Origin of the sequence: Amycolatopsis dongchuanensis (genome assembly GCF_039542405.1) — a bacterium.
Taxonomy (GTDB): domain Bacteria; phylum Actinomycetota; class Actinomycetes; order Mycobacteriales; family Pseudonocardiaceae; genus Amycolatopsis_E; species Amycolatopsis_E sacchari.
In genome coordinates this window covers 1-110,892 of record NZ_BAABIB010000061.1, presented here as the reverse complement: position 1 = coordinate 110,892, position 110,892 = coordinate 1, and the positions used below count along the sequence as shown (strand labels likewise).

The window sequence follows — 110,892 nt, the reverse complement described above, 5'->3', positions numbered from 1 at the left end:
CCGCACGTTCACCAGCGTTTCGAGCGCCAGCTCGTAGGTGGACTGCGTGCGGCCGCCGGTCAGCACGTACGGGCGGACGCGGGGGCCGGACGCGTCCTCGGACGCCACCTGGTCGTCGAACCGCGGCAGCCGGGGCGCCTCGGCGACGGGCTCGTCGAACTCCCCGGCGAAACGGGCACCGGCACGGGCGATCGCCGGCTTGTCAGCCGGTCCACCGCCAGCGGGTACACCCATCTCTCGCCCCAATTCGCGCAGGTCGAACTGCCTCGCGGACACCTGCGGCTGCGAGAGAACAAGGATAACGCGGCTGTCGAGCCCGTCGGGGGGTTCGCGGGCGAACCCCCCGACGGTGTGGACTACTTGTCCTCGTCCGGCAAAGGCGTGCCCGAGGGCACCTTGTCGGTGGGCACATCCGCGGACAACGGGTCGGAGTCGACGGCGGGCAGACCGGCCGCCGCGGGCTCCGGCACCGGCTGCGGGCGCCGCTTGACGGCCTGCAGCAGCAGCTGCGAGACGTCCACGACCTCGACCTTCTCGCTCGCCTGCCCGTCGTTCTGGCGCGCGGTCACGCCGTCGGTGAGCATGACGCGGCAGAACGGGCAGCCCGTCGCGATCTTCGTCGGCGCCGTGCCCAGCGCCTCGTCGACGCGGTCGAGGTTGATCCGCTTGCCGATCTTCTCCTCCATCCACATGCGGGCGCCGCCGGCGCCGCAGCACATGGACCGGTCGCCGTGCCGCGGCATCTCGCGGAACTGCGCGCCCGACGCGCCGACCAGCTCACGCGGCGCCTCGTACACCTTGTTGTGGCGGCCGAGGTAGCACGGGTCGTGGTAGGTGACGTCGTCCGCGATCGGGGCGACGGGCACCAGCCGCTTCTCCCGCACCAGCCGGTTCAGCAGCTGCGTGTGGTGCACGACCTCGTACTGCCCGCCCAGCTGCGGGTACTCGTTCGCGATCGTGTTGAAGCAGTGCGCACACGTGACGACGATCTTCCGGTCCAGCGGCGCGCGGTCCTCGAACACCGAGTTCAGCACCTCGACGTTCTGCTGCGCGAGCATCTGGAACAGGAACTCGTTGCCCGCGCGGCGGGCCGGGTCACCGGAGCAGGACTCCTCCGGGCCGAGCACCGTGTACTTCACGCCCGCGATGTGCAGCAGCTCCGCCACCGCACGCGTCGTCTTCTTCGCGCGGTCCTCGAACGCACCGGCGCAGCCGACCCAGAACAGGTACTCGGCGTCGCCCAGCTCGCCGTCGAACACCGGCACCTCGAAGTCGAGGTCCTCCGCCCAGGCCATCCGGTCCTTGGCGTTCTGGCCCCACGGGTTGCCCTTGTTCTCCAGGTTCTTGAACATCCCGTTCAGCTCGGACGGGAAGTTCGACTCGATCATGACCTGGTAGCGGCGCATGTCGACGATGTGGTCGACGTGCTCGATGTCCACCGGGCACTGCTCGACGCAGGCGCCGCAGGTGGTGCAGGACCACAGGACGTCGGGGTCGATGACGCCACCGTCGTCGCCGACCAGCGGACGCTCGGCCTCGGCCAGCGCCAGCACGTCGATGCCCGCGTACGGGTTGTCGCCGGTCAGGCCGACCTCTTCGCCCGTGACGTCCTTCTTGCCGCCGGCGAGCAGGTACGGGGCCTTCGCGTACGCGTGGTCACGCAGCTGCGTGATGACCAGCTTCGGCGACAGCGGCTTGCCGGTGTTCCAGGCGGGGCACTGCGACTGGCAGCGGCCGCACTCGGTGCAGGTGGTGAAGTCCAGCCAGCCCTTCCAGCTGAAGTCCTCGATCTTCCCTGCCCCGAAGACGTCCTTCTCCGGGTCGGCCTCCTCGAAGTCCAGCGGCTTGCCGCCGCTCATCATCGGTTTGAGCGCGCCCAGCGCGACGCCGCCGTCGGCCTCGCGCTTGAAGTAGATGTTGAAGAACGCGCTGAACCGGTGCCACGCGACACCCATCGTGAGCGTGCGGCCGACGACGTAGAGCCAGATCATCCCCGACAGCAGCTTGACCAGCGCGGTGATCGTCACCGCCGCGGTGCTCGCGGGCAGGATCTCGCCGAGCGGCTTGGTGACGAAGCTCGTCCACAGCGCCGGGTCCTCGATGCCGCTGGAGATCTTGAACGCCTTCACGCCGAGGATGCCGAGGCCCTCGATGACCACGACGCTCTCGACGAAGTAGGCCTGCTTGAAGTTCGAGCCGGCGAAGCGGGACTGGCGGTCGGCGCGGCGCGGGTGGTTGGCCTGGCGGATGATCGCCAGCGCGATCCCGCCGACGACCGTGCCGAGGCCGAGCAGTTCGGTGATGAACAGCCAGACGCTCCAGGCGCCGAAGACCGGCCAGTGGAAGTGCGGGTCGAACGTCTCGCCGTAGGCCTCGAACCAGGACAGCGAGCCGATCAGGAAGCCCCACATCACCAGCCAGTGCCACGGGCCGACGTGCCGGAACTTGTTCATGCGGGTGTGTGCGGCGAACTCCTTGACGAGTGTGCCAAGCCGCGGCCAGAAGGGGCCGTTGCGCGTCGAGTCCGGCTGTCCGAGGCGAATGATGCGCACCATGCGCCAGACGCCGGCGACGAACATGATCCAAGCGACGATGCTTATGGCGACGCCGATCACACCGAGCGTGATCTGCAGAGCACCCATGATCGGGGCCTTTCGTCCGTGTGTGGTGGTTGTCGGGAGACTAACTGTTCTTACCCGTGGGTAACCAATCGGTGTGGCGCACGACTCCCTCGGAAGCGGGACGATCGTACAGGTAGTTTGGTGAACATGGCCTATCTCCTGCTCGCGCTCGCGATCGTCGCCGAGGTCGCCGGGACCGTCTCGCTCCGGTTGTCCGAGGGGTTCTCGAAACTCGGGCCGTCAATCGTCGTCGTGGCGGGCTACGGGGTGGCGTTCACGGCGTTGTCCTTCGTGCTCAAGCTGGGGCTGCCGGTCGCGGTCGTGTACGCGATCTGGTCGGCGGCCGGGGTCGCGCTCGTGGCGGTCATCGGGGTGCTGTTCCTGCACGAGAGCCTCAACCCGGCGATGATCGCGGGGCTGGCGCTCATCATCGCCGGGGTGGTGCTGCTGGAGCTGGGAGCGGCGAAGTGAAGGCGCAGCGGGACGGCCGCAAGGCGCGGGGCGACCGGCGGCGCCAGGAGATCATCGACGCGACGCTGCGCGTCATCGAGCGCGACGGAGTGGCGGGGGTGACGCACCGGACGGTCGCGGCGGAGGCCGGGGTGCCGACGACGTCCACGACCTACCACTTCGCGACGCTGAACGACCTGCTCGTCGCCACGCTCATTTCGTGCGCGAAGGACATGGCGACCGAGGTCTACTGGATGATTGACCGCGCCCGCTCGCGCGGCAGCCTAGGCGCGGACGAGGTCGCGAACCTGCTGGCGGAGGCGCTGGGCCCGCGGCGCGGGCGGACGATGGCGGAGTACGAGCTGTACCTGCTCGCCGCCCGCCGTCCCGAACTGCGCCCCGCCGCGCGGCGGTGGCTGGACGTGCTCACGTCGATGGTCCGGCCCGATGACCTGGTGGCGCTGCGGGCGTTCCTCGCGGGTATCGACGGCCTGCTGATCCAGGGCCTGATCGACGACGAGCCGCCCACCGCCGAGGAGCTGCGGCCCGTCGTCGAATACCTGCTGCGCCCCCGCTAGCCCTTGTTCTCGTACACCGGGACGACGGCCGCGCGGGCGAGGGTGTGGCTGAACAGGTTGAAGCCGAGGAACGCCGGGGTCGCGTCCTCCGGGACCTCCAGCTTCTCGACGTCCACGGCGTGCACCGTCACGAAGTAGCGGTGCGGGCCGTGCCCGGGCGGCGGGGCCGCGCCCAGGAAGCGCTTCACGCCGGCGTCGTTCTTCAGGGTCACCGCCTCCGGGGGCAGCCCCGAGCCGTCGCCCGCGCCGGAGGGCAGCTCGGTCACCGACGCGGGGATGTTGAACACCGCCCAGTGCCAGAAACCGCTCGCGGTGGGGGCGTCCGGGTCGTACACCGTGACGGCGAAGCTCTTCGTCTCCGCGGGGAAGCCCTCCCACGCCAGGTGCGGGGAGCGGTCCTCGCCGCCCGGCACGCCGAAGATGCCCGACAGGTGCGGCGCGGCCAGCGTCTGCCCGTCGGCGACGTCGTCGCTGCGCAGCGTGAAGCCCGGCACCGGGGGCAGGAAGTCGTACGGGTTGGGTGGCTGAGCCATCGATCCTCCCTGAACCTGAACTCGATCACTGCGAGGTTAGGTCGGGGACACCCCAGGGTCGAACCGGGGGCGTTCCCTGATGCCTCCCAGTCCTACCCGGTTCTAGCGTCTGTCGCAGACGGGAAACCTGACTGGGGAGGACTCAATGGGCAGGGCGGCACTCGCGGTCGGTGGGGCGGCGCTGATCGTCGCGGGGGTGGCGGTCGCGAGCGGCTGGTGGTGGCACTCCGATGACACGCGGGACCACGTCGTCCCCGGCCGCGTCGACAGCGTGGTGATCGCCACGGAGTCGGGCAGCGTCCGCGTGACCAGCAGGGACGTGGCCACGGCGTCGGTGCACGAGCGGTTGCGCTACCACCGCTCCCGGCCGGACGACGCGTTCCGGGTGGAGGGCACGCGGCTGGTGCTGAGCGGCTGCGGGCACAACTGCAGCGTCGACTACGAGGTCGTGGTGCCGCGGGGGACGGCGGTCACCGGCCGGGCGAACTCGGGCGACGTGCTGCTGGACGGCGTCGGGGCCACCGACGTGGGCGCCAACTCCGGTGACATCCGGGTGGTCGGCCCCGCCGGGCCGGTCAAGGCGAACGTCAACTCCGGCGCGATCACCGTCGAGCTCACCGCCCCGCAGGACGTGCGGGCGGAGAGCAACAGCGGCGACATCGACGTCACCGTGCCGCCGGACCGGTACCGCGTCCAGGCCGAGGCCCGCTCCGGGGAGGAGCAGGTCCGGGTGGCCGACGACCCGGCGGGTACCCACGTCATCGACGTCCGCGCCAACAGCGGCGACGTGCTCGTCAAATCGGCCTGACGGCCCGGGAACAACTCGCCGGCGCCGGTCGTTGGCAGTGTCAGAAAGGTTGAGCGCCCCCGGCTCAAGTTCTGGTTGACGGAACTGTCGGGCAGGAGATAGAACTTGAGCGACACCCGCTCAAGACGGGCGCGACACCGCAGCTCAAGCAGCGTATATCAGGAGGAGAACCACCATGGCGCGAGCGGTCGGCATCGACCTCGGCACGACGAACTCGGTCGTCGCCGTCCTGGAGGGCGGCGAGCCGACGGTCATCGCCAACTCCGAGGGTTCCCGGACCACCCCGTCCATCGTCGCCTTCGCGAAGAACGGCGAGGTGCTCGTCGGTCAGCCCGCGAAGAACCAGGCGGTCACCAACGTGGACCGCACCATCCGGTCGGTCAAGCGGCACATGGGCACCGACTGGAAGACCGAGATCGACGGCAAGGCGTACACGCCGCAGGAGATCAGCGCGCGCGTGCTGATGAAGCTCAAGCGCGACGCCGAGGCGTACCTGGGCGAGGACATCACCGACGCCGTGATCACCGTCCCGGCGTACTTCTCGGACGCCCAGCGGCAGGCCACCAAGGAGGCCGGGCAGATCGCGGGCCTCAACGTCCTGCGCATCGTCAACGAGCCCACCGCCGCCGCGCTGGCCTACGGGCTGGACAAGGGCGAGAAGGAGCAGACCATCCTGGTCTTCGACCTCGGTGGCGGCACGTTCGACGTCTCGCTGCTGGAGATCGGCGAGGGTGTGGTCGAGGTCCGCGCCACCAGCGGTGACAACCACCTCGGTGGTGACGACTGGGACGAGCGGATCGTGCAGTGGCTGGTCGACAAGTTCAAGGCCTCGCACGGCATCGACCTGACCAAGGACCGGATGGCGCTGCAGCGCATCAAGGAGGCGGCGGAGAAGGCGAAGATCGAGCTGTCCAGCTCGTCGAGCGCCAACATCAACCTGCCCTACATCACGGTCGACGCGGACAAGAACCCGCTGTTCCTCGACGAGACCCTGTCGCGGGCCGAGTTCCAGCGCATCACCAACGACCTGCTGGAGCGCACCCGCCAGCCGTTCAACAACGTCATCCGCGACGCGGGCATCTCGGTCGGCCAGATCGACCACGTGGTGCTCGTCGGTGGCTCGACCCGCATGCCGGCCGTGTCCGACCTGGTCAAGGAGCTGACCGGCGGCCGCGAGCCGAACAAGGGCGTGAACCCGGACGAGGTCGTCGCCGTCGGCGCGGCGCTGCAGGCCGGTGTGCTCAAGGGTGAGGTCAAGGACGTCCTGCTGCTCGACGTGACCCCGCTGTCGCTGGGCATCGAGACCAAGGGCGGCGTGTTCACCAAGCTCATCGAGCGCAACACGACCATCCCGACGAAGCGGTCCGAGATCTTCTCCACGGCGGACGACAACCAGCCGTCGGTGCAGATCCAGGTGTTCCAGGGCGAGCGCGAGATCGCGGCCCACAACAAGAAGCTCGGCATGTTCGAGCTGACCGGGCTGCCGCCGGCCCCGCGCGGCGTGCCGCAGATCGAGGTCACCTTCGACATCGACGCCAACGGCATCGTGCACGTCACGGCGAAGGACCTGGGCACCAACAAGGAGCAGTCGATGACGATCACCGGTGGCTCCGCGCTGCCGAAGGACGACATCGAGCGCATGGTCAAGGACGCCGAGGCGCACGCGGAGGAGGACCGCAAGCGCCGCGAGGAGGCCGAGACCCGCAACCAGGCCGAGTCGCTGGTCTACCAGACCGAGAAGTTCGTCAAGGACAACGACGACAAGCTGCCCGAGGACATCAAGGGCAAGGTCAAGACCGCGATCGACGAGGCGAACGAGGCGCTCAAGGGTACCGACTCCGCCAAGATCAAGGAAGCGATCGAGAAGCTGAACACCGCTTCGCAGGAGCTGGGCACGGCGCTGTACGCCAACGCGCAGCAGGCCGGTGGTGACGCCGGTGCGGCCGGTGCCACCGGTGCCGCCGGTGGCGACGCCAAGGCCGACGACGTGGTGGACGCCGAGATCGTGGACGAGGACGAGAAGAAGTGACCGGCAAGCACTCCCGGGAAACGGACGAGGTGGACCGCGAGGTCGTCGAGCCCGTCGTGGTGCGGGACCGCCGCAAGATCGACCCGCAGACCGGTCAGGTGCGCCAGCCCGAGGCTGCGACGGCGGAGGCCCCCGAGGCCCCCTCCGGCCCGAGCCTCGGCGAGACGATCGTCGACGACGCGGTCGGCGTCCAGTCGGACGTCGAGAAGCAGCTCGCCGAGCGCACCGCCGACCTGCAGCGGCTCCAGGCGGAGTACGCCAACTACCGCAAGCGGGTCGACCGCGACCGCGAGGCCGTGGTGCTCGCGGCGAAGGCGGCCGTGGTCAGCGACATGCTGCCGCTGCTGGACGACCTCGAGCGGGCCGAGCAGCACGGTGACCTCACCGGTGCCTTCAAGGCGGTGGCGGACAAGCTCGTCGCGAGCCTGCAGCGGGCCGGGCTCGAGCCGTTCGGCGCCGAGGGCGACGCCTTCGACCCGAGCGTGCACGAGGCGGTGCAGCACAGCACCTCCCCGGACGTGAGCGGCCCGACGGTCACCACGGTCCTGCGCCGTGGTTACCGCTTCGGCGAGCGCACCCTGCGGCCCGCGCTGGTCGGCGTGACCGACCACGAGCCGGCCGCGGCCGCACCGCCGGCCGACACCCCGGTCGAGGGGGAGCTGCCGGTGGAGCAACTTTCGGATGAGCAGCAGAAGTAGTTCGAGCGAGGAAGGAGGAGACGTCCGGTGAGTGCACGGGAGTGGATCGGCAAGGACTTCTACCGCGAACTGGGCGTCTCCTCTGACGCGTCGCAGGACGAGATCAAGAAGGCCTACCGCAAGCTGGCGCGCGAGAACCACCCGGACGCCAACCCGGGCAACGCCGACGCCGAACAGAAGTTCAAGGCGGTGTCCGAGGCGTACGGCGTGCTGTCGGATCCGGCGAAGCGCAAGGAGTACGACGAGGCGCGGCGGCTGTTCGGCTCGGGCGGTGCCGGTGGCTTCGGCTTCCCCGGTGCCGGCGGTTCGGGCACGTTCGACATGAGCGACCTGTTCGGCCAGGCCGCCGGCGGCGGTGCCGGCGGGTTCGGCGGGCTCGGCGACATCCTCGGTGGCCTGTTCGGCCGCCGGGGTTCGGCGGGCGCGGCGAACGCGCGGGCCCAGCGGGGTGCGGACGTCGAGACGGACGTGCGGATCGACTTCGCCGAGGCGGTCAAGGGCGCGACCCTGCCGCTGCGGCTGTCGAGCCCGGCGACGTGCCGGACGTGTGGCGGCAACGGCGCACGGCCCGGTACGAGCCCGCGGACCTGCCCGGTGTGCGCCGGGTCGGGTCTGGTGAGCCGGAGCCAGGGCGCGTTCGCGTTCTCCGAGCCGTGCCGGGAGTGCCGTGGCCGCGGCAAGATCATCGACGACCCGTGCCCCGAGTGCGCCGGTGAGGGCGTCAGCACCCAGACCAGGACGCTGACGGTCCGGGTGCCCGCCGGGGTCGACGACAACCAGCGGATCCGGCTGGCCGGGCAGGGCGAACCGGGCCGTGGCGGCGCCACGGCCGGTGACCTGTACGTGCGCGTGCACGTCAACCCGCACCCGGTGTTCGGCCGGTCGGGCAACGACCTGACGATCACCGTGCCCGTCAGCTTCACCGAGCTTGCGCTGGGCGCCACGCTGGCCGTGCCCACGCTGGAGGGCAAGGTGTCGGTGAAGGTGCCAGCGGGCACGGCGAGCGGCCGGGTGCTGCGGGTGCGCGGCAAGGGCATCCAGCGGCGTGACGGTGCGCAGGGCGACCTGCTGGTCACCCTGCAGGTGGCGGTCCCGTCCCGGCTGGACGGGGCGGAGAAGCAGGCGCTGGAGGCGTTCGCGGCGGCGTCGGAGAAGCACGATCCCAGGCCGGAGATCACGGAGATGCTCAAGGAGCGGTGATGGCTTTCGGTGGGTTGCCCGCGGGGGCGGACGAGGACACCCCGGTCTTCGTCATTTCGGTGGCGGCACAGCTGTCCGGGCTGCACGCCCAGACGTTGCGCGCCTACGACCGGCAGGGTCTGGTGTCGCCCGGCCGCACGCCGGGCGGCGGGCGCCGGTACTCGATGCGGGACATCGCGCTGCTGCGTGAGGTGCAGCGGCTGTCCCAGGAGCACGGCGTCAACCTGGCCGGGATCAAGCGCATCATCGAGCTGGAGAACCAGGTCGACGCGCTGCGCTCCCGCGTGCAGGAACTCACCGAAGAGCTCGCCGCCGCCTACGCCGCGGCGGAACAGGCCGCGGCGGCGGTGCACGCCTCCTACCGAAAGGACCTCGTGCCGGTGCGGCAGGAGACGGCGCTGGTGGTGTGGAAACCCCGGCGCCGCTGAGGTTTTCCCGGAAGGGGGCGGGGTTTTCTCCGCCCCCTTCGTTCATCGCAGGTGCTGGGCGAAGAACGCGAGCACGCGCCGCCAGGCGTCCTCGCTGGACTCCCGGTGGTAGCCCACCCCCGCGATCCGCATCAGCACGTTGAGCGGGCCGAGGTGGGCCTGGTTGGCGAAGCTGTGCCCGGCTTCGGGGTATTCCTTGACGTCGTGCGGGATCCCGCGCTCGGTCAGTTCGTTCTCGAGCTTCGCCGCGGCACCCTTGAGCCCCGGGTCCCGCTTGCCGAAGCTCGCGACGACGGGGCACGCTTCGTCCAGAATGGACAGATCCTTGGGCAGCTGCCCGTAGTACGGCGCCGAGGCGTCGAACCCCTGCGTCGCGGCGACGAGCGCGAACCCGCCGCCCATGCAGAACCCGACGACGCCGACCTTCCCGCTGCAGTCCTCGCGGCCGGCGAGCAGCTCGCGGGCGGCGGAGATGTCGTCGAAGGCACGTCCGCGCCCGGCGGTCAGATCCTTGAAAACCGTTTTGACGCAACGGAAGAACCCGCCGCGCGAGTACAGGTCCACGCTCAGGGCGACGTAACCCGCGGTGGCGAACCGGTCGGTGATGTTGCGGGCGTCCTCGGTCAGCCCGGCCACGTCGTGGATCACCACCACCCCCGGCCACGGCGGTTCGCCCGACACCTCTCGTTGCGGGAGCGCGAGATAACCGTCGATCGTGCCGTCCGCAACGGGGATCATGTGCACCTCAATCGATCGTGAACGGGTCGTACCTGATCTGGTCGAGCGCCGTGCCCGCGACGAGCATCCGCGACACGGTGGCCCTGATCATCCCCGGGGAACCCGACACGAGCACGTCGTGCCCCGGCCAGGCGCCGTGGCGCGTCACGACGTCCGCGAGCGTGCCCTGCTCGCAGCCCGAGAGCCCCGGCCCGCGCTCGATCACGGGCGTGACCGTGAGCCAGGGGTTGCACGAGGCCAGCATCCGCAGCCCCTCCAGCGCGTACAGGTCGTCCCGCGTGCGGCCGCCGTAGAACAGCCGGACCCGCGGGTTGTCGCCCCACTGCTGGAGGTCGTCGAGCATCGCCTGCAGCGGCGCGACCCCGGTGCCGCCCGCGATCATCAGTACGTCGCGGCCGGACTCGCGGTCGACGTAGAGCCGCCCCAGCGGCGGCCCGAACCGCCAGACGTCGCCCTTCTGCGTGTGGCTGACGATCGCCCGCGAGACCCAGCCGCCGTCCACGGCGCGGACGTGGAACTCCAGCGAGCCGTCCTCGCGGGGCGCGTTCGCCGGGGACAGGTACCGCCACAGGCGCGGCCGCTGCGGCACCTCGACGCTCAGGTACTGCCCTGGCCGGTACGGGATGGGCTCCTCCGGCTCGACCCGCACCATCGCGAGGTCCCAGCTGAGCCGCCGGTGCTCGGCGACGGTGGCGGACCAGCTCGGCGGGTTGGTGTCGGCGGCCGCGGCCTCCTGCATCTGCCGGGCGATGATCGTGAACGCCTCGGCCCACGCCCGCTCGACCTCCGGCGTCCAGTCGGGGCCCAGCTGCGCGCGCATCGCGGCGAGCAGCGCCGTGCCGATGGCCTCGTAGTGGCGGGGGATCACGCCGAACTTGCGGTGGTCGCGGCCCAGCTGGCGCAGGAACGGCACGAGGTCGTCGGGCTGGTCCACCATCTGCACGACGTGCACGAGCGCCCGCACCATGCGGTTGCGCTGGACCTCCATGTTGATGGGGAAGAAGTCCCGGGTCGCCGGCGCGATGGTGAAGAGCATCCCGTAGAAGAACTGCGTCACCTCGGGTAAGTACGGCTCCGCCTTCGCCCAGGAATCCTGGATGAGCCGCACCATCGCGGTGACGGCTGGGGGCGCCTCCCGGTACACGGACCGGGGGACGGGACTCACGGGCTCGGCGGTCATCGGTTTCGAAGTGCTCCGGGGGGGCGCGCTGGTGATCGGACTCGATTATTCACGAACGCGCAATAGCAGGGGTGTGCAGCGCAGGTCCAGGTTACCGGGGGCGTCACTGCGTGAACTGCTCACGAATATTCCACCCCATTCGGTCAGGGGTAATCTGGAAAGTGGGACACGATTAAGTCGTAGAGTAACCGCTTCTGGGCTGAATGCTCCCGTTGTTGCTCCGTCTGGGTGGTAAAAGCCGTCAGCCAGAAGTGGTCCGGCTCACGTTCCCGGTGGTGTCCGCGACCGACTACGCCTCGTATAGTTGTATGTGACAACCAATCAGGAGGCGGCATGAGCCTGAGCGAGCAGGCCGGGATCGAACTGCTGCAGCAGCTGCGGATGGCGGGGCAGCTGCAGCACGCGTGGGGGACCGCCTCGTGGCAGCGCGACCAGCCGGGACTGCACCCCGCGGCGGCGATGCTGCTCGGCGACCTCGCGCTGCACGGCGAATCGCGGCCCTCGGAGCTGGCCAAGCGCAAGATGGTCGACGTCTCGGTGATCAGCAGGCAGATCGCGCAGCTGGTCGCCGCCGGACTGGTCGAGCGCCGCCCGGCGCCCGAGGACGGCCGCGCGGCGCTGGTGAGCCTGTCCGAGCAGGGCATGACGGAGCTGAAGCGCTGGCGGGAGAAGCACCTGGAGTTCTTCCGCACCGCGCTCGCGGACTGGAGCGAGGAGGAGGTCGTCGCGCTGAGCGAGCGCCTCGCCGCGATGAACGACGCGCTGCGCAAGGCCGTCGGGGAACGCTGATCAGGGTTTTTCCCCGTACCGCCCGGTGCGTGCGGCGGGCAGGATCGGGAGCATGGCAAAACTGGTCTACGGCGGACTGGCTTCGCTCGACCTGTACACCGCCGACGCCGACGGGAAGTTCGACTGGAGCGTGCCCGACGACGAGGTGCACGCGTTCGTCAACGACCTCGAACGGTCCATCGGCACGTACCTCTACGGCAGGCGGATGTACGAGACCATGTCGCCGTGGGAGACGGACCCGTCGATCCCCGGGCAGTCTCCGTCCCTGCGCGACTACGCGGAGATCTGGCAGGCGGCGGACAAGATCGTCTACTCGCGCACGCTGGAGCGGCCCCGCACGGCGCGGACCCGCGTCGAGCGGGAGTTCGACCCCGGCGCGGTCCGCGAGCTGAAGGAGCGCTCGGACCGCGACCTCTCGATCGGCGGCCCGGAGCTCGCCGCGCCCGCCATCCGGGCCGGGCTGGTCGACGAGTACCACCTGTTCCTCAACCCCGTGGTCGTGGGCGGCGGCAAGCCGTACCTGCCCGCCGGGACGCGCCTGGACCTCGAGCTGGCCGACGAGCGGCGCTTCGCGAACGGGGTCGTCTACCTCTGCTACCGAACTCGTCAGACTTGAGCGGAACACGCTCAACTTTTCTGACGTTGTACCTGGCGAGAACACAGGCTTTCGACATGGAGTGTGGGGATGGACGCTTTCAACCCGACGACGAAGACCCAGCAGGCGATCTCGTCGGCGGCGCAGGCGGCGACCGTGGCGGGCAACCCGAGCATCGCCCCGGCGCACCTGCTGGGCGCGCTGCTGGCCCAGAGCGACGGCATCGCGGGCCCGCTGCTGACCGCGGTGGGCGCCGACCTGGCGCAGGTCCGCAACGACCTGGAGCCGATCACCGGCGCACTGCCTTCGGCGACCGGTGCGACGGTGTCCACCCCGCAGTTCGACACCCCCGCGCTGAAGTCGCTGACGCACGCGCAGAAGCTCGCCACCGAGCTGGGTGACGAGTACGTCTCGACCGAGCACCTGCTGGTCGGCCTCGCCGCCGAAGGGGGCCAGGTCGCCGACCTGCTGAAGCGCCACGGCGCGACCCCGGAGGCGCTGCGTGAGGCCTTCACCAAGGTCCGCGGCTCCGCGCGCATCACGAGCCCCGACCCGGAGGGCACGTTCAAGGCGCTGGAGAAGTACGGCGTCGACCTGACCGAGCGCGCCCGCAAGGGCGAGCTGGACCCGGTGATCGGGCGTGACACCGAAATCCGCCGCGTCGTGCAGGTGCTGTCTCGGCGCACGAAGAACAACCCGGTCCTGATCGGTGAGCCGGGCGTCGGCAAGACGGCGATCGTCGAGGGGCTCGCCCAGCGGATCGTCGCGGGCGACGTGCCGGAGTCCTTGCGGGGCAAGCGGGTCGTCGCGCTGGACCTCGGTTCGATGGTCGCCGGCGCGAAGTACCGCGGTGAGTTCGAGGAGCGGTTGAAGGCCGTCCTCAAGGAGATCACCGACTCGGCGGGCCAGGTCATCACGTTCATCGACGAGCTGCACACGATCGTCGGCGCGGGCGCGACCGGCGAGGGCGCGATGGACGCGGGCAACATGATCAAGCCGATGCTGGCCCGCGGTGAGCTGCGCATGGTCGGTGCCACCACGCTCGACGAGTACCGGCAGCACATCGAGAAGGACGCGGCGCTGGAGCGGCGTTTCCAGCAGGTGCTGGTCGGCGAGCCGTCCGTGGAGGACACCATCGGCATCCTGCGTGGCCTCAAGGAGCGCTACGAGGTGCACCACGGTGTCCGCATCACCGACGCCGCGCTGGTGTCGGCCGCGACGCTGTCCGACCGCTACATCACCGCGCGTTTCCTGCCGGACAAGGCGATCGACCTCGTCGACGAGGCCGCGTCCCGGCTGCGCATGGAGATCGACTCCCGGCCCGTCGAGATCGACGAGGTCGAGCGGGCGGTGCGCCGCCTGGAGATCGAGGAGATGGCGCTGGCCAAGGAAGAGGACATCGCCTCGAAGGAGCGGCTGGAGGCGCTGCGTGCCGAGCTGGCCGAGAAGCGCGAGGAGCTGTCAGCGTTGACCGCGCGCTGGCAGAACGAAAAGGGCTCGATCGAGAAGGTCCGCGAGCTGAAGGAGCAGCTGGAGCAGCTGCGGGGCGAGGCGGACCGCGCCGAGCGCGACGCCGACCTCGGCCGTGCCGCCGAGCTGCGCTACGGCCGCATCCCGTCACTGGAGAAGGAGCTGGAGGCCGCGCAGCAGAGCACGGCGTCGAGCTCCTCGGGCGCGGACGTGATGCTCAAGGAGGAGGTCGGCGCGGACGACGTCGCCGACGTGGTCTCCGCCTGGACCGGCATCCCCGCCGGGCGGCTGCTGGAGGGTGAGACCGGCAAGCTGCTGCGGATGGAGGAGGAGCTGGGCAGGCGCGTCGTCGGGCAGCGCGAGGCCGTCACCGCGGTCGCCGACGCCGTCCGCCGCACGCGGGCCGGGGTCGCCGACCCCGACCGGCCCACCGGGTCCTTCCTGTTCCTCGGCCCGACCGGTGTCGGCAAGACCGAGCTGGCCAAGGCGCTGGCGGAGTTCCTGTTCGACGACGAGCGCGCGATGACGCGGATCGACATGAGTGAGTACTCCGAGAAGCACTCGGTGGCCCGCCTCGTCGGTGCGCCTCCCGGCTACGTCGGCTACGACCAGGGCGGCCAGCTGACCGAGGCCGTCCGGCGGCGGCCGTACTCGGTGGTGCTGCTGGACGAGGTCGAGAAGGCGCACCCGGACGTGTTCGACGTGCTGCTGCAGGTCCTCGACGACGGCAGGCTGACCGACGGCCAGGGCCGCACGGTCGACTTCCGCAACACCATCCTGGTGCTGACGTCGAACCTCGGCTCGCAGGCGATCGCCGACGCGGCCATGGACGAGCGGCAGCGCCGGGACGCGGTGCTCGCGGTGGTGCAGCGGCACTTCAAGCCGGAGTTCCTCAACCGGCTGGACGACATCGTGGTGTTCCACTCGCTCGACACCGAGCAGCTGACGTCCATTGTGGACATCCAGATCGAGCGGCTGGCGCAGCGCCTCGCGCAGCGGCGGCTGACGCTGGACGTGACGCCGGGCGCGAAGGAGTGGCTGGCGCTCAACGGGTTCGACCCGATCTACGGCGCGCGGCCGCTGCGGCGGCTCGTCCAGTCGGCGATCGGCGACCAGCTGGCGAAGAAGCTGCTGGCGGGCGAGATCCGCGACGGCGACAGGGTCCGGGTCGACATCCCGGACCTGGAAGCCGGTGACGCGCTGACGGTGACGAAGGCGTAAAGGCGCCTGTTCACGGCCGCCTCCGGAGTTCTTCCGGAGGCGGCCGTTTTCGTGTCCGGGTATCGACTGGAGCGGCACCGGTCGTCCAGAATGGCCCGAGCCCTGATCGACCGCCGGAGGCCGCCGTTACCGCACTGACCTCGCGCCCCGCGGTGCTCGTCCGCGTGTCGTTCGCCGTGCTCGCCGTGGTTTCGCTGGTGCTGGGCTACCTCGGGCTCGCCGAGCACCTCGCGCACAGCACCCAGTACGCGCACCGCCCGCTGGACCTCCTGTACTACGACCTGCAGCTGTTCGTCATCAACTCGGCGCCGGTGTCCAACGGCGGGCCGTACCCGTGGCCGCTGGAGGTGAGCCGGTTCCTGACCCCGGCGGTCACCGGCTACGCCGTGGTCGAGGCCGCGCGGCTGCTGTTCGCCTCGGAGATCGCGCGGTTGCGGGCCCGGCGGCGGGCGCGGCACATCATTGTGTGCGGGAACTCACCGGCGGCGAGGACGCTCGCCACGCACCTTTCCGCCGAGCACCGGGTCATCCGCGTGGAGAGCGCACGCAGCCCGGCCCCGCTCGTCGCCGCGGGCCTTCCGCGTGCGTCGCGGCTGTACGCCTGCGCCGACGAGACCGCCGCGAACATCGCGACCGTGCTCGCGGCCAGCCAGGTCGAGCGCCGGACGCGGGCGTCGCTGGAGATCTACGCGCACGTGTCGGATCCCGAACTCGGCGAAGCGCTGCGCGACCGCGGCTGGCGCGAAGGCCTGTCGGTGGACTTCTTCTCCCTCGACGGGGTGGCCGCCAAGCAGGTGATCGCGGCCGAGCAGCCGGACGGGGAACGGCTCGTGGTGAGCGGCCTGAGCGCCTTCGGCCGCGCGCTGCTGCTGGAGCTGGCGCGGCGCGCCCGGCAGCGTCCGGTGGAGGTGACGGTCGTCGATCCCGATGGCGAGGCCGTCGTCGCCGAGCTGCGCGCACGTCACCCGTTCTTCGCAGTGCACTGCCGCGTCACCGTGGTACCCGTCTACCAGCCGGAACCAGGTGTGCATCTGGTCTTCGTCTGCCACGATGACGAGGAACGTGCGCTTCGGGACGGCCTCAACGCCGCGGCCACCGTCGACGCGACGCGGGGCACCGTGATCGTCCGGATGGCGGAACTGGCCGGCGTCGGTGAGATGATGGTGCAGCACGGTCAGGAGGACCGGCTGCGATTCGTGGGAGTGCTGGACATGGCGAGCGTGTACCTATCCGAGCGGATCACCGATTCGCTGGCGCGGGCCGTGCACCGGCGCTACGTGCGGGACCAGCGGGCGCTGGGGCAGGACGAGCGCGTCAACCCGTCGCTCGTCGACTGGGACGACCTGCCGGACACGCTCCGTGACGCCAACCGCGCCTCAGCGGGTGACATCGAGCGCAAGCTGGAACTCGTGGGCTGCCGGCTCGTGCCGAGCCTGGAGGCGGTGCCCTTCGCCTTCACCCCGGACGAGGTCGAGCGGCTCGCGGTCGCCGAGCACGAGCGGTGGGTCGCCGAGCGCCGCGCGGACGGCTGGCGGTACGGCGCGGAGCGCGACAACCAGCGGAAACTGCACCCGGACCTGCGGCCGTGGGAGGAGCTCGGCGAGGCGGAGCGGCAGAAGGACCGCAACGTCGTGCTGGCGCTGCCGGAGATCCTGGCCGACGCCGGCTACCGCATCGAGCGGCGGTAGGTGCGGCTCAGCGGAGCCGGTGCAGCCACATCCGCCAGAGGACGGCGGTGGGCACCCCGCTGGTGAGGACGGTGCCGAGGACGAGCAGGAAGCCCGACTGCGCCTGCGCGCCCGCGACCAGGATGAACAAGCCCGCCACCATCGAGCAGAGGGCGCCCAGCGCCGCGAGTACCACGCTCGGCACCCGCATCGGCCGCAGTTCGGCCAGCCGCTGCGCGAGGCGCGGGTTCTCCTCGGCCAGCTGCCGCTCGATCTCCGTCAGCCGCCGTTGCTCTTCGCCGTGAAGTGCCATGCCGCACCGCCTTCACCCCCATTATGATCCCGCTCACGGTGCTTTGTCAGCGCGACGTTCGGAGTGAACTTTTTTCAGCTGTCGTCCTGTTGCTCACGGTGAGTAGGTAACATAACCTGCCGTTAACACTCGTGGGAGTTCGCAGTGGGGGACTGCGCCCGCGGGCAGGAGAGGGAGGTAAGCGACATGAGCGTGCGCCAGGAAGAGACCACGCCGATCTTCGCGGAACTGACCGCGGAGTTCGACCTCGAGAAGCTCCTCGGCGAGGCCGGCGAACCGGAAAAAGGTGCCGAGCAGGGCGAATGACCCCAGACCCGGCGTCGCCGGGGCGGTGATCGTGCCAGGCTGATCGCATGACCGATGCGATGCGGGCCGAGACGATCACGATCACCGGGGACGGCGGTGACGAGATCGAGGCCTACCTGGCCAGGCCTCTCGACGAAAAGCCGCGTGGCGGCGTGGTGGTGATCCACCACATGCCCGGGTACGACGCGGCCACCAAGGAAATCGTGCGCAAGTTCGCCGCGCACGGGTACAACGCGCTGTGCCCGAACCTGTACTCGCGTGAGGCACCGGGCGCGGATCCCGACGACGCCGCGGCGGCCGTGCGCGCCGCGGGCGGGGTGCCCGACGACCGCCTCGTCGGCGACGTCGACGGCGCCGCCCGGTACCTGAAGGCGCTGGACGGCGCGAACGGGAAGATCGGCGTGATCGGGTACTGCTCCGGTGGGCGGCAGACGTTCCTGTCGGCGTGCAGCCTGGAGATCGACGCGGCCGTCGACTGCTACGGCGCCTTCGTCGTCAACGAGCCGCCCCCCGAGCTGGCGAACATGAAGCCCCTGCTCGGTCTCGCGCCGCAGCTGTCGTGCCCGCTGCTGGGCCTGTTCGGCGCGGAGGACAAGTTCCCCGGCCCCGAGGAGGTCGCGAAGCTGTCGGCCGAGCTCGAACGGCTGGGCAAGGAGCACGAGTTCCACACGTACGAGGGCGCGGGGCACGCGTTCTTCGCCGTGGACCGGCCCAGCTACCGCCCTGAAGCGGCGACGGCGGGCTGGCGGCGCGTCTTCGACTTCTTCGGCAAGCACCTTTCGGCGTGAGGGGATCTCCCATGTGCACGTACCAGACGGAAAAGATCGAGGTCACCGGCAGCGGGAAGGCCGCGGGCGGCTGGTTTTCCCTGTCGCACGCGACGGTTTACGTGGACCACCCGGTGCACGCGCCGTTCGGGCACACGGTGAACATCGACTTCATCAACCCGGGCGAGGGCCCGTCGGCACGCGTTCCGGTGGAGCTGACGGAGGAAGCCGCACTGGCACTCGTGGACGCGATCCAGCGTGCGATCGCTTCGGCGCCGAAGGGCCTGGCGTCCGTGAATCAGTGACCACTGTGGACTGTCCACAGTGGTCAAGCGGGTAGCAGCGCGGACTCGGTCGGGGGCGTCGGGGCGGACTCGGTGCCCTTGCCGGGCCCGAGCTGCGTCCAGAGCACGACCTCGTCGCCCTCCTGGGCGCCCGCGGTGGCGATCGGCGCCTGCGCGACGACGATCCCGGAGGCGGGCTCGGGCTCGCCCTCGGGCCCGCGCGGGACGAGCCCCGCGCGGCGCACGATGTCACAGGCGTCCTGGGCGCCCAACCCCACCACGTCGGGTACCTCGGTCACCGGGCGCTGTCCCCGCATGGGTCGAGTGTAGGGCTCCCGGGGCCGGAACATCAGCTGTCGAAGAACAACCACCTGATCACGGTCCACAGCCCGATGCCGAGCAACCCGAGCACGAGCAGGACGATCGTGGCGAAGATGAGCCAGCCGACCACCTCCTCGCCGGGTTTGGCCTGGATCACCGTGCCCTCGTCCGGCTCGGGCAGCGGCCGCCGGAACCACTCGCCCGCGTGTTCCTGCGAGCAGAACCAGAGGTAGTACTCCCCTTCGTCGACGCGCACGTCGACGTCGAACCAGCCCTCCTCGTCGTCCTGGACCCGCTCGCAGAAGGAGCAGCGGGGCCCTGTCGTTTCCATGCACAGATCATGACCGAGCGGCGGTAGTGGGGCGAATGAGTTTCACTGATGCCATGACCCGGCACGGCGCGGCGCGGGCAGGAGCACGTTCGGCCGGGCGCTGGCGGAGGCGGCGGGCGCACCGGTGATCGAGGCGGCCTACCGGGTGTGGGTCGAAGCGCCGCGCGCCCAAGGGCTGGCGAGGGGAATCGCCCGCGACGGCGAGGACCACCGTGACCTGTGGTTGCGGTGGCAGCGGCATGAGGACTCCTTCTTCGCCACGGACGGCACCCGGGCACGGGCGGACCTGATCGTCGACACGACGACGCCGGTGCCGCCCCCGGGGTGAGGGGCGGCACCGGCCGTCAGAAGGGCCAGTTCGCGTTCCGACCGGCCTCGAGCAACGCGATCATCCCGAAGGACGCGTCGTTGAGCCCGGCGAACGTGTGGCTCCGCCCGGTGCCGCTGGGCGCGTGCCCGTAGCGGTACCCGGCCAGGTTCCACGTGTACATCGGAACTCCCGCCTGGACCGGGCCGTCGGCCGCCTGCTCGTCGGTCAGGACGACGATCCGGTCGTGCCGCCGGTAGTGCCGTTCCACGGCGGCAGTGGTGTACGTGCCGCCGTTGAGGAAGTACCCCGACGACTGCCACCGGTCCACCGCCCGCAGCAGGTTTTCCCCGCGCCGCAGGGAAAAGACCTTGCTGTCGTGCGAGTAGGAGACGACGTCGGCCCGGTCGCACGCCTGTGCCAGCGCGAGACCGAACATCCTCGCCGCGTTCCACCGGCGGAGCGTGCCGTCCCGGGAGAACCGGCTCGTCATGCTGCCGCTCGTGTCGATCAGGATCAGCGTCCGCCCCGAGAGCCGTGGCACGCCGCGCAGGGAGTGCTGCAACGCCTGCTCGAGCGGGCCCTTCCAGCGGTCGTGCGCGGCGGTGCGGTAGGCCGACAGGAACCGCAACGGCAGCTGGCGGCTCGTCCGCACGGCTTCGGGGTCCGACAGCTCGGCCGCCACCCGGGTGGCGACCTCGTCGCTGATCCCGGCCTCGTCGAAGTTGCGCAGGTTCCGCAGCTTCGCCATGTAGCCCATGGACGGGACGAGCGCCTCCCACGCGGCAGCCGTGATCGGCCCCTGCAGCCAGCCCGCGACCGACTCCCACGTCATGCCCGCCTCCGCCAGCGCCACCGGGGCCACCCGCCGCTGCCCGGCGGGCAGTGACGTGAGGCGCCGGCGAGCGGTGAGCGTGCCCAGCGACGTGGGGAGGTCGCTCCCGCGGTCGCGGCGGGCGTCGAGGATGTGCTGGAAACAGGTCGGCCTGCCAAGCGGTGCCTGCCTTGGGGTGCACCAGTTCCAGGACGTCCGCGAACCGGATCGCCCGCGCCGCGGAGTCCCACTTCAGGTAGGCGCGCTCGGTGTACAAACGCTCACGGCGTCCGCGATCCCCCGCTTGACGGGCTTCGGGATCGCGCGACCGTGTGCGGCGAACCAGTAGCCGAGCAGCTCACCGGGTTCGTCCGCGCGCTGCAGCACCGACGACACGACGGAACGGGAGAGCACGTGCGCACCCACGGACAGTCGCGCGTGGGCGAACTCTGCCGCACCGACGAGTGCGGCGGTGCGGAAGTTCGCCTCGGACCGCAGCCAGCGCAGGAACCGAACTGTCCACTCTGGATCGTCGAGGGTCGTTTCCCGGACCAGAGCGGTGAACCGGTTGTCGCGTTCTCGAGCGGACTCGTAGAAGGCGTCTTCACCGGCCAGGCGCCAGAAGTAACCCTCACCTGCGCACCGGTTCAGCGGGCCGCGGCTGGACCAATGTAGAGAAACCACCCGCGGCGGTTCAACCGGATTTTCCGGTGCCCGGCAACACCCGACCTCCGATGCGTCCTACCACTTTCGTACAGGGGTTGATCATCCCGTCGGTTGTCGCGGTCGCCGTGGCCGGGCCCCTAGCTTCGGGAAACGTCCCCCTCACAGGAGGTTTCCCTTGCCAGCAAGAACTTTGGCGGTCTGCGCGACCGCACTCGCCCTGGCCATGTCGGCCGTGACACCGGCGTTCGCGGTGTCCGGTGGACAGCCGGTGTCCGATCCGGCGACCGCGCCCTGGATGGCGACGATCGCCAGGAAGGGCACCGCGCCGCTGGTCCAGCGGGAATTGTGCGGCGGTGTGCTGATCGCGCCCGACCGGATCGCCACGGCGGCGCACTGCCTCGACCACACCGATCCGACCAACCTGGAGGTGCACGTCGGCGGCGGCACGCTGTCCACCGACCCCGGGCGCATCGTGCCCATGAAGGGGTTCACCACGCACCCCGGCTACCGGTTGATCTCCCCGCCCGGCAGCCCGGGCGACTTCGCCGGCTCGGCAGCGGCCGATGACGCCGCCATCATCGAGCTGGCGCGGCCGGTCCGGGGCGTGCCGGTACTGCCGGTCGCCCGGCACACCCCCGCGCCAGGCACGCCGGTCGCCGTCTTCGGCCACGGTCAGACCGGGCCCTACGACCCGCAGAACCCGTCGAGTTCCTACGGTGATGCGCTCAACGTCGGCAGGATGAGCGTCCTGGACCACGCGAGCTGCGACGAGCAACTCGCCGGGGTGGTCGACGCCGCCTCGGTGGTGTGTGCGCAGGCCGCGGGGACGACCATCTGTGCGGGCGACAGCGGCGGTCCCCTGGTCGAATACGGGGACGAAGGCCCGGCACTGGTCGGGCTGACCAGCTTCGGTGGCGAAGTGCGGAGCAAGCAGTGCGGGCAGGACGCTCCCGGTGGCTTCGCCGAGGCCGCCAAACTGCGTTCGTTCCTCACCCAGCGGCATCCGGTGCTCGCGCCGAGGCCGACCGGCGAACCCGCCATCACCGGCACGAAGGCGCCCGGCTCCACGCTGACCTGCCAAGCGGCCGGGTGGGCCGGCCGCGCCCCCGACTCGGTGACGTACACCTGGGATGAGGGGCTGGTCGACTCCACCGGCTTCGTCACCTACGTGCCGATCAAGGGCGCTCCCCTGACGCCCACGCTCGCCCTGAACGCGGATCTCGCCTCCCACAGCCTGTTGTGCGTGCTGGTCGCGCAGACCCGCGGTGGCGTCGTGGAACTGGTGTCCGACCCGCGGTAAGCCCCACAAAAAGAACCACTGTTCTGCTAGTATCGAGACAAGCAGAACAGCGGTTCTTTTTGTGGGAGGTGTGATGCCCCGGCTCACCGATGCGCGCAAGGAGCTCCGACGTGCGCAGATCACCGAGGCGGCGGTGCGGTGCTTCGGTCGCAACGGTTTGGAGCGGACGTCGATCACGGACATCACGGCCGAGTCCGGGCTGTCCACCGGGTCGATCTACGCGCACTTCCGCAACAAGGCCGAAATCGTGCAGGCCACGGCCCGCGCGACGCTGGCCCAGCGCGCGGAGGTGCTCGGCGAGTACGCCCGGGACGACAACCCGCCAGACCCCGACGAACTCCTCGCCCGCATGACCTCGGTCATCGATCCGGTCGAGGCCAGGTTCGGGGTGCAGATCTGGGGCGAGGCGACGACCAACCCCGCCATCGGCGCAATCGTCGTGGACATGATCGACCGGCTGCGCGCGATGGTGCGTGACTGCGTGGCGTCGTGGCTGGTCAAAGCCGAAGGCCACGAGCCTGCCGAGGCGCGGGAAAAGGCCGCGCCCATCGCGCACCGGGTGCTGGCGCTCTACCTCGCTGAACTGCTCCGCATTGCCCTGCCAGGTGAAGGAGAACTGTGAAGACCATCGTCTACCGCGACAACGGCGGCCCCGAAGTCCTCGAACTCGTCGAGCGCGATGTGCCCGCGCCCGGCCCCGGTGAGGTCCGCGTCCGGGTCGCCGTGTCCGGCGTGAACCCGACCGATGTGCAGGCCCGCGCGGGAATGGGGCACGCCAAGAACTTCCCGGAGATCACCCCGCACCACGACGGTGCGGGCACGATCGACGCCGTCGGCGAGGGCGTCGATCCGGGGCGTGTGGGCCAGCGGGTGTGGTTGTTCATGGCCGCTGCCGGACGGCCTGCGGGCACCGCTGCCGAGTACACCGTCGTGCCCGCCGAGCGGGCCGTGCCGCTGCCCGACGACGCCGGGTTCGACGTCGGCGCCGCGCTTGGGGTCCCCGCCCTCACCGCGCACCGCGCGCTCACCGTCGCCGAGGACGGGCCGCGCCGGCTGGCGCCCGGTGCGCTCAAGGACAAGGTCGTGCTCGCCGCGGGCGGGGCCGGCGCGGTCGGACACGCCGTGATCCAGCTCGCGCGCTGGGCGGGCGCGACCGTGATCAGCACCGTCAGCAGCCCCGGGAAGGCCCGCTTGGCCGCCGCCGCGGGCGCCCACCACGTCGTCAACTACCGCGAAAGCGACGCCGCCGCGATCCGCGAGATCGCGCCCGATGGGGTGGACGTCATCGCCGAGGTCGCGCTCGGCGCGAACCTGGAACTCGACCTGTCGGTGCTCCGCTTCCGCGGCACGCTTTCCGTCTACGCCAACCAAGGCGGTGTCCCGGTCGAACTCGACGTACGCCGCACGATGGTGCTGAACACCCGCTTCCAGTTCCTGGTGCTCTACACAGCCGGACCGGAGGTGCTCAACGCCGCCATCGAGGACGTCACCGCGGCCGTCGCCGACGGTGCCCTGCCCGTCGGCGAGGACCACGGTCTGCCCCTGCTGCGCTTCCCGCTCGACCGCGCGGCGGACGCGCACCGGGCCGTCGAAAGCGGTGCCGTCGGCAAAGTCCTGGTGGACCTCCCGTGAGCCTTCCCCGGAGCACACCGGCCGAGCAGGGCGTCGACATGCGCGGGATCGACGCGTTCCTCGATGCTCTGGCTCCGCTGCCGGATGTCGAGCTGCACAGCCTGATGGTGGTGCGACACGGGCACGTCGTGGCCGAGCGCTGGTGGCAGCCGTACCACCGCGATTCGCCGCGGTTGCTGTATTCGCTGAGCAAGAGCTTCGTCTCGACGGCCCTCGGCTTCGCGGTGGCGGAGGGCCTGGTGGACCTGGACGCCACCGTGCTGTCCTACTTCCCCGGCTGGGACAGCCTGGTGACCGACCCGCGGTCGCGGTCCACATTGGTCCGGCACGTGGCGGCGATGGCCAGCGGGCACGCGGACGAGCGGGAGGCGCAGGCGCTTCGGGCCGGCAACGGTGATCCGGTGCTCGGCCTGCTCCGGTTGCCGCCCGAGTTCGAGCCGGGCACGTTCTTCGCCTACAACCAGCCCTGCACGAGTGCCCTCGCCGCGATCGTGCGCAAGGTCAGTGGCAGCTCGCTGACGGAGTTCCTGACGCCCCGGCTGTACGAGCCGCTGGCGATCGACGTCCACGGCTGGGCGCGTGACGAGAACGGTGTCGAAGCCGCGCATTTTGGACTGCACACCACGACCGAGGCCATCGCCAAGCTCGGCCAGCTGTACCTGGACGACGGCGTCTGGCGGGGAAAGCGGTTGCTGCCAGCCGAGTGGATCGCGGAAGCCACGCGGGCACAGGTGAAAACCGACGGTCCCGACCCGGACTGGCGGCAGGGTTACGGCTTCCAGTTCTGGGTCAGCAGGCACGGCTACCGCGCCGCGGGCGCACACGGGCAGTTCGCGCTGGTGCTCCCCGAGGCCGACGCGGTGGTGGCGATGACCGCCCAGAGCCCGAACATGCAGGCGGTGCTGGACGAGGTGTGGACGCACCTGCTCCCGGCGTTGATGGCGGAGCGCGGCCCGGCGGGGCCGTGGCCGACGCTGTCTCCGTCCCTGCCGGTCCCGCCGGGCACGGCCGGTCCGATCCCCACCGGAAGGTATTCGCCCAGACGCGGCAAGGAGTTCCTGCAAGCGGTCGACCTGAGCGAGGACGCGATCACCCTGCTCGACGACGGCCCACCGGTCACGGCGTCGCTGGGCACGCCGGGCAGTTGGACGACGAGCGGTACCCACGCCACGGCGTACGCGTGGTCCGGGGAGGTGCTCCAGGTGGACGTGATCTTCCTGGACACCCCGCACCGGATGCGTGTGACGTTGGATCCGGGGGATGCCACCTTCGAGGCGGTGTGGCAGTCGCCTCTGGTGGCGCCGCAGCCGTTGGCGAGGCTGGGCATGCCGCGTGAAGTTGGGGCTGTGTAAGGGAAGAGGAAGCGTGCGAGACTGTCGTTCATGTCCACAAGCCGGGGCCGTATCGCTGAGCTGGTCGAACAGATCCACCAGGGCCGACGCGTGAAGTTCCTCCACTTCTGGGGTCATCAGCCTGAACGTGACGGCAGCATCGGGCGGGGATGTCTCAGCCAGTGGTGGCCGGCCCCGTTCACCGTCGACGGCAAGACGTTCCCGACAGCCGAGCACTACATGATGTGGCGCAAGGCGATGCTGTTCGCCGATCCGGCCAGTGCGGAGCAGATCTTGCAGGCGCCTCATCCTCACCGGGCCAAGCAGTTGGGCCGAGGTGTGCGCGGCTTCGACGAGCACGAGTGGGAGGCCTGCCGCTACGACATCGTGGTCGAGGGCTCCATCGCCAAGTTCAGCCAGCACCCCGAACTGCGCCGTTTCCTGGTCGGAACCGGCGAGCGGGTGCTGGTGGAGGCCAGTCCGCGCGATTCCGTCTGGGGCATCGGACTGACCCAGGACGACCCGCGAGCCAACGACCCCGAACAGTGGCAAGGCCTGAACCTGCTGGGCTTCGCCCTGGCCGAAGCCCGAAACGCGCTCGCCGGGCTGACGTGATCACGCTCCCGCCGGACAAGCACCCTGGCGGCACGGGTGACGATCTCGGCCCCGCGAATCCGCAATCACAGGTCGGTGGCGCGGGGATGCCGGGGTTCGTAGAGGCCCACTTGACTGCCACCGGGTAGCGGGATCCGGCCCAGGCGCCCCCATCGGGCTTCGGTGACCTCCGCGCACGTGACGCCTTGGCGGCCAGTTCGCTGATCGTCACGTCCAGATCGTCGCACATCAGGTACAGCTCGTGAGAAGCGTCGGCCTCGGCGGGGTGCACGGCGACCTCACCGGGCGGAAGCTTGAAGATCAGCCAGCCGCCGCCGGCGTCGACATGCGGGTAGTCGAGGACCTCACGGAAAAACGATCGGTCAGCTTCCGCGTCGTGGCTGTAGATGATGACGTGCGCTCCAGAGATGCCCATGCGACCACCGTCGCAGCCAGTTGTCTCGAAGGGGAGAGTGGGCCTAACGCTTCAGCATACGAACCAAACGATCTTGGTCGAAGGCCCTGAGATCACGATCCGCCCGGTGGGCACCCGACGTCTTACAGCGGGTGGTTCCCGATGAGCGGCGAAGCAATCATCATCGGGCTGACCGCGCCGCAAGCCGACGGGCTGGCCTGCGTGAGGTGCGGAGCTGACTACCTCCGCGTCCGGGTTCCGCATGTGCCGGTGGGCCGGTCGGTGACCGGTTCGCAGGTGTTCGCCTGCCTCGGCTGCTGCCCGGACGACGTACGACGCGCGGCGGGAGGTGTGCTGCGGTGAGCGCCACGGCAACCGCTCGGAAGGACCGCGCGCTGTGGGTGCAGTGCGCTTGTACCGCACTGGTGGCGCTTGGCGCGGCGTATGCCTCCTACCGGCACGGCCGCGAGTTCGCCTTGCGGTTTGGTGCCGACGAGGCCACGGCGGCGATCTGGCCGTTGATCGTGGACGGCATCCTGACCACGGCCACAGTCGAGCTGTGGAAGACCACCGGCCACGGCCGCCGCGCCGGTGGCCGGTGGGCGGCCTGGGTGTCCTTCGTGTTCGGGATCTGCCTTTCGCTGTGCGCGAACGTGGCGGCGGCTCCGGAGTTGAGCGTGTTCGCCGTGGCGGTGGCGGCGTGCCCGCCGCTAGGACTGCTGCTGGCGGTCGAGTTGCTTAATCGCGCGCTCAAGCGGCACCGCGCCGAGACCACGAACGAGACCAGCACCGAGACCGCCGAGACGGGCGAGATCGGCGACGAGACCGGGGCGGTGGTGCGTCTCGCGGTGGTCCCGGACGAGGCTCGGCCGGCCGAGCCGACCGCCGAGCAGCGGATGTGGGCCTACTACGTGACCGAGCGGGCCAAGGGCCGCACGCCGACCGGCGCGGAACTGGACCGGATCGCGGGCACGAACAACTACGGCCGCAAGGTGCTGCGGCGCTGGCGGCAGGTTGGGCACCTGCCACCCGCCCTCGGCGACCCACGCGGCCGTGGCGAACGACCGGCGCGGCTGGAACCGGCCTACTCCTCGTCGGAGGGGGTGGTGGTGTGAGTTCGGCCCGCTCGCGCCTCGTTGAGCATCTGTTGGGCGAGTTTGAATGCGCGGGCGGCGTCGTCCCATGCGGGTGAGCGGGGATCGGCGTGCGCCGGGATTGTGTCGCCGCTGATCAGCTTGAGGATCTGGTTCGCCGCGACGACGGCCTGTTCGGCGGCGGCGAACCCGGTCAACCACTGGTCGTTGGCGCCGTCGAAGGCAACGTCCGACAGCCGGTCTTCAGCCCAGCGCAGTTCCCACCGCGCCGCCGCGCGGGCGTCCTCGCCAGGGAGTTCGATCGTGCCGGGCATCGCGATGTACCCGCAGTCGGGGGTCTCCGGGATGTCGGTGGCCAAGGCCAGCAGCCGCCCGGTTTCCCGGTAGAGCAGGCTGAGCAGGCCCGCGATTTCCAGGTGACCGCGCACCTCGTCCGGCCAGCCCTCGGACTCGATGTGCCGGGCTACCAGGTCGGGATCACGCCCGATGCTGCGTACTGTCGCCCGCATCCGGTCAAGCATGGACAAGGCCACACCCCCACACCCTTTCACTCATCGCCAAGCTCCCGTGGGCCGATCATGTCAGCGTCGCGACGCGGCCGACCGCACCCCGGCTCGGCCAGTCGGGTGATCCACACAGGGGCCACGTGCCGTGTCCGGGCGAATGCCTATCGTGGTGGTCGTGACGCACAACGTGACGCAGGCCAGGCGGCCCGACCGGACCATCTTCCACTTCCACGAACTGAGCGAGTTCGTAGACAGCGCCACGGCGTTGCACTTCCCCGACACCACGCCCGTCCGTTGCTTTGCCGGCTGGGACGGCAAGGTGAAACGCCTAGAGACCGTGGTCGAAGACGCCCGCGACACCGCGAGCGACGATTCGCCCGCCTCCCCGCCCGCGAACTCGGGCGAGGCCAGCCCCAGCGACACGGAGAAACGCACGAGCGTCACGCAGAAGCCCACCGGCCCCGAGGTGGAATGGCGCCGTTGGGGTCGTCGGCTCTCCGCTCGCGTGCTGACCTTGGGCGATGTCCGCGCGCTGATCGCCCGTGCCAACGAGCTGGGCCTGCCCACCTACCAGTACGCCGTCCGCGCCTTGCCCGTGGATCGGTCCTGGCGCGGGCATGTCTACAACATCTCCGTAGAGCCCTACGCCTGATGGCCCACCCAACCTCAGCCGCGATGGAAAGGGATCATGTGACGGTCCAGGACGTGTACCTGCTCGCCCTACACGAGCCGTACCAGTCCCCGCAGCACCCGGTGCCGATCAACGCCACGATCGTGCACGCCCTGACCTTGCTGCACCCGGCCGTGCCGCAGCCAGACGGCGGCCGGATGTACCGGTGCCTCACCGAGTTCCCCGGCCGCACACCGGGCGGGGTGGTGCCGCTGTCCACGTTGACCTTCGAGCTGGACGGCGGACAGCTATGGCCGCAGGTCGCCGACTGGGAACAGGTCGTTGACGCGGTGGTGCACATCGCCCGCCACCAGGGCTGCGACGCGATGCCGATGGGCCTGCCGCAACTCACCGCCGTCCTGGTGGGCGGTGGCCCGACCACCGTGCACGAGCTGCACCACCCGGACGGCTCCCGCTCCCAGGCCGGCCCGGTCGAGCGGCAACAGCACCTGGACGAGCTGACCGGCCATGTGCGGCGGTTCGCCGCGGAAGGCCCCTTCTGGCCCGGCGACAACCTCGTCACGCCGCCCCGCGAACCGCGCGTGCTGCCCTACAGGCCGTACCGCAGCAGGTAGCCGGGAACCGCCGTTTCTTCCGGCTGTGACGGACCGTCGTCGATCAAGCGACTGCCGTGGTTGTGCCGAATCGGCGGGCCGTAAGCTTGGCATGTGACGGATCAGTTGACGGTGGCAGTGGGACGGCGTGCAGCACGGGCGATCTTGATCGACGATCTCGGTCGGTTGGTGTTGATTAAGCGGACGAAGCCGGGGCAGGCGCCGTACTGGACCGCGCCCGGTGGCGGTGTCGAGGACACTGACGCCTCGGTGGAGGCGGCTCTCTACCGGGAGCTGGCGGAGGAACTAGGCGCGAAGGCCACGGATGCCTCGCAGGTCTTCCTGTTCAGCTCGCCGTCGGAGGGTGGGGTCGCTGTGCAGCACTTCTTCGTGGCGCGGCTGGCCAGCCTGGACGAGTCGGCCCGGAGCGGCCCGGAGTTCAACGACCCGTCGCGCGGCGGGTATGACCTGGACCGGGTTGACCTTCGAGGAGACGATCTCGCGTCGATCGACTTGAAGCCGACCGCGTTGAAGGAGTTCATCCTGTCCAACCGGGAGGCTCTGCTGGTCGAGGCGGGGGCAGCCGCCTGAGCTGCGACTACGTGCCCCACCGCAGGTACGTCGGGGTGGCGCGGCCGTGCAGCGTACGCAGCGTGCCGTGGTCGGTGCCGAGGGTGTCGCGCAGTGCTGTGGTCTCTCCGGGCCACTTGGCGTGGGCGAGTTCGTCGAAGGCGAGCACGCTGCCCTTGGTGAGGTACGGCCGGACGGCGTCGATGGCGTCGCGGGTGGGTTCGTAGAGGTCGAGGTCGAAGTAGGCCAGGGCGATGACGGTGTGCGGGTTGTCCGTCAGGTAGCGCGGGAGGGTTTCGCGCACGTCGCCTTGGACGATCAGGGTGCGCCGGATGTGGCCGAGGTGTTCGCCCTGCTCATGGGCGTCGAGCACGTCGCGCAGGTGGTGTGGGTAGCCGTCGGTGAGCGCGAACCGGCCGGCGACGGCGCTGGGGCCGGTCGTGTCGATGTCGGTCACGTCGGGGAAGCCGGTGAAGGTGTCGAAGCCGATGATCCGGCGGTGCGGGTTGTACGGCTCGTACACGCCGCGCAACGCGGTGAGGGCGGCGAGGTGACGTCCGCGGTGCACGCCGAACTCCATGATCACGCCCGGCACGTTGAGGATCATTCGGTAGAGCGCGTCCAGGGAGAGCAGGTCGGTCAGCGGCTGCCTGCGCAGGTAGAGGGCCAGGTTGTCGATCAGTTCCATGGGTGGGATGGGGCTGTCGGCCAGGAGGCTGGCGAGGCGGTGGCGGACGGTTCGCTCGTGGTCCGATTCGTGCGGCAAGATCCGGTCGTCGGCTTGATCATTGATCACGTGGTCTCCCTCGGTGGTGCCCACAACTGGGCGGGGGCAAGGCGGAAGTCGCTGGCGTAGCCGAAGATGTCGGCGGGGTGGCGGTAGCCGAGGTGCAGGGCGGCGACGGCGCCGATGAGCAGCCGGTGCGACACAATCAGCACCGGGCCGTGCTCGGTGGCGAGGTCACCGGCGATGGTTGCGGCTTCGAGTGCGCGTTCGGCGAACGCCCGGAGGCTTTCGCCTCCGGGCAGGGCGCTGTCCGGGTTGTCGGCGCGCTGCTGCCGCCAAGCGATGTAGTCGGGCGGGTACTGGTTCGAGGCGAGGCCCAGCACGCAGTACGGGGCTCGCCATTCGGCGAACGCGCTGATCGGTTCGGCAAGTCGGCTGTCCGACGCGCGGGCGACGAGGGCGGCAGTCTGGCGAGCGCGGCGCAGTGGGCTGGATGCGATGAGTGCCGGTTGCCAGCGATGTTTGTGCAGCTCGCGGGCGGTCAGTTCGGCTTCGACGGTGCCTGCGATGGTCAGTGGACTGCCGGGACGGGCGTGAGCGCCGGGGCGGCAGAGCCCATCGTCGCAGGTGCCGTGGCGCATCCAGAGCGCGGCGGGGGTCATGTCATGCACCAACCCCCGTCGATGGTGAGGCACTGGCCGGTGATGAACCCCGCGTCGCGGGAGGCGAGGAAGTCAACGGCGGCGGCGATGTCGTCGGGGTGTCCACGGCGTTTGACGCACTGGCGGTCGAGCTGTCGGGTGATCATCGCGTCGTGGTCTGGGACGACGGCGTGTTCGGCGGGTACTTCGATGGAGCCTGCGCGGACGCAGTTGACGGTGATGCCGTGTGGTCCGAGTTCTCGGGCCAGGGCGCGCACGAGTCCTTCCAGACCGCTCTTGGCCGCGATGTAAGCGGCGAGGTCGACACGGCCGAGCTGGGTAAGCACCGAGGACACGGTGATGATGCGGCCGTGGCCGCGCGTTGTGAGGGACGGGGTGACGAGCTGGGCACACGCCGCGTGCGTGACCAGATTGACCTCGATCTGCTCGCGGAAGGTGTCCAGGTCGAGGCTGGTCCAGGGGATGCGCGGATAGGCGCCGGCGTTGGACACGAGGACTTTCAGCCGTTCGGCGGCGTGCTCGACTTCGTGTGCGAGCGTGTCCATCGTCATTGGGTCGGTGAGATCGCCCGTGATCGCGACTGTGGCAGCGCCGCGTTGTTCGACGGTGGCGAGCACGTTGTGCAGATCGGGGTCGTCGTGGAGGTGCGTGAGGATGAGGTCGTAGCGGTCGGCGAGGCGCACGGCGATCGCCGCGCCGATGCCGGAACCGGCTCCGGTGACGATGGCGACGGGACGGGCCACGGTCAGTTGACCTCCGCATCTGATGGTGTGAGGGCGAGGAAGTCCGGCAGTGTGGTGTCGGGGTCCAGTGCTTGGGCGAGTAGGGCCAGCGACAGCGCAGTGTCGCGGCGTTCGAGGCCGGCGAGGTGGTAGACGGCGAGCAGCCGCATCACCAGGTACGGGCGCATCCACGCCATCAGGTCGTCGATGCCGAGATGGCACGCGATGGGCCGGATGATCTCGTCGAGGTAGCGGCGCAGGACATGTCCGCGGGCTCGGCTGGGCGTGTGCCGATAGTCGATCACCAGCGATGAGCGGGTGTGTTCGACCTGGACGACGGGCTCGGCGAGGCTCGCCGGGGCGAGCGATGAGGGGTGGTCGTCGAACGCGGCCGGGTTGTAGTGCGGGGTGAGCCATGCGCCGTGGAGGCGTTGGTAGAGCAGGAAACACGCGAATTCGCCGGGTAGCGCGTTGAGTCCTCCGGTGTCGTAGTCGAACCACACCGGTCCGCCTGCGGGCGACCAGCCGATGTTGATGTCGGTGGGATCGCCCTGGGTGATGGCGGCCCAGACCGGGCTGTGGCGGGCGAAGTGGACCCGTAGCCTGGTCATCAGTTCGGCGAAGTCGACGGCGTGCTCGCGGCCGTTGACGACCAGTCGCACGTCTGCCAGATCCTGTGGGCGGACTCTCCGCGTTCCGTTGGTGATCGGCCACGGTGCGTTGGATCTGTAGTACTGGTCGAGGCGGCCATCGGGAGCGGCGCGGTCGCCGTAGAGCTTGCTGATCGTCTCCCCGTTGGTCGTGGGGCGAAGGGTGTTGCCGATGACGTGGCGGTAGTGGTGGAACACGGCGGTCAGGCAGGTGTCGAGCCGCGCCAGGTCGCCCGTGAGGTCGGCGTGGGTGATCTCGTCGAGCAGCAGGCCGTGATCGTGGCCGAGGTACGGCCACCGGTCGTAGACGAGCACGGTCCAGCGGGCGGCTCGTCGCGCGCCACGCAGCCCCGGTATCGGGTAGAACTCGCGGATGCGCGCGTGTCCTGCGCATTCGGCGCGGGCCTCGTCGTGGTTCGGGTTGGCCTTGACGAACAGCGCGTGCCCGGCCCAGTCGACGTGCCAGGTGTGGTTGGCCGTGAAGCGTCGGTGGTTGGTGATCCTCAGCATGAGCAGTCACCACCAACCGGCGAGGTCGCTCGCGAACTCAGCGATGATCTCCGCCGGGAGGTCGGCGAGGCTCGCCGATCGCGACCACAGCGCGTCGTCCAGGTGGTCGCGCACCGGGCAGCGGTCGGCGAGGGCCAGCATCTGGGAGAACGTGGTGGCGATGGCGTGGTGACGTGCGGTCCCGGTGGTCCACTTGGTGTGGGCGTGGCGACCGTAGAGCCCGATCACGTGCGGGCCGGTTCCGTCCGGGCGTTCGGTGAGTGCGGCGAGATGGGTCAGGCCCGTGTCGTTGCCGATCACGACTTCGGCTGACGCGAAGACGTCCAGGCAGTCCACCGCGTCCAGCCCGACCAGAACCTCGATGCCCTCGAAGGTCATAGGCTCGGCATCGCTACTGGTGATCAAGGTGAACGTCCACGGCGCGGGGAACCGCTGGACGAGGACAGCCGAGATGCGGGCGAAACCGCTTGCGCCGTAGTCCTTGCGGCTTGGCAAACTGGTCGCCGAGACGAACACGACGTGGAACGGTCGTGCCTGCTCGCTCGATCTGAAGGTTGGAAGCGGAGCGCGGTCGGCGGGGAGCCGGACGCCGAGGGCTTGTTCGGCGGCGAGGTAGTACCGCATCGGCAGAGCGGCGTGGACCTCAACGAGTTCGTCGTCCAGGATGTCCAGCCACGCCTGGGGTCGTTCGGGGATCGCGTGGAAGGTGAATCCATTGCCGTGCCTGGTGTAGACGGTGTGCGGGCCTTCGGTGAGGCTTGTGCTCAACGGCAGCCGGCATCGTTGCATCAGGCGTGGACGTGGTCCCTCGTAGTGGAGTTCGGCGTCGCGTCCGGTCCCATCGGCGAGGGCCTGAACAAGTCCGAGCGCGAGCAGCACATCACCGAAGCCGCGGTCACCGAGGACCACTGACCAGCCGCGTTCGCCGATCACGTCCGCGCCGCTGGTGTAGGAGGGGAGTTCCCCGGCCGCGCGCCGAAACGGCAGCGCGCGGGCCAGGGGTGCGTGGTGGCGGGGGACGATGACTGGCCCGCCGCGTTGCAGCGTCACCGGCTCGATCGTCCACGGGCTCACAGTCGCGTGAGGGTGCACAGCGGTACTCCGAGCGATTCCAGCAGCGGACGGGCGTTGCCGGTGGTGTCCTCGATCAGGCACGCGATGCCGGTCACCTCCACGGCTGACTCGCGGAGCACCGTGACCAGGTTGGCCAGCGTGTTGCCGGTGGTGATCTCGTCATCGACGATGAGCACGCGGGTTCCCGCGAGGTCGCCGTAGGTGAATACCTCGGTGCGGCGGGCATGGGGTTCGGTGAAGCGCCGCTTGTCGGGCAGGTCGAGGTCGAGCTTCCAGGCCAGTCGGTACGGCAGGTCGCTGGCAAGTGCGACGGCGACGGTGGGCAGGATGCCGCCCGCGTCCAGTCCGAGCAGGAGGTCCGGGGCCGTGGACTCCGGGTGGCGCGACCATGCGTCCCACAGCGCGCCACCGGTCCGTAGCAACGTCGCGGGGTGGACCTGGTCGAGGATGCCGTCCAGCTCGTGAACGATCCGGACATCCCGAGTCTGCGGGGGCACGCCGAGACGGCGGACGCGCCGGGCCTGGTAGGCGAGGTCTTCGGGAACAGTAGTCATTCGCTGGTCCTCACGGTGGTGTGGTCGAGTCGGTCGAGGTAGGTCAACAGTCGGTCCGTCGCGTCGACGAGTTGTCCGCGCAGGACCGGGTCGCCGGGGCGGCGGATGAGGTCGGACAGTTCAGGCGGTGCGCATTCGGCGGCGGGGTGAAGCTCGCGGAACGCGGTGAGCACCTCATCGGCGTCGTGGAGGTCGTGTCCGTCTGCGCGCAGGAGGATCTTGGCGAGTAGCACCAGGTGCTTGTGCACGGCGCGCACGTCCGGCTGATCGGCGGCGAGGAGGCGGCGGGTGGTCATCAGCACGAGTCCCAACTCGCCCCGGCTGGTGCGATCGCCGTGTGCGGCGGCCGGCACCGGCAGCAGATGGTCCGCTCGCCGGTAGAGCACGCCGACCCCTTGGGCGGCGCGGCGCAGCGACTGCACGACGCGCGGTGGCACCCGCAGCGCGTCGATGTCGGCGGTAGTGAAGACGCTGAGGCCGACCTTGATCGCGTCGGGTGCGGGAAGGGTGCCCGCAACGTCCCGCAGCCACGCGGCGGGCGCGGTGTCACGAACCACGAGCAGATCAAGATCGCTCCACCCGTCCCGCCAGCTCGTGGTCCCCGTGCTGCCGGTCGCGAGCACGAGCGCGACCTGCTCGTCACACACGTGGTCGACGGCCTGCCCCAACCACCCGCTCTGGGTCACCGGCCCACTCGCGTGGAACGTCACCCTGGGCAGGTCCACGGTCGACGCGATTCGGCTCACGGCGAGCTTGAGTGCGCTCAGCGGCCCGGAGTTGTCGATGAGGTGATCGGCGATCTCGGCGATCCGGTCCGCTCCGCGTTCGCGCTTGGTCGCGTCGCGGCCACGCAACCGGGACTCGCTCTCCGCCGCGCGGCTCGCCCGGACGGACATATCCGCATCGACGTAGACGACCTGGCAACGGTCACCCCAGACCCGTTTGAGGTGCGCGGTCGCCTCGAAGCGGTGGGCACTTTCCAGGCTGATCGTGCGCGCCTTGGTCGTCTCGGCGAATCGCAGGATTTCGTCGGTGAGCCGCTCCGCCTGCTCCCGCTCCGACCAGTGCTCGTACGGGTCGACGACTCCAGCCCGCATGGCGGCGACTTCCACCAGGTAGCCGATCTTCAACCTGGTCACGCCGTGCTCGTCGCGCAACAGTTCGCCGACTGTGCTCTTGCCGCTCTCGGACATGCCGCCCAGCACCCACAGCCGTTCCAACACGTCGTTCGGCAGCGGTTCCACGTTGACGCCCGCGTCAGCCAGGTGGCTCCGGAGCGTTCGCTGGACATCCAGGATCGGGGCGTCGCCGAGATCGAGCACGGCGTGGTAGTCCCCGCGTTCAACCTGGATGGTCAAAACCTCCGCGAGCGTGCGCTGGTAGGCGGCGTACCGTTCGTTGGCTGGCTTCGGCTCGCGCCGCAACGCCTCGGCCGCTTCCCGTGTGGGGTCACCGGACCGGCGTAACAGCACGTGGACTTCGCGCCGAGGTGCGGCGACCGGGAGATCGGCCGCGAGGCGGTCCACCAGCCGGAGTGCCTTTGTCGGGGACAGTCCGTCCTTGAGCGCGGCGGTGGCGGCGCAGGTCGCTCGGAGCATGGGTAAGCCGCGGTCTTCCAGGGCCAGCGGTCCGCTCGCGTCGCGGCGGGCGACGTGGCTGCCCAGCATCAGTCCGACGTGCTCGGCCGTGGAGGAGCCGACAAACCACCAGTGGGCGAAGTCTTCGGCAGCGACCTCGCGCCATCGGGAATCCCAGGCATCCACAGTACCCACAAGGTGGGCGTCGGGCATCCCACGGTGCAGCCAGGCGAGTTGCGTGGTCTTCCCGACGTTGTCGACGCCGTTGAGCGACACCGACAGGTGTTGATGTGCCTCTGCGGTCACGGTGCGCTCCGGTAGGTCTTCAGGAGGCGCCACGCCGGGAGCCGTCGGTGGCCGGTGGCGACGTCGCGGATCAGGTCGTCGTAGGCGTCGGCCAGCTCGGCGAGCTGCCGCAGAGCCAAGCGGGCTCGATCGCGGGCATCGTTGGTGTTGATCAGGCTGTTCGCACGGACCCACGCGATCGCCAGGCGGTCGACCACCGAGCCGAGGGTCTCGGTGTGCAGGGAGGCGTCCGCGCGGCTGTGGACCTGGGCCGAAACCCACTCGTCGATCCGCTCCACCAGGGCGACACGTCGGGCGTTGAGGTCGTCGATGAGCCGCTTGCTCTCGGCGATGGCCTCGGCGGACGCGCCGGAAGCGCGGCTGACATCCTCGGCCTGCCACTGCTGCTCGTGTTGGGCCGCCAGCTCGTTCGCCGTGTCGAGGACGAGCTGGCCGGGATGGTCTCTGCTGGTGGTGTCGCGGAACGCCTCGATGATCGACGCGGATCGTGGCAGGATTTCTCGCACTCGCGTCACGTACTGTGTGGCCTGTTCACCGCTATCAGCCATGATCGGCACCTCCCCTTGGGTCGATGTGGGCGTGGGTGCGCCTGCGCCGAGGGCGGTCGGGGCATCCTCGGCGCAGGCGCGGCTTACTCAGGTGAGGCTGGGTCGCGCACCGCCGGCTTGACGGCTCAGCGACGCGACCAGCACTCGTTGAACCTCGGCCGAAGCGGGCAGCGCCCAGCCGACGATGTGCGGGGGCACCCGCCAGCGATACGGCAGGCCATCACGCACCGTTGGAGGGATGGGCAACCACGCCCCGCTCGCGTGCAACTGCGCATGTGCGTTCGCGGCCAGCTCAGGGCGCAGCGGTTCATCGTCGCTGCGCACGAAGAACAACCACGAACCGAAGGGTGTGACGGCGACCGGACCACGCCAGGCCGGCGAGACCTGTCCCAGCGCGCGTTGCCCGTGGACGGCGGGTACCTCAACCCCGTCGACCCCGGCTCCGCACGCCAGGAGCACCGAGTACGGCCGCCGTGTCCACCACTCCATCGCCACGTCCGGGTTGGTCGTCGTGGCCATTTGCCACAGCGCGGCGACCGGTTCCAGCCCGGCCGCGCCGGACCTGCCCAGCCAGGCCCCGTGCTCGGCAAGCTGGTAGGTTCCCGGCAGCACGGGCCAGCCGTGCCTCGCCAGGTCGACGGCGGCGGCGCGCGTTTCGGCCCAGGCAAGTCCCGGAATCCCCGGCACGAGCGGCGCGATCTGCGTTCCGTGAGCGGCGCCAGCGCGGTCGTTCATCGGTGTTCACCCCTCGGTTGACCTGGTGTAACGGCGTCTACGAGTTCACCAGGCAGCAGGGACGAACACGACCACAGCAAGTACCCACAGTTGGGCCAGATCGGGGACATTGGGGGGACATTCCTGATCTGCGGGTGCAGCACGCCCTACCGTTGATCCTGTGTCACCCGACGAGCCCCGCATACCGAACACCGTACTGATCGCTCTGCGCGAGCGGGGCGGGCTGTCCCAGCAGGATCTGGCCGACGAACTGACCAACCTCGCCACCCGGTACGGCAAGCACCCCCAAATCACGCGCAAGACCATCGGCCGATGGGAGCGCGGCGAAGTCGTGTGGCCACAGCCCTTCTATCGCCGACTGCTCGCCGAGTTCTTCGGTTGCGCGGGCGACGAACTCGGTTTCCGCAGGCCGCGCACGGTCCGACCCGAGCAGGACCAGACCGAGCCCCTTCCTGCGCCGCTCACGTTCGCCACCGTGCCCACAACTGCCGACCCGCATCTCGAACGCGACCAGGACGAGTGGCGCCAGGTCCGTTCGGCCTTGGGCAAGCATCGCCGCGACCTCGCTGTGCTCGCCGAGTCGCTGTACCGCGACCATCGCGTGCCGGGACTGAAGAACACAGGTGTCATCAGCGCGCCCAACTGGATTCCTGCCGAGCCCGTCCCACTGGACGAGATCACACTGACACTGGACTCCGTAGTCGCCGAGCCCACCGTCACCGGAGAAGAACCCGAAAGCGCCCCGGTTCGCCCGCTGGCCACCATCGACGCCCGATACCGCCGCTACCACGACGCCATCCGAGACCTCGCCGCGCCACGCCTGTTCGAGAACCGGTTGTGCTTCCGCCTGCTCGGACTCGACTGGACCCAGCCGAGCCTGCACTTCGGGCAGATGGGTTTCTTCGACGCGGTCGACACCAACGAGGCGCTCGCCCACGAATTCGCCGCCCACCACCTCGCCATCGACAACGACCGGGAAACCGTCATGCCGCGCGCCTCCATGCGACGGCTGACCTTCCGCAAGCTGATCTCAGACCCGTTCAACCTCGGCCGCCGACCGCTCATGGGTGCGATCGGCACCCTGACCATCAGGGGCGGCGACAGCCCCAGCGTTGTCCTTCACCAGCGCGACTCCGCCAGCGTCGCAGGCGGCGGCGGTATGGCGCACCTGCTGCCCGCGGGCATCTTCCAACCCTCCTCCGTCATCCCGGCCGCCGTCGCCGCCGACTTCTCGATCTGGCGCAACATCCAGCGCGAGTACGCCGAGGAACTGCTCGGCCATGACGAGTACGACGGCTCCGGCAAGCCGATCCGATACGACAAGCTGGAACCGTTCACCACGATGGACAAGGCGCTACGCGACGGTCACATCCGCGTGTTCTGCCTCGGTGTCACGCTGGACGCGCTCACGCTTGCCGGCGACATCCTCACCGCCGCAGTCATCGCACCGGACACCTACGACGAACTGTTCGCCAACGCCGTCGAAACCAACTCGGAAGGCACCATGCCCGCGCGAGCCTTTCCGTTCGAGGAAAACACACTGACGTGGCTCCGCGAGTCCAAGCGACTCTCTCCGGGGGCAGCGGCGGCGTTGCACCTTGCCTGGAGCAATCGCAAGGTCCTGCTCGCCTGAGTCCGCAAGCACGGGCAGCCGGTGGGCCACTCAGCATGTCAACAGCAGGCCACCGACCGGCCAGTGAGCGGGCCACCTATGACTGGCCCGCTGACTGACTCAGTGTGGTTCGCTGTTTCCGCAGATCAATAGCCCTACGGACCAGTCAAGCGCCTCACCCGACACCTGTAGATCCGACCGTCGAGACCAGGAGCGCGATGGCCGCGCACGGCGGTGCCGATACCCGGTGCAGCTCGTGCGGGCGACGGGTGGGCTGTGGGTAACAGCCTGGTCTCAGTCGGGTGCGTTGGTGTCCAAAATCGGGCGAAAAATCGGCCTTTATTAGTGCAGGGGTTTCCGGCACACTGGAAGGGACGGTCGATCATGGTCACCACCCGCCGAAGGCGGCGAGATCACCGATCACAACGCGCCGGTCACGGCGAGATCACTCCACGGTCACAATCCACCGGTTTTCGGTCACGTTTGGGTCACGGGCCAGGATTTTGGGGCCGAAATTCGGAGTTCAGGGGTGCCGGGGATCTCTCGGCTGCTCCGGCCGGAAGGTGGTGGTGATCATGGTGGACGGTGCTGACCGTGCTGGTGGCCGTGGCGTGGTGGGTGCGGATGGGTTGGCGTCTCGTTCCGCGTCTGGGTCAGCGCAGGCTCGGCGTTCTGAATCCGCCGACCAAAACGCCGAGGCCGCTGCTACTAAACCCGCTGGTCAGCGGTGGTATCGGCGGGAGCGGGCGGAAGGCCGACTGAGGAGTGATCCTCACCTATCCACACATCGGGGGCGCGCGGGGCGCGGCGGCCGGCGGGCCGGGGAGCCTGACGCGGGCCTGTGGTTCCGCCTGGTCGACCGGGACCGGCGCCTACTGGCCCTGCTGGCCGAGCACAAGGTGCTGACCACCAACCAGATCGCCGCGATCGAGTTCCTGTCGGTGCGCCGCGCGCAGGATCGGCTGCGGCACCTGCGGGAGCTGGGCGTGGTGTTCGCGTTCCGCGAGTCCTATCTGCGTGGCGGGACGAGCCAGACCCGCTACGCGCTGGGCTACCTCGGCGCGCGGCTGATCGCCGCGCAGCGCGCGGAGCGCCCGCCCGCGCCGAAGGCGTACACCGAGAGCCTGGAACGGCTGGCGCTGTGGCCGAAGCTGGAGCACCAGCTCGGCGTGAACGACTTCTTCTGCACCCTGGCCGCCCACCGCAACCCCGCCCGGCTGCGCGAGGCGGGCCGCGACGGTGAGGTGGACGGGCTGACGCAGTGGTGGTCCGAACGCCGCTGCACCGAGTTCTTCTGGAAGTACCTGGGCGGCGGCCGGGAAACCCGGCTGCGCCCGGACGGGTATGGCTGCTGGGAAGAAGACGGCCGGACGGTGCGGTTCTTCCTCGAACACGACACCGGCACCGAATCGCTGACCAAGGTCACCGGCAAGCTCGCCGACTACGCCGCCTTCCCGACCGACGCCTTCGGCGTCCTGCTGTTCTCGGTGCACTCCACCCGGCGGGAGATCGCCCTGCGCACGGCGCTGCGGCGCGCCCTCGGCGGTTCCGAGCCTGGGTTCGTGATCGCCACCGCGGCCCGCGACGACAGCACCTTCGGCCACGCCGACGGCCCGGCAGGGCCGATCTGGGGCCTGTGGACGCCGCAGGGCGGCGATACCGTGCCGCGCCGGTACCGCTTGGCCGAACTGCCGCAACGTGGCCCCTCCGTCGAACACAGCGCCTCGAACACCGACCAGCCGTTCAACGAGGCGGCGCTCGACCCGAACGACCGTGAGATGTCGCGCCGCATCGACACACCCCAGCCCGAACCAGCCGACCCGGCGGGCTATGTGGACGACGATGACGACCTCGGCGACGTGACGCTCTACGACGACGCGGACGATGACGTATACCGCGCGCCGACAGCCCCGGCTCGGCCGGACGTCCACCGGCCACGACGAACACGCTGGGCCGCCTGAATCCCTCTCCTCGCAGGGGGTTCCCGCGCGCTTCCGACTGCCCGGAAGGTGGTGACCAACGATGACCTGATCCGCAGGAAAGACAGCGACGACGGCCGCACCGGTTCGCTGGTTCGGCCCGTCGCCTTTGCGCAGCACGGAAATCTGAACCCGCTGTACGTCGAGCTGTCCACCGTGGTCCCGCATCTGGCGAGACCACACCGGGACGCCGAGACAGGTCGAGACGAGACACCAAGACCGCAAGCGAGACCGGCGAGACACGCAGTCCCGCACCTTGTCTCGCGGTCCCGGCATTGGTCTCGGCGAATGTCTCGGGTGGACAGTGGGAAGGGTTCAGTCAACCGGTGATCGCTGGCCCCGGCGGGTGCCCGAGAAATGTGATGAGGCAGTCGGGGAGTCGAAGCGGCACAATGGTTGGAGCAGTTCAGACCCCAGCCGGTCCTTGAATCGCGCGTAGCGGCGCGGCCATCACCCCCACCACGAACCCTCTACTGTGGAGGCTTCCGGGGTGCTGGTGACCAGAGGGCCGGCGGGTCCTGCTGATCGACGGTTGCCCAGTGACCGCCCGACAGCCGCCCGCGACCTCCCGCCATCGAGTGCGGGCTCGCGAGCACCCGAGGTGCACCATGCCCCAGCACACACCCGACCACGCCCAACACGACCACGAACAGGACAGCGGTGGCGATGACGCCACCGTGCTCCCGTTCCGCCCCACGCGATCAGCCACACAGGACACCTGGCGCGTGGAGCGGATCGACACCGAACCGATAACCGCCCAGCAGTACGACCTTGCCGTCACCACCCTGGCCACGCTCATCGGCCAATGGAGAAACAACTACGAGAACCCCGGGGAGGGCAACGAAAAAGCTGCGTAGAACAGCACTGTTCCGCTTCCCTTACCGTGCTTGATGAGCGATAATGGAAGCACGACACACCGCCCGTGAGCTGCGGTTATAAGTCGACGTTAGTAGTGATCTAGTAGCCGCGTAGTCGCCCTGTAGTAGCCGAGAAACGGCTACTACAGGGCACGCGGAAATACCGAACCAAGGGGGTCGGAACAATGGCGCGATCGACGACCGCGCAACGCACGAAGAAGGCCGCGATGACCACACTCGGCGACGATGTGCGGGTGGGGATCTACGTGCGGCGCTCCACCGACGACGAGCACCAGCCCTACTCGATCGAAGCCCAAGACACGCGGCTGGACGCCTACATCGGCTCGCAGCCCGGCTGGCGGCTCGTGGCGCGGTTTCCCGACGACGCCTCCGGTGCCACCACCGAACGCGACGGGCTGCAACGCGCGCTCGCCGCCGCCCGCGCCGGGCTGATCGACGTGCTGCTCGTCTACCGGGTCGACCGGTTCTCCCGGAACCTGCGGGACATGGTGATGCTGCTCGACGAACTCGACTCCGCCGGGGTGGTGTTCCGCAGCGCCACGGAACCGTTCGACACCTCCACGCCGATGGGCCGGATGCTGGTGCAGATGCTCGGCATGTTCGCCCAGTTCGAACGCGACACCATCATCGACCGGGTCATCGCCGGGATGGAACGCAAGCACGCCAAGGGAAAGTGGAAAGGCGGCAAACGCCCCTTCGGCTACCAGGTCGACAAGACCACCCACACCCTCATCGTGGACGAGCACGAAGCCGTGATCGTGCGACTGATCTTCGACCTCTACACCAAGGACCGGCTCGGCTCCCGCGCCATCGCCAAAGTGCTCAACGACCGGGGCCACCGCACCAGCTCGGGCGGCAAGTGGTCCGGCTACCAAGTCATCCGCGCCCTCAACAACCGCGTGTACCTCGGCGAACTGACGTTCCGGGAGACCACCGTGACCGACACCCACGCACCCATCATCGACCTCACCGTGTGGGAGCAGGCCCAAGCCATCCTCGACGCACGCGGCGAATCCCACGCCCACCGGGCCGCGTCCGGCTCCGACTACGTGCTCACCGGCCGCCTGCGCTGCCCCCAGTGCCACAAGGCCATGATCGGCACCCGCGCCACCGGCCGCAACCGCACCTACCGCTACTACACCTGCTGGAACCTCGCCCGCTACGACGCCAGCAAGTGCGACATGTCGCGGCTCAACGCCGACGCCGTGGACGCGGCCGTCCTGGACGCCCTGGCCAGCTTCTACCGCACCCGGCACGACCTCATCGCCGACGCCATCGCCCACGAACAGACCCAACACCGGGCCGCGCACGCCGACCGGCACGCCGAACTCGCCGCCGTCGAGAACGAGATCACCAAGACCGGGCAGGCCATCGACCGCTACCTGTCCGCGTTCGAGCGCGGCACGATGGACGAAGAACTCGTCGCCGACCGGCTCACCGAGCTACGCGCCACCACCAAGCAACTCCGAGTCCGCCGCGACGAACTGACTCTCGCCCTGGACGACGAGCCCGCCATGCCCGAGCCCGCCAGCCTGGCAGCGGTGGCCGATCACATCACCGAGATCATCACCAGCGGCACCCACAACCAGACCAAGGCCCTCGTCGAAGCCCTGGTCGCCAAGGTCACCATCACCGGCCCCGACCGGCTCATCCCGGTCTTCCGCATCCCCCAACCCCGCAACAACGACGAGGCCGCCCCCGCCCTACCAGCGGAAACGGCCCCGAACGGAGTGGTTCGCACAATGACTAAATCGGTGGGGCGCCTGGGGCTCGAACCCAGAACCTACGGATTAAAAGTCCGCAGCTCTACCAATTGAGCTAACGCCCCCGGTGGCCCCTGCCGGAGCGGGGCACCGCCACGTAGCCTAGTCGTTCCTCTCACCCTTGCGGTACGCGGGCCGTCCGGCGGAGCCACAGCAGGCCGATCACCGGCAGGACCAGCGGGATGAACAGGTACCCCTCGCCGTAGCCCGACCACACCGTCGCGTCCGGGAAGGCCGCTTTGTCGAAGATGCTCAGCGTACCGACCGTCAGCACGCCCAGCAGCTCCACCGTGCACGACGCCAGCGCCACCCGGAACGACGTCGAGCCCGAGCGGGCCAGTGCGACCGTCGCCACGATGTAGATCACCGCGGCCACCGCCGACAGGACGTACGCGACCGGCGCCTCCGAAAACTTCGTCGCGATCTGGACCGCCGCCCGTGACGTCGCGGCCAGTGCGAAGATCGCGTACACCGCGACCAGGATCCGGCCGGGACCCGTCGCCGTCTTCCGCTGCTCAGGCACTCGCGCCTCCCCAGATCTCGTGCAGCCGCAGCACCATGACCGGGATCGCCAGGCACACCACGCCCAGGATCACCGTGCTCGACCGGCTCCGCTCCGCCAGCGCCCACGCCGTGCCGGCCGGGATGATCACCAGCGAACCCACCAGGTACGCCAGGAACGTCGCGAGGCTGCCCGGGTGACCGCCCCGCACGAGCCCCACGATCCCGATGACCAGCTGCACCACCAGCAACACCTCGACCACAGCCAGTGCCACGAGCAACGGCCGCTGCGGTTCCCGGTTCCGCGCGGCGGCCACGAAGGCCCAGGCGGCGACGAAAAGCGAGGTCACCGCCACCGCTACCGCGAAGCCCGAGATCACCTGCCGAGCTTAACCCGGGCCCCGTCACCCCTACTCGCGGGTGAAGCAGGGGCGGCAAAAGAACCGGCGGCCTGGAAGTTATGCCTCCATTTGGGTGGTGTAGTCGTTACGCCGGGTCTTCGCTACCTGGTGGTAACGCGGGCGTGCGTGGTCCCAACAACGCCGAAACGGCCTATTGGTATTCACCGGGGTTGCGGGTGCAAGATGGCGGCACCGCAAAAATTGCCGCGGAGGAGCCCCCGAAATGGATCTCAGGTACGAGGCGTTCTGCTTCGCCGATCCGCTCTTTTTCGACGAGCAGCGGAACACCGCTGAAAGCGGTGAAGAATTTGCGAAATCGCTGCCGGAACCTGACGGGGGGTGGCTGTGCGCCGAGCGGGGGGTGTGGCGCTACTTCCGCCCCGTGGACCGCGATCTTCCTTCGCAGGGCTGGAAAATCCACGTCTCGGGCACGCCGTCGAACGCCCGCCGGGTGCTCGTCGAGGTGTGGCGGTACTGCCTGGAAAGATCGATTTCCTTCAAGCACCTGCGCACGGCCGAGATGGTGCTGGCGAACAATTCAAAGTACGCGGCGCGGGAGGGCAGCGGCAAGCTCGCCACTATTTATCCGAGTGACAACAATGAGCTGGAACGCGTACTTCATGATCTGTCCGGAGTTCTTTCCGGGGAGTCCGGGCCCTACATTCTCAGCGATCTGCGCTACGGTGGAGGTCCACTCCACGTCCGTTACGGTGGTTTCTCCGAGCGCTGGGTGGAGGCCGACGGCCGCAGAGTGCTCGCCGTGTGCAAGCCCGACGGGACACTCGTCCCCGACGAGCGGACCCCCACCTTCCAGCTGCCGGACTGGGTCGAGCTGCCCGAGTGCCTCGCCCCGCACCTGGCGGCCCGCCGCGGCGGCGACCCGGCGCAGTTCCCCTACCGGGTGACCTCCTCCCTGCACTTCTCCAACGGCGGCGGGGTCTACCTGGCCGAGGACAAGGCCGACGGCCGCGAGGTCGTGCTCAAGGAGGCCCGCCCCCACGCCGGACTGGACCGCGACCACGTGGACGCCGTGGTTCGCCTCCACCGCGAGCACGACGTGCTGCGCCGCCTCGCCGGCATCCCCGGCGTGCCCGCCGCGCACCGCCTGTTCACGGTCTGGGAGCACCACTTCCTCGCCATGGACCGCGTGCCCGGCATTTCCCTCGCCTCCTGGCTCGCCCACCACTACCCGCTCACGCGCCGCGACGCCGCCGAGCGCGACCTGCCCGCGTACGCGGAGCGGGCGAACGCTTTGCTCGGCAGGCTCGCGAAGCTCCTCGACGCGATCCACGAGCGCGGAATCGTCTTCGGCGACCTGCACCCCAACAACGTGCTGGTGGACGACGACGACCAGGTAGCGCTCGTCGACTTCGAACTCGCCTTCCCCGCCGACGCGCCCGGCCGCCCGGCGCTCGGTGCGCCCGGGTTCAAGGCCCCGCCGGGGCTGACCGGCGTCGCCATCGACGACCACGCGCTCGCCGCCCTGCGGCTGTGGCTCTTCCTGCCGCTCAACGCCTTGCTCGAACTCGCTCCCGGCAAGCTGCCCTCGCTGCTGGACTTCGTGCGGGACCGGTTCGGCCTGCCGCCGGACCACGGGGCCGAGCTGGTGCGGCCCGGCCTCGAACCGATCCGCACCGACCTCGACGACCCGGAACCGGACTGGCCGCTCGTCCGCAAGGCCATCGCCACGGCCGTCCTCGCCAGCGCCACCCCCGACCGCACCGACCGGCTCTTCCCCGGCGACATCGACCAGTTCCAGGTCGGCGGCGCCTGCTTCGCCGTCGGGGCCGCGGGTGTGCTGCACGCGCTCGACCTGACCGGCGGCGGACGGCACCCCGAGCACGAGCGGTGGCTGATCGAGTCCGTGCGGCGTGACCCGCCCGCCCGTCCCGGTTTCTTCGACGGCGCTCACGGGATCGCGTACGTGCTGGAGAACTTCGGCTACCGGGACGAGGCGACCCGCGTGCTCGACGAGTCCGCCGCGCTGGTCGAGCAGACCACCGAGCCGGGCCTGTGGTCCGGGCTCTCGGGCATCGCGCTCAACCTGCTGCACTTCGCCGACACTCGCGACGACCGCGAGTACCGCGAGCAGGCCGTCCGCATCGGCGCCAAGCTGACCGGGTACACCCCCGCGCCGCCGGGGAGGTTCGCCAAGGCCGGGCTGGTCAGCGGCTGGTCGGGGCCCGCGCTGCTGTTCGTGCGGTTGTTCGAGGAGACCCACGACCGGGCGTGGCTCGACGCGGCCGACCGGGCGCTCAACCGGGAGCTCGAGGAGTTCGTCGAGACCGACGACGGCTCGCTCCAGGCCAAGGACGGGCGGGCCCGCACCCTGCCCTACCTCGCGGTGGGCAGCGCGGGGGTGGCGCTCGTCGCCGAGCACCTCGCCGCGCACCACCCGGACGCCGAGAGCGTCGCGCGGATGCGGGGGCTGCGCGAAGCGTGCCGCGGCGAGTTCGTGATCCACCCCGGTCTGCTGTACGGGCGGACCGGGCTGATGGCCACGCTCGCGGCGGGCAGGCACCGCGGGGCGGACCCGGTCGCCGAACGGGCGATCGAGGTGCACCTTTCGCGGCTGGCCTGGTACGCGATCCCCTTCCGCGGCGGCATCGCGTTCCCCGGCAACCAGCTGCTGCGGCTGTCCATGGACGTCGCCACGGGCGGCGCCGGGATCCTGCTCGGGCTCGGCGCCGTCCTCGACGGCACACCGGTGCTGCCGTTCCTCGGCGGCCCACAGGCTTCGGTCCGACCGGACCGGGGAAAGTGACAGGAGAAAGGCGAAACGATGGATCTGGTTCTCGACCTGCAGGCCATGGAAGCCCCCGAGCACGGCGGCGGCGGCGACGGTGGCGGCCACCCGATCAGCAACCTGAGCCTGCTCGCCGGCTGCGCGAACAGCACGCTGAGCCTCCTGGGCTGCAGCACCATCTGATCGGAGCGGGTGGGAGCGGCGCAGGCCAAGTGCGCCGCTCCCATTCGTGCCTACCGCGTCCGGCCCCGTCGGGGCAAGGAGGTTCCACATGACGGGCGAGGAGCTGCTGCGCGCGGCGACGCGGCGCGTGCGGGGGCGCGCGCTGCTGGTCGTGCTCGTGACCGCGGGTGCGGCCGCGGCGAGCCTCCTGCTGCCGTCGGCGCTGGCGGGCGCGGTGGACTCCGCGATCGCCGGGCGGACGAGCCTGTCCCTGGTCGCGTTCGTGCTGGTACTGGGGGCCGCGGAGATCCTCGCGGAGGTGGCCGGCGGGATCCTGACCACGAGCGTGACCAGCACGTCGACGGCGTGGCTGCGGCGGCTGCTGGTCGACCGGGTGCTCGCGCTGGGGCTGCGCTCGCGGTTCGCCGAGGGGGACGTGCTGAGCAGGCTGACCGGGGACTGCACGGCCGCCGGGGCCATCGTGTCGATCGTCGTGCAGCTGGGTTCTTCGGTGGTGATCAGCACCGGGGCGGTGGTGCTGCTCGCGCTCATGGACTGGCGGCTCGCGCTGGTCTTCCTCGGCAGCGTGCCGCTCGCGCTGCTCACCGCCCGCGCGCACCTGCGGCGCACGGCCGATGACGTGCTGACCTACCAGCGGGTTTCCGGCGAGTTGTCGGCGCGGCTGCTGGACGCGGTGCGCGGACTGCGCACGATCGCCGCGTCGGGTACCGCCGAGCGTGAGGCCGGGCGCGTGCTCCGGCCGCTGCCCCGGCTGCACGCGGCGGGGCGGGGCATGTGGCGGACGCAGGCGCGCATGGTGTGGCGTGCCGCGTTGCTGCTGCCCGCCGTCGAACTCGCGGTGCTCACCGCGGCCGGGTTCGGGGTGTTCGCGGGGCGGCTGAGCGTCGGGCAGGTGCTCGCCGCGCTCGGGTACGTGACGCTGGGGATGAGCCTGGTCCGCCAGATCCCGTTGCTCACCACGCTTTCCCGCGCTCGGTCGAGCGCCCACCGCATCGTCGAGGTGCTGTCGGAACCGGTGCCGGAGCGCGGCGGGACGACCGTGCCCGAGGGGGACGGGGTGCTGGAGTTCGACGGCATCCGGATCCCCGGCGGCAGCCTGGTGGCGGTCGTGGGGCGTTCGGGGTCCGGGAAGTCCACGCTGGCGGCGCGGCTGGGGGGCCTGACGCCGGACGGGGTGCGCCTCGACGGTGCGCCGGCCGCCGAGGTTCCGCGTGCCCTCGTCGGTTACGCCTTCGAGCGGCCGGCCCTGATCGGGGACACCGTCGCCGACGCGGTCGCGTTCGGCACCTGGGCGGGGCGCGGCGCGGTCCGCGCGGCCTGCCGCCAGGCGCAGGTGCACGACCTGGTCGTCCGGCTGCCCGAGGGGTACGACACGCCGCTCGCCGAAGCGCCGCTGTCCGGTGGGGAGGCGCAGCGGCTGGGGCTCGCCCGCGCGTTCGTCCGCCGTCCGCGGGTGCTGGTGCTCGACGACGCGACGGCCAGCCTCGACACCGTGACCGAGTCCCTTGTGGACGGTGCGATCCGGGAGTCCGGCAGCACCCGCGTGGTGGTGACGCGCAGGCCGACGACCGCCGCGCGTGCGGATCTGGTGCTGTGGCTGGAAAGCGGGGCCGTTCGCGCGGCCGCACCGCACGACGTGCTGTGGCGGGAACCGGACTACCGCGCGATCTTCACGGAGGGGACGTGAGGCTGTACTGGCGCGCGCTGGGCGCGCAGTGGCGCGGCGGGCTGGTCCTGGCCGCGTGCTCGGTCGCCGAAGGGCTGCCTGCGTTCACCTCCGGACGGCTGGTGCAGCTCGCGGTGGACGACGGGTTCGCCGCGGGGAACCCGGGGCGCGGCGTGGCGTGGCTGCTCGTGTTCGGGGCAGTGGCGCTGGCCGGGGCAGGCGCGTCACGTCTGGTGTGGCGGCAGCTGGGCACGCTGGTCGAACCGGTGCGGGACGCGCTGGTCACCGCTGTCGTCCAGGGGGTGCTGCACAACCCGCCGCGCCGCAACGGGGTCGACGCCGCTGCGGTCGCGCGGATCACGCAGCACATCGAGGTCATCCGCGACGCGACCGCCGGGTTGCTGGTGCAGGCGCGCGTGATGCTGGTGACCACCGGGGGTGCGCTGCTGGGCCTGTTCACCGTCGCCGGCCCACTGGCGTGGCTGGTGGCGGTGCCCGTCGGCGCTTCGCTGGTCCTGTTCGGCTGCCTGCTGCCCGGGCTCGCGCGACGCCAGCGCGAGGTGACGCTCGCCGACGAGACCACCGCGGAGCGTGCGGGCACGGTGCTGGCCGGGATGCGGGACGTGGTGGCGTGCGGCGCCGAACCGGAGGTCGCGCTGCCGCTGCACGCCGCCGTGGAGCACCAGGCGCGGTCGGCGATGCGGCTCGCCCGGATGGCGGCCGCCCGCACCGCGGTCATCGCGACCGGCGGTTTCCTGCCCCTGCTGCTCGCGCTCCTCGTCGCACCGGGGCTCGTCGGGTCCGGCGCGCTGAGCGCGGGGGCCGCGCTCGGCTCGCTGGTCTACCTCGCGACCAGCCTCCAGCCCGCCGTCCACAACCTGGGTGCGACGTCGAGCAGCGTCGTGCTCCGGCTGCTGGTGGCCCTGCGGCGGGTCGGGGAGACCACCGTCCTGCCCCCGCAGCCCTCGGGCGACCGCGAACCGGCCGACGCGACCGTCGAAGCCAGGAGGCTGACGTTCGGCTGGGGCGAGCACGCCGAACCGATCGTGCGCGACCTCGACCTGCGGCTCGCGCCGGGTGACCACCTCGCCGTCGTCGGCCCCAGCGGTATCGGCAAGTCGACACTCGCGTCGTTGTTGACGGGGATGGTCCAGCCGCAGGCGGGCGACGTGCTCGTCGGCGGGGTGCCCGTGCGCGAGCTGCGTCCCGCCGCGCTGCACCGGCTGGTCGCGCTCGTGCCGCAGGAGACCTACCTGTTCGACGGCACGGTGCGGGAGAACCTCGCGTTGTTCGCGCCGGACGCCACCGACGAGCAGCTGGTCGCGGCGGTGCGGGCGGTCGGCGCGGACGGCGTGGTGTCCCGCCTCGGCGGGCTCGACGCCGAGCTGGGGCGCACGTCGGCGGGAGAAGCCCAGCTCCTCGCGCTCGCCCGCGTGTACGCGAGCCCGGCGCGGGTGGTCATCCTCGACGAGGCCACGTCCGGCCTCGACCCGGCCGCGGAGGTCCGCGCGGAAAGCGCTTTCGCGCAGCGTGGCGGGGTGCTGGTGGTGATCGCCCACCGGCTCTCGTCGGCGCTGCGCGCGGACCGCGTGCTCGTCATGGACGGCCGGTCGACCCTGCTGGGCAGCCACGACGACCTGCTGGCCGCCTCGCCCCGCTACGCCGCGCTCATGCGGGCGTGGACCGATCCGGTCGCGGCCTGAGCTCCTCCAGGCAGTCCCGCAGCCTGCCCTCGACCGGCACCGGCCGACGGGTCTCGCGGTCGACGAACACGTGCACGAAGTGCCCCTCCGCGACCAGGGTCTCCCCGTGCCGGATGGCGATCTCGTAGCGGACGCTCGACTTGCCGAGGTGCCCGACCCGCAGGCCCACCGACAGCACGTCGGGGAACGAGACCGAGGCGTGGTAGTTGCAGTGGGACTCGACGCACAGGCCGATCACCTGGCTCTTCTCCAGGTCCAGACCACCACGCTCGATGAGCCAGGTGTTGATCACCGTGTCCATCAGCGAGTAGTGCACGACGTTGTTGACGTGCCCGTAGACGTCGTTGTCCTTCCAGCGCGTCGGCACCGTCCGCCAGTGCGGGTACTCGTTCACCACAGCGACACCGACCGGCGCAGGATGCCCGCGAGGTCGTCCTCCGTGGGCGTGCGGGGCGCGATGGCGAGCAGCCGCTGCTGCTTGAGCGTGCCCTCGACGAGTGAGTCCACATCGGACTCGGTGTACCCGACGGCGCCGATGCCGTTGGGGATGCCGATGCGCTCCATCAGCCGCCGCAGCACGGTGGGCAGGTAGTCGGCGTCGTCGTTCGGCCGGTCGACCTCGGGGCCGAGCAGCTGCGCGACCCGCAGGTGCCGTTCCGGCGCGGCTTGGAAGGTGAACCGGAACGCCTCCGGCGCGGTGAGTGACACCGCCATGCCGTGTGGCACAAGCGGTTCCTCCGGCGGGTAGCCCTCCGGCACGAACTCACGGACGCGTCCGGCGATGGGGTAGGCGTTGGCGTGCGGGATGTGCACACCGGCGTTGCCGAAGCCGAGCCCGGCGAAGGTCGCCGCGAGCGACAGGTTCTCCCGCGCGTGCAGGTCGTCCCCGTTCTCGACGGCGGCGGGCAGCGCGTCGCGCAGCAGCACGAGCGCGCGCTCGGCGAACATGTCCGCCATCGGGTTCGCGCCGCAGTAGGGCACGCGCTCCTCGGGCTTCTTGCGCTCGAACTCCGTGTACGCCTTGGCCGTGTAGCTCTCCGCCGCGTGGCACAGGATGTCCATCCCGCTGGCCGCGGTGACCGAGGGCGGCTGGGTGACCGTCAGCCGCGGGTCCACGACGGCGAGCGTCGGGCGCAGCCGCAGGTGGCTGATGCCGGTCTTGACCTGCAACGACAGCACGTCCAGCACGCACACCGTGGTGCTCTCCGCGCCGGTGCCGGTGGTGGTCGGGACCGCGACCAGCGGCTTGAGCGGCGCACTGGGCGCGCGGCCGCCGCCGACGGGCGGGTTGACGTAGTCCATCAACTCGCCTTCGTTGCTGGTCAACAGGTTCACCGCCTTCGCGGTGTCGATGGTGGAGCCGCCGCCGACCGCGACGAACGCGTCCCACGGGCCGGTGCCGCGCGCGTGCTCGACCGCCTTGGCCATGCTCACGTCGGTCGGTTCGACGTGCACCCCGTCGAAGATCTCGGCCCGCAGGCCGTACCCCGCCAGCCCTTCGGCGATGCGCCGCGGCCAGCCGGTCGCGGCTACGCCGGGATCGGTGAGCACGAGTACGCTCCGCGCACCGGTCTGAACCAGGTCGTACCCGATCTCTTCGCAGGCGCCTGCGCCGTACTTCAGCGCGGGCGCCCCGTAGGTGAACACGGTCTCGTTGGCCACGTCCTGAGCATAGGGGGCTACTTGACCAAGGTCGGCAACGCTGATTACCTAGGTGCCATCACGTATCAGCAAGGGTGGACGGTCGGGCGGACGGCGGTCCGGGTATTGGGTGACGCGGGCGTGCGGCGCGCGTACACCGTGCCCGCGGACTCGTTCCTCGACCTCCTCGACGTACTGCAGTTCGACTCCCCGCTCACCGTCGTGCACGCCCGGCACGAAACGGGCGCAGCGTTCATGGCCGAGGCTGAGGGCAAGCTGCGGGAGGTGCCCGCGCTGCTGCTGGGAGCCCGCGGCCCGAACACGTTGAACCTGCTCCCCGGCGTCCAGACGGCGCAGCGCGACGAGACGCCGATGATCGTGCTGCTGGCCGACCGCCCATCGGTGGGCCTCCTCGGTGACGACGCCGACGATCCCGACCCGGTCGAGCCGTTCCGCCCGTACGCCAAGTGGAGCGCCCGCGCGGAGGTCGCCTCCGAGGTGCCCGCGTTGCTCGCCGAGGCACTGGGCGAGGTGCGGCGCGGCCGTCGCGGGCCCGCGGTGCTCGCGGTGCCGGACGACTTCTGGATCGCGCCGTACGAAGGCGGCGTTCCCCAGCCCGAACCGCCGCCCGACCGCAGCGGCGCGTTGCTGCGTTCGGCCGACGAGGTCGCGTCGCTGCTCGCGGACGCCCGCTACCCGGTCGTCATCGCCGGTGCCGGGGTGCGCGCGGCACGGGACGAACTGGTCGAAGTGGCCGAGAAACTGGGGCTGTCGGTGTACAACGCGTTCCGCAGGCAGGACGCCTTCCCCGAGAACCACGCCCGCTACGCCGGTCACCTCGGGCTCGGCATCCCGGCCCGCCAGCTCGACGCGCTCGACCGCGCCGACCTGGTGCTCGCCATCGGGACCAGGCTGGACGAGGTGACCACGCAGAACCACCGCTACCCGTCACCGAGCCAGACGCTGGTGGTGATCGGCACCGGGCTGACCCCCACGCGCCGCCGGGGCCTCACGTTCCGCATCGAGTGCGAGATCGCGCCGTTCCTGCGGGAGCTGGCGGGCGTCGCGATCCCGCGCACGCGGCGCAGCTCGGCCGCGAACGCCTCCACGCACACCTACATGACCCCTCCGGACACGCGGGGCAGCGTGCTCGTGCACCCCGCCGACGTGGTGCGGGCGGTGCGCCGGACGGCCCCCGAGAACACGATCGTCGCGAGCGACTCCAGCAACTTCGCTGGATTCGTGCACCGCTACTGGTGCTTCACGGCCCCGCACACGCAGCTCGGGCCGGCGGACCGGACGGTGGGGTACGCGGTGCCCGCGGCGGTGGCGGCCAAGCTCGCCGCGCCGAAGCGCACGGTGGTCGCGATGACGGGCGACGGCGGCCTGCTGTCCAGCGGGCAGGAGCTGGAGACCGCGGTCCGCTACCGCGCGCAGGTGATCGTCGTGGTCAGCCAGAACGGGCTGTACGGCGACATGGCGATGCACCAGGCCCGCACGCACGGCAGGCTGTCCGGGGTCGCGCTGGAGCCGGTGGACTTCGCCGCGTGGGCGCGTTCGCTCGGCGCGGTCGGCTACACCGTCCAGTCGCCCGAGCAGCTGGAGCCGACGATCGCGCGGGCGCTGCGGCACCAGCGGCCCAGCGTCATCGACGTGCGCACCGACCCGGACGTGATCGACCCCGACGTGCGGCTCAGCGCCCTTTTCCCGGCGCAGCGCACCCGCTGAGGCGAGCTCGCCTCGCATTTTCCGCGGGACTCGCGTAGGGTCGGAATTCCTTACTATTTCCCGAATTCTGAAATTGGTACTTCTGCATGGTCACTGAAACCCCCGTCCGCAAACCGAAACCGATGCTCTCGGGTATGCGTTCGCTACCCGAACACGTACTGGTCAAGGTGTTCGTGTTGCTGCCGCTGGTCGCGCTGGCGGCGGCGGTGCCGTTCGCCTGGGGCTGGGGGCTGAGCTGGCTCGACGTCGGCCTCGGCGCGTTCTTCTTCGTCGTGTCCGGCCTCGGCGTGACCGCCGGCTACCACCGGCACTTCACCCACGGCTCGTTCAAGGCGCGGCGGCCGCTGCGCGTCGCGCTGGCCATCGCGGGCAACCTGTCCGCGCAGGGGCCCGCGACCACGTGGGTGGCCGACCACCGGCGGCACCACGCGTACTCCGACCGGGCGGGTGACCCGCACTCGCCGTGGCTGTTCGGCACCGGGCCGAAAGCCCTGGCCAAGGGCTTCTGGCACGCCCACATGGGCTGGCTGTTCGAGCGCGAGGTGACCAACGCCGAGCGGTTCGCGCCCGACCTGCTCGCCGACCGCGACATCCGCAGGGTGGACGGCCTGTTCCCCGTCTGGGTAGCCGCGACGTTCCTGCTCCCGGCGATCGCGGGCGGCCTGATCACCTGGTCGGTGTGGGGCGGGGTGACCGCCTTCTTCTGGGCCGGCCTCGTCAGGGTGGCGCTGCTGCACCACGTCACCTGGTCGGTGAACTCGATCTGCCACATGATCGGCGAGCGCCCGTTCGCCAGCAGGGACAAGGCGGCGAACTTCTGGCCGCTGGCGATCTTCTCCTTCGGTGAGTCGTGGCACAACCTGCACCACGCCGACCCGACGTGCGCCCGCCACGGCGTCCGACGTGGGCAGATCGACATCACGGCACGGCTGATCTGGATCTTCGAGAAGCTCGGCTGGGCCTCGCAGGTGCGCTGGCCGACACCCCAGCGGCTGAACCGGCTGGCGCTCCAGCCCGATCTGTGATTAACTGTAAGAGGTCTCAAGCTTTTGTGTTCGTGCTAACCCACGCTCGCAGAACTTAGCGGGCGTAGTGGTTTCCCATTCGGGAGAGCAAACCGCCTCGCGTTGACCCGGAGCATCGAAAAGGTGCTCTGCTTGTTTTGCAGTATATGGAGATTGTTTACATGGTTCAGGGCACTGTGAAGTGGTTCAACTCCGAGAAGGGGTTCGGCTTCATCACCCCCGACAACGGTGGCGGCGACGTGTTCGTGCACTACTCGGAGATCCAGGGCAACGGCTTCCGTAGCCTCGAGGAGAACGCCCGCGTCGAGTTCGAGATCGGCCAGGGCCAGAAGGGTCCGCAGGCCACCTCGGTCAGCGTCATCTGACACAGGCTTCGAAACGAGCCCCCCGCCTCCCCGTGAGGCGGGGGGCTCCTTCGTTTGCAACGGGGTGCAACCCTTCCCGGCGGGGGCCTCGCGGGTGTCCCATGGACAACTGTGACGGAACCCACAGTCGGGATCGTGGTGAACCCCGCGTCCGGCCGCGACATCCGGCGGCTGGTCGCGAAGGCCTCGGTGTTCCCGACCGCCGAGAAGGCGAACATGGTGCAGCGGCTGCTCACCGCGCTCGCCTCGGTCGGGGTCACCCGCGCGCTGCTCTCGACCGACCTCGGCGGCATCTCCGCCGCCGTCCTGCGGGCCCTGCGCACCGGGCGCAACGCCTGGCCCGCCGTCGAGTTCTGCGAGGACCCGCTCACCGACAGCGCGCAGGACACCACCAACGCCGTCCGCCGGATGGTCGCCGAGGGCGCCGGGGTGGTCGTCTGCCTAGGGGGTGACGGCACCGCCCGCGTCGCGGCCGCGGCCTGCGGGGACGTGCCGCTGCTGCCGCTGTCCACCGGCACGAACAACGCGTTCCCGCAGCTCCGCGAGGCCACGGTGGCCGGACTCGCCGCCGGGCTGGTGGCCACCGGCGCGGTGGACGCCACCCGCCGCGCGTCCGTTCTCGAAGTCACCGCGGGGCAGCGCACCGAACTCGCCCTCGTCGACGTCTGCGGGGCCAGCTCCCCGTACGTCGGCTCCCGCGCGCTGTGGGAGCCCGCCCAGCTCACCGAGCTGTACTGCACCTTCGCCGAACCCGACGCGATCGGCCTGTCCAGCGTCGCAGGGCAGCTGTGCCCGAGCCCCCGTGACGAACCGGGCGGCGTCGCGCTGCGGTTCGCGCCGCTCCCCGAAGCCCGCTGGATCGTGCGGGCGCCGATCGCGCCGGGGCTCGTCGTGCCCGTCGGCGTCCGCGACTGGCGCGTGCTGCCCGTCGGCGAACCCGTCGAACTCGCCCCGTGTGGCGTCGTCGCCGTGGACGGGGAGCGCGAACTCGAGCTACGGGACACCCCCGCGTCCGTCCGCCTGCGAGCCGACGGACCGCGCTGCGTCGATGTCACCGCCGCCCTCACCGAAGCAGCTTCCCGCGCACTGCTCACAGAAAGGAACGTCACCGATGACGGACACCTTGCCCACCCCGGCCGCACCCGGCCTTGACGCGAACGCCCTGCTGGAGGCGTACCGCACGATGCGCACCATCCGCGCGTTCGAGGAGCGCGTGCACGACGAGTTCGCGACCGGCGAGATCCCCGGGTTCGTGCACCTGTACGCGGGCGAGGAGGCGTCCGCGGCCGGCGTGTGCGCGCACCTGGACGAGCGCGACTCGATCGCCAGCACCCACCGCGGGCACGGGCACTGCATCGCGAAGGGCGTCGACGTCAAGGCGATGATGGCCGAGATCTACGGCCGCCGCACCGGCTCGTGCCACGGCAAGGGCGGCTCGATGCACATCGCGGACCTGTCGAAGGGCATGCTCGGCGCGAACGGCATCGTCGGCGGCGGGCCGCCGCTGATCTGCGGTACCGCGCTCGCCGCGAAGCAGCTGCGCACCGGCGGTGTCGGCGTGGCGTTCTTCGGGGACGGCGCGAGCAACCAGGGCACCACGTGCGAGGCGCTGAACCTGGCGTCCGTGTGGAACCTCCCGGCGGTCTTCGTGGCCGAGAACAACGGGTACGCCGAGGCGACGGCGAGCACGTGGTCGGTGGCGGCGGACAACATCGCCGACCGCGCGGCCGGGTTCGGCATGCCGGGCGTGATCGTGGACGGGTTCGACTTCTTCGCGGTGCACGAGGCCGCGGGGGAGGCGATCCGGCGGGCCCGCGAGGGTGGCGGCCCGACGTTGATCGAGGTCAAGTTCACCCGCTACTTCGGGCACTTCGAGGGCGACCAGCAGACCTACCGCGCGGGCGAGGTCGTCAACGCGCGCGAGAACCTGGACTGCCTGAAGCGTTTCCGCGCGCGGGTCACGGAGACGGGGCAGCTCGAAGAGTCCACTTTGGATGCCATCGACCAGCAGGTGGCGGACCTGATCGAAGCCGCCGTCACCGAGGCGAAGGCCGCGCCCAAACCCACCCGTGAGGACCTCGAAACCGACGTCTACGTCTCGTACTGAAGGAGCGCGACATGGCACGCACGATCAGCTACCGCGAGGCGATCAACGAGGCCCTCGCGCAGGAGATGGCCCGTGACAACACCGTCGTCGTCATGGGCGAGGACAACGCGGGCGGCGCGGGCAGCCCCGGCGAGGACGACGCTTGGGGCGGCGTCCTCGGTGTCACCAAAGGGCTTTACCACGCCTTCCCCGGGCGGGTGCTGGACACGCCGATCACGGAGTCGGCGTTCATCGGGGCCGCGATCGGGGCCGCCACGCGAGGCCTGCGGCCCGTCGCCGAGCTGATGTTCATCGACTTCATGGGCGTCTGCTTCGACCAGATCTTCAACCAGGCGGCCAAGTTCCGGTACATGTTCGGCGGCAAGGCGGAGACGCCGGTGGTGATCCGCACGATGTACGGCGCCGGTCTCCGGGCCGCGGCACAGCATTCGCAGGCCCTGTACCCGGTTTTCACGCACATCCCCGGGCTGAAGGTCGTCGTGCCGTCGAGCCCGTACGAGGCGAAGGGCCTGCTGATCCAGTCGATCCGCGACAACGACCCGGTGATCTTCTGCGAGCACAAGGCGTTGTACGACTCGACGGGCGAAGTGCCCGAGGACAGCTACACGATCCCCTTCGGCGAAGCGAACGTCGTCCGCGACGGCGACGACGTGACGATCGTGGCGATCGGGCGCATGGTGTCGGTCGCCGAAGCGGCCGCGACCGAGCTGGCGGCTTCCGGCATCGAGGCCGAGATCATCGACCCGCGCACGACGAGCCCGCTCGACACCGAGACGATCCTGGAGAGCGTCGAGAACACCGGACGGCTGGTCGTCGTGGACGAGGCGACCCCGCGCTGCAACATGGCGACCGACATCTCCGCGCTGGTCGCGAAGGAGGCGTTCGGGGCGCTGCGGGCGCCGATCGAGATGGTGACCGCCCCGCACACCCCCGTCCCGTTCTCGGACGCGCTGGAGGACCTGTACATCCCCGACGCGCAGCGCGTCGTCAACGCGGTCAAGGCGGTGGCCGGATGGACCCGATGATCGCCAGGGTCGTCATGCCCAAGTGGGGCCTGTCGATGACCAGCGGCAAGATCACCGAGTGGATCGCGAGCGAGGGCGACGAGATCACCGACGGTGACGAGCTGGCCGACATCGACACCGACAAGATCGCCGGTTCGCTCGAAGCCTCGGACGAGGGCGTGCTGCGCCGCGTGATCGCCCGTGTCGGCGAGGACGTCCCGGTCGGCGCGACCATCGCGTTGATCGCCCCGGCCGACGTGCCCGAGGAGGAGATCGAGGCCGCCGCCCGGCAGGCCCGCGAGGAGCTGGACTCCGGAGTGGTCCCGGAGGTCGGGGGCCCGGTCACCGGCACCGTCGAGGTCGGCGGCCGGACGCTCGCGTACGCCACGCTCGGTGAGGGCGAGGAGCACGTCGTGCTGGTGCACGGCTACGGCGGCGACAAGAACTCCTGGCTGTTCGTGCAGGAACCGCTCGCCGAACGGCACACCGTGCACGCGCTCGACCTGCCGGGCCACGGGGAGTCGGCGAAGGACGTCGGCGACGGCTCGCTGGAGACCCTCGCCGACGCGGTGCTCGGTTTCCTGGCCGCCAAGGAGATCCCGCGGGCGCACCTCGTCGGGCACTCGCTCGGCGGGGCGGTCGTGGTCGCCGCGGCGGCCCGCGAGCCGTCACGGGTGGCCTCGCTGACGCTCGTCGCGCCCGCCGGGTTCGGTGACGACATCAACGCGGACTACCTGCGCGGATTCGCCGACGCCACCTCGCGCCGCGAGCTGAAACCGCACCTGGGGGCGTTGTTCGGCGACCCGGCGCGGGTGACCAGGCAGCTCGCCGACGACCTGATGAAGTACAAGCGGATCGACGGGGTGGACAAGGCGCTGCACACGCTCGTCGACACGCTGCTGCGGCCGCTGGACGTGCGCCCGCTGCTGTCCGAAGTGGACATTCCGGTGACCGTCGTGTGGGGCCGCCGGGACGCCGTGGTGCCGGTCTCCAACGCCGCGTCACTGGAAAACGTGCGGTTCGTCGACGACGCGGGGCACATGGTGCACATGGAAGCCCCTTCGGCCGTTGTGGAAGTGGTCCCCTGAGTGTCACCCTCGACAGGATGGCCGAACACCTCGAGGCAGCGCTGCCGGTCGGGGAGGACCCCCGGCGGTACGCGCGCGCCCTCGCGAAGGTGTGGGAGGCCGCCCTGTCCGGCGAGGCGCTGCCGAAGCGGCCGCGCCCGGTGATCGGCGAGTCCTGGCAACGGATGCGGCGGCTCGGGGTCGATCCCGACCACGGGAACGAGCCCGAGCCGCTCACCCCGGCCGACGTCGCGGCCCGCCGCGAGGCGAGCGGGCTGGCCGGTGTCCTGCCGGTGCTGCGGGCCGGGCTCGTGGGCGTGGCGGAGCAGGCCGCGCACATCATGGTCGTGGTGGACCAGGGCGGCGCCGTGCTGTGGCGCGAGGGCAGCAAGGCGGTGCGCCGCCGCGCGGACGGGCTCGGGTTCGTGGAAGGCGTGTGCTGGCACGAAAACGTCGTCGGCACGAACGCGATCGGCACGTCACTGGTGGCCCGCCGCCCGATCCAGGTCTACTCCGCCGAGCACTACGTGCGCACGCACCACGCGTGGACCTGCTCCGCCGCCCCGCTGCGCGACCCGCGGGACGGGCGGCTGCTCGGCGTGGTGGACCTGTCCGGGCCCGCCGCGACCGTGCACCCGAGCACGCTGGCGCTCGTCGACGCCGTCGCCCGGCTCGCCGAATCGACCCTGCGCACCGCCCACCTCGCCGAACTCGACCGGCTGCGGGGCGTCGCGCTGCCGGTGCTGTCCAAGGTGCCCGGCCGCGCCGTCGTCGTTGACCGGCACGGCTGGGTCGCCGCCACCGCGGGGCTCGCCCCGGTCGAGCGCGTCTCACTGCCGTCGGGGTGCGCGCCGGGGCAGACCTGGTTGCCCGCCTTGGGCAGTTGCGTGCTCGAACCGCTCCCGGGTGGCTGGCTCGTGCGGCTCGCCCGCGAAGCCGATGCGCCCATCCGGGTGGTTCTCGACGATTCGACGCTCACGGTCACCGGAACCACCGGTTCCTGGACGCATTCGCTCAGCCCGCGGCACGCCGAAATCCTGCACTCGCTCGCGGTCCACCGCGAAGGCCGCTCCGCCGCCGACCTCGCGGAGGAGTTGTTCGGTGATCGTGCGCGCACCGTCACCGTCCGCGCGGAAATGTCGCGCCTGCGCCGGAATTTCGGGTCCGTGCTCGCCCGTGCGCCGTACCGGTTCGCCGACGGGATCGAGGTCGTCCTGACTCGGAAAGGCAACCGGGCAGACACGGTCCAATAACGTCGTGCGGAATTTTCCGAACCGCCCGGACTCGATGGCGGACGCTCCGGCCACTCGGCTACCTTCATTGCGGTAGTCGGCGGGCGAGGGGTGGAGTTTCATGACGAGTACCGCGGTGCGGCCTGGGGCGCCGAGCGGACCCGTACCCGAGCCACCCGCACCCGGCGGCGCCGGGCGCAGCGGGTTCGCCGGGCTGCTCGACCTGCCGGTCGCCGCCGCGCGCGGGCTGACGCGGTCGGTGCGCACGAGCCCGGGGCGGCTCACCGTGATCGGGGTCGGGCTCGTCGTGCTGGCACTGGTCTTCGGCGTCGTCGGCACGATCGCCGTGCAGGGCAAGAAGGACACGATCAACGACCTGATCGACCACCGCGAGCCGCTGACCGCCGCGTCGCAGGAGGTGTACCGCTCGCTGTCCGACGCGGACGCCACGTCGGCCGACGCGTTCCTGGTGATCGGCGCCGAACCGCCCGAGATGCGGGAGCGGTACGACCAGGACATCGCGCGCGCCGGTGCCGCGCTCGCGAAGGCCGCTTCGGACTCCGAGGGGGTCGCGGCCGCGGCGGCGCAGGTGGACATCATCAGCCGCAACCTGCCCGTCTACACCGGCATCATCGAGCGCGCCAAGGCGAACAACCGCCAGGGCTTCCCGGTCGGCGCGTCGTACCTGCGCGAGGCGTCGCACCTCATGCGCGCCACGATCCTGCCCGCGGCCGAGGAGCTGTACCGCATCGACACCGAACGGCTCACCGCCGAACAGGACGACGCGGCCGGCTTCCCGTGGGCGGGCGTGATCCTCCTTGTCGCCGTGCTCGGCGCGCTCGTCGCCACGCAGGTCTACCTGACGAGGCGCACCAACCGGCTGCTCAACATCGGGCTGGTCGTCGCGAGCGGCGCGATGGTGCTGGTCCTGCTGTGGGGCGTGGTCGCGTTGATCGTGCAGGGCACGCTGGTCGGCGGTGGCCGGGACGACGGCAGCCACCCCGCCGACGTGCTGGTCCGCGCCCGCATCGCCGCCGTGCAGGCCCGCGCCGACGAGATGATGACGCTCGTCGCTCGTGGTGACGGCAGCAGCTACGAGCAGGACTACCAGCGGCTCTCCCCGCAGTTCAGCGGGTTGCTGACGGAGGCGCGGGGGCTGCTGGACGGTCCGGCCGCGCAGCAGATCACCGAGGCGGGGGCGAGCGCGAACGCGTGGCTCGAGGCCCACAAGGACGTCCGCGCGCAGGACGACGGCGGCAACTACGCCGAAGCCGTGAAGAAGGCCGTCGACACCACCGCACCGGACAGCGCGGCGAGCGCCTTCGGCAAGCTCGACCAGGCACTGGTGACGGCGATCGACGCCGCCCGCCAGAACTTCCTCGACGAGACGCGCAACGCCGACCGCGCGCTGACCCTGCTGGCGCCCGGTGTCGCGGTGCTGTCGCTGGTCGCCGCGGCGGGGGTGACGATGGGGATCCGCGACCGGCTGAGGGAGTACCGGTGAAGAAGCTCTACAGGCTCGCCGCGCTGTGTGCGGCGGCCGCGTTGCTCGTCGGCTGCGGCAGCGCGGGCACGCCCGTCGACCCCGCCCCCGTCGGCGCGGTGCAGGCGCCGCAGCCCGCGAACGTCGGCGGGGCGGATCCGTCCGCGGGCGGCTCGACCGCGGCCACCTGCGACACGCGCAGCCTCGCACCGAGCCCCGGCATCCCGTCCGGCTCGACGATGGCGCAGATCCGCTCGCGGGGACGGCTGATCGCCGGGGTGGACCAGACCACGTACCTGTTCGGCTTCCTCAACCCCGCCAACGGCAACCTCGAGGGCTTCGACATCGACATCGTCAAGCAGCTCGCGGCCGCGATCTTCGGGTCGTGGGAGGGGCACGTGCAGTGGAAGGCGATCCCGTCGTCCCAGCGGGAGAACGTGCTGCGCGACCACAGCGTGGACGTCGTGGTCCGCACGTACAGCATCACGTGCGCGCGGCTGAAGGACGTGAACTTCTCGGCCCCGTACTACCAGGCGGGGCAGCGCGTGCTCGCCACGCGCAACTCCGGCATCACCGGCCTGTCCGACCTGGGCGGCAAGAAAGTGTGCGCCACCAAGACGTCCACGTCGCTTTCGGCGATCCAGAACGCGCCCGCGCGGCCCGTGCCGGTCTCGGTGAACAACTGGTCGGACTGCCTGGTGATGCTGCAGCAGGGCCAGGTCGACGCGATCTCCACCGACGACGTGATCCTCGCCGGGATGGCGAAGCAGGACCCGAACCTGGAGGTCGTCGGCGACCGGTTCACGCAGGAGAACTACGGCGTCGGCATCCCGAAGGGCCAGGACGACATGGTCCGGTTCGTCAACTCCGTGCTGGAGAACGTCCGCGGCAGCGGCGTCTGGCAGCAGACCTACAACACCTGGATCGCGCCCGTGCTCGGGCCCGCAGGCCCGCCGCCCGTTTCGTACCGATGAGGGGACCATGCCCGACCACGAGCCCATCTCCGGCCGGCTCGACGAATCCCCGGCCGAGTCCACGCAGTTCATCCGTCCCGTCGCGCCGCCCCAGCAGGCACAGCAACCGCAGCTGACGAGCGTGCTCGCCTCGCCGTCGCCGACGACGAGCATCCGGCCGCCCGCGCACGTCGACGAGGCGCGCGGCACCGGCCCGCAGCTGCCCGACCCGGGCACGGAAAGCGTGCTGCCCGAGACGTCCAGCGGGCGGCACACCGGCAGCGGCACGGGTCCGGGCACCGGCGGCACGGGTTCCGGCCCGTTCCCCGGCACCTCGCGGCGCACCGGCAGGCGCACCTCCCGGCGCGGCAGGCTGGGGCTCGGTCTGGTCGACGTGCCGCCCGTGCCCTACCGCGACCCGGCGTCGGCGGTGCTGACGAACCCGGTGGTGTCGGAGGAGAAGCGCTACTGCGGCAACTGCTCGGCGAAGGTCGGCCGCGGTGACGCCGGTCCCGAGGGCGTGTGCGAGAACTGCGGCACGCCGTATTCGTTCGTGCCGAAGCTGCGGCCCGGTGACCTGGTCGGCGGGCAGTACGAGGTGCTGGGCGCGCTCGCGTACGGCGGGCTGGGCTGGATCTACCTCGCGCAGGACCACAACGTCAACGACCGCTGGGTCGTCCTCAAAGGACTGATCGACGCGGGCGACGCGACGGCCACGGCCGCGGCGGTGAACGAAACCCGCTTCCTGGCGGAGGTCGAGCACCCGAACATCGTCAAGATCTACAACTTCGTACAGCACCCGGATCCGCAGACCGGGCACTCCGTCGGCTACATCGTGATGGAGTACGTCGGCGGGCAGTCGCTGCGGCAGCTCGCCCTCGCGCACTACCGCAAGGCGGGCAGGCCGGAACCGCTGCCGATCGCGCAGGTCATCGCGTACGGGCTGGAGATCCTGCCCGCGCTCGGGTACCTGCACAGCCAGAACCTGCTGTACTGCGACCTCAAGCCGGACAACGTCATCCAGACGCACGAGCAGCTGAAGCTGATCGACCTGGGTGCGGTGCGGCGCATCGACGACTACTCCAGCCCGCTGTTCTTCACCACCGGCTACAGCGCGCCGGAGCTGGCCTCGCAGGGTGCGTCGGTGGCGTCCGACCTGTACACGGTGGGCCGCACGCTCGCGGTGCTGAGCTTCGAGTTCAACGGCTACACCACGAAGTACAAGGACTCGCTGCCCAGCCCGGACGAGGTGCCGCTGTTCAAGCTGTTCGGGTCGTACTACCGGTTCCTCAAGCGCGCGACGCACCGCGACCCGGACCGCCGGTTCATCACGGCCGAGGACATGGCGGACCAGCTCGCCGGGGTGCTGCGCGAGATCATGGCGCTGGGCACCGGAAAAGCGCGGCCGGGTGTGTCCACTGTGTTCGGTCCGGAGACCAACACGTTCGGCGTGGACATCGTGGTGCCCGAGCCGGGGAAGCCGGTCGAGCTGCCCAAGGGCGAGGACGTCGTGGGTGGCCTGCCGATCCCGCAGGTGGACACGAGCGACCCGGCGGCCGGTGTGCTGGCGACGACGACGGCGCTGGACCCGCAGGGCGCGATCGACGCGTTGATCGGCGCGCCGCGGCAGTCGATCGAGGTGCGGCTGCGCATCGTCCGCGCCCGCATCGAGCTCGGCGAGCTCGCGGAGGCGAACCGGCAGCTGCAGGCCGCGCAGTACCTGGCGATCCGCGCGGGCTACCCGCACGACTGGCGGATCGACTGGCACCGCGGGCTGATCGAGCTGGCCGGTGGGCGGCAGCGTGTCGCGCAGGTGGCGTTCGAGGCGGTCTACGACGACCTGCCGGGCGAGATCGCGCCGAAGCTCGCGCTGGCCGTGAGCGCGGAAGGCGTCGGGGACTACTTCGCGGCGTCGCGGCTGTACGAGCTGGTGTGGCGGACGGACCGCAGTTACGTGAGCGCGGCGTTCGGCCTGGCCCGCGTGTACCTGGCGCAGGGCGCGCGGGCGAGCGCGATCGAGGTGCTGGAGTCGGTCCCGTCGTCGTCGACGCACTACGTGGCGGCGCAGGTCGCGGCGATCAAGATCAAGACGCGCGCGACGGGCAACGGCCAGGTGACCGAAGGCGATCTCGCGGACGCGGGCGCCCGCCTGGAGAGGCTCACCCTGGACGCGGAAAGCCGCACGCGCCTGACGGCGGAGGTGCTGGAAGCGGCGTTCGAGTGGGTCCGCGCGGCCCCACCGAACCACACGACGAACACGCGGGTGCTGGGCTGCCACCTGTCCGAACGCGACGTCCGGTTCGGCCTGGAACGCTGCTACCGCACGCTGGCCCGCGTCGCCCACACCACGGAGGACCGCATAGCCCTCGTCGACCGCGCCAACGCCATCCGCCCCCGGACGCTGACGTAACGCATCACGGGTTGATGCGGTCCTGGGCCTGCTGGAACTTGGACATGGCGTCCGGGTCACCGTGCGTGGTGAAGTGCTCGAAGCTGACCTCGACGAACAGCGCCCGCGCCCGCACGGCGACCGGCCCGTCCTCGGCGTCCAGGCGGCCTTCGGCGCTCGCGTAGAGCTTGCGCCCCGCCACGCCGTCGACCTTCGCCGTGATGAACAGCGTCGAGCCGACCGGCACGGGCCGCACGAAGTCCGTCTCCAGCTTCCCCGTCACCGCGGGACGGCGCAGCAGGTTGCCGACCGTCGAGCCGAGCGCCTCGTCGAACGCGCAGGCCAGCAGCCCGCCGTGCGCCAGCCCGGGCGCGCCCTGGTGCGCCTCGGTGACGGTGAACTGCGAGTGCACCAGCGCGTGCTCGCCCATCGCCGACCGCATGTGCAGGCCGCCGTCCACCTCACCGCAGCCGAAGCACTGCTCGTAGTGCATCGCGAGCTTCGTGCCCGCCTGCGGCGCGTCGGGGTGCGGAGCCGGCGTCTCGGTCTCGACGGGCGGCCAGGGAGTGGACTTCATCCGCCCAAAGTAACTCTTCACGCCCCGAAAATCCCGCCCGTCCCGCGCTCGAAGAGACAAGGACCACGAGAAGCGGGAAAATCACTACCTGAACTCAGGATGCCACTAAGGTCGCAACCTTGACCGCTGGTACGGAACTGAAAGAGGAGGTCGGGGCGCATGGCGGAAACGGCGGCTCAGGAACCGGAAATCGACCAGAGAACGGTCAAGCGGGCGGTCATCGCGTCCGCGATGGGTAACGCCACAGAATGGTACGACTACGGTGTGTTCACGTCCGGGGCGATCGCCACGGCCATCGGCACCGTGTTCTTCCCCGGTGAGGGCAACGCGGTGCTCAAGTCACTCGCGCTGGTCGCCATCGGGTTCGTGGTGCGGCCCTTCGGCGGCGCGTTCTTCGGCCCGCTCGGGGACAAGATCGGCCGTCAGAAGGTGCTGGCCATCACGATCCTGCTGATGTCGGGGTGCACCTTCCTCGTCGGCTGCCTGCCGACCTACGCGGGTGGTTACGCGATCGGGATCGGCGCGCCGGTCCTGGTGCTGTTGCTCCGCCTGATCCAGGGCTTCTCGACGGGCGGCGAGTACGGCGGCGCGGCGACGTTCATCGCCGAGTACGCGCCGACGAGGCGCCGCGGGTTCTTCGGCAGCTTCCTGGAGTTCGGCACGCTGTCCGGTTACGTGCTGGGCAACATCGTCGTGCTCGCGGTGACGCTGTCGTTCACCTCGGAGCAGGTGTCGAGCTGGGCGTGGCGGATCCCGTTCTTCATCGCGCTGCCGCTCGGCCTCATCGGCCTGTACCTGAGGAACAAGCTGGAGGACACGCCGGAGTTCCGCCGGCTGGAGAAGGCGGGCGAGAAGGCGGAGAAGGCGCCGCTGAAGGAGACGCTCTCCCGCAACTGGCGGATGATCCTCAACCTGATCGGTATCGTGCTGCTGCTCAACATCGCGGACTACATGCTGCTCACCACGATGCCGACGTACTTCACGGACACGTTGAAGATCAACGACAACACGTCCACCGTGATCATCATCTGCGTGGAGCTGGTGCAGATGGCGTTGATCGCCCCGCTGGGCGCACTGTCCGACCGGATCGGCCGGAAACCGCTGCTGCTGACGGCCGCGATCGGCTACATCGTGCTGAGCTACCCGTCGATCAAGCTGATGCAGAGCGGCAACACCGCGCTGCTGGTGGTGGGTTTCGGCATCGTCGCGCTGCTGCTGGTGCTGATGCTCGCGGTGATCGGGTCGACGTTCCCGGCGATGTTCCCCACCCGCGTCCGCTACGGTTCGTTCGCGATCGGTTACAACGTGTCCACTTCGATCTTCGGTGGCACGTGCGGGGTGATCGTGACGGCGTTGATCCACGGCACCGGCAACGAGGACTGGCCGGCGTTCTACCTGATGATCGCCGCGGCGATCGCGCTCGTGCCGATCCTCCGCATCCCGGAGACCGCGCGGGTGCCGATGGCCCGCATCGACGTCCAGACCGCGCCGGCCGAAGGGCTGCGCACGGCCTGACGCCGGTACTGCCAGGGCCGCGCTCTCCCAGGAGGGCGCGGCCCTTTCGCGTCAGTCGGTCTCGGTCCGGCGCGCGAAGTGACGCCGGGACCAGGCCGCCAACGCCGCCGCGATACCGAACGCCACGCCACCTTCGACGAGCAGCGCCGTGAACACCATGGTTTTCTCCTCCTCCGGGCGAAGCCGCACCCGAGGACGTTCATCGTTCACCGACTGCCCGGTATTTCAGGAGAACCTGACGTTGAGCCGTGATCTCGGCCACGGCAAGATAGGGGCACCGCTGAGGAGGAAGGGCGGCAGATGACCGACCGCAACGACAGCCCCGGGATCGCCGAGGCCGCGCGGCTGCTCGACGACATGACCCAGCAACTGACCCCGGTGCCCGCGTTCCTCGACGAGGAGACGATCACCGAGCGGATCGAACGCACGAAGGCCGCCGAGGAGAACCTCGACGGCCACGTGTTCTAGCGGGGGATCAGGCGCTCAGGGCCGAAAGCTTGGTCCAGTCGTCCCAGGAGTAGGTCCAGTCCGAGTAGTCGCCGTCCCGCGGCGACAACTGCTGGGTGCTGCCGGTGATCTCGACCGGGTCGCCGGTGAGCACGCCGTCGTAGTACTCCTTGGCGCGGGCGGGCGACAGGTTCAGGCAGCCGTGCGAGACGTTCTGCTTGCCCTGCGCCCACACCGAGGCCTGGAGCCCGTGGATGAACTCGCCGTTGTTGGAGATCCGCACGGCCCACGGCACGTTGACGTCGGTGTAGCCGTAGCGCGGGTTGCTCATCGAGTACGTCGGGTACTTCTCCATCACCACGTGCGTGCCGCTGTGCGTGACGCGGCCGGGGTCGGAGTCGAGGCCGTAGCTCACCGGGTAGTCGGCGATCTGCTGCCCGTCGCGGATGACCTGCATGCGGTGGGTGCGGGTGTCGCCCTTGACGATCTGCGAGCGGCCGATGGTGAAGGACGCCGAGACGTCCTGCTTGCCGTAGACGCCGTCACCGATCTTGACGCCGTAGATCTTCGCGGTCACGGTCACCTTGGTGCCCGGCTGGTAGTACTCCTTGGGGCGCCAGTGCACCTGCGTGTCGGACAGCCAGGCCCAGGAGCCCTCGGTCTTCGGCGTGGTCTCGACGGAAAGCGCTTTCTCCGCAGCGGCCTTGTCGGTCACCTTGCTGCTGAAGGTCAGCGCGATGGGCATCGCGATGCCGTAGGTCTTGTCGTCGCCGACGTTCAGGCTGCCGGAGACCTGGCGCTTCGGGCTCACGGTCGTGAACTGGCCGGACAGCTGGACGGGCTTGCCGTCGGCACCGGTCGCGGTGCCTGCCCAGGTGTAGCTCTTGCCGTAGCCGAGCACCTCGGTGGTCGCCCAGCTGCGCTTGTCCGCCGCGAGCTGGCCGGCGACCTGCTTGCCCTCGGAGTTGGTGAGGGTGACGGACTCGAGCTGCCCGTCGGCGACGGTCACCTTGACCGGATCACCCGGCGCGACGTCGTGAGCCCCGGCCGCCGGCTGGGTGGTGAGCTTGGCGGGGAGGGCCTCCGCTGCGCTGCCACTGCCTCCCGCCGGGGGCTGGCTGGTCGGCGTAGGCGCCGGATCGCCCGAGCAGGCGCCGAGCCCGAGTGCGGCGGCCAGTCCCAGCGCGACGAGCGCGGCAGGCAGGCGACGTGCGGTCCTGAGTGATCTCACCAGTGATGCCCCTTCTCCCCTTTTGCCTGAACAGACGTCGAACGGGTGGTCATCGTTGACGTCCGTTCGGGTGATCGACGTCACGTCGCCTGGACTGCTCGGGCAGATGATCAGCCTAACGGGTGGAGTAGCCGTCGCTGTGTCACCGGATTGCGACGTTCCGGTGACATCGAGGAACGACGCGGAAGGGGCTTTCGCTTTCGTCAGATCTCGGTACGCTTCCCCCTAGGCCGTCGTTTTGCGTGTTCGTGGCTTCACACTCGCGGAACTTCTGACGCGAGCCATGAGCCGGACACGCTCTTCGCTCGTCTCGTTGGAACCGCCCGGGGCGGCCCGGGTGTCGCTGCGGTGGCGCTCGATGCGAAGTAACAAGGAGTAAAGCGGTGGCGCAAGGCACTGTGAAGTGGTTCAACGCCGAGAAGGGCTTCGGCTTCATCGCCCAGGACGGCGGCGAGGGCGACGTTTTCGTGCACTACTCGGAGATCGATGGTCGCGGCTTCCGCACCCTCGAAGAGAACCAGCGGGTTGAGTTCGAGGTCGGGCAGGGCCAGAAGGGCCCGCAGGCCCAGAAGGTGCGCGTCATCTGACGCTCCCTGCATGAACGTGACGAGCCCCCGGCGGTTTCCGCCGGGGGCTTGTTCGTTGTCGGGGTGGGGTTCGCGCAGGGCTCGGGGGTGCTCCGGCGCGGAGGGCGGGGGTCAGGACCAGCTGGACTTCTCGAAGAAGTGCTGGTCGGTGTCGGCGGTTCCGGCGTGGTCGGCGAACTGGCGCCGCTGGCTCGACGCGGCCTGGGCTTCCCAGGACAGGCGCTCGAGGACCCATTCACGGGCCAGCGCCTGCGGCGAGGTGCCGCGCTCCTCGGCGAGGTCGCGCAGCTGGGAGCTGGCGACGAGGTTCATGCGGAGCTGGTAGACCTGCGCTTCGCCGAAGCGCTTGCCGGTGCCCGTGCTTTCGGGTCCGGTGGTCTCGGGCGCGAGCGCGGCGAGGTAGCTGGTCAGCTCGTGGTCCTCGACCGCACCTTCGGTCTCCTTGGCCGGTGTGTTCCGGTGGCGACCGGGGTTGACGGCCTTGAGGTCGGTCCGCGTGTTGCCGCGGCGTCCTAATGATGGAAGAGGCACCCGGCCACGATAACGTTTGGATCTCGGCAGTCTGCTAAGTGTGACCCAAACCACAGGTCGCTACTCCATCCGAGCGCGGATTCCACTCACATGCAGCAAGCCGCGGTTCGCTTCGGGTGATCGCCCCTGATCAGCACGTTGAGGATCAACCATCACGCGGGGATGTTGGTCCAAGTTCCACGACGCTGCGAAAGCGGGAGCGGAAATGGAGTGGCCCCCGCGCCAGGGGGAGGAACGCGGGGGCCGGAGGGGATCTCCACAGGCGCTGACCGGGGGTGTGTCAGCACGTCGATTGTTACATGGAAGGGGCCGTGTTCGCGAGTGGTGAACGGGAAAAAGTCAGGCGGAGCGTCATGTTCCGGTCGCCGGGCGTTCACCTGGCTTTGTGGCTCTGCGTGGGCGTTTCCGCGAGCGAGGTTCACTCTGCGGGGGGCTGTGGTGCCCTGTTTTCTCTGGTTAGCCTCGCGCCAAGTTGCTTGTACTAAGCGTTTGGAGGAGCGATGAGCGGGTCTGTGGAAGTGCGACAGTTCCTCCTTCGGTACGAAGGCGGTGACGCCGGCGGCGGCATGGGCGGCGTGCCTTCGCAACGCGGTGGCCAGACCGAGGCGCCCCGCGTGTCCGACGACCAGGTCCGGAGGGCGCGCCTGGCGGTGGCGGCAGGCGCCCTCGACGCCGAGGACTGTGCTCAGCTGCTGGACATGCTGGGCCTCATCCCCGACGAGGACGGCACGATCCCCGCTCAGCGCTGATCCCCGGGTGTCTTTTGCAGGAAGGCCGACCAGGGGCACACCCCCTGGTCGTACCCCTGGTCAGCCTCCGCGCGGAAGCTATCGATGTGCCCGGCCGCCCGGCAACCGGTTTTCCGGGCGGAAGAGTGATCAGGGCCACTGCTCCACCGAGACGCCCGATTCCGGTCGCCAAGGCGGGTGTCGAGGGCTGTTTCTGCAGGTAGACTGGGGTTTCAGGCGTTAGGGGATACCGGGTTGGAGCCCGGTTCGGACGTGCCCTATGCTTGTAATCGCTCCCGGGGGGACCTGAGAGCACGGTCGGTCGGTTAGCCGAAACCGATCGAGCTCCCATCGTCCAGCGGCCTAGGACTCCGCCCTTTCAAGGCGGCAACGCGGGTTCGAATCCCGTTGGGAGTACGCAGTACAAGCAAGGCCCTGTGGCGCAGTTGGTTAGCGCGTCGCCCTGTCACGGCGAAGGTCGCGGGTTCGAGTCCCGTCAGGGTCGCAACAGCGTCTGGCACGTCGCCGGCGTTTCCGGCCAGGTAGCTCAGTTGGTACGAGCGTCCGCCTGAAAAGCGGAAGGTCGCCGGTTCGACCCCGGCCCTGGCCACCGGTCGATGAACCGCTCCGATGCAGGTCGGGGCGGTTTTTCATGTCTGCCGTCTCCCGCGGCTCTGCCCGGCGTTGACCTTGGTTGACCCCGGATTGCCGCCCCTTGGGGCACGCCGGGGGCACGGCTCTTCTCCCCCTCCCCACTCCTCCGGGCTGAGGTGATCTCCTCGCGGCGCGGGTTCACCCCTGCCAGGCCGGGTGGTGCCGGTCAAGGGTCTGCCGGAGGCCGCGAAGCGCCCTTGACCGGTGCCGGCCGGGCTGGCTGCCCTTGGGCGCGCCGTGGGGAGATCACCGGACTGGTCCGTTCGGCTGATCTCTGAAGCGGTACCGGGGTCCGGGGCAGAGCCCCGTGCCTTCTCTGTCATGCTTCGCACATGGCGGAGGTCACATTCTTAGGGCAAGCTGAGCCGGTCGACGAATACGGCCGGGCGCTTTATGCGGTCGCGCGCTCTGTATTGCGAGCCCTGCTCGATCAGCTCAGTTCGGACGATCTGACGGACTTGAACTGTGATCGAGCCGATGTAACGCTCCGCCAACTGGCGAAGGTCGCAAGGCTCCACCGCGACAAGGGTATGCGTGGTGATGGGTTCGAGTGGGCTGTCCACGAGGCGATCACAGGCGGCGAGCATCGAGTGTCGGAGATCGTCGCGGATGTCCTCCGCAGAGTTAGTCCAGGGTCGTTCAAGCAGATGGAGGCTCCGACATCGTTGATGTTTGGGCACGAGCGGGCGCGTTACCTTGGGTTCACCGACGCGGTGGTCAGTAACGCCAACGGCGACGCCGTGCTGCTGCCAGACGGCTCGGGACGGCCATTTCTGTTCGGTTCATGGGTACCGGTTGCTGCGCGCGGGCACGCTGCGGAGCCCTTGTTAGCCACACGCATCAAGAAGGTGTGGAAGACGGACATCTTCCTCAGCGATAGCCATAAGGCGCGCTTTGCTGCGACCACGATCAAGAGCAACTGGCACCAGCTTGAGGATGGGGCTGGTCTGCGTGTTGCGATCGTGCCCGAGGCGCCAGACCTTCGTCCAGGCACGCGACGCTTCCAGTCCTTGCATCTCGCAGTTCTTCCCGACCCTGATGGGTTTATGGGACTCTTCAATGACGCGTACGAGGCTGTCGCAGGGGCTATCTTGACGATCGGCCGCCACGATAAGGCTCCGTACTACCTCAAGCCGAGTGCAAAGGCTCTCCGATTGCAGGAGCAGCTTGAGAAGTACAAGCTCGCGAAGGTGCCTGAGATCATTGATGCGCTGAACGACGCTGCACAACAAAACCTGATCACTGTGGACCACAGGCTTATGTCGGTGGAGGCTCCAGGATGGCTCTACATCAACGAGCAGCGCACCCCTATCATCGCGCCGCGTCCCCGCTTCGAGCGCTTGGACTGACATCGTCCCCGCCCTGGGGAGGGCTAGTTTGGTTATGCCGTTGGTCGTGGCTCCCAGCGTGTCCGCCGGCCGAAGCGGAGCGGCAGGCCGAGCGGACCGCGCGGCGCGCTTGCGCGCCGCCTTGATTCCATAGAGCCAGGTTCGGCAAGCCGTAAGCGTGGAGGGGTTCAATGTTGGTGGCTTCGTTCGTCGTAGCACTCGTTGCCGCCCTCGCGGCAGTGGCTGCCGTCGCTTATGCACGTGGACAAAAAGTGGCGGCGGACCGATCGGCTACTGCCTCAGAACGTGCGGCTACAGCTGCAGAGTTATCTGCGAAGGCAGCGCTCACTGCGGAGGAGCGCGCACTTCGCTCTGAGCAAGACATGGCGGCGATGCAAGCTCGGCTTGTCACATCCGAGGTTATCTATCCAACTCCGTCCGAGGAAGTTCAAGGCTTTGATTTTCTGCGCATTGAAGTGAAGAACCATAGCGATGCACCAGTTCACTTGCCCAGGATTGCAGAGTTGCGAAATTCTTCGGCATGGGTGACAGGATTTCAAATTGGCTGGAAGGTCGTTGAGGACTACACGGATTCATACCGGGACCCCGAAGTACTAGGGCCGGGCGAGTCGCACCGCTTCCCTGCGGAGTTCGTGATCGACGAGTCAAAGTTGCCGAAGGGCGCGACTTGGGAGCCGACCGCGGTCGTCATCTCTTTCACGGACGCTCGCGGCGTACGGTGGCGGCGGACAGGAAACGAAGAACCCCGGCGTGAACTGTAGTTCAGTCTATCTACTCTCAAGTGTTACTGTAGCGATTGCTTTATCGTCGTGTCGTTTTGCGCGCGGTAAGTTGCGAGCCTGTGAATCTTGACTGGCTTCCCACTGCTGACATTCGCGTAGTAGAAGATGTAGCGTGCCCGTGTTGGCATTTATGAGCCGTTGCCAATTGTTCAGGTGGAGATAATTCATGGTGTTGTAAGCCCCATCCGTGGCTAGGACTAGCCAGGGTGTTGCGGTTTGACACCGGGAATCGGTGATAGCGTAGGTTGCTGCTGTAGGGTTCGCCTCCGCAATCCAATAGCCGCCTGGCTTGTTGCGGTGTTGAGCTTGCTGTGTCTGTAGCTCGCGCAGGAGTGCGCGGTGTTCGTCGTCGTAGCCGTGGCCGGCTGCGAGGCGTTCGCGGTACTTGCGGCGGGGTTCGAGGTCGAGGCGGTCTATGCGGTCGTCCGTGAGGATTTCGCCGCCGGGGAGGATCACCGTGTTGTCGCCGAGAAGCAGCAGGTCAAGGTGCTCGTCGCGTTCGCGGGCGATCGTTACCGTGCTGGATGGCGACTCGCCTGCGCGGAGGTCGTAGTGGGCCGCGGTGGCCTTGATGCCTTCGGCGAGGATTTCTTGTAGGTCGGCGGCCGGATCACCTGTGAGGGCGTCGGCGAGGAAGCGGCCGAGGTAGTCGGCGTAGGCGGATGCTGGGACGGGTACCGGGACGAAGGCGGATGCGCCGTCGAGGAGGATGACGGCGTGCGGGGTCACGAAGATCTTGTCGGCGCTCTCCTCCATCGGTGGGAGCTGCGCGGTTGTGACTCGCATGTGTTCACCAAACGTAGGGTCCTGCGGCAAGTTCGCTGTCGGTGATGGTGAGCCCGTCGTAGGTCGCTCGCACGACCAGTGACATCGGCTGCTGTCCGACCTGCCGGAACACGTCGGCGAGATGCGCTCGGAGGTAGTGCGTCGCGCCGAGTGATCCGATGCCGTGGATACCCGCGATGTGGATGATCACACGGTTGTCGATCATGTGCCAGGCCACATACGCCACGTCGGCGGACTGCGGCGCGGGCTCGTCGGAGGGCGAACCGATCCGGATGCCGTCCTCGCGCTGCTCGATCCACCACCGCCCGTCGTCCTCGACCATCGTCAAGGCGGGATCACGGGAGAGCAGGTCAGCGCCGATCGGAGCGGACTTCGGGCCACACACGACGATCGTGTCTCCGGCTGGCGGCTCGGTCCGGTCGGGCTCGATCTGGTAGCGGGAGGTGGCGAGGGAGAGCGCGGTCAACAGGGCTTCGAGCTGGTTGGCGGTCTCGGCGTCCTCGGCCGCGATCAGCGGGCGCTCCCGGTCCGTCGTCTGGTAGCGGTATGGCACGCCGATGCTCACCGGACCGACGCCGAAGAACGCTCGCTCCGCAGCGGGTGCCGTGCTGCGGATTTGCGTGATCCGGCCCTTCGTGATGCCCAGCGCTCCAGCGATCTCGGTGTAGCTCATGCCCAGCTCACGGTGCGCTTCCTCGATCGCGGCCTTCCGGAGCCGCGCCAGCTCGGTCGCTCGTTGCTGGTAGGTCGTGAGCAGCTCGGTTGCGCGCTTGCCCCGCCGGATCGGGTCGGGGTCGCGCCGGACGCTGTCGAAGTCCTCGGTGCTCACAAGGTCGGAGTTTAGACCCCCTTGACGCTTCCCGTCAGGGGCCGGTACATTGCTGTTTAGACCCCCTAGACACGCCAGGGCGCACTATAGAGCGGGTGTTTAGGGGTCTAAACCGTCCAAGAGGGCCACGACACGAGGAGTTCGAAGAGATGGCGATCAGCAGGGGGCACCGGTTCCCGGTCGAGTTCGATGAGGCGTTTCCGCAGGGTTTGGTGATGGTGGGTGAGGTGTCGCCGGACAACGAGTACCAGTCGCGGGAGGACCGGGCGGCGGGTCGTCCGGCTCGTCAGCGGGTGGACGAGATCACCGGGAAGCGGCAGTGGAAGGTCACGGTGACCGACCCGTCGGAGCCGAACGCGAAGCGCGCTTCGTTCGAGGTGACGTTGCTGGCCGATGTGCAGCCGGTGCCGACCACGGGTGAGGTGCTGCCGGGGATGCGGCCGGTCGAGCTGGAGGGGCTGACCGCGGAGCCGCGTGTGGCTGGCAACGGTGAGTTCAAGTACCAGTCGTACGTGTTCCGCGCGTCCGGGTTCAAGGCCGTCAACACGGGTGGCGGCCGGGGCAAGTCGCAGGGCGGGCCGGCTGAGTCGGCCAAGGCCGCGTGACGGGTGTGGTCGCGATGACCTGCCACGACACCAAGCCGCCCAAGTTTCGGCTGAACGAACAGCCGGGTCCGCCGGGCTACATGTACGAGAACGTCGCGAACCACGTGGCGGCGCGGATCGAGGCGGGGGAGCTGCCTCCGCACACGCCGCTGGCAAGCGAGCGGGAGTTCGCCAAGGAGTACGGCGTCTCGCTCGGCACCGCCCGCCACGCGATCGAGATCCTGCGCAAGCGCGGCCTGTTGGTCACGATCCCGTCCAAGGGCACGTTCGTGACGGACCGGCGGAGTTCCTGAACCCGGCACGGGGACGAGTGAAGGAGTGTGACCGTCCCGCTCGTCCCCGTGCCATCCCACCCACGACCTCGAGGGGAGGTGATGGTGGTGTCGCCGAGGCTACCGCGCTCCCGACGCCGCTGGTTCATCCGGCGTCGGTGCTGGATCTGCGGAGGACGGCAACGAGTGATGCGAGACAAAGTGCTTGTGTGTAAGGCCTGCCAACGGAAGTCGGCCGAAGGTCTCTAAGTCCAGATAGGACGAAAGCTAACGCGCGAAGGGTTCGTGCGGCGATGTCGTGCGCCCTGATTCACGTCCCGAGTTGTTAGGCGCAGAAGCGGTACCTGGCTACCAACCTTTCCCGCTTCTGCGCTGTCCACACCTGACGGAGCAGACGTTGAAGACGATAGACAACCGTACACAATCGGCGTCAAGAGACCGCGTCCCGGCGCGGTGCAGTGCGTGCCGCAGGTTCGCCCGTTTGGCACCGGGGGACACTGAGTGCGCTACGTGCGCGGGGCGGCTGCCCCTGGACATTCCGTCTGGGGGTGGCCGCTGATGGACGCGCACACCCTCGGAGTTCTCCTGCTCGGCAGTGGCGCACTCGCGGTCGTGGTGTGGGTGCTGCACAAGCTCGGCAAAGCCCTGGCCGGTTTCGCCGAAACCCTCGCCGCGGTCGCGGTGGTGTTCCTGGCGTTGTGGTGGCTGTGCAAGGGCGTGTTCTGGGTCGTCGCGCAGATCGTGATGCACCCGCGCACCAGCCTGACTGTGGTGGCAGTGGCGGCCTGGTGCTACTGGCTCGGCTGGCTCTCGCTGGTCGTCACCCTGACTGTGGTGGCGTCGGGGCTGGCGTCCTGGCGGTGGTTCCACCTCGTGTCCTACGACCAGTGGGCCGGGCGGGTGCTGCGGACGTGGTGGCAGAAGTGGGCGATCTACATGCCCAAGCTGCCGGAATGGCTGCACGCCTGCGGTCTGAGCGTGAAGGACGACGCGATCCCCGTCGACGTGACGGTGACGTTGGTGGGGCGCAAGAAGGTGTCCCGGGAACAGCGGTCGGCCGGGGTGCGCGTGCCGAAGGTGAAGCGGGTGCGCTCCGGGCCGTCCTGGGATGAGGTGCAGGTCCGGTTGGTGCCGGGGCAGAAGCCGGAGGACTTCGACGACGCCGCCCGAGCACTGGCCTCCGCCCGGAAGGTCAGCCGGTGCCAGGTGCGGGAGATCGCCCCCAACGTGGTCTCCATCGACTTTCAGCGCCGTAACCTGCTTGCCGCGCCCGTGCCGTGCCCGGAGATCGGGGAGCGGGCGGTGGATCTGCGGCGGGTGTGGTCCGGGCGGACCGAGTACGGGCAGGACTGGCACGTCCCGCTGCACGGCTCCGGCAGTCACACCCTCGTCGCCGGGGCCAGCGGTGCGGGCAAGAACTCGATGATGTGGTGCCCGCTCGTGTCGATCGCCCCGGCGATCCGGGACGGCATGGTGCGGGTCTCGGGAATCGACCCGAAGGGGATGGAACTCGCGTACGGGCGCGGGATCTTCCACCGCTACGCGGTCACCCCGAAGGACGCGCTCGAAGTCCTGGGCGAGCTGGTGGCCGCGATGGACGCCCGCAAGACCGAGTTCGCCGGGCGAGTCCGGAACGTCCCGATCAGCGCCGAGAACCCGCTTGAGCTGGTCGAGTTCGACGAAATCGGTGCCCTGACCAAGTACACCGACCGCAAGACGCGGGAGCAGATCGTGGAACGCGTCGCGCTGCTGACCACGCAGGGCCGGGCGCTCGGGTTCACCGTCCGCGGCTATGTGCAGGAGCCGACGAAGGACACGGTTCCGGTGCGGGAGCTGTTCCCCCGCCGCATCTGCCTGCGGGTCACCTCGAAATCGCACGTCGGCATGGTGCTCGGGGACCAGGCGTACGAGCGGGGTGCCTGGGCGAACCGGATCGCCGAGACCGAAGCCGGCGTCGGCTACGTCTGGGGCGAAGGCCTCCGCGAACCCCTCCGTGTCCGGGCCGGATGGGTGCCCGACGACACCGTGAAGGCCCTGGAAGCGTTCGTCACCGGCCGCATTGCTTCGATCGGGGGTGCGGCGGCATGACCAGCCATGACGTGGTGCCCTACCTCGATGCGCTGCGGGATCACCTCGCCCGGTATGCGGTGCCCTCGCCGTTGTCGGTGGAGTGCACGACCTGGCGAGAGCCCGTCGCGGTGCACCTGCACGAGCTCGGCTTGGACGGGCTCGCCTCCGCACTCCTGGCCTGGGCTCGCACGCTCGACGGCGTGACCGTGACCGCCATCCAGCTCGACGATGCCCCGTCCGTGCATCTGACCGTGGTCGGTCGGATGGCGACCGGAGTTCCGGTGCACGTCTGGGGCGCTGTCCGGTACGAGCGGGCGGTGTTTCCGGATTTGCCGCGCGGGGTGGAGCAGGACGTGGAACTGGCCACCCTGCACGGCTGGGCTCGGCGAGAGGTGGCTGCATGAGCACTCGTGCTGAGCGGATGCGGCTGCCGCTGTCCACCGAGGTCATGAAGGCCACCGCCGAGAAACACGGGGTGTGCGTGCGGCCGTTCACGATGGAGGTCGGCGACCCCGACACCGGCGAACTCCGCTACGTCGCCGTGCCCTGCGGCTCCACCGTGGAGAGCGTCTGTGCGCCGTGCGCCAAGAAGGCCAAAGCGTTGCGGATGGCGCAGTGCCGGGAGGGCTGGCACCTCACGGAGGAACCCGACTTCACCCCGGCCCCTCCGTCTCCGGAGCAGAAGGAGTTGATGGAGTTCCGCGCCGATCTGGTCGCGCGGTACCGGGAGGCGGTCGAGCACGGGGAGGAAGGCCAGGCCGACGAGCTGCGGGAGGAGATCCGCGGGGTCGATGAGGAACTTCGGCAACTCGGCATGCGCGGCCGCTTGCCCTCGCCGGATCTGCCCGGCAAGCGGCCGGTGAAGCGGTCGACCAAGCGGCGGCAGGACGCGCCGAACCTGCCGCGGAAGAAGGTCGCCAAGACCACGGTGGGCCGGGAGTACGCGGGGAAGTTCCGGCCGTCGATGTTCGTCACGCTGACCTGCGACACCTATGGGCGGGTGCGAGAGGATGGCACTCCGGTCAATCCCGCTGAGTACGACTATCGGCGGGCGGCGCGGGATGCGGTGCACTTCGCCTCGCTGGTGGATCGGTGGTGGCAGAACCTCCGCCGCGTCGTCGGCTGGGACGTCCAGTACTTCGCCACCGTCGAACCCCAGAAGCGCACCGCACCACACCTGCACGCGGCATTGCGGGGCTCGATCCCGCACGAGGTGCTGCGGCAGGTCACCGAGGCCACCTACCACCAGGTCTGGTGGCCCCGGCACGACGAGCCCATCTATGGCGGGGACCGGCTGCCCGTGTGGGACGCGCGCACCAAGGGCTTCGTCGACCCGGAGAAACACGAACCCCTGACGCCGTGGGAAGAGGCGGTGGAGGAGGTCGAAGAACCCGCCCACGTGGTCACGTTCGGGCGGCAGGTGCACTCCAAGGGCATCCTCGGCGGCACCGAAGAAGCCGGACGCCACATCGGCTACCTGACCAAATACCTCACCAAGTCCACCGGCGAGGTGGTCGAGGCCAGCAGCGCCCGGCAGCGGGAACACCACGACCGGCTCCACGCCGAACTCGCCATCACCCCCTGTTCGCCCCGCTGCGCGGTCTGGCTGCTCTACGGCATCCAGCCACTCGGGGCCACCAGCCGGATGACCCCGGGCCACTGCAAAGGCAGGGCGCACCGCCGGACCACGCTCGGGCTGCCCGGCCGGCGGGTCCTGGTCTCCCGCAAGTGGTCGGGCAAGTCCCTCGCGGACCACAAGGCCGACCGGAAGGCGTTCGTGCGGGACATGCTCGCGAACGTCGGCATCGTCAAACCCGAACAGGACACCTCGCGGCTGATCTGGCGCAAGGTCCAGCCCGGCGACCGGGACGCACCACCCCGCGCCCACCTGCTCATGAGAGCCATCGCAGAACGGATCACCTGGAAAGCCGAGTACGACCGCGCACTACTCGCCGCCGGGCCACCACCAGGCGTTCCAGAAACTTCGGCAACTCGGCTGGCGGCGTAGGCGGAGGGGGACATGCAGAAGAAGTACCTGACGGTCGAAGAGGCCGGTGAGTACCTGAACACGGGGGTTCGGTTCGTGCGGCGGTTGATCGCGGAACGGCGGATCGCGTTCCACAAGGTCGGGGTTCATGTTCGGTTGTCGGTGGCGGATCTCGAAGCGTTCGTGCAGGCAGGTCGGGTCGAGCCGGTCGAGGTGCGGTGGTCCGGCGGGAGGGCTGCTTGATGGCGAGTAGCAAGGGACGCCGGAGGTTCGGGAAGGTCCGGAAGCTGCCTTCGGGCCGCTGGCAGGCATCGTTCATCGCGCCGAACGGAAAGCGGCAGTACGCGCCGAACACGTTCCGGACGAAGACCGATGCTGATCGCTGGCTCGTCGGGGTCGAGGCGGACATCAGCCGCGGGGCTTGGCTGGATGACAAGCTCGGCCGGGAAACGTTCGGCAACTACGCCGATGCCTACCTTCGGGACAACCCGGACGTGGGTGACCGCTGGGAGGAGACGTGTCGGCGGAACATGCGCCTGCACATGACGGAGCTGCTTGATCTGCCGCTGATCGCGATCACCCCGCCGGTCGTGCGGAGCTGGTACGGCAAGGCGCTGGCGGGGACGGGAGGGAAGACCTCCATCGCTCAGTCGTACCGCTTCCTGCGAGCCGTGATGAACCAGGCGAAGCGGGACGGGGCGATCCAGGTCAACCCGTGCCAGATCCCGGGCGCTGGGTCCGACAAGGCCAAGGAACGGGGGATCGCGACACCGGGTCAGGTGGCCGAGCTGGTCGAGGCGATCACTCCTCGATACCGGGCGGCCGTCCTGCTCGCTGCCTGGTGCGGGCTGCGGCGCGGGGAGGTGTGCGGGCTCCGGACCGAGGATGTGGACCTGATCGCCGGTGTGATCACGGTGCGCAAGAACAGGGTGGAGCTGCTGGAGAGCCCGAAGAAGTACGACAAGGACCCCAAGACGGATGCCGGGCGGCGGGAGATCGCGTTTCCTCCGCATCTCAAGCCCTACCTGGTCGAGCACATGACCAAGTGGGCGGGGGCGGAGCGGTTCTTCGTCGGCCGCGATGGTCAGCCGATGCGGGGCAACGCGGTCTACCAGGCGTTCGTCCGTGCCCGGAAGCGCGTCGGTGTGGACGTGTCCTTCCACGACCTGCGCCACACCGGACAGACGCTTGCCGCGAGCACTGGCGCGACGCTGGCAGACCTCAAGAAGCGCCTCGGGCACTCGTCGGCAGCGGCGGCGCTCCGGTATCTCCACGCGGTCGAGGGGAGGGACAAGGAACTGGCCGGGGAGCTGAGCAAGTTGGCCGAACGGGGCGACGCGATCAAGCTTCCGAAGACCATCATCGTGAAGCACTGATTGGGGCACGCGGGGTGCACGAACCGGCCGTGCACCCCGCCTGACCAGCGAAAACATCTGCGCCTGAAAAGCGGAAGGTCGCCGGTTCGACCCCGGCCCTGGCCACCCTTCACGAAGCCGCTCTGATCCAGGTCAGGGCGGTTTTTTCGTGTTCGCGCCCGAGCACTGCGCCAAAAGCACCAGCCCCCGGGATAGCCTCTGATCATGAGCGGCGGCGGTGAGTCCTCGGAGTTGCGCATCGTCGTAGATGACTTGTCGGGGGCGCGGATCGCCGCGTTCCTCGGCGAGCACGTGCGGCAGATGCGGTCGCTCACGCCGTTGGAGAGCGTGCACGCCCTCGACCTCGACGGGCTCCGCAAACCGGAGGTCACCTTCTGGTCGGCGATGGACGGCGAGCACGTCGTGGGCTGCGGTGCGATCAAGCGGCTCGACCCGGAGCACGCCGAGCTCAAGTCCATGCGCACCGACGCCCGGCGCAAGCGGAGCGGGATCGCCTCCCTGCTGCTGGAACACATCATCGCCGAGGCGCGGCGCAGGGGGTTCTCCCGGCTGAGCCTGGAAACCGGTTCCGGCGAGTTCTTCCTGCCCGCCAGGAGGCTCTACGAGAAGTTCGGCTTCGCCTACTGCGAACCCTTCGCCGACTACCGGCCCGACCCCAACAGCGTCTTCATGACGAGAACGCTCCGCTGATGTGACCTGGTGGCCGCATTGGTGGGAGCACCGTCAGCGGAGCGAGACCCCGCCTACCGGCGCGAACGGAGGTGGCGGAGGCGCGGCGAGGCCTTCGATTCCGGCGGCGAAATCAAGCTCCGGTGCCGCCTGCGGTGGCCGGACGGCGGAATTCCCCGGTGGCGACGTGGGACGCTTCGGCTGTCACAGGGGCGGGCACGGTGGTCACCGCGCTTCCGCCCGGGACGTGTGGTGGACCTTGACCGCCGGTCGGCCGTCCCATGAACCACCCGCGAACCTCGTACCGCACGGACGTCGTGCTCTTTCCTGGCCACCGGAAGCCGCGGAACGGGCTACTGTGGTGGGCTTCTGACCGTGCGATCGCCGTCCTGGGGAAGGGAATCCACGATGCCGCTCGATGACGAGCAGTTGGCCGCGAAGCTGGTCCGCGGGCTGGTGCCCGGGAAGATCACCCTCGCGGAGTACGACCCGGCGTGGCCGGAGCGGTACGAGCGGCGCGCCGCCGAACTGCGGGACGTGCTGGGCGATCGGCTCCGGCTGGTCGAACACATCGGGTCCACGTCGGTGCCGGGGCTCGCCGCGAAGCCGATCATCGACATCGTCGCCGGGATCGACGACCCGGACGACGAGCAGGCCTACCTGCCCGATCTCGAAGCGGTGGGGTACGACGTGCGGGTGCGGGAGCCCGGGCACCGCTGCCTGCGGGCCGGGGACCCGGACGAGCCGGTGAACCTGCACTGCTACGCGCCGCAGGACGTGGAAGTGCGGCGGTACCTCGTCTTCCGCGACCGGCTGCGCGCGAGCGTCGCCGACCGCGAGTTGTACGAGGCCACGAAGCGGGAGCTGGCCCAGCGTGAGTGGCGGGACGTGAACTACTACGCCGAGGCGAAACGGCCGGTGATCTTGGAGATCCCCGGCCGCGGCGGGTGGCAGGAGTAGGGCCCGCACAGAGGGACCCCCGGCCGGGAAAGCCGGGGGTCCACAAGCGACAGTCAGTCCCGCAGCAGCTCGTTGAAGAACGTGCGGTACCGCCGCAAGGCCAGCCGCAGGTCCTCCGTGGCGACCTGTTCTCCTTGCTGCCACTGGGTTTCCAGCTCACGCTTGTGCTCGGCGAACGTCGACGCCAGTGCCTGCATCACCTCGGCGACCAGCTGGTCCGCCTCCTGCACCGTCTCCTGTGGATCGTCCACGAACGCGGTCTGCAGCGACTGCCACCGGCCGCGGAAGCGCTCGACCTCCTCCTCGCTGAACAGCTGCACGCGGTCGTCCTCGCCGGGACGCGAAGCCTCCGCGGGCCGTTCCTCCTCCGCGGGCCGCGAAGCGACCAGGTCCTCCGTGCTCAGGCGTTCCTCCGTCGTCATCGAGCTTCCCCTTCCGTGCGCGTGACGTGTTCCGGCGTGCCCAGCAGATCGGCGAAAACCGTGCGGTAGTGCACCATCGCGCGCCGCAGGTCCTCCGTGTCCGCACCGTCCTGCTCGTGCCCGTGCAACGTCTCCCGTGCCGTGCGGTAGTGCTCCAGCGTCCGCGCGTGCTCCACGGACAGGTCGCGCACCTGCTGCTCGTGCCCGCCGTCCGTCGGGTAACCGCGGTCGGTCATCACCTGCGTCAGCAGCCGGTCCGCCTCGGCGATCGCCTCGCCGGGCTCGTCGACGAACCGCTCCTGGATCGCCGACCACTGCTGCCGGTACTGCTCCCTCGCCTCGTCGGGAAGCGGCCTGATGTCGAGCTGCTCGTGCCGCCGCTCCCGCTCCGCCAGCTCGCGTTCGGCCGCACGACGGCTCGAACTGTCCTGCACCGTCCGGTCGTACTCCGGCCCGAACCGCTCACGCAGGTGCCGCCGCCGCTGCGACCGCACCAGTACCGCGACCAGACCGAGCACCACGACGACGGCGACCACGATGATGACGATCATCGTTGGGGACATCGCAAATCTCCTCTGTGGCTGCGAAACATCGGTCCCCCCGAACCCTCGTCGGGTGCGCGCGGCCGTCGTCCGGGAAACCCGGTCGCGACGGTGAATCGATGCAGTAAGCGCTTTCCGGACGACGTGGTTGCGCTGATCGGCCGATCAGGAAACCCAGTGGACACCCAGCCCCGTGCGGCCGCGAGCGAGGTGCGGCCGGAGCACGAGGTCCTCGTCGTAGTCGCCGCCGTTCTGCGTGCGGAACGGCAGCGGCTCCGCGGTTCCGAGTGTCTCCAACCGCGACCGCAGCTCCTTCGCCGTGCACTCCACGTCATCGAGGCAGTCCGCGGCGTACACGACGAACGGTGGCAGCGGCGCCATGCCCGTGTACCAGAACGTGCCGTGCAGCAACGGGAACAGCAGCTCCGTCAGGTCGCCGTGCACCCCGCGCGGGCCGAGCGCGGAGGCGCGGGCACCGATGGTGGCCACCGCGAGCGCTCGTTTGCCCGCGAGCTTCCCCTCGCCGTACCGCAGCGCGACGCCGTCTTCACGCGTGATGCCGTAGCCGAAGCCCTTCACGAACACGCGGTCGAACCAGCCCTTCAGGATCGCCGGCAGCCCGTACCACCACACCGGGAACTGCACGACGAGCGCGTCCGCCCACTCGACCTTCTCCTGCTCGGCCAGGATGTCGTCGCTCAGCCGTCCCGATTCGTACGCCTCGGCCGACGCGTCGGCGACGTGCAGCCGCTCCGCCGGGTCGTGGCCGTAGTCCTCGGGACCCACCACGGGGTTCCAGCCCATCGCGTACAGGTCGGACAGCCGGTATTCGTGGCCGAGCTCGGTGAGCGCACGTAGTCCCTCCTCGCGCAGCGAACCGTTGAGCGAGCGGGGTTCGGGGTGAGCGGAGATCCACAAGACGTTCATGGTCCCGATCGTGCGGCCGCCGGGAGTTCACGACGAGTGGCCCGAAGGCCAGGATGTGGAAGGATCGGGCCATGCACCGGATCGCCGTACTCGTGCGGACCGGCGTGCTGCCGATCGAGCTGGGCATCGTGCACCGGCTGTTCGGGCAGGCCCGCTCGGCCGACGGGAAGCCGCTGTACGACGTCGTCACCTGCGCGCTGACCTCTGGCCAGGTCCGCACCGACGCCGACTTCACGATCACCGTCGAACGCGGGCCGGACGCGCTGGCGGAGGCGGACACCGTCGTCGTGCTGTCGTCCGACGAGGACTACGAGCCCCAGCGGGGCGGCCGGCTGCGTGGTCCCATGGCCGATGCGTTCGCGCTCATCCGGCCCGGCACCCGCATCGCGTCGATCTGCACGGGCGCCTTCGTGCTCGCGGCGGCCGGGTTGCTCGACGGGAAGCGCGCGACGACGCACTGGCACTCGGCGCCCGACCTCGCCGCGTTGTACCCGGCCGTCCAGGTCGAGGAGAACGTGCTCTACACCGACTCCGGCGACGTGCTGACCTCCGCCGGGGTCGCCGCCGGGATCGATCTGTGCCTGCACCTCATCCGCCGTGACCACGGCGTGGCGGTCGCGAACGAGGTCGCCCGCGGCACCGTCGTCGCGCCGCACCGCGACGGGGGCCAGGCGCAGTTCATCGCGCGCCCGGTGCCCGAGCCGCGGTCGCCCTCGACCCGCAACGCCAGGGCGTGGGCGTTGCGGCACCTCGACCGGCCGCTGACCCTGCGCGAACTCGCCGCGCAGGACTCGATGAGTGTGCGCACCTTCACCCGGCGCTTCCGGCAGGAGGTCGGCATCTCGCCGTTGCAGTGGCTCACGCAGCAGCGCGTCGAGCGGGCGCGGCGGCTGCTGGAGGAGACGGACCTGCCGGTGGACCGCGTCGCCGCCGAGTCCGGGTTCGGCACGGCCGCGTCGCTGCGCCAGCACCTGCAGGCGGCGCTGGGCGTGTCCCCTAGCGCCTACCGCGCGACGTTCCGGGGTGATGCGTCACTCGTCGGCTGAAGTCGGCAGTGGACAAAAATGTGAAAGCGCTTTCAGAGAACGAAGATCCTTGGCGCTCAAGGGAACTCGGAACGATCGTAGCGCGCGGGGTTACCGATCTTCCCGGCGCGCGGCCCCCTTCGAGTTGCGTGGTACCGATAAAGTGTCCGAATGGCTGGCGGGAAGCGGCGCACCCAGGCGGAGCGGCGAGCGGCCACCCGGACGGCGTTGCTGGCGGCGACCGTCGAGTGCCTGGTCGAGTACGGCTACGCCAACGTGACGGCGGCGCAGATCGCCGAGCGCGCCGGGGTGACCCGGGGCGCGCAGGCGCACTACTTCGCCACGAAGGCCGACCTCGTGGTGGCCGGGCTGGAGTACGCCACCGGCACCATCCTCGACCAGCTCCGCGGTGACCCGCCGCACCGGCCGACCGAGGCGGAAACCGTGATGGCGCTGGTGGACCGGCTGTGGGCGCTGCACGACAGCCCGTCGTTCACGGCGCTCACCGAGCTGTGGCTCGCCGGCCGCACGGATGCCGAGCTGCGCCGCCACGTCGCCCGGTACAACCGCAGGCTCACCGCGGGACTGGGCGAAACGCTCAACGAGGTCGTGCCCGACTTCCTCGGCAGGCCGCGGGGCACCGCGGTGCTCCTCACCGCACTCGCGGCGATCCGCGGTGTGCTGCTGACGGGTTTCGTGTCGAGCGAGCGGACGACGGGAACTTTGTGGACGGTCACGCGGGGCGAGCTGGAGCAGCTCGTCCTCGACGCGATCGGCGGGTCCTGACCCTCCGCAGTGGACAGAACATACGTGCGTGCCGGTATATTTCACGGGGTTTCGCGTGACCGGCGCGCGCAGGGGGCGCTCCGGTCACGCGGACGTCAGTCCCAGAGTTCCGCCGCGGGCGCGGGCCTGCCGAGGAGGTAGCCCTGCGCCTGGTCGCAGTCCAGCTCACGGAGGAGTTCGAGCTGGCGCTCGTTCTCGACACCCTCGGCGACCACAGTCAGCTTCACCGCGTGCGCCATCGCGATGATGCTCTTCACGATCACCTCGGCGTCGTCGGACTCGCCGAGCCGCGTGACGAACGAGCGGTCGATCTTCAGAGTGTCCAAAGTGAGCCGTTGCAGCTGGGCGAGCGAGGAGTAGCCGGTGCCGAAGTCGTCGATGGCCAGCCGGACGCCGAGTTCCCGCAGCGCGGTCAGGGTTTCCCCGGCCAGCACCGAATCCCGCATCAGCGCGCTTTCGGTGATCTCCAGGCACAGCGCCTTCGCGGGCAGGCCGGTGCTCTCCAGCGCGGCCTCGACCTCCGGCACGAGACCGGGGTCGTCGAGCTGCCGGGTGGACAGGTTGATCTTCAGGTCGACGTCGACCCCGCTCGCCCGCCGGGCCGCCAGCTCCCGCGTCGTCATGCGCAGCACGTGGGAGCCCAGCTGCCTGATGAGGTCGCTCTCCTCGGCGAGCGGGATGAACTCCGTCGGCGGCACCGCGCCGTGCACGGGGTGCGTCCACCGCAGCAGGCCCTCGACGGCCACCGTCTGCCCGCTGCGCAGGTCCACCACGGGCTGGTAGGCCGCCCACAACTTGCCGAGCCGGACCGCGTCCCGCAGGTCCTGCTCCAGCCGCAGCCGCCGCTGCATCCGGCGGCGCAGCTCGACGTCGAAGAACTCGTACCGGCCGCGCCCCAGCGTTTTCGCCTGGTACATGGCCACATCCGCGTCCCGCAGCAGCTCGTCGGCCGCACGCGGGTCGCCGCACGCCGCGAGCACGATGCCGATGCTCGCGTCCACATGCAACTTCCGGCCGTCGACGGAAATGGGCCTGCTGAGGGAGTCCCGCAGGTGCTCGGTCAGCGCCCGCACCTCGGGTTCGGTGCGCACCTCCGACGCGATCACCACGAACTCGTCGCCGCCGAGCCTGCCGACGACGTCGTCGCGCCGCACCGTGCGCCGCAGCCGCTCCCCGGCGATCCGGAGCACGCGGTCACCGACCGAGTGGCCCAGCGAGTCGTTGATGACCTTGAACTTGTCGAGGTCGATGAACAGCACCGCCGTCGACGTGCGCTGCGGCCCGTGCAGCCGCGCGCTCAGCTCGTCCAGCACCAGCGTCCGGTTGGCGAGCCCGGTCAGCGGGTCGTGCGTCGCGTCGTGCTCCAGGCGCTCGCCGATGGCGCGGCGCTCGGTGATGTCGGTGAACGAGAGCACGAACGCGCTGAGCTCGGTGTCCTCGGGGTTCATCGCGCGGCACGACGCCGAAAGCCACACGTTGCGCCCGTCGCGGCGCAGCACCCGCATCACCCGGCCCTGCTGCGCGATCCCGGTGCGCCGCACCTGGGCCGACGGGTACTCGCTGGGCGCCATCCGCTTGCCGGACTCGTCGTAGATCGGCCATTCGTGCGGGGACGACCCGACCATGGCGGCCTCGGGCACGCCGAGGATCCGTTCCGCGGCCGGGTTGGCCGACAGCACCTTGCCCTCGGAGCTGATCACCAGCACGCCTTCGTCGAGCGCCGCGACGACCGTGCTGTACTGCCGCTCGGCGCGGCGGCGCGCGGTCTCGTCGGCGCACACCAGCACGAAACCGTCGTCCATCTCCGCGGCCGAGACCCGGATCGTGAGCGCGGCGCCGTCCAGCGCGCGGTGGGTCTGCTGGCTGACCCCGCCGCCGCGGAGCACCGCCGCGGGGTCCAGCTGCGCGCCGACCAGCTCGCTCACCCGGCGGCCCAGCGCTTCGGCCGCCGACAGCCCGTATATCGCCTCCGCGGCGGGGTTCCAGCTGGTCACCCGGCCCTTGGCGTCGGTGGCGATGATCGCGTCGCTGACGTGCTCCACGAGCGCCGCCTGGTACCGCAGCGCGGCCTCGGCGGCCTTCTGCGCGCTCACGTCGCGCATGATCACCTGGAACGCCGGCCGCCCCATCCACGTGGTGCGGACCGAGACGACCTCCATCGGGAACCGGATGCCGTCGGTGCGGACGAAGAACGCCTCGGACGGCTCGGACGTCGCCCCCGGCTCGGTCAGGTGGGCCAGCCTGGCGGCCATCTCCGGCACGGACTCGGCGGCGACGAAGTCGGTCAGCGGCCTGCCCACCAGTTCGGCGGGTGAGTCCAGCCCGGCGAACCGGGCCGCGGCGGGGTTGGCGTAGGTGACGTGGCCGTTCTGGTGCACGGCGATCGCGTCCGGGCTCAGCTCGATGAGCAGGCGGTAGCGGTCGGCGAGGTCGGCCAGCTCCCGCCGGTCCTCGTGGCGGTCGGTCACGTTGTTGGCGATGCCGAGCAGGTGCCCGTCGAAGTTGCGGGCCCGGAACCGGATCCACAGCAGCTCACCGGCCGGTGTCTGGTACGGCTGCTCGAGTTCGAGGTCCTGCCAGGCCTCGGTGGTGCGGGCGGCGACGACGATCGGCTGCACCAGCTCGGCCAGCCGGGAGCGGATCTTCGCCTCGTCGGCGCCGGGGACGCCGAGCAGGTCGTCGAGGCCCGGCCGCCAGGACAACCGGTCGGTCGCCAGGTCCAGCGACCAGAGGACGGCGCGGTCCGCGGACAGGGCCAGGTCGATCAGCTGTTCGTGATCGACGGACAAAGCCGTGCCCTTCCGGTCGTTGGCGTTTGCCTCCATTGTCCGTCCGATCCGCCGATGACTCCGTGGCTTGTGCTTACTCCGTCCGGAGTAGGCCGATGGGTCGAAAGCACCCTTCCTCCCGATACCAGCTTGCCACGGAAAAAGCACGAAGCCGCTGGTCGTTGGCACTGGGGATTCGTTCGGTTCCGAACGGATCGTAGAGGCAACGAGCAAGGAGGGGCGAGTGCAATGGACTCGCGAGGAATAGGAATCTGCGGCATCGGCACGGTGACCGGCTACGGCTGGGGACGTGAAGTGTTCTGGGACGGCCTCACGGAGGGTAAGCACGCGGCCACCCTGGAGGGTGGCTACGGGCTGAACCACGACGAGACCGCGTGGGTCGCGAAGGTCGCGGACGGCGGTGACCCCGCGGACGGCGCGAGCCGGTTCGCGCGGGCCATGCGCGCCGCCGCGCGGGAGGCGATCACCGATGCGGGTGACCGGGGCTGGCGGCCCGGCAAGCGCGTCGGCCTGCTGCACGCCGTGGTGCTGGGGGAAGTGGATCTCTGGCGCGAGTTCTACCTGACCCGCAATGCCGACCTGAAGCCGCGCGAGTACCTCGCGCTGATGCCGTCGACACCGATGTCGACGTTCATGCAGGAGCACGGTTTCCACGGTCCCGCGATGAACGTCTCGGCGATGTGCGCCTCCGGCAACGCCGGGATGCTCACGGCCAAGGCGTGGCTGGACGCCGGGATCGTCGACGACGTCGTGTTCGTCGCGACGGACCTCTCGGCGACTCCGGAGAACGTCCTGCATTTCACCCGATTGGGGGTGGCCGTCGTGGACACCGACCCGTTGGACGCGTGCCGTCCGTTCCAGGAGGGCAGCCGGGGCTTCCCGGCCGGTGAGGCCGCGGTCGCCTTCGTGCTGTCCAACCACGCGGAGCGGCCGTACGCGCTGGCGCTCGGCGGGGCGATGTCGCACGACGCCCACCACGTGACGTCGGTGGATCCGGGGCTGGAGCAGGTGCGGGGCTGCTTCCGGGACGCCCTGGCCAACGCGGGGGTGCCCGCCTCGGCCGTCCGCTACCTCAACGCGCACGGCCCCGGCACGGCCCAGTGCGACCGCGCGGAGGCCGCGATGCTGGAGGAGTTCTTCGGTCCGGACACCGGGCTCTACTCCGTCAAACCGCTGGTCGGGCACTGCCAGGGCGCGGCTTCGGCGGTCGAGATGGCGGTCGCGGCGCTCGGCTACGACCGCGGGTACATCCCGGCGCCGCCGATCGTCGCGCCGGGGCACCCGCAGCTGCTCAACGGCCGGACCCCGGTCCAGGACGGCCTGACCGTGAAGTCCTCCCTCGGCATGGGCGGGCACAACTCGGTCGTCGTCCTTGCGCCGCCCGCGTGAGCGGGGCCGTGAAGGGTGCCCGCCGAGGGCGCCCTTCACGGCGTCCTGGTGCGGCTGGGGGGGAATCATGGTGCCCGGCACGTCAGCGAGAGGGGACCAGGTGACGACCGGGATCAAGGAGTGGCTGCTGGAGGGCGAGCACAAACGCGCCAGCCAGCTGTCCGGCGACGGGCGGGAACAGGCCCGCGAGCGCGACCACCCGTGGTGGAAGGTGATGTGCCTCACCGGCGTGGACTACTTCTCCACGCTGGGCTACCAGCCGGGCATCGCCGCCGTCGCGGCCGGCGTGCTCTCGCCGCTGGCGACCATCGTGCTCGTCGTGCTGACGCTCGCGGGCGCGCTGCCGATCTACCGCAGGGTGGCGGCCGAAAGCCCGCACGGGCAGGGCTCGCTCGCGATGCTCGCGAAGCTGCTGTCCCGCTGGAAGGGCAAGCTGCTGGTGCTGGCGCTGCTCGGGTTCGCCGCGACCGACTTCGTCATCACGATCACCCTCTCCGCCGCCGACGCTGCCGAGCACGCGGTGGAGAACCCCTTCGTGCCGGGCTTCCTGCACGGCCAGAACATGCTGCTCACGCTCGTGCTCATCGCGTTGCTGGGGCTGGTGTTCCTGCGGGGCTTCGCCGAGGCCATCGGGGTCGCGGTCGTGCTCGTCGGGCTCTACCTCGCGCTGAACCTGGTCGTCGTGGTGGACGCGCTGGTCCACGTGTTCCGCAGCCCGCACGTGATCGTGGACTGGAAGAACCTGCTGGTCACCCAGCACGGCAGCGTGTGGGCGATGGTCGGCGTCTCACTGGTCGTGTTCCCGAAGCTGGCGCTCGGCCTGTCCGGGTTCGAGACCGGCGTGTCGGTGATGCCGCTCGTGCGGGGCGGCGGGAGCGACCCGCTGCGGGGGCGCATCGGAAACACCCGCAAGCTGCTCACCACCGCCGCACTGGTCATGAGCTGCTTCCTGATCACCAGCAGCTTCGCCACCACCGTGCTGATCCCGCAGGCGGAGTTCGAAGAGGGAGGCAGCGCGAGCGGCCGGGCGCTGGCGTACCTGGCGCACGGCTACCTCGGCAACGCCTTCGGCACCGTCTACGACGTCAGCACCATCGCGATCCTGTGGTTCGCCGGCGCGTCGGCGATGGCGGGCCTGCTCAACCTCGTCCCCCGCTACCTGCCGCGGTACGGGATGGCGCCGAGCTGGGCCGCGGCGACGCGGCCGCTGGTGATCGTGATCTCGGTGATCGCGTTCGTCATCACGTGGATCTTCGACGCGAGCGTCGACGCGCAGGGCGGCGCGTATGCGACCGGTGTGCTGGTGCTGATCTCGTCGGCGGCGCTCGCCGTGACGCTGTCGGCGTGGCAGCGCGGACGGCGCGGGGCCTTCGCCGCGTACGCCGTGATCACGGTGGTCTTCGTGTATACAACGTGTGCGAACATCGTGGAACGGCCGGACGGCGTGAAGATCGCCGCGTTCTTCATCGCCGCGATCATCCTGACCTCGCTGGTTTCCCGCGCGACGCGCTCGCTGGAGCTGCGGGTGGAGCGCGTGGAACTCGACGCGGCCGCCCGCCGCATCGTCGACAAGGCCGTGCGGGGCGGGCACATCCGCCTCATCGCCAACGAACCGGACGCGCGTGACGAGGCCGAGTACCGCGACAAGCTGCGTGAGGCCGAGGAGAACCTGCACATCCCCCACGACTGCGTGCCGATTTTCCTGGAGGTCACGATCTCCGACGCCTCGGACTTCCAGTCGACCCTCCACGTGCGCGGCGAGAAGCGGCAGGACTTCCGGATCCTGCGCGTGAAGAGCCCGTCGATCGCCAACGCCATCGCCGCGATCCTGCTGCACTTGCGCGACGAGACCGGCATCCGGCCGCACATCTACTTCAGCTGGACCGAGGGCAACCCGTTCAAGTTCCTCGTGCGGTACCTGTTCTCCGGTGACGGCGACGTGCCGCCCGTCACCCGCGAGGTGCTGCGGCGCGCCGAGCCCGATCCCGCGCGGCGGCCGCTCGTGCACGTCGGCTGAGGGTTGCCTCGGCACCGGCCGAGGAAGAGGATCGGGGGCATGACTCCGCGCACAACACCGCCGTTCCGCGCCGACCACGTCGGCAGCCTGCTGCGTCCCGCCGAACTGCACCAAGCCCGCGAGGACTTCGCGAAGGGGACCATCGGCGCCGACGAGCTGCGTGCCGTCGAGGACGAGGCCATCCGCGGTGCCGTCGAGCTGCAGCGTTCCGCCGGGCTCCAGTCGGCCACCGACGGGGAGTTCCGCCGCGCCTCGTGGCACATGGACTTCATCTACCAGCTGCGCGGCATCGGCAAGAGCGACGAGAAGCTGCACGTCAAGTTCCACAACGCCGCCGGGGACATCGAGTTCAGCCCGGCCGGGCTGAGGGTGCACGACAAGGTGGACGTCGACGGCGTCATCTTCGGGCAGCACTTCGAGTACCTGAAGTCCATTGTGGACGCCCGGATCACGCCGAAGCAGACCATCCCGTCGCCGAGCATGGTGTACTACCGCGGCGGCCGGGCCGCGGTGAGCGAGTCGGTGTACCCGGACCTCGAAGAGTTCTACGACGACCTCGCCAAGGCGTACGCGAAGGAGATCGCCGGACTGGCCTCGCTGGGCTGCACGTACCTCCAGCTCGACGACACCAGCCTGGCCTACCTCAACGACCCCGAGCAGCGCGCGCTCGTCGCGCGGATGGGCGGGGACCCGGACAAGCAGCACGTGCGCAACATCAGGACGATGAACGCCGCGCTGGCCGACCGGCCCGCCGGGCTCACCGTCACGACCCACCTGTGCCGCGGGAACTTCCGGTCCTCGTGGGTCGCGCAGGGCGGGTACGACTTCGTGGCGGACGCGTTGTTCAACGAGCTGAACGTCGACGGCTACTTCCTGGAGTTCGACGACGAGCGCTCCGGCGGGTTCGAGCCGCTGCGGTTCGTGCCGAAGGGCAAGTACGTCGTGCTCGGGCTCGTCACGACGAAGCGGGGCGAGCTGGAGAGCGTGGACTCGCTGCGGCGCCGCATCGACGAAGCAGCGAAGTACGTGGACCTCGACCAGCTGTGCCTGTCGCCGCAGTGCGGGTTCTCCTCCACGGAGGAGGGCAACGACCTGACGCAGGACCAGCAGAAGGCCAAGCTGGAGCGCATCGTGGAGACCGCGGCGCAGGTCTGGGGTTAGCCTTTTCCGATGCGGCACACCTCGGCGCAGACGCCTTCCGTCGTCGACCGGGTGCTGGCCGTCCTCGGCGCGTTCACCCCGGAACGGCCGGCCCTCACGCTGTCCGACCTCAGCCGCCGGGCCGGCCTGCCGCTGTCCACGACCCACCGGATCGTCGGCGAGCTGGCCCGGCGCGGTGCGCTGGAGCGGCAGGAGGACGGGCGGTACCGGGTCGGGTTGTGGCTGTGGGAGGTCGCCTCGCTCTCGCCCCGCGGGATGGGGCTGCGCGAGGCGGCCATGCCGTTCCTGGAGGACCTGTACGAGGCCACGCACGAGAACGTGCAGCTGGCCGTGCTCGACGCGCCCGAGGTGGTCTACGTCGAGCGCATCTCGGGCCGCAACGCGGTGAGCGTCGTGTCGCGCGTCGGCGGGCGGCTCGCCGCGCACGCGACGGGAGTCGGGCTGGTACTGCTCGCCCACGCGCCCGCCGAGGTGCAGGAACAGGTACTGGCGGGGCCGCTCAAGGCGTACACGCCGAAGACGATCTGCGCGCCGGAGGAGCTGCGGCGCGTGCTGGCCGACGTGCGGCGTGACGGGTTCGTGATCAGCGACCGGCAGGTGGAGATGGTGTCGCTGTCGGTCGCCGCCCCCGTGTACGGCCCGGACGACGACGTCGTGGCCGCCATCTCGATCGTCGTGCCGGCGCGTGGCGCCGATCCGCGCACGCTCGTGCCGGCCGTCCGTGCGGCGGCGCGCGGCATCTCGCGCACCCTCGGCGCGCCACGGGCGCTCCGGCAGCCGGTCTTCTAGCCAGTGGAAGGGTGTGTGTGCTCACGCCCCTGAGCACCGCATGCTGAGGGCCTGACGACGAGGTTTGGAGGTTTTCAGGTGGCTCGCACTCAGGTCGGCATCATCGGCGCGGGGCCCGCGGGGCTGTTGCTGTCCTACCTGCTGCACGCCGAGGGCATCGACGCGGTCGTGCTGGAGGCGCGCAGCCGGGAGTACGTGGAGAAGCGGGTGCGGGCGGGGGTGTGCGAGCACCCGACGGTCGAGCTGCTGCGCGAGATCGGCGTCGGCACCCGGATGGACGCGGAAGGTCTGCCGCACCACGGGTTTTCGCTGCGTTTCGACCGCGAGGACCACCGGATCGCGCTGTCGGAGCTGACCGGGAAGACGATCACCGTCTACGGGCAGCAGGAGATCGTGAAGGACCTGATCGCCGCGCACGAGGCGAAGGGGTACCCGGTGGAGTTCGAAGTGTCCGATGTGGAGCTTCACGAGCTTTCGGGCGACCAGCCGTTCGTGACCTACCGCGACGCGGACGGGGTTTCGCGGCGGTTGGACTGCGACGTGATCGCGGGCTGCGACGGTTTCCACGGCGTGAGCCGCCCGGCGATCCCGGCCGACCGCGTGCGCTTCTTCAACCGCGAGTACCCGTTCGCGTGGCTCGGGGTGCTGGCGCAGACGCCGCCGTCGCACGAGGAGCTGATCTACACGCACCACGAGCGCGGCTTCGCGCTGCACAGCATGCGGTCCCCGGAGATCACGCGGCTGTACCTGCAGGTCCCGTTCGACGAGAAGATCGAGGAGTGGTCGGACGACCGGATCTGGTCGGAGCTGTCGCTGCGGCTGGAGGTCGACGGCGAGTTCTCGTTGCGTGAAGGGCCGATCCTGGACAAGGGCATCACGCCGATGCGCAGCTTCGTGACGGAGCCCATGCAGTACGGCCGCCTGTTCCTCGCGGGCGACGCGGCGCACATCGTCCCGCCGACCGGGGCGAAGGGCATGAACCTGGCGATCGCGGATGTCCGGGTGCTGTCGCGGGCGCTGGTGGAGTTGTTGCAGCACAAGCGTTCCGAGCTGGCTGAGTCCTATTCGGACACCTGCCTGCGGCGCGTGTGGCGTGCCGAGCACTTCTCGTGGTACATGACGTCGATGCTCCACGTGGACCCCTCCTCGGACGACTTCCAGCGCCGGCTGCAGCTGTCGCAGCTGCGGTACACGGCGTCGTCCACCGCGGCGGCGACCAGCCTGGCGGAGAACTACGTGGGCCTGCCGTTCGAATAAGGCTCGTCAACCCAAGGTTGACGGCCGAGCTGTCGTCAACCTAGAGTTGACGGCATGAGCAGCCCAGTCCGTCTCGATGACCTCATCGACTCCGTCAAGAACCAGCACCCCGGGGCCGACGCCCTGCAGCAGCTGTCCGACGCCGTCCTCCTCGCCGAGCAGGTCGGCGAAGTGGCCGACCACCTCATCGGCCACTTCGTCGACCAGGCGCGGAGGTCCGGCGCCTCCTGGGCCGAGATCGGCACCAGCATGGGCGTCACGAAGCAGGCGGCCCAGAAACGCTTCGTTCCCAAGGAGTTCACGGCCGCCAGCGCGGAAAGCCAGTTCAGCCGCTTCACCGAGCGCGCCCGCCGCGCCGTCGTGAACGCCGAAAAGGCCGCCCGCGGCGTCGGCAACGAGGAGATCAGCCCGCTGCACCTCCTGCTCGGCGTGATCGGCGAGCGGGAGGGCCTCGCGGCCAAGGCGGTCGAAACGCTGGGCGTGCGGCCGGCCGACATCGGCGAGCGGGTCAACGCCCTCCTGCCACCGGGCGTCGACGACCTGCCGGTCCACATCCCGTTCAGCGGGGCCAGCCGCAAGGCCCTCGAACTCACCGTGCGCGAGGCCCTGCGCCTCGGGCACAACTACGTCGGCACCGAGCACATCCTGCTGGGACTGCTGGAACAGGGCGAAGGCCCCGCCTTCGACCTGCTCACCGAACTCGGCGTTATCAAGGACGCCGTCGACGGCGAAATCCGCGCGATGCTGCGCACGATGTTCCCCGGCCAGTGACGGGCGCCCCGCCAGGAGCGCCCGTCACGGGAACTCAGGCCGAGTGCTCGGCCCGCTCCTCGGTGGCCCACTCGGTGTGGAAGGAGCCCTCCCGGTCGACGCGGCGGTAGGTGTGCGCGCCGAAGAAGTCGCGCTGCCCCTGCACGAGCGCGGCCGGGAGCCGCTCCGCCCGCAGCGCGTCGTAGTACGCCAGCGCGGTCGAGAACCCGGGCGTCGGGATGCCCAGGCGCGTCGCGGTCGCCACGACCGAACGCCACGAGTCCTGCGCCTCCTCGACCGCCTTGCGGAAGTCCCCGGAGGTGAGCAGGGTCGGCAGGCCCGGCTCGGCGGTGTACGCCGCGGTCACGTCGTCGAGGAACTTCGCCCGGATGATGCAGCCGCCACGCCAGATCCTCGCCACCGCACCGAGGTCGATGTCCCAGCCGTACTCGGCGCCACCGGCCTGGATCTGGTTGAAGCCCTGCGCGTACGCGACGATCTTCGACGCGTACAGCGCCCGCTCCACGTCGTCGGCGAAGGTCTCCGCCGCCGCACCCGTCAACGGGGTCCGCGACGGCCCCGGCAGGCCGCGGCTCGCTGCACGCAGGCCGGCGCTGCCCGACAGCGAACGCGCGAACACCGCCTCGGCGATGCCGCTGATCGGCACCCCGAGGTCCAGACCGATCTGCACGGTCCAGCGCCCGGTGCCCTTCTGTTCGGCCTGGTCGGCCACGACGTCCACGAACGGCTTGCCCGTCGCGGCGTCGGTGTGCGCCAGCACCTCCGCGGTGATCTCGATCAGGTACGAGTCCAGCCGCCCGGTGTTCCAGGTGCGGAACACGTCGGCGATCTGGGCCGGCTCGTGGCCGAGCGCGCCGCGCAGCAGGTCGAACGACTCCGCGATCAGCTGCATGTCGGCGTACTCGATGCCGTTGTGCACCATCTTCACGAAGTGCCCGGCGCCGTCGGGACCGATGTGCGTGCAGCAGGGCACACCGTCCACTTTGGCCGAAATGTCCTCGAACAGCGGTCCGAGCGACTCGTAGGACTGCTTCGAACCGCCGGGCATGATGCTCGGCCCGTGCAGCGCGCCCTCCTCGCCGCCGGACACGCCGGTGCCGACGAAGTGCAGCCCCTGCTTCCGCAGCGCGGCCTCGCGCCGGCGCGTGTCGGCGAAGTGCGCGTTGCCCGCGTCGACGATGACGTCGCCCTCCTCCAGCAGCGGGGCGAACTCGTCGATCACGGCGTCGGTCGGCGCACCGGCCTTCACCATGATCACGATCTGGCGCGGCCGTTCGAGCGCGTCGACGAACTCCTGCGCGGAGTAGGTGGGGATGAAGTCACCCTCGTCGCCGAACTGCTCGACCAGGTCCCGCGTGCGCTGCTCGGAACGGTTGTGCAGGGCGACGGTGTGGCCGTGACGCGCGAGGTTGCGGGCGAGGTTGCGGCCCATGACCGCCAGCCCGGTGACACCGATACTCGCCTTCTTGCTCATGGACGTCCTTCCGTCTTGGTCTACCCGAAACCCTAGCGCGGTTCCGGGTTCTGCCTGGTGAACGTGTGGGCGACTGGTCAAGCTCGAATTTCCCTGTCATGCTTGTCGGCTACGATCATCGGCGAGCAGTGGAAGGTCGAGGCCCTGGGGAAGTGAGCGATGGCTAGCACCGTCACGTCGCGGCGCAAGCAGCTCGGCAACGAGCTTCGCCACGCCCGCACGGCGGCGAAGATGACCCAGCAGCAGGTCGCCGATGTGCTCGGCTGCACGCAGGGCAAGGTCAACAAGATCGAGTCGGGCGCCGTGGGCGTCAAGCTCGGTGACGTGCGGACGATGCTGGACGCGTTCGGGATCAACGGCGAGGAGTCGGAGGCCCTGATGAACCTCGCGCGGGCGGCGGCGGGGCAGCGCGGGCACTGGTCCGGCTACCGCGCGGTGGTGCCGCACTGGTTCCGGACGTTCACCGACCTCGAACCCGCGGCCGTCGAGATCATGACGTGGCACGGCGAGCGCATCCCCGGCCCGCTGCAGTCCGAGCACTACATGCTCAAGCAGTTCACCGAGTTCGGCGCCACCGACGTCACGTCGCTCGTGCGCAACCGGCTCGACCGCAAGGCCGTCTTCGACCAGCCGCAGCCGCCGTACTACCGGTTCATCCTCAGCGAGGCCGCGTTGCGGCGGGCGCCGGGTGGCCGGGCGCCCGCGGTGATGCTGGACCAGATCGAGCACCTGCTGGAACTGGACCGCCGCCAGCGCGTGTACATCCACGTCCTGACGTTCGACGCCAGGCTGGCGGCCGTGCCGAACGACTTCACGATCATGCGCTTCGCCGACCGCACAAGGGATTTCGCCTACATCGAGCACTCGGCGGGCGGCATCTACCTCGACGACCAGAAGGACTTCCAGCTGTTCGTCGACAGCTGGGACAGGCTGCGCGGAGCGGCGCTGGAACGCCAGGAGACGCGCGAGTTCCTCAAGGACTTCGCCGACATGTACCGCCGCCAGATGGGCGACAGCATCTAACGCCCGGTCAGGCTCTCGACTTCTGCAGCGCGAATTCGAGGTGGTACCACCACGCGTGCCGGTGGTGGCGGGACGGCTCGACGACGGCCGTGCGGCGGCGGTCGTCGGTCACCGCGGGGCTGGCCGCTTCGTCGCAGGTGCGGTGGCGGTCGGCGGACGGGACATCACCGATTCGGACGGTCATACCGGGTACCCCTCCAGTTCCGGCCGGGTCCTGGCGCCGAGCACGAGGCAGCATTCGCACGGCATGCCGGCTCCGGGACGCAGCCATTCGATTTCGGGCAGCGGGAGCTCCGCCCCGCAGCAGGCGACGACCGAGCCGTGGAGAGCGGCGCCCGGCCGGATCCGGAACAGGTGGGCGGACCGGCTCGCCTCGCCGACCACGCCCCGCACGGGCCTGCCCACGAGCGTGAGCACCTCGGGCCAGTCCTCGCGCAGGTACCAGACGGCGGCGGCGTGCTCGTCAGCGCGGAGCCACTCGAGCATCCGGGCCAGGGCCTCCGCGGGGCCGGCGACGCACGCCGTCTCCTCGTGCCCGTTGACGCGGCCGACGACCATGAACGGGGCCGGGGCGGTCGCGGTGGCGGCTGGGAACACGAGAACCTCCCCCAGTCAGAAGACGGCGGCCAGGTGCGGCGTCGCGGTCACTTCCGGGCATACCCCGAACGATGGGATTAATCCTACTCCTGGAATAATCTTGGTGTCGAGCGGTCAACCCTTCGATCACTCGACTGGACCCGCCCGTGGTCCAGAAACACCAGGCGCGGTGGCCGTTCGCGCACTTCGACGGCAGCGCCGGACTTGCACGGAGGTAGGACCCATGGCGGAACACCCGCGACCGGTGGCTTACGACCCGCTCACGGCAGCGGCCCTGTTCGACGAGAGACACTGGGAGAAGTCCTTCGCCAGCGAGCCCAACGGCGGGAACTGCGTGGAGGTCAACCTGGGCAGCGCGGGCCTGGTCGGAGTGCGGGACACGAAGCTGCCGGAGAGCCCCGTGTTCGTGTTCGACGCGGGCGAGTGGGAGGCTTTCCTCACCGGGGTGAAGGCGGGTCAGTTCGACCTGGCCTGAACGCGATTATCCACTTTCGTGTGTTATTGACCACAGTGGACGTCCGCCTGGGGGAATCGCACGGGTGAACCAACGACGAGGCCGCCTTCCGCACCAGCGGGAGGCGGCCGTTCGTCGTAATGGGCTGGTTCAGTTGGTCGAACCGCCCTGACCGCCGGGGAAGCCGCCGGGGAACCCGCCCTGACCGCCGCCGGGGAAGCCGCCCTGCCGCCCGGTCCGGCCGCTCTGGTTCGCGTCGGTGACGGTGGTCGCCGTCGCCTCGTTCCCCGAGACCTTCGCCAGGACCAGCACCGACGAGCCGGTCGCCACGTTGTTCGCCTTCTGCGTGGACGAGTCGAGCGCGTAGGTCTGCGTGTAGCCGTCCTTGCTCTTGACCGTGATCGAGGTGGCGTCCAGCGCGGTCACGTCGCCGGTCTGCATCCGCTCGGTGACGTACGTGCCGTTCTCCGACACCGTGAAGTCGCCGTGCAGGGCCTCGGTGAGCAGCGACATGCCGCCACCCATCCCGCCGGCGCGGCCGTTGAACCCGCCCATGCCGCCGGGACCGCCGAAGCCCTGCTGCGCGCTGCCGCTGCTCTGCGTGCCGAGGTAGATCGCGACCCCGCCGATCGCGGCGATCACGACGGCGACGACCGCGGCGATCGCGGTCTTCCTGCCCGACCACTTCGGCGCGGGAGGCTGGGGGGCACCCCAGGCCGGCGGAGGAGCCTGCGGCGGGGTGGTCGTCGGCTCGGTAGTCATCGTGTCCTCTCCCGGTGTTCGCCCGTGGGCGCTGACGGGTCCCAGCGTCGGCATACAGCCTGTGTGGAGGCTGTGTACGACATGGGCACGCCCTGTGCACGCCTTGTTCACAGGAAACGCACAGCGCGTCCACAGGCACGCCTCACCAGCGGCGCGCACGATCAGGGTCATGACCAGCACGAACGCGGCCGCGTCCGGTTCCGGCAAGGCCGACCTGCACCGTCCCGACGGTTCGCCGGTGCGCGTACTCGTCGTGGACGACGAGGAGACGCTGGCCGAGCTCGTGTCGATGGCGTTGCGCATGGAGGGCTGGGAGATCCGCAGCGCGGGCAACGGCACCGACGCGGTGCGCATCGCGAGGGACTTCCGCCCCGACGTCGTCGTGCTCGACGTGATGCTGCCGGACTTCAGCGGCCTGGAGGTCATCACCAAGCTGCGTGCCGAGGTCGCGCACCTGCCGGTGCTGTTCCTGACCGCCCGGGACGCGGTGGAGGACCGCATCGCGGGGCTGACCGCGGGCGGGGACGACTACGTGACCAAGCCGTTCAGCCTGGAGGAGGTCGTGCTGCGGCTGCGGGCGCTGCTGCGCCGTTCGCACGCCGTGTCGGCCGGCGCGGGTTCCACGCTCGTCGTCGGCGATCTGACCCTCGACGAGGACAGCCGCGAGGTGCACCGCGGGGGCGAGCCCATCTCGCTCACCGCCACCGAGTTCGAGCTGCTGCGCTTCCTCATGCGCAACCCCAAGCGCGTGCTGTCCAAGGCGCAGATCCTCGACCGGGTGTGGAGCTACGACTTCGGCGGCCAGGCCAACATCGTGGAACTCTATATTTCGTACCTGCGGAAGAAGATCGACGTGGGCAGGGAGCCGATGATCCACACCATGCGTGGCGCGGGGTATGTCCTCAAGCCGGCCAAGTAGCCGACGTCTCCTGCCCTCCTCGCTGCGCGGAAAGCTGATCGCGCAGCTCATCGCCCTGCTCGCGGTGGTGTGCCTCGTCGTCGGCCTGGTCACCGAGCTCGCGCTGCGTGGTTTCCTCATCTCCCAGCTCGACGACCGCCTCGCGGCCGCGAGCGAACGCGGCTCGCGCCCGCCGCCCGCCGGCACGCCGTCGTTCCCCGTCGGGCAGCACCCGCCGGACGCGTTGCGCGTGCCGGGACAGGGCATCGGCACGCTGAGCGTGCTCGTCGGTCTCGACGGCGTGATCCGTTCGGGGGTGCTGCGGGGTGTCGCGCCGACGCCGGAGAACCCGTTCCCCAGTGACCCGGTCCCCGAGGACGGGCTGCGGGTGCTGCTCGCCCTGCCGCCGGACGGTCAGCGGCACAGCGTGGACCTCGGTGAGCTGGGCGAATACCGAGTCGTGTCCGTGCACAACGCGTATGGAGCGGTGCTGATCACCGGTCTGCCGTTGAGCGATGTGACGGCGACGCTGTGGCAGCTGGGCTTCATCTTCGGCGGCGTCGCGCTCGGCGGACTGCTGCTGGCGGGCGGGATCGGTGCCGTGACGATCCGCCGGACGATGCGTCCGCTCGACCGGCTCGCGCACACCGCCGCCCAGGTCTCCGAGCTGCCGCTCGACCGGGGCGAGGTGGTGCTGTCGGTGCGGGTGCCCGAGGCCGACACCGACCCGCGGACCGAGGTCGGCAAGGTGGGTGCGGCGTTCAACCGGATGCTCGGGCACGTCGCGGGGGCGCTGTCCGCCCGGCAGGAGAGCGAGAGCCGGGTCCGGCAGTTCGTCGCCGACGCCAGCCACGAGCTGCGCACCCCGCTCGCGGCGATCCGGGGTTACGCCGAGCTGACCCGGCGCAGCTCGGACGAGGTGCCCCCGGAGATCGCGTTCGCGATGAGCCGCGTGGAGTCCGAGTCGGCCCGCATGACGACGCTCGTCGAGGACCTGCTGCTGCTCGCCCGGCTCGATTCCGGGCGCAACCGCGTGCACGAGCCGGTGGACCTGACGCGCCTGGTCATGGACGCCGTCGCCGACGCCCAGGCCGCCGGCCCTGGCCACCGCTGGGTGCTCGACGTGCCGCCGGAGCCGCTCGTCGTGGTCGGCGACGCCGATCAGCTGCACCAGGTGGTGCTGAACCTGCTGAACAACGCCCGTACGCACACCCCGCCGGGCACGCTGGTCACCACCGCACTGTCCACTGCGGACGGTCAGGTGACGCTCACGGTCACCGACGACGGCCCCGGCATTCCGGAGAAGATGCTGCCCGAGGTGTTCGAGAGGTTCGCCCGGGGAGACACGTCGCGCTCCCGCGCGGCCGGCAGCACCGGGCTGGGGCTGGCGATCGTGGCCGCCGTCGTGGCGGCGCACAAGGGCGAAGTGGACGTGTCGAGCGAACCGGGGCGGACGCGGTTCCGCGTCCGTTTCCCCGCCGACGATTTCTCTCCGGTGGAGAAGTGACGTACTGGCGGTCGTTCATCGCCCGTTGGTGACGCGCTCACAGCTCCCGCACAGCCGCACCACATGGTCGGCACAATCCTGACGGCCACCGTGGTTCGCATGACGACCTCCGCAGACGCTTCCCCCGCAGCGCCGCGGGCCTCCTCCCCGGCAGGCACTCCGAACCCCGTACTGGACGTGGTCATCCCGGTATACAACGAGGAGACAGACCTCGCACAATGTGTATACAGATTGCATACGCATCTTCGGGACCACGTGCCGTATGCGTACCGCATCACGATCGCGGACAACGCGAGCACCGACAGCACACTGGCCATCGCCCGGGGGCTCGCCGAGGAGATCCCCGAGGTCGAGGTCGTCCACCTGGACGAGAAGGGGCGCGGCCGGGCGCTGAACGCGGTGTGGTCGGCGTCCGACGCGCAGGTGCTGGTGTACATGGACGTCGATTTGTCGACCGACCTGGCGGCGCTGTTGCCGCTCGTCGCCCCGCTGATCTCCGGGCACTCGGACCTTGCGATCGGCTCGCGGCTCGCGCGGGGTGCCCGGGTCGTCCGCAGGCCGAAGCGGGAGATCATCTCGCGCTGCTACAACCTGATCCTGCGCGGCACGCTCGCCGCGAAGTTCTCCGACGCGCAGTGCGGGTTCAAGGCGATCCGCGCCGACGTCGCCAGGCAGCTGCTGCCGCTGGTCGAGGACACCGGCTGGTTCTTCGACACCGAACTGCTCGTGCTCGCGCAACGCGCGGGCCTGCGCACCCACGAGGTGCCGGTCGACTGGATCGACGACCCGGACTCCTCGGTGAACATCGTCGCGACCGCAACCGCCGACCTGAAGGGGGTCGCGCGCATGATCCGCGCCTTCGCCAAGGGCTCACTGCCGCTCAGCGAGATCCGCGCCCAGCTGGGGCGCGCGCCGATCGGCGTGTCGACCCCGGGCGTGCCGCCGCGGCTGGCCACGCAGCTGGTGCGCTTCGCCGCGATCGGCGTCGGCAGCACGCTCGCGTACCTCGTCCTGTACGTGCTGCTGCGGGGCGCGGTGGGCGCCCAGTGGGCGAACCTCGTGTCGCTGCTGGTCACCGCGATCGCCAACACCGCCGCCAACCGCCGGTTCACGTTCGGTGTGCGTGGCTCCGCCGGCGCCGGGCGGCACCAGTTCGAGGGCCTGATCGTGTTCGGCCTCGGGCTGGCGCTCACCAGCGGTTCGCTGGCGCTGCTGCACTCCGGGGGCGAGCCGAACCGGTTCGTCGAGCTCGTGGTCCTGGTGCTCGCGAACCTCGCCGCGACCGTGCTCCGCTTCCTGCTGTTCCGCAACTGGGTCTTCCGCAAGAACCGATAGGAGAACCGTTCAGATGACGACTGCGTCCGCCGCGCCACCCGCGTACGCCGGGGCCGGCCCCGTCGCAGCCACTCGCCAGGCGGGCAGGCCGCGGTGGGTCCGCCCCGCCGTGGCCGTCCTGCTGCTCGCGACCGCGGCGCTGTACCTGTGGAACCTCGGTGCGTCCGGCTACGGCAACGACTTCTACGCGATGGCCGTCCAGGCGGGCACGAAGAACTGGGAGGCCCTGTTCTTCGGCTCGCTCGACCCCGGCAACGTGATCACCGTCGACAAGCCGCCCGCCGCGATGTGGCTGATGGCGCTTTCCGGCCGGATCTTCGGCTTCTCCAGCTGGAGCATGCTGGCGCCCAACGCGTTGTGCGGCGTCGGCTCGGTGGGTTTGCTGTACCTCGCCGTGCGGCGCACGAACGGTCCCGCCGCGGGACTGCTGGCCGGCGCGGTGCTCGCGCTGACGCCGGTCGCCGCGATGATGTTCAAGTTCAACAACCCGGACGCCCTGCTCGTCCTGCTCATGACGCTCGGCGCCTGGTGCACGGTCCGCGCGCTGGAGAAGGCGAGCACGGGGTGGCTCGTCCTCGCCGGGGTCGCGATCGGGTTCGGGTTCATCACCAAGATGCTGCAGGCGTTCCTGGTGCTGCCCGCGTTCGCACTGGTGTACCTCGTCGCGGCGCCCACCGGGCTCGGCAGGCGGGTGCTGCAGGTGCTCGCCGCCGGGGTCGCGGTGCTGGTGTCCGCGGGCTGGTACGTCGCGGTGGTGGCGTTGTGGCCGGCGTCGAGCAGGCCGTACATCGGCGGCTCGACCGACAACAGCGCGCTCGAACTCGCCTTCGGCTACAACGGCCTCGGCCGCATCTTCGGCGGTGACGGCAACGGCGGCGGTGGTGGCGGCGGGAACGGCATGTTCGGCGGCGAAACCGGCATCACCCGGATGTTCGGCTCGTCGTTCGGGTCGGAGATCTCGTGGTTGCTACCAGCGGCGCTCATCGCGCTCGTCGCCGGGCTGTGGTTCACGCGGTTCTTGCCGCGCACGGACCGCACCAGGGCCGGCCTGCTGCTGTGGGGCGGCTGGACCGTGGTGACGGCACTGGTGTTCAGCTACATGAGCGGCACCATCCACCCGTACTACACGGTGGCGCTCGCGCCGGGCATCGGCGGCCTGATCGGCATCGGCGCGCTCGAACTGTGGCGGGGCAGGCACAACTTCCCGGCCCGGGTGTGGCTCGCGGTGATGCTCGCCGCGACCGGCGTGTGGGACTTCATCCTCCTCGACCGGGTGTCGTCCTGGCAGCCGTGGCTGCGCTGGGTGCTCCTGCTGCTCACCGCCATCTTCGTGGCGGGGCTGCTGTTCGGCGCGGATCGCATCCGGGAACTGGCCGTCGTGCTCGGTGTCGGGGCACTGCTCACCGGGATGCTCGGCACGACGGCATACGCGGTGGTCACTGCATTCACCCCGCATACAGGTTCCATACCGACGTCCGGGCCGTCGAGCGCGGCGATGGGCGGGTTCGGCGGCGGTATGGGCGGCGGTTTCGGTGGCCGTGGTGAGTCCGACAGCGCGGTGATCGACCTGCTGAAGGGCACCACCACCAAGTGGGCGGCCGCGACCAACGGCTCCCAGTCCGCCGCCGGCCTCGCGCTGAACTCGGACAAGGCGGTCATCGCCATCGGCGGGTTCAACGGCGGCGACCCGGCGCCGACCCTGGAGCAGTTCAAGCAGTACGTCGCAGACGGCCAGATCACGTACTACGTCTCCGGCGGCATGGGCGGCTTCGGCGGCCGTGAGGGCAGCGGGTCCATCGCCGAATGGGTGGAGCAGAACTTCACCGCCACGACCGTCGGCGGCTCCACTGTTTACGACCTGACGAAACCCCTCGCCCAGTCCTGACCTACACTGTGTGGCGGACCCCCGCGGCGTCCATCCTGTGAACCTCCCCAGGGCCGGAAGGCAGCAAGGATAAGCAGGCTCTGACGGGTGCGGGGGTCCCCTTGTTCGTCGGCCGTTGGCCGACTTCCCTCGGGCCCGAACCCGATTGCTTCTGGGGGCCGAGCCCCCAGACCCCCACGGTGCGAGCTCCTCACCTTGGCGGGCGCTGGGCACGTGTCGGGTGGACCAGCGTCGCTTCGCATCCGGTGGTCCCGGAGAGCGGTCGGGTGGGCCTGGTGCGGCGGGGGCCGGTGAGCGGCGTGCGGGCGGTGGCTCCGGCGTCGGGGGGTGGGGTCGGGGCGGTAGTCTCGCTGCGTGGCTTTGGCTCTTTACCGGAAGTACCGTCCGGCGACCTTCGCCGAGGTCGTCGGGCAGGAGCACGTCACCGAACCGCTCCGCACCGCGCTCGCGGCCGGGCGCATCAACCACGCGTACCTGTTCTCCGGGCCCCGGGGCTGCGGGAAGACGTCCAGCGCGCGCATCATGGCGCGCTCACTCAACTGCGCCGAGGGCCCCACCCCCGACCCGTGCGGCAAGTGCGACTCGTGCCGTGCGCTCGCCCCCGAAGGCCCCGGCAGCATCGACGTCACCGAGCTCGACGCCGCCAGCCACGGTGGCGTCGACGACGCCCGCGAGCTGCGTGACCGCGCCTTCTACGCGCCGGCCGAGTCGCGCTACCGGGTGTTCATCATCGACGAGGCCCACATGGTCACGACGCAGGGTTTCAACGCCCTGCTCAAGATCGTCGAGGAGCCGCCGGAACACCTGATCTTCATCTTCGCCACCACCGAGCCGGACAAGGTGCTGCCGACGATCCGCTCGCGCACGCACCACTACCCGTTCCGGCTCATCCCGCCGAGCGCGATGCGGGACCTGCTGGAGCGCAACGTCGCGGCCGAGGGCATGCACGTCGACCCGGCCGTGTACCCGCTGGTGATCCGCGCCGGCGGTGGTTCCGCGCGGGACACGCAGTCGGTGCTCGACCAGTTGCTCGCCGGTGCCGGGCCGGAGGGCGTGACCTACCAGCGCGCGGTGTCGCTGCTCGGCGTCACGGATGTCGCGCTCATCGACGACATGATCGACGGGCTCGCGGCGGAGGACTCGGCCGCGGTGTACGGCACGATCGAGCGGCTCACCGAGGCCGGGCACGACCCGCGACGCTTCGCGTCGGACCTGCTGGACCGGCTGCGGGACCTGGTGCTGGTGCGCTCCGTGCCCGACGCCGCCGCGCGTGGACTCGTGTCCGCGCCGGAGGACGAGCTGGCGAGGATGGCGGCGCAGGCCGAGCGCGTCGGCCCCGCGACGCTGACCCGGTACGCGGAGATCGTCCACAACGGACTCTTGGAGATGCGGGGCGCCACCGCGCCGCGACTGCTGCTGGAGCTGCTGTGCGCCCGGATGCTGCTGCCCGCCGCGTCCGAGAGCGAGGCAGCGGTGTTGCAGCGCCTGGAACGGCTCGAACGGCGTGCCGCGGCGGGTGGTCCCGTGGCGGCGGCTCCTGTTGCCACTCCGGGGGCCCCCGCACCTGCTGCCGCTCCTGCGGCCGTCGCGCCTGCCGCTGTCCCCGAGCGGACGTTCCAGCGGCCGTCGCAGCGCCCGGCCGCCGAACCGGCACCCGAACCCCGTCCCGCACCGGCGCGCCCGGCCCCTGAACCGCCGCGCCCGGCTCCCGAAGCACCGCGGTCGGAGCCGGAACCCGTTGTGGCGCAAGAGGAACCTGTGCAGGCCCCATCGCCGGCGTCACCGGGCGGGGTGGACGCGGCGGCCATCCGGCGGATCTGGCCGGACCTGCTCGCGGCGATCCGCAAGACGAGCCGCAGCACGGAGGCGATGCTCACGCACGCGACGGTGCAGAGCGTGGAGGGTTCGCTGGTCGTGCTGTCGCACACGGCGGAGCCGCTGGCGCGACGGCTGTCGGAGGCACGCAACGCGGACTTCATCGCGGCGGCACTGCACGAGGTGCTGGGCGGTTCGTGGCAGGTGCGGTGCGTGCACGGCGGCGGTGGTGGGGGAGGTGGCGGTTCGACCCGCCCGAGCGGTGGCCCGCGGCCGCAACAGGGACCGCCGCAGCGCGAGGCGCCGCAGCAACAGCAGCGCACGTTCCAGCGCCCGGCACCGGCTCCCGCGCCGCAGCAGCCCGCACCGAAGCCGAAGGTCACCACCACCGAGCCGGACATCCCGCTCCCGCCGGAACCGGACGAGGACGAGGTCGCGATCCTGGCGGAGGAATCCGCCTTCGACGAGCCCGCCCCCCTGGCAGCCGCCCCGGCGATCGACCCGGAGGAAGAGGCGCACCGCCTCCTCGCCGAACACCTCGGCGCCCGCCCCCTGGACTGAACCCGGTGGGATGGCCGGGTTCCTGGGGCGTGGGGCAGCCGGGCTTGTGGGGCTGGGGTTACCGGGATATCACGGTGGCGCTGGGGCTGAGGGCCGATGCGCTGGGCCGTTAAAGACTCGGCGCCGCGAGCCGGGGGCCGGAGGCCGCGGCGGGGCCGGAATCCTCGGAAGGCCGCCTGCTCGCCGGGCTCCGTGAGCGGCCCGGTTTGCGTTCGGGGCTACGCCGCTTCGCCCCGCGCCTCGACCCCGCCTCCGCCCCGCGCGCCGCTACGACGAGCCCCGCTGCATTGGCGACCCGGCTCCGCCTGGCGGCTGCGCCATGCGGCTCCCCCGCTGCTCCGCCCCGGCTCCGCTTGGCGGCTGCGCCCCGCGACTCGGCGCCGTTCCCTGGCTCCACCGCGCCGCTCCGCTCCCCGCCGCTCCCCCGCTCGCCTCGCTCCGCGGCTGCGCGGCTCCCTTCGCGCGCCCGGCCGCCCCGCT

Annotated in this window: 111 protein-coding genes, 4 tRNA genes, 1 other RNA gene and 1 pseudogene (1 of these 117 only partly in view); 78 read left to right on the top strand and 39 right to left on the bottom strand. The window is 70.1% G+C overall.

Annotated features, from left to right (window positions below):
• On the bottom strand, window positions 1-234 hold the beginning of the coding sequence (locus tag ABFX51_RS13960) for a DUF742 domain-containing protein (protein WP_091508074.1). 249 nt of this gene lie to the left of the window's left edge; the window shows 234 of its 483 coding nt (coding positions 1-234); its start codon is at window positions 232-234; its stop codon lies off the left edge, out of view.
• Window positions 235-356: 122 nt separating this feature from the next.
• Entirely contained in the window at window positions 357-2,642 is a 2,286-nt protein-coding gene (locus tag ABFX51_RS13955) for a (Fe-S)-binding protein (RefSeq protein ID WP_091508077.1), read from the bottom strand.
• A 126-nt stretch (window positions 2,643-2,768) separates the two neighbouring features.
• On the opposite strand from ABFX51_RS13955, the gene ABFX51_RS13950 reads away from it, so the two are divergent.
• Together ABFX51_RS13950 and ABFX51_RS13945 are read left to right on the top strand one after the other, a co-directional pair.
• Complete coding sequence (locus ABFX51_RS13950; RefSeq protein ID WP_091508078.1) at window positions 2,769-3,092, top strand: DMT family transporter; 324 nt, start codon at window positions 2,769-2,771, stop codon at window positions 3,090-3,092.
• Window positions 3,089-3,649 carry a TetR/AcrR family transcriptional regulator gene (locus ABFX51_RS13945; protein ID WP_091508079.1) on the top strand — a complete coding sequence of 187 codons (561 nt, stop codon included), beginning with the start codon at window positions 3,089-3,091 and terminating at the stop codon, window positions 3,647-3,649. The genes ABFX51_RS13950 and ABFX51_RS13945 overlap by 4 nt, the downstream gene beginning before the upstream one ends.
• Here the strand turns inward: ABFX51_RS13945 and ABFX51_RS13940 are convergent.
• Complete coding sequence (locus ABFX51_RS13940; RefSeq protein ID WP_091508080.1) at window positions 3,646-4,182, bottom strand: YbhB/YbcL family Raf kinase inhibitor-like protein; 537 nt, start codon at window positions 4,180-4,182, stop codon at window positions 3,646-3,648. The two genes, ABFX51_RS13945 and ABFX51_RS13940, sit on opposite strands and share 4 nt — an antisense overlap.
• Window positions 4,183-4,327: 145 nt before the next feature.
• On the opposite strand from ABFX51_RS13940, the gene ABFX51_RS13935 reads away from it, so the two are divergent.
• The 5 genes from ABFX51_RS13935 (at window position 4,328) to ABFX51_RS13915 (ending at window position 9,345) form a co-directional block, all read left to right on the top strand.
• Entirely contained in the window at window positions 4,328-4,990 is a 663-nt protein-coding gene (locus tag ABFX51_RS13935; protein ID WP_091508081.1) for a DUF4097 family beta strand repeat-containing protein, read from the top strand.
• A 175-nt stretch (window positions 4,991-5,165) separates the two neighbouring features.
• Complete coding sequence (dnaK, locus tag ABFX51_RS13930; RefSeq protein ID WP_091508082.1) at window positions 5,166-7,019, top strand: molecular chaperone DnaK; 1,854 nt, start codon at window positions 5,166-5,168, stop codon at window positions 7,017-7,019.
• Complete coding sequence (grpE, locus tag ABFX51_RS13925) at window positions 7,016-7,717, top strand: nucleotide exchange factor GrpE (RefSeq protein WP_091508083.1); 702 nt, start codon at window positions 7,016-7,018, stop codon at window positions 7,715-7,717. Before dnaK ends, grpE begins: the two co-directional genes overlap by 4 nt.
• Before the next feature lie 27 nt (window positions 7,718-7,744).
• A complete protein-coding gene (dnaJ, locus tag ABFX51_RS13920; RefSeq protein WP_091508086.1) occupies window positions 7,745-8,917 on the top strand; it encodes a molecular chaperone DnaJ in 1,173 nt (390 codons plus the stop codon).
• On the top strand, window positions 8,917-9,345 hold the full coding sequence (locus ABFX51_RS13915) for a heat shock protein transcriptional repressor HspR (protein ID WP_091508089.1): 429 nt from the start codon (window positions 8,917-8,919) through the stop codon (window positions 9,343-9,345). Before dnaJ ends, ABFX51_RS13915 begins: the two co-directional genes overlap by 1 nt.
• Window positions 9,346-9,387: 42 nt before the next feature.
• Here the strand turns inward: ABFX51_RS13915 and ABFX51_RS13910 are convergent, their stop codons facing one another.
• Entirely contained in the window at window positions 9,388-10,083 is a 696-nt protein-coding gene (locus tag ABFX51_RS13910) for a dienelactone hydrolase family protein (protein ID WP_091508409.1), read from the bottom strand.
• A gap of 7 nt (window positions 10,084-10,090) precedes the next feature.
• Window positions 10,091-11,263, bottom strand: coding sequence for a globin domain-containing protein (locus ABFX51_RS13905; RefSeq protein WP_177228724.1), 1,173 nt, complete (start codon window positions 11,261-11,263; stop codon window positions 10,091-10,093).
• 333 nt (window positions 11,264-11,596) lie between these two features.
• On the opposite strand from ABFX51_RS13905, the gene ABFX51_RS13900 reads away from it, so the two are divergent.
• The 4 genes from ABFX51_RS13900 (at window position 11,597) to ABFX51_RS13885 (ending at window position 17,026) form a co-directional block, all read left to right on the top strand.
• On the top strand, window positions 11,597-12,052 hold the full coding sequence (locus ABFX51_RS13900; RefSeq protein WP_091508091.1) for a MarR family winged helix-turn-helix transcriptional regulator: 456 nt from the start codon (window positions 11,597-11,599) through the stop codon (window positions 12,050-12,052).
• 52 nt (window positions 12,053-12,104) lie between these two features.
• Complete coding sequence (locus ABFX51_RS13895) at window positions 12,105-12,668, top strand: dihydrofolate reductase family protein (RefSeq protein ID WP_091508094.1); 564 nt, start codon at window positions 12,105-12,107, stop codon at window positions 12,666-12,668.
• A gap of 69 nt (window positions 12,669-12,737) precedes the next feature.
• Window positions 12,738-15,338, top strand: coding sequence for an ATP-dependent chaperone ClpB (gene clpB, locus ABFX51_RS13890; protein ID WP_091508096.1), 2,601 nt, complete (start codon window positions 12,738-12,740; stop codon window positions 15,336-15,338).
• Window positions 15,339-15,502: 164 nt separating this feature from the next.
• Window positions 15,503-17,026 carry a RyR domain-containing protein gene (locus ABFX51_RS13885; protein WP_143249864.1) on the top strand — a complete coding sequence of 508 codons (1,524 nt, stop codon included), beginning with the start codon at window positions 15,503-15,505 and terminating at the stop codon, window positions 17,024-17,026.
• A 7-nt stretch (window positions 17,027-17,033) separates the two neighbouring features.
• Here the strand turns inward: ABFX51_RS13885 and ABFX51_RS13880 are convergent, their stop codons facing one another.
• Window positions 17,034-17,318, bottom strand: coding sequence for a DUF3040 domain-containing protein (locus tag ABFX51_RS13880; protein WP_091508101.1), 285 nt, complete (start codon window positions 17,316-17,318; stop codon window positions 17,034-17,036).
• A 353-nt stretch (window positions 17,319-17,671) separates the two neighbouring features.
• Here ABFX51_RS13880 and ABFX51_RS13875 point away from each other — a divergent pair, with 353 nt between their 5' ends.
• A complete protein-coding gene (locus tag ABFX51_RS13875; protein ID WP_091508103.1) occupies window positions 17,672-18,412 on the top strand; it encodes a dienelactone hydrolase family protein in 741 nt (246 codons plus the stop codon).
• Between the two features lie 11 nt (window positions 18,413-18,423).
• Window positions 18,424-18,696, top strand: coding sequence for a DUF6295 family protein (locus tag ABFX51_RS13870; protein ID WP_091508106.1), 273 nt, complete (start codon window positions 18,424-18,426; stop codon window positions 18,694-18,696).
• Between the two features lie 23 nt (window positions 18,697-18,719).
• On the opposite strand, the gene ABFX51_RS13865 is transcribed toward ABFX51_RS13870, so the two are convergent.
• Window positions 18,720-18,992 (bottom strand): PASTA domain-containing protein, encoded by a 273-nt coding sequence (locus tag ABFX51_RS13865; RefSeq protein WP_143249865.1) that lies wholly within the window; start codon window positions 18,990-18,992, stop codon window positions 18,720-18,722.
• A gap of 32 nt (window positions 18,993-19,024) precedes the next feature.
• A complete protein-coding gene (locus ABFX51_RS13860) occupies window positions 19,025-19,327 on the bottom strand; it encodes a hypothetical protein (RefSeq protein ID WP_091508108.1) in 303 nt (100 codons plus the stop codon).
• Window positions 19,328-19,451: 124 nt separating this feature from the next.
• Here ABFX51_RS13860 and ABFX51_RS13855 point away from each other — a divergent pair, with 124 nt between their 5' ends.
• Window positions 19,452-19,655 carry a nucleoside/nucleotide kinase family protein gene (locus ABFX51_RS13855; RefSeq protein WP_091508111.1) on the top strand — a complete coding sequence of 68 codons (204 nt, stop codon included), beginning with the start codon at window positions 19,452-19,454 and terminating at the stop codon, window positions 19,653-19,655.
• Window positions 19,656-19,671: 16 nt separating this feature from the next.
• On the opposite strand, the gene ABFX51_RS13850 is transcribed toward ABFX51_RS13855, so the two are convergent.
• Together ABFX51_RS13850 and ABFX51_RS13845 are read right to left on the bottom strand one after the other, a co-directional pair.
• Window positions 19,672-20,490 carry a TROVE domain-containing protein gene (locus tag ABFX51_RS13850; protein ID WP_245783079.1) on the bottom strand — a complete coding sequence of 273 codons (819 nt, stop codon included), beginning with the start codon at window positions 20,488-20,490 and terminating at the stop codon, window positions 19,672-19,674.
• Window positions 20,491-20,700: 210 nt separating this feature from the next.
• Window positions 20,701-21,132: a hypothetical protein gene (locus ABFX51_RS13845; protein WP_245783080.1), complete on the bottom strand. Its 432-nt coding sequence runs from the start codon at window positions 21,130-21,132 to the stop codon at window positions 20,701-20,703.
• Between the two features lie 157 nt (window positions 21,133-21,289).
• Here ABFX51_RS13845 and ABFX51_RS13840 point away from each other — a divergent pair, with 157 nt between their 5' ends.
• From ABFX51_RS13840 to ABFX51_RS13810, 7 genes are all read left to right on the top strand, one after another.
• Complete coding sequence (locus ABFX51_RS13840) at window positions 21,290-22,414, top strand: S1 family peptidase (protein WP_143249866.1); 1,125 nt, start codon at window positions 21,290-21,292, stop codon at window positions 22,412-22,414.
• Window positions 22,415-22,487: 73 nt separating this feature from the next.
• The gene (locus ABFX51_RS13835) at window positions 22,488-23,036 is read left to right on the top strand and encodes a TetR/AcrR family transcriptional regulator (RefSeq protein ID WP_091508116.1); all 549 of its coding nucleotides are present in this window, start codon (window positions 22,488-22,490) and stop codon (window positions 23,034-23,036) included.
• Window positions 23,033-24,046 carry an NADPH:quinone reductase gene (locus ABFX51_RS13830; RefSeq protein ID WP_346053902.1) on the top strand — a complete coding sequence of 338 codons (1,014 nt, stop codon included), beginning with the start codon at window positions 23,033-23,035 and terminating at the stop codon, window positions 24,044-24,046. The genes ABFX51_RS13835 and ABFX51_RS13830 overlap by 4 nt, the downstream gene beginning before the upstream one ends.
• The gene (locus tag ABFX51_RS13825) at window positions 24,043-25,398 is read left to right on the top strand and encodes a serine hydrolase domain-containing protein (protein WP_346053901.1); all 1,356 of its coding nucleotides are present in this window, start codon (window positions 24,043-24,045) and stop codon (window positions 25,396-25,398) included. Before ABFX51_RS13830 ends, ABFX51_RS13825 begins: the two co-directional genes overlap by 4 nt.
• A 30-nt stretch (window positions 25,399-25,428) precedes the next feature.
• A complete protein-coding gene (gene ybiA, locus ABFX51_RS13820; RefSeq protein ID WP_346053900.1) occupies window positions 25,429-25,992 on the top strand; it encodes a riboflavin biosynthesis intermediates N-glycosidase in 564 nt (187 codons plus the stop codon).
• Between the two features lie 556 nt (window positions 25,993-26,548).
• Window positions 26,549-26,749 (top strand): hypothetical protein, encoded by a 201-nt coding sequence (locus tag ABFX51_RS13815; protein ID WP_346053899.1) that lies wholly within the window; start codon window positions 26,549-26,551, stop codon window positions 26,747-26,749.
• On the top strand, window positions 26,746-27,501 hold the full coding sequence (locus ABFX51_RS13810; protein ID WP_346053898.1) for a DUF2637 domain-containing protein: 756 nt from the start codon (window positions 26,746-26,748) through the stop codon (window positions 27,499-27,501). Before ABFX51_RS13815 ends, ABFX51_RS13810 begins: the two co-directional genes overlap by 4 nt.
• Here the strand turns inward: ABFX51_RS13810 and ABFX51_RS13805 are convergent.
• Window positions 27,471-27,989 carry a hypothetical protein gene (locus ABFX51_RS13805; RefSeq protein WP_346053897.1) on the bottom strand — a complete coding sequence of 173 codons (519 nt, stop codon included), beginning with the start codon at window positions 27,987-27,989 and terminating at the stop codon, window positions 27,471-27,473. The genes ABFX51_RS13810 and ABFX51_RS13805 overlap by 31 nt on opposite strands.
• 172 nt (window positions 27,990-28,161) lie before the next feature.
• Between ABFX51_RS13805 and ABFX51_RS13800 the strand changes: the two genes are divergently transcribed.
• From ABFX51_RS13800 to ABFX51_RS13790, 3 genes are all read left to right on the top strand, one after another.
• Window positions 28,162-28,638, top strand: coding sequence for a hypothetical protein (locus ABFX51_RS13800; protein ID WP_346053896.1), 477 nt, complete (start codon window positions 28,162-28,164; stop codon window positions 28,636-28,638).
• Between the two features lie 23 nt (window positions 28,639-28,661).
• A complete protein-coding gene (locus ABFX51_RS13795) occupies window positions 28,662-29,231 on the top strand; it encodes a hypothetical protein (RefSeq protein ID WP_346053895.1) in 570 nt (189 codons plus the stop codon).
• Between the two features lie 93 nt (window positions 29,232-29,324).
• Window positions 29,325-29,801, top strand: coding sequence for an NUDIX hydrolase (locus ABFX51_RS13790; protein ID WP_346053894.1), 477 nt, complete (start codon window positions 29,325-29,327; stop codon window positions 29,799-29,801).
• A gap of 7 nt (window positions 29,802-29,808) precedes the next feature.
• Here ABFX51_RS13790 and ABFX51_RS13785 read toward each other — a convergent pair whose 3' ends face one another.
• The 9 genes from ABFX51_RS13785 to ABFX51_RS13745 all read right to left on the bottom strand — a co-directional run bounded on the left by ABFX51_RS13785 (window position 29,809) and on the right by ABFX51_RS13745 (window position 37,845).
• Window positions 29,809-30,468: a TylF/MycF/NovP-related O-methyltransferase gene (locus ABFX51_RS13785; protein WP_346053893.1), complete on the bottom strand. Its 660-nt coding sequence runs from the start codon at window positions 30,466-30,468 to the stop codon at window positions 29,809-29,811.
• Window positions 30,469-30,572: 104 nt separating this feature from the next.
• Window positions 30,573-31,169, bottom strand: a complete 597-nt coding sequence (locus tag ABFX51_RS13780) for a histidine phosphatase family protein (RefSeq protein WP_346053892.1) — start codon at window positions 31,167-31,169, stop codon at window positions 30,573-30,575.
• Entirely contained in the window at window positions 31,166-31,912 is a 747-nt protein-coding gene (locus ABFX51_RS13775; RefSeq protein WP_346053891.1) for an SDR family NAD(P)-dependent oxidoreductase, read from the bottom strand. Before ABFX51_RS13775 ends, ABFX51_RS13780 begins: the two co-directional genes overlap by 4 nt.
• 2 nt (window positions 31,913-31,914) lie before the next feature.
• On the bottom strand, window positions 31,915-33,051 hold the full coding sequence (locus ABFX51_RS13770) for a hypothetical protein (protein WP_346053890.1): 1,137 nt from the start codon (window positions 33,049-33,051) through the stop codon (window positions 31,915-31,917).
• Window positions 33,052-33,057: 6 nt separating this feature from the next.
• Window positions 33,058-33,930: a glycosyltransferase family 9 protein gene (locus ABFX51_RS13765; protein ID WP_346053889.1), complete on the bottom strand. Its 873-nt coding sequence runs from the start codon at window positions 33,928-33,930 to the stop codon at window positions 33,058-33,060.
• Between the two features lie 191 nt (window positions 33,931-34,121).
• Window positions 34,122-34,679 carry a phosphoribosyltransferase gene (locus ABFX51_RS13760; protein ID WP_346053888.1) on the bottom strand — a complete coding sequence of 186 codons (558 nt, stop codon included), beginning with the start codon at window positions 34,677-34,679 and terminating at the stop codon, window positions 34,122-34,124.
• On the bottom strand, window positions 34,676-36,562 hold the full coding sequence (locus tag ABFX51_RS13755; protein WP_346053887.1) for a hypothetical protein: 1,887 nt from the start codon (window positions 36,560-36,562) through the stop codon (window positions 34,676-34,678). The genes ABFX51_RS13760 and ABFX51_RS13755 overlap by 4 nt, the downstream gene beginning before the upstream one ends.
• Window positions 36,559-37,110: a DUF4254 domain-containing protein gene (locus ABFX51_RS13750; protein WP_346053912.1), complete on the bottom strand. Its 552-nt coding sequence runs from the start codon at window positions 37,108-37,110 to the stop codon at window positions 36,559-36,561. Before ABFX51_RS13750 ends, ABFX51_RS13755 begins: the two co-directional genes overlap by 4 nt.
• 87 nt (window positions 37,111-37,197) lie before the next feature.
• Window positions 37,198-37,845, bottom strand: coding sequence for a bifunctional DNA primase/polymerase (locus ABFX51_RS13745; protein WP_346053886.1), 648 nt, complete (start codon window positions 37,843-37,845; stop codon window positions 37,198-37,200).
• A 160-nt stretch (window positions 37,846-38,005) separates the two neighbouring features.
• Here ABFX51_RS13745 and ABFX51_RS13740 point away from each other — a divergent pair, with 160 nt between their 5' ends.
• From ABFX51_RS13740 to ABFX51_RS13720, 5 genes and pseudogenes are all read left to right on the top strand, one after another.
• Window positions 38,006-39,478 carry a helix-turn-helix transcriptional regulator gene (locus ABFX51_RS13740; RefSeq protein ID WP_346053885.1) on the top strand — a complete coding sequence of 491 codons (1,473 nt, stop codon included), beginning with the start codon at window positions 38,006-38,008 and terminating at the stop codon, window positions 39,476-39,478.
• 564 nt (window positions 39,479-40,042) lie between these two features.
• Window positions 40,043-40,219 (top strand): hypothetical protein, encoded by a 177-nt coding sequence (locus ABFX51_RS13735; protein ID WP_346053913.1) that lies wholly within the window; start codon window positions 40,043-40,045, stop codon window positions 40,217-40,219.
• A 77-nt stretch (window positions 40,220-40,296) separates the two neighbouring features.
• A complete protein-coding gene (locus tag ABFX51_RS13730; RefSeq protein WP_346053911.1) occupies window positions 40,297-41,418 on the top strand; it encodes a replication-relaxation family protein in 1,122 nt (373 codons plus the stop codon).
• A 626-nt stretch (window positions 41,419-42,044) separates the two neighbouring features.
• Window positions 42,045-42,293 (top strand): hypothetical protein, encoded by a 249-nt coding sequence (locus ABFX51_RS13725; RefSeq protein ID WP_346053884.1) that lies wholly within the window; start codon window positions 42,045-42,047, stop codon window positions 42,291-42,293.
• A gap of 185 nt (window positions 42,294-42,478) precedes the next feature.
• Window positions 42,479-43,486, top strand: a pseudogene (locus tag ABFX51_RS13720) (recombinase family protein); the annotation flags it as partial.
• 270 nt (window positions 43,487-43,756) lie between these two features.
• Here ABFX51_RS13720 and ABFX51_RS13715 read toward each other — a convergent pair.
• The 4 genes from ABFX51_RS13715 to ABFX51_RS13700 all read right to left on the bottom strand — a co-directional run bounded on the left by ABFX51_RS13715 (window position 43,757) and on the right by ABFX51_RS13700 (window position 44,958).
• Window positions 43,757-43,987, bottom strand: coding sequence for a hypothetical protein (locus tag ABFX51_RS13715; protein ID WP_346053883.1), 231 nt, complete (start codon window positions 43,985-43,987; stop codon window positions 43,757-43,759).
• An 82-nt stretch (window positions 43,988-44,069) separates the two neighbouring features.
• Window positions 44,070-44,142, bottom strand: a tRNA-Lys gene (locus ABFX51_RS13710).
• Window positions 44,143-44,192: 50 nt separating this feature from the next.
• Complete coding sequence (locus ABFX51_RS13705) at window positions 44,193-44,600, bottom strand: hypothetical protein (protein ID WP_346053882.1); 408 nt, start codon at window positions 44,598-44,600, stop codon at window positions 44,193-44,195.
• Window positions 44,593-44,958, bottom strand: coding sequence for a hypothetical protein (locus tag ABFX51_RS13700; protein ID WP_091508127.1), 366 nt, complete (start codon window positions 44,956-44,958; stop codon window positions 44,593-44,595). Before ABFX51_RS13700 ends, ABFX51_RS13705 begins: the two co-directional genes overlap by 8 nt.
• Before the next feature lie 244 nt (window positions 44,959-45,202).
• On the opposite strand from ABFX51_RS13700, the gene lanKC reads away from it, so the two are divergent.
• The 4 genes from lanKC (at window position 45,203) to ABFX51_RS13680 (ending at window position 51,277) form a co-directional block, all read left to right on the top strand.
• Entirely contained in the window at window positions 45,203-47,743 is a 2,541-nt protein-coding gene (gene lanKC, locus ABFX51_RS13695; protein WP_346053881.1) for a class III lanthionine synthetase LanKC, read from the top strand.
• Window positions 47,744-47,761: 18 nt separating this feature from the next.
• A complete protein-coding gene (locus ABFX51_RS13690; RefSeq protein WP_091508131.1) occupies window positions 47,762-47,908 on the top strand; it encodes a SapB/AmfS family lanthipeptide in 147 nt (48 codons plus the stop codon).
• 88 nt (window positions 47,909-47,996) lie between these two features.
• On the top strand, window positions 47,997-49,595 hold the full coding sequence (locus ABFX51_RS13685; RefSeq protein ID WP_346053880.1) for an ABC transporter ATP-binding protein: 1,599 nt from the start codon (window positions 47,997-47,999) through the stop codon (window positions 49,593-49,595).
• Complete coding sequence (locus ABFX51_RS13680) at window positions 49,592-51,277, top strand: ABC transporter ATP-binding protein (RefSeq protein WP_346053879.1); 1,686 nt, start codon at window positions 49,592-49,594, stop codon at window positions 51,275-51,277. The genes ABFX51_RS13685 and ABFX51_RS13680 overlap by 4 nt, the downstream gene beginning before the upstream one ends.
• Here ABFX51_RS13680 and ABFX51_RS13675 read toward each other — a convergent pair.
• Together ABFX51_RS13675 and ABFX51_RS13670 are read right to left on the bottom strand one after the other, a co-directional pair.
• Entirely contained in the window at window positions 51,243-51,674 is a 432-nt protein-coding gene (locus tag ABFX51_RS13675; protein WP_346053878.1) for an acyl-CoA thioesterase, read from the bottom strand. The two genes, ABFX51_RS13680 and ABFX51_RS13675, sit on opposite strands and share 35 nt — an antisense overlap.
• Window positions 51,668-52,939, bottom strand: coding sequence for a hydroxyacid-oxoacid transhydrogenase (locus tag ABFX51_RS13670; protein WP_346053877.1), 1,272 nt, complete (start codon window positions 52,937-52,939; stop codon window positions 51,668-51,670). Before ABFX51_RS13670 ends, ABFX51_RS13675 begins: the two co-directional genes overlap by 7 nt.
• Before the next feature lie 57 nt (window positions 52,940-52,996).
• Between ABFX51_RS13670 and ABFX51_RS13665 the strand changes: the two genes are divergently transcribed.
• The 11 genes from ABFX51_RS13665 (at window position 52,997) to ABFX51_RS13615 (ending at window position 66,292) form a co-directional block, all read left to right on the top strand.
• Window positions 52,997-54,646 carry a thiamine pyrophosphate-binding protein gene (locus tag ABFX51_RS13665; RefSeq protein ID WP_091508417.1) on the top strand — a complete coding sequence of 550 codons (1,650 nt, stop codon included), beginning with the start codon at window positions 52,997-52,999 and terminating at the stop codon, window positions 54,644-54,646.
• Window positions 54,647-54,780: 134 nt separating this feature from the next.
• Complete coding sequence (locus ABFX51_RS13660) at window positions 54,781-55,671, top strand: acyl-CoA desaturase (RefSeq protein ID WP_245783083.1); 891 nt, start codon at window positions 54,781-54,783, stop codon at window positions 55,669-55,671.
• 161 nt (window positions 55,672-55,832) lie between these two features.
• Complete coding sequence (locus ABFX51_RS13655) at window positions 55,833-56,036, top strand: cold-shock protein (RefSeq protein WP_091508143.1); 204 nt, start codon at window positions 55,833-55,835, stop codon at window positions 56,034-56,036.
• A 111-nt stretch (window positions 56,037-56,147) separates the two neighbouring features.
• Window positions 56,148-57,188 carry an ATP-NAD kinase family protein gene (locus ABFX51_RS13650; protein ID WP_091508146.1) on the top strand — a complete coding sequence of 347 codons (1,041 nt, stop codon included), beginning with the start codon at window positions 56,148-56,150 and terminating at the stop codon, window positions 57,186-57,188.
• On the top strand, window positions 57,148-58,143 hold the full coding sequence (locus tag ABFX51_RS13645; RefSeq protein ID WP_091508149.1) for a thiamine pyrophosphate-dependent dehydrogenase E1 component subunit alpha: 996 nt from the start codon (window positions 57,148-57,150) through the stop codon (window positions 58,141-58,143). Before ABFX51_RS13650 ends, ABFX51_RS13645 begins: the two co-directional genes overlap by 41 nt.
• Window positions 58,144-58,154: 11 nt before the next feature.
• Window positions 58,155-59,168 carry an alpha-ketoacid dehydrogenase subunit beta gene (locus ABFX51_RS13640; RefSeq protein ID WP_091508152.1) on the top strand — a complete coding sequence of 338 codons (1,014 nt, stop codon included), beginning with the start codon at window positions 58,155-58,157 and terminating at the stop codon, window positions 59,166-59,168.
• Complete coding sequence (locus ABFX51_RS13635; RefSeq protein ID WP_091508155.1) at window positions 59,156-60,235, top strand: acetoin dehydrogenase dihydrolipoyllysine-residue acetyltransferase subunit; 1,080 nt, start codon at window positions 59,156-59,158, stop codon at window positions 60,233-60,235. Before ABFX51_RS13640 ends, ABFX51_RS13635 begins: the two co-directional genes overlap by 13 nt.
• Window positions 60,236-60,252: 17 nt before the next feature.
• Window positions 60,253-61,467, top strand: coding sequence for a GAF domain-containing protein (locus tag ABFX51_RS13630; RefSeq protein WP_091508158.1), 1,215 nt, complete (start codon window positions 60,253-60,255; stop codon window positions 61,465-61,467).
• Between the two features lie 100 nt (window positions 61,468-61,567).
• Window positions 61,568-62,950 (top strand): hypothetical protein, encoded by a 1,383-nt coding sequence (locus ABFX51_RS13625; RefSeq protein ID WP_091508161.1) that lies wholly within the window; start codon window positions 61,568-61,570, stop codon window positions 62,948-62,950.
• Entirely contained in the window at window positions 62,947-63,903 is a 957-nt protein-coding gene (locus ABFX51_RS13620) for a glutamate ABC transporter substrate-binding protein (protein ID WP_346053876.1), read from the top strand. The genes ABFX51_RS13625 and ABFX51_RS13620 overlap by 4 nt, the downstream gene beginning before the upstream one ends.
• Before the next feature lie 7 nt (window positions 63,904-63,910).
• Window positions 63,911-66,292: a serine/threonine-protein kinase gene (locus tag ABFX51_RS13615; protein WP_346053875.1), complete on the top strand. Its 2,382-nt coding sequence runs from the start codon at window positions 63,911-63,913 to the stop codon at window positions 66,290-66,292.
• Between the two features lie 4 nt (window positions 66,293-66,296).
• Here ABFX51_RS13615 and ABFX51_RS13610 read toward each other — a convergent pair whose 3' ends face one another.
• A complete protein-coding gene (locus ABFX51_RS13610; protein WP_346053874.1) occupies window positions 66,297-66,848 on the bottom strand; it encodes a PaaI family thioesterase in 552 nt (183 codons plus the stop codon).
• A gap of 159 nt (window positions 66,849-67,007) precedes the next feature.
• On the opposite strand from ABFX51_RS13610, the gene ABFX51_RS13605 reads away from it, so the two are divergent.
• Both ABFX51_RS13605 and ABFX51_RS13600 read left to right on the top strand, forming a co-directional pair.
• Window positions 67,008-68,363 (top strand): MFS transporter, encoded by a 1,356-nt coding sequence (locus tag ABFX51_RS13605; RefSeq protein ID WP_177228725.1) that lies wholly within the window; start codon window positions 67,008-67,010, stop codon window positions 68,361-68,363.
• A gap of 300 nt (window positions 68,364-68,663) precedes the next feature.
• Window positions 68,664-68,831: a hypothetical protein gene (locus ABFX51_RS13600; protein ID WP_177228716.1), complete on the top strand. Its 168-nt coding sequence runs from the start codon at window positions 68,664-68,666 to the stop codon at window positions 68,829-68,831.
• A gap of 7 nt (window positions 68,832-68,838) precedes the next feature.
• On the opposite strand, the gene ABFX51_RS13595 is transcribed toward ABFX51_RS13600, so the two are convergent.
• Window positions 68,839-70,041 carry a L,D-transpeptidase gene (locus ABFX51_RS13595; protein ID WP_218153471.1) on the bottom strand — a complete coding sequence of 401 codons (1,203 nt, stop codon included), beginning with the start codon at window positions 70,039-70,041 and terminating at the stop codon, window positions 68,839-68,841.
• Between the two features lie 383 nt (window positions 70,042-70,424).
• Between ABFX51_RS13595 and ABFX51_RS13590 the strand changes: the two genes are divergently transcribed.
• Window positions 70,425-70,628 carry a cold-shock protein gene (locus ABFX51_RS13590; protein ID WP_027941311.1) on the top strand — a complete coding sequence of 68 codons (204 nt, stop codon included), beginning with the start codon at window positions 70,425-70,427 and terminating at the stop codon, window positions 70,626-70,628.
• A 111-nt stretch (window positions 70,629-70,739) separates the two neighbouring features.
• On the opposite strand, the gene ABFX51_RS13585 is transcribed toward ABFX51_RS13590, so the two are convergent.
• Window positions 70,740-71,159: a hypothetical protein gene (locus ABFX51_RS13585; protein WP_091508167.1), complete on the bottom strand. Its 420-nt coding sequence runs from the start codon at window positions 71,157-71,159 to the stop codon at window positions 70,740-70,742.
• Between the two features lie 500 nt (window positions 71,160-71,659).
• Between ABFX51_RS13585 and ABFX51_RS13580 the strand changes: the two genes are divergently transcribed.
• The 6 genes from ABFX51_RS13580 (at window position 71,660) to ABFX51_RS13555 (ending at window position 74,651) form a co-directional block, all read left to right on the top strand.
• A complete protein-coding gene (locus tag ABFX51_RS13580; protein ID WP_091508170.1) occupies window positions 71,660-71,908 on the top strand; it encodes a hypothetical protein in 249 nt (82 codons plus the stop codon).
• A 323-nt stretch (window positions 71,909-72,231) separates the two neighbouring features.
• Window positions 72,232-72,304, top strand: a tRNA-Glu gene (locus tag ABFX51_RS13575).
• Window positions 72,305-72,318: 14 nt separating this feature from the next.
• Window positions 72,319-72,392, top strand: a tRNA-Asp gene (locus ABFX51_RS13570).
• A gap of 31 nt (window positions 72,393-72,423) precedes the next feature.
• Window positions 72,424-72,497 (top strand) — tRNA-Phe (locus ABFX51_RS13565).
• 376 nt (window positions 72,498-72,873) lie between these two features.
• The gene (locus ABFX51_RS13560; RefSeq protein WP_346053873.1) at window positions 72,874-73,890 is read left to right on the top strand and encodes a hypothetical protein; all 1,017 of its coding nucleotides are present in this window, start codon (window positions 72,874-72,876) and stop codon (window positions 73,888-73,890) included.
• A 176-nt stretch (window positions 73,891-74,066) separates the two neighbouring features.
• On the top strand, window positions 74,067-74,651 hold the full coding sequence (locus ABFX51_RS13555; protein ID WP_346053872.1) for a hypothetical protein: 585 nt from the start codon (window positions 74,067-74,069) through the stop codon (window positions 74,649-74,651).
• Between the two features lie 6 nt (window positions 74,652-74,657).
• Here the strand turns inward: ABFX51_RS13555 and ABFX51_RS13550 are convergent, their stop codons facing one another.
• Both ABFX51_RS13550 and ABFX51_RS13545 read right to left on the bottom strand, forming a co-directional pair.
• On the bottom strand, window positions 74,658-75,428 hold the full coding sequence (locus tag ABFX51_RS13550) for a hypothetical protein (protein WP_346053871.1): 771 nt from the start codon (window positions 75,426-75,428) through the stop codon (window positions 74,658-74,660).
• Between the two features lie 34 nt (window positions 75,429-75,462).
• On the bottom strand, window positions 75,463-76,287 hold the full coding sequence (locus tag ABFX51_RS13545) for a hypothetical protein (protein WP_346053870.1): 825 nt from the start codon (window positions 76,285-76,287) through the stop codon (window positions 75,463-75,465).
• 149 nt (window positions 76,288-76,436) lie between these two features.
• Here ABFX51_RS13545 and ABFX51_RS13540 point away from each other — a divergent pair, with 149 nt between their 5' ends.
• The 9 genes from ABFX51_RS13540 (at window position 76,437) to ABFX51_RS13500 (ending at window position 84,226) form a co-directional block, all read left to right on the top strand.
• Entirely contained in the window at window positions 76,437-76,892 is a 456-nt protein-coding gene (locus tag ABFX51_RS13540) for a hypothetical protein (protein WP_346053869.1), read from the top strand.
• Complete coding sequence (locus tag ABFX51_RS13535; RefSeq protein ID WP_346053868.1) at window positions 76,889-77,185, top strand: winged helix-turn-helix domain-containing protein; 297 nt, start codon at window positions 76,889-76,891, stop codon at window positions 77,183-77,185. The genes ABFX51_RS13540 and ABFX51_RS13535 overlap by 4 nt, the downstream gene beginning before the upstream one ends.
• Before the next feature lie 537 nt (window positions 77,186-77,722).
• Window positions 77,723-79,252 (top strand): FtsK/SpoIIIE domain-containing protein, encoded by a 1,530-nt coding sequence (locus ABFX51_RS13530; RefSeq protein ID WP_346053867.1) that lies wholly within the window; start codon window positions 77,723-77,725, stop codon window positions 79,250-79,252.
• Entirely contained in the window at window positions 79,249-79,638 is a 390-nt protein-coding gene (locus tag ABFX51_RS13525; protein WP_346053866.1) for a hypothetical protein, read from the top strand. Before ABFX51_RS13530 ends, ABFX51_RS13525 begins: the two co-directional genes overlap by 4 nt.
• Window positions 79,635-81,242, top strand: a complete 1,608-nt coding sequence (locus ABFX51_RS13520; protein WP_346053865.1) for a replication initiator — start codon at window positions 79,635-79,637, stop codon at window positions 81,240-81,242. The genes ABFX51_RS13525 and ABFX51_RS13520 overlap by 4 nt, the downstream gene beginning before the upstream one ends.
• 12 nt (window positions 81,243-81,254) lie before the next feature.
• Window positions 81,255-81,464 carry an excisionase family DNA-binding protein gene (locus ABFX51_RS13515; protein ID WP_346053864.1) on the top strand — a complete coding sequence of 70 codons (210 nt, stop codon included), beginning with the start codon at window positions 81,255-81,257 and terminating at the stop codon, window positions 81,462-81,464.
• Window positions 81,464-82,597 (top strand): site-specific integrase, encoded by a 1,134-nt coding sequence (locus tag ABFX51_RS13510; protein ID WP_346053863.1) that lies wholly within the window; start codon window positions 81,464-81,466, stop codon window positions 82,595-82,597. Before ABFX51_RS13515 ends, ABFX51_RS13510 begins: the two co-directional genes overlap by 1 nt.
• 204 nt (window positions 82,598-82,801) lie before the next feature.
• Window positions 82,802-83,287, top strand: a complete 486-nt coding sequence (locus ABFX51_RS13505; RefSeq protein WP_346053862.1) for a GNAT family N-acetyltransferase — start codon at window positions 82,802-82,804, stop codon at window positions 83,285-83,287.
• Between the two features lie 387 nt (window positions 83,288-83,674).
• The gene (locus ABFX51_RS13500) at window positions 83,675-84,226 is read left to right on the top strand and encodes a GrpB family protein (RefSeq protein WP_346053861.1); all 552 of its coding nucleotides are present in this window, start codon (window positions 83,675-83,677) and stop codon (window positions 84,224-84,226) included.
• A gap of 53 nt (window positions 84,227-84,279) precedes the next feature.
• Here the strand turns inward: ABFX51_RS13500 and ABFX51_RS13495 are convergent, their stop codons facing one another.
• From ABFX51_RS13495 to ABFX51_RS13485, 3 genes are all read right to left on the bottom strand, one after another.
• Window positions 84,280-84,648 carry a hypothetical protein gene (locus ABFX51_RS13495; protein WP_177228727.1) on the bottom strand — a complete coding sequence of 123 codons (369 nt, stop codon included), beginning with the start codon at window positions 84,646-84,648 and terminating at the stop codon, window positions 84,280-84,282.
• Window positions 84,645-85,211: a hypothetical protein gene (locus tag ABFX51_RS13490; protein WP_091508235.1), complete on the bottom strand. Its 567-nt coding sequence runs from the start codon at window positions 85,209-85,211 to the stop codon at window positions 84,645-84,647. The genes ABFX51_RS13495 and ABFX51_RS13490 overlap by 4 nt, the downstream gene beginning before the upstream one ends.
• Window positions 85,212-85,355: 144 nt before the next feature.
• A complete protein-coding gene (locus ABFX51_RS13485; protein WP_091508236.1) occupies window positions 85,356-86,117 on the bottom strand; it encodes an NAD(P)H-dependent oxidoreductase in 762 nt (253 codons plus the stop codon).
• Window positions 86,118-86,188: 71 nt separating this feature from the next.
• Between ABFX51_RS13485 and ABFX51_RS13480 the strand changes: the two genes are divergently transcribed.
• A complete protein-coding gene (locus ABFX51_RS13480; protein WP_245783086.1) occupies window positions 86,189-87,163 on the top strand; it encodes a GlxA family transcriptional regulator in 975 nt (324 codons plus the stop codon).
• A gap of 150 nt (window positions 87,164-87,313) precedes the next feature.
• Complete coding sequence (locus ABFX51_RS13475) at window positions 87,314-87,928, top strand: TetR/AcrR family transcriptional regulator (RefSeq protein ID WP_091508241.1); 615 nt, start codon at window positions 87,314-87,316, stop codon at window positions 87,926-87,928.
• Between the two features lie 95 nt (window positions 87,929-88,023).
• Here ABFX51_RS13475 and ABFX51_RS13470 read toward each other — a convergent pair whose 3' ends face one another.
• Window positions 88,024-90,753, bottom strand: a complete 2,730-nt coding sequence (locus ABFX51_RS13470; protein WP_346053860.1) for a sensor domain-containing protein — start codon at window positions 90,751-90,753, stop codon at window positions 88,024-88,026.
• A gap of 192 nt (window positions 90,754-90,945) precedes the next feature.
• On the opposite strand from ABFX51_RS13470, the gene ABFX51_RS13465 reads away from it, so the two are divergent.
• The 6 genes from ABFX51_RS13465 (at window position 90,946) to ABFX51_RS13440 (ending at window position 98,101) form a co-directional block, all read left to right on the top strand.
• Entirely contained in the window at window positions 90,946-92,106 is a 1,161-nt protein-coding gene (locus tag ABFX51_RS13465) for a beta-ketoacyl synthase N-terminal-like domain-containing protein (protein ID WP_346053859.1), read from the top strand.
• Between the two features lie 100 nt (window positions 92,107-92,206).
• Complete coding sequence (locus ABFX51_RS13460) at window positions 92,207-94,123, top strand: APC family permease (protein ID WP_245783087.1); 1,917 nt, start codon at window positions 92,207-92,209, stop codon at window positions 94,121-94,123.
• Between the two features lie 39 nt (window positions 94,124-94,162).
• Window positions 94,163-95,284, top strand: a complete 1,122-nt coding sequence (locus ABFX51_RS13455; protein ID WP_091508252.1) for a 5-methyltetrahydropteroyltriglutamate--homocysteine S-methyltransferase — start codon at window positions 94,163-94,165, stop codon at window positions 95,282-95,284.
• Window positions 95,285-95,293: 9 nt separating this feature from the next.
• Window positions 95,294-96,073: an IclR family transcriptional regulator gene (locus ABFX51_RS13450; RefSeq protein ID WP_091508254.1), complete on the top strand. Its 780-nt coding sequence runs from the start codon at window positions 95,294-95,296 to the stop codon at window positions 96,071-96,073.
• A 78-nt stretch (window positions 96,074-96,151) separates the two neighbouring features.
• A complete protein-coding gene (gene pobA, locus ABFX51_RS13445) occupies window positions 96,152-97,330 on the top strand; it encodes a 4-hydroxybenzoate 3-monooxygenase (protein ID WP_346053858.1) in 1,179 nt (392 codons plus the stop codon).
• Between the two features lie 54 nt (window positions 97,331-97,384).
• A complete protein-coding gene (locus tag ABFX51_RS13440) occupies window positions 97,385-98,101 on the top strand; it encodes a Clp protease N-terminal domain-containing protein (protein ID WP_346053857.1) in 717 nt (238 codons plus the stop codon).
• A gap of 34 nt (window positions 98,102-98,135) precedes the next feature.
• Here ABFX51_RS13440 and gndA read toward each other — a convergent pair whose 3' ends face one another.
• On the bottom strand, window positions 98,136-99,575 hold the full coding sequence (gndA, locus tag ABFX51_RS13435) for an NADP-dependent phosphogluconate dehydrogenase (RefSeq protein ID WP_091508261.1): 1,440 nt from the start codon (window positions 99,573-99,575) through the stop codon (window positions 98,136-98,138).
• 159 nt (window positions 99,576-99,734) lie between these two features.
• Between gndA and ABFX51_RS13430 the strand changes: the two genes are divergently transcribed.
• On the top strand, window positions 99,735-100,598 hold the full coding sequence (locus tag ABFX51_RS13430) for a helix-turn-helix domain-containing protein (RefSeq protein ID WP_091508264.1): 864 nt from the start codon (window positions 99,735-99,737) through the stop codon (window positions 100,596-100,598).
• Between the two features lie 7 nt (window positions 100,599-100,605).
• Here the strand turns inward: ABFX51_RS13430 and ABFX51_RS13425 are convergent, their stop codons facing one another.
• Window positions 100,606-100,782, bottom strand: a complete 177-nt coding sequence (locus ABFX51_RS13425; protein WP_177228728.1) for a hypothetical protein — start codon at window positions 100,780-100,782, stop codon at window positions 100,606-100,608.
• A complete protein-coding gene (locus ABFX51_RS13420) occupies window positions 100,779-101,195 on the bottom strand; it encodes a hypothetical protein (RefSeq protein ID WP_245783088.1) in 417 nt (138 codons plus the stop codon). The genes ABFX51_RS13425 and ABFX51_RS13420 overlap by 4 nt, the downstream gene beginning before the upstream one ends.
• A gap of 223 nt (window positions 101,196-101,418) precedes the next feature.
• Between ABFX51_RS13420 and ABFX51_RS13415 the strand changes: the two genes are divergently transcribed.
• Window positions 101,419-101,670, top strand: coding sequence for a DUF397 domain-containing protein (locus ABFX51_RS13415; RefSeq protein ID WP_091508266.1), 252 nt, complete (start codon window positions 101,419-101,421; stop codon window positions 101,668-101,670).
• Window positions 101,671-101,799: 129 nt separating this feature from the next.
• On the opposite strand, the gene ABFX51_RS13410 is transcribed toward ABFX51_RS13415, so the two are convergent.
• Window positions 101,800-102,411: a hypothetical protein gene (locus ABFX51_RS13410; RefSeq protein WP_091508268.1), complete on the bottom strand. Its 612-nt coding sequence runs from the start codon at window positions 102,409-102,411 to the stop codon at window positions 101,800-101,802.
• A gap of 169 nt (window positions 102,412-102,580) precedes the next feature.
• On the opposite strand from ABFX51_RS13410, the gene ABFX51_RS13405 reads away from it, so the two are divergent.
• From ABFX51_RS13405 to ABFX51_RS13380, 6 genes are all read left to right on the top strand, one after another.
• Window positions 102,581-103,330, top strand: a complete 750-nt coding sequence (locus tag ABFX51_RS13405) for a response regulator transcription factor (RefSeq protein WP_091508271.1) — start codon at window positions 102,581-102,583, stop codon at window positions 103,328-103,330.
• Entirely contained in the window at window positions 103,308-104,816 is a 1,509-nt protein-coding gene (locus ABFX51_RS13400) for a sensor histidine kinase (protein WP_346053856.1), read from the top strand. Before ABFX51_RS13405 ends, ABFX51_RS13400 begins: the two co-directional genes overlap by 23 nt.
• A gap of 99 nt (window positions 104,817-104,915) precedes the next feature.
• Window positions 104,916-106,151 carry a bifunctional glycosyltransferase family 2/GtrA family protein gene (locus ABFX51_RS13395; protein ID WP_091508433.1) on the top strand — a complete coding sequence of 412 codons (1,236 nt, stop codon included), beginning with the start codon at window positions 104,916-104,918 and terminating at the stop codon, window positions 106,149-106,151.
• Between the two features lie 13 nt (window positions 106,152-106,164).
• A complete protein-coding gene (locus tag ABFX51_RS13390; protein WP_091508276.1) occupies window positions 106,165-108,036 on the top strand; it encodes an ArnT family glycosyltransferase in 1,872 nt (623 codons plus the stop codon).
• A gap of 10 nt (window positions 108,037-108,046) precedes the next feature.
• Window positions 108,047-108,143, top strand: an RNA gene (gene ffs, locus ABFX51_RS13385) — signal recognition particle sRNA small type.
• A gap of 247 nt (window positions 108,144-108,390) precedes the next feature.
• Window positions 108,391-110,412 (top strand): DNA polymerase III subunit gamma and tau, encoded by a 2,022-nt coding sequence (locus ABFX51_RS13380; RefSeq protein ID WP_346053855.1) that lies wholly within the window; start codon window positions 108,391-108,393, stop codon window positions 110,410-110,412.
• Window positions 110,413-110,892: the final 480 nt, after the last annotated feature.

Excerpts from the sequence above, each read along its gene's own strand:
- ABFX51_RS13600 (WP_177228716.1), top strand. The coding sequence starts at position 68,664 with ATGACCGACCGCAACGACAGCCCCGGGATCGCCGAGGCCGCGCGGCTG.
- ABFX51_RS13495 (WP_177228727.1), bottom strand. The coding sequence starts at position 84,648 with ATGACGACGGAGGAACGCCTGAGCACGGAGGACCTGGTCGCTTCGCGG.
- ABFX51_RS13635 (WP_091508155.1), top strand. The coding sequence starts at position 59,156 with ATGGACCCGATGATCGCCAGGGTCGTCATGCCCAAGTGGGGCCTGTCG.
- ABFX51_RS13450 (WP_091508254.1), top strand. The coding sequence starts at position 95,294 with ATGCGGCACACCTCGGCGCAGACGCCTTCCGTCGTCGACCGGGTGCTG.
- ABFX51_RS13415 (WP_091508266.1), top strand. The coding sequence starts at position 101,419 with ATGGCGGAACACCCGCGACCGGTGGCTTACGACCCGCTCACGGCAGCG.
- ybiA (WP_346053900.1), top strand. The coding sequence starts at position 25,429 with ATGTCCACAAGCCGGGGCCGTATCGCTGAGCTGGTCGAACAGATCCAC.
- ABFX51_RS13875 (WP_091508103.1), top strand. The coding sequence starts at position 17,672 with ATGACCGATGCGATGCGGGCCGAGACGATCACGATCACCGGGGACGGC.
- ABFX51_RS13515 (WP_346053864.1), top strand. The coding sequence starts at position 81,255 with ATGCAGAAGAAGTACCTGACGGTCGAAGAGGCCGGTGAGTACCTGAAC.
- ABFX51_RS13550 (WP_346053871.1), bottom strand. The coding sequence starts at position 75,428 with ATGGAGGAGAGCGCCGACAAGATCTTCGTGACCCCGCACGCCGTCATC.
- ABFX51_RS13615 (WP_346053875.1), top strand. The coding sequence starts at position 63,911 with ATGCCCGACCACGAGCCCATCTCCGGCCGGCTCGACGAATCCCCGGCC.
- ABFX51_RS13480 (WP_245783086.1), top strand. The coding sequence starts at position 86,189 with ATGCACCGGATCGCCGTACTCGTGCGGACCGGCGTGCTGCCGATCGAG.
- ABFX51_RS13880 (WP_091508101.1), bottom strand. The coding sequence starts at position 17,318 with ATGGCACTTCACGGCGAAGAGCAACGGCGGCTGACGGAGATCGAGCGG.
- dnaK (WP_091508082.1), top strand. The coding sequence starts at position 5,166 with ATGGCGCGAGCGGTCGGCATCGACCTCGGCACGACGAACTCGGTCGTC.
- ABFX51_RS13915 (WP_091508089.1), top strand. The coding sequence starts at position 8,917 with ATGGCTTTCGGTGGGTTGCCCGCGGGGGCGGACGAGGACACCCCGGTC.
- ABFX51_RS13815 (WP_346053899.1), top strand. The coding sequence starts at position 26,549 with ATGAGCGGCGAAGCAATCATCATCGGGCTGACCGCGCCGCAAGCCGAC.
- ABFX51_RS13400 (WP_346053856.1), top strand. The coding sequence starts at position 103,308 with ATGTCCTCAAGCCGGCCAAGTAGCCGACGTCTCCTGCCCTCCTCGCTG.
- lanKC (WP_346053881.1), top strand. The coding sequence starts at position 45,203 with ATGGATCTCAGGTACGAGGCGTTCTGCTTCGCCGATCCGCTCTTTTTC.
- ABFX51_RS13505 (WP_346053862.1), top strand. The coding sequence starts at position 82,802 with ATGAGCGGCGGCGGTGAGTCCTCGGAGTTGCGCATCGTCGTAGATGAC.
- ABFX51_RS13430 (WP_091508264.1), top strand. The coding sequence starts at position 99,735 with ATGGCTAGCACCGTCACGTCGCGGCGCAAGCAGCTCGGCAACGAGCTT.
- ABFX51_RS13455 (WP_091508252.1), top strand. The coding sequence starts at position 94,163 with ATGACTCCGCGCACAACACCGCCGTTCCGCGCCGACCACGTCGGCAGC.
- ABFX51_RS13785 (WP_346053893.1), bottom strand. The coding sequence starts at position 30,468 with ATGGAACTGATCGACAACCTGGCCCTCTACCTGCGCAGGCAGCCGCTG.
- ABFX51_RS13490 (WP_091508235.1), bottom strand. The coding sequence starts at position 85,211 with ATGTCCCCAACGATGATCGTCATCATCGTGGTCGCCGTCGTCGTGGTG.
- ABFX51_RS13425 (WP_177228728.1), bottom strand. The coding sequence starts at position 100,782 with ATGACCGTCCGAATCGGTGATGTCCCGTCCGCCGACCGCCACCGCACC.
- ABFX51_RS13440 (WP_346053857.1), top strand. The coding sequence starts at position 97,385 with ATGAGCAGCCCAGTCCGTCTCGATGACCTCATCGACTCCGTCAAGAAC.
- ABFX51_RS13955 (WP_091508077.1), bottom strand. The coding sequence starts at position 2,642 with ATGGGTGCTCTGCAGATCACGCTCGGTGTGATCGGCGTCGCCATAAGC.
- ABFX51_RS13795 (WP_346053895.1), top strand. The coding sequence starts at position 28,662 with ATGGAAAGGGATCATGTGACGGTCCAGGACGTGTACCTGCTCGCCCTA.
- ABFX51_RS13725 (WP_346053884.1), top strand. The coding sequence starts at position 42,045 with ATGCCCCAGCACACACCCGACCACGCCCAACACGACCACGAACAGGAC.
- ABFX51_RS13655 (WP_091508143.1), top strand. The coding sequence starts at position 55,833 with ATGGTTCAGGGCACTGTGAAGTGGTTCAACTCCGAGAAGGGGTTCGGC.
- ABFX51_RS13865 (WP_143249865.1), bottom strand. The coding sequence starts at position 18,992 with ATGCGGGGACAGCGCCCGGTGACCGAGGTACCCGACGTGGTGGGGTTG.
- ABFX51_RS13870 (WP_091508106.1), top strand. The coding sequence starts at position 18,424 with ATGTGCACGTACCAGACGGAAAAGATCGAGGTCACCGGCAGCGGGAAG.
- ABFX51_RS13750 (WP_346053912.1), bottom strand. The coding sequence starts at position 37,110 with ATGGCTGATAGCGGTGAACAGGCCACACAGTACGTGACGCGAGTGCGA.
- ABFX51_RS13390 (WP_091508276.1), top strand. The coding sequence starts at position 106,165 with ATGACGACTGCGTCCGCCGCGCCACCCGCGTACGCCGGGGCCGGCCCC.
- ABFX51_RS13470 (WP_346053860.1), bottom strand. The coding sequence starts at position 90,753 with ATGGAGGCAAACGCCAACGACCGGAAGGGCACGGCTTTGTCCGTCGAT.
- ABFX51_RS13475 (WP_091508241.1), top strand. The coding sequence starts at position 87,314 with ATGGCTGGCGGGAAGCGGCGCACCCAGGCGGAGCGGCGAGCGGCCACC.
- ABFX51_RS13640 (WP_091508152.1), top strand. The coding sequence starts at position 58,155 with ATGGCACGCACGATCAGCTACCGCGAGGCGATCAACGAGGCCCTCGCG.
- ABFX51_RS13405 (WP_091508271.1), top strand. The coding sequence starts at position 102,581 with ATGACCAGCACGAACGCGGCCGCGTCCGGTTCCGGCAAGGCCGACCTG.
- ABFX51_RS13395 (WP_091508433.1), top strand. The coding sequence starts at position 104,916 with ATGACGACCTCCGCAGACGCTTCCCCCGCAGCGCCGCGGGCCTCCTCC.
- ABFX51_RS13525 (WP_346053866.1), top strand. The coding sequence starts at position 79,249 with ATGACCAGCCATGACGTGGTGCCCTACCTCGATGCGCTGCGGGATCAC.
- ABFX51_RS13940 (WP_091508080.1), bottom strand. The coding sequence starts at position 4,182 with ATGGCTCAGCCACCCAACCCGTACGACTTCCTGCCCCCGGTGCCGGGC.
- ABFX51_RS13410 (WP_091508268.1), bottom strand. The coding sequence starts at position 102,411 with ATGACTACCGAGCCGACGACCACCCCGCCGCAGGCTCCTCCGCCGGCC.
- gndA (WP_091508261.1), bottom strand. The coding sequence starts at position 99,575 with ATGAGCAAGAAGGCGAGTATCGGTGTCACCGGGCTGGCGGTCATGGGC.
- ABFX51_RS13560 (WP_346053873.1), top strand. The coding sequence starts at position 72,874 with ATGGCGGAGGTCACATTCTTAGGGCAAGCTGAGCCGGTCGACGAATAC.
- ABFX51_RS13530 (WP_346053867.1), top strand. The coding sequence starts at position 77,723 with ATGGACGCGCACACCCTCGGAGTTCTCCTGCTCGGCAGTGGCGCACTC.
- ABFX51_RS13745 (WP_346053886.1), bottom strand. The coding sequence starts at position 37,845 with ATGAACGACCGCGCTGGCGCCGCTCACGGAACGCAGATCGCGCCGCTC.
- ABFX51_RS13690 (WP_091508131.1), top strand. The coding sequence starts at position 47,762 with ATGGATCTGGTTCTCGACCTGCAGGCCATGGAAGCCCCCGAGCACGGC.
- ABFX51_RS13860 (WP_091508108.1), bottom strand. The coding sequence starts at position 19,327 with ATGGAAACGACAGGGCCCCGCTGCTCCTTCTGCGAGCGGGTCCAGGAC.
- ABFX51_RS13685 (WP_346053880.1), top strand. The coding sequence starts at position 47,997 with ATGACGGGCGAGGAGCTGCTGCGCGCGGCGACGCGGCGCGTGCGGGGG.
- ABFX51_RS13540 (WP_346053869.1), top strand. The coding sequence starts at position 76,437 with ATGGCGATCAGCAGGGGGCACCGGTTCCCGGTCGAGTTCGATGAGGCG.
- ABFX51_RS13935 (WP_091508081.1), top strand. The coding sequence starts at position 4,328 with ATGGGCAGGGCGGCACTCGCGGTCGGTGGGGCGGCGCTGATCGTCGCG.
- ABFX51_RS13835 (WP_091508116.1), top strand. The coding sequence starts at position 22,488 with ATGCCCCGGCTCACCGATGCGCGCAAGGAGCTCCGACGTGCGCAGATC.
- ABFX51_RS13520 (WP_346053865.1), top strand. The coding sequence starts at position 79,635 with ATGAGCACTCGTGCTGAGCGGATGCGGCTGCCGCTGTCCACCGAGGTC.
- ABFX51_RS13905 (WP_177228724.1), bottom strand. The coding sequence starts at position 11,263 with ATGACCGCCGAGCCCGTGAGTCCCGTCCCCCGGTCCGTGTACCGGGAG.
- ABFX51_RS13895 (WP_091508094.1), top strand. The coding sequence starts at position 12,105 with ATGGCAAAACTGGTCTACGGCGGACTGGCTTCGCTCGACCTGTACACC.
- ABFX51_RS13780 (WP_346053892.1), bottom strand. The coding sequence starts at position 31,169 with ATGACCCCCGCCGCGCTCTGGATGCGCCACGGCACCTGCGACGATGGG.
- ABFX51_RS13660 (WP_245783083.1), top strand. The coding sequence starts at position 54,781 with ATGCGTTCGCTACCCGAACACGTACTGGTCAAGGTGTTCGTGTTGCTG.
- ABFX51_RS13910 (WP_091508409.1), bottom strand. The coding sequence starts at position 10,083 with ATGATCCCCGTTGCGGACGGCACGATCGACGGTTATCTCGCGCTCCCG.
- ABFX51_RS13485 (WP_091508236.1), bottom strand. The coding sequence starts at position 86,117 with ATGAACGTCTTGTGGATCTCCGCTCACCCCGAACCCCGCTCGCTCAAC.
- ABFX51_RS13805 (WP_346053897.1), bottom strand. The coding sequence starts at position 27,989 with ATGCGGGCGACAGTACGCAGCATCGGGCGTGATCCCGACCTGGTAGCC.
- ABFX51_RS13625 (WP_091508161.1), top strand. The coding sequence starts at position 61,568 with ATGACGAGTACCGCGGTGCGGCCTGGGGCGCCGAGCGGACCCGTACCC.
- ABFX51_RS13630 (WP_091508158.1), top strand. The coding sequence starts at position 60,253 with ATGGCCGAACACCTCGAGGCAGCGCTGCCGGTCGGGGAGGACCCCCGG.
- ABFX51_RS13950 (WP_091508078.1), top strand. The coding sequence starts at position 2,769 with ATGGCCTATCTCCTGCTCGCGCTCGCGATCGTCGCCGAGGTCGCCGGG.
- ABFX51_RS13510 (WP_346053863.1), top strand. The coding sequence starts at position 81,464 with ATGGCGAGTAGCAAGGGACGCCGGAGGTTCGGGAAGGTCCGGAAGCTG.
- clpB (WP_091508096.1), top strand. The coding sequence starts at position 12,738 with ATGGACGCTTTCAACCCGACGACGAAGACCCAGCAGGCGATCTCGTCG.
- ABFX51_RS13760 (WP_346053888.1), bottom strand. The coding sequence starts at position 34,679 with ATGACTACTGTTCCCGAAGACCTCGCCTACCAGGCCCGGCGCGTCCGC.
- ABFX51_RS13580 (WP_091508170.1), top strand. The coding sequence starts at position 71,660 with ATGAGCGGGTCTGTGGAAGTGCGACAGTTCCTCCTTCGGTACGAAGGC.
- ABFX51_RS13770 (WP_346053890.1), bottom strand. The coding sequence starts at position 33,051 with ATGCTGAGGATCACCAACCACCGACGCTTCACGGCCAACCACACCTGG.
- ABFX51_RS13465 (WP_346053859.1), top strand. The coding sequence starts at position 90,946 with ATGGACTCGCGAGGAATAGGAATCTGCGGCATCGGCACGGTGACCGGC.
- ABFX51_RS13610 (WP_346053874.1), bottom strand. The coding sequence starts at position 66,848 with ATGAAGTCCACTCCCTGGCCGCCCGTCGAGACCGAGACGCCGGCTCCG.
- ABFX51_RS13645 (WP_091508149.1), top strand. The coding sequence starts at position 57,148 with ATGACGGACACCTTGCCCACCCCGGCCGCACCCGGCCTTGACGCGAAC.
- ABFX51_RS13605 (WP_177228725.1), top strand. The coding sequence starts at position 67,008 with ATGGCGGAAACGGCGGCTCAGGAACCGGAAATCGACCAGAGAACGGTC.
- ABFX51_RS13500 (WP_346053861.1), top strand. The coding sequence starts at position 83,675 with ATGCCGCTCGATGACGAGCAGTTGGCCGCGAAGCTGGTCCGCGGGCTG.
- ABFX51_RS13900 (WP_091508091.1), top strand. The coding sequence starts at position 11,597 with ATGAGCCTGAGCGAGCAGGCCGGGATCGAACTGCTGCAGCAGCTGCGG.